This is a genomic window from Nocardioides sp. cx-169 (assembly GCF_021083605.1).
Taxonomy (GTDB): Bacteria; Actinomycetota; Actinomycetes; order Propionibacteriales; family Nocardioidaceae; genus Nocardioides.
Map to the genome: position 1 here is coordinate 1 of NZ_JAJNRO010000005.1, position 113,369 is coordinate 113,369.

Below are 113,369 nucleotides of genomic sequence, written 5' to 3' on the forward strand. Positions count from 1 at the left end.
GGGTGTCGCCCCCGAGCGTGCGTGGCGCCCGGCCACCGGCACTTCGGGGGGGGGGCGGACCGTGAGGTCCGCCCCGACGTCGTTGGGATCGTTGCCGGTGGCTCAGTACGGGGTGAACCTCGTGGCGACACGCGCCAGGTCCACCTTGACGTCGAGCCGGGTCAGCTGGATCGAGAGACCGCTGACCTTGGCGCCCCAGCGGTTGGACTCCTCCTGCACCAGCACCCGGATGACGCCGCCGTCGAAGCGCACCGGCTTGTTCGGCTTCGGGAACACCTGCTTGCCGTCGACCAGGATGGCCCCGTAGGTGGTCCGGGTCTGGCGCTTCACGCGGTCGTCGGGGTCGCGGGACACCACGGAGACCTTGGACGAGAGGTCCTTGACGACCACGTCGAGCGTCCCGGGCACCTTGAGGCTGACCTGGCCGATGCTCGCGGAGGTGAAGCCCCGACCCGTCCTGCCCTTCTGGGCGCCGCGGTAGGCGTAGCGCAGGTCCTGGAGGGCGATGCCCAGCTGCTCGTGCACGACGCTGGCCGACTTGGTGCGGACGGTCATGGTCTTGCCGCGCGTGCCCTCGCACGGGATCGACTTCTGGGCGATGCCGCCGACGCGGACGGCGCCGTTGAGCGCCTCGACCTCCATCGCGGTCATGGTCGAGCGGAAGACGCCGGCCGGGACCGGACGACTGATCCGGCTGCGCGCCCGGCCCAGCTGCAGCCGTGTCTCGTCGAGCCCGTCGAGCTCGGGGTCGACGCTGATCTTCAGCGCGTAGGCCTGGGAGTTGGCGGCGAACGCGGTGGTGTAGCCGCGGCTCTCACCGAGCGCGATGGAGCCCAGACCCGGGATCGTCAGGGTCCCGACCGACGTCAGCACGTCGACCAGCGTGGCGACCGGCACGTTGACCACGTCGTAGACGTCGCTGGGATCGATGCCGAGCGCGTCGAAGAGCTGGTCGAGGCTGTCCGAGACCGGGCTGCCCTGCGGTAGGTCGATGCGCAGCCCCTGGTACTTGAACGAGGCGTCGTACGCGAACGCACCCCTGCCCTTGTCGGCCCTGCCGTTGAAGAACGAGTCCGCCACGGACTGCAGGCCTTGGATGCGGACCCGCGGCGTGGGGACGCCGGCCAGGGTGCCGCCCAGGGAGATGTCGCCGATGCTGTTGACCGCGCGCACGCCGTAGATGCCCTGGGCGGCCTTGCGGTAGGTGTTGCTGGTGCTCCGCGAGACGGCGATCTTGATGAGGTCGTTGTCGATCGGCAGCGAGCCGGCGGACTTCGAGACCCGCGACACGCCCACCTGGCGGGTGCACGGCATCTGCAGGTCGGCCTCGCGCAGGTTGCGCACCTCGACGTTGTTGACAAGCACCTTGGTGCCGAAGAGGTTCGCCTGGTAGCCGAAGCCGCTCACGGCAGGGCGGCGGGAGGCGGGCGGACGCTCGGCGGCCTGGGCCGTCGTGGGAGCGAGGCCGACGGCCGTCAGGCCGGCGGCGCAGGCGGCTGCGAGCGCGACCGTCCTGGCGATTGAGCTTCTCATCTACGTACTCCTCGGGGTGGCAGCGCGGAACCGACCGCGGCGGTGACTGACCAACGGGCGAGAGTGACGTTGGTTATACCCCGATCTAGACCGGACCCGGCCGCTGCTGGCTGCTCGACCAGCGGTGAGAAGTTCTGTGCCCCCGGCAGGATTCGAACCTGCGGCACCTGGTACCGGAAACCAGTGCTCTATCCCCTGAGCTACGGAGGCAACGCCTCGCATTGCGAGGCTGCGCGTCACCCTACAGCCGCGCACCACGAGACACGTACTCGGCCTCCCGGTCCCACGACCGATATCGATGTGAGGTGTGGAGGGCGGCGCCGATACCCTGGGAGGGTGACTCCCGAGCAGCTCTCCACCGCGATCGTCGACGTACTGACGACCCTGTCCGACGAAGGTGCCATCACCCTTCCGGACGGGGTCCCGACGACGGTGACCGTGGAGCGACCTCGACAGAAGGGGCACGGCGACTACGCCACCAACGTGGCGATGCAGCTGGGCAAGAAGGCCGGCATGAACCCGCGCGCGTTCGCCGAGCTCGTCGCCGAGCGGCTGCGCCGGGCCGACGGCATCGCCGCGGTCGACATCGCCGGCCCTGGCTTCCTCAACATCACCGTGGAGGCGGGGGCACAGGGCCAGGTGGCCCTGGACGTCCTCGCGGCGGGGGACGCCTACGGCCACAACGACGCGCTGGCGGGTCAGCGCATCAACGTCGAGTTCATCTCCGCCAACCCGACCGGTCCGCTGCACCTCGGCCACACCCGCTGGGCCGCCGTGGGCGACGCGCTCGCGCGGGTGCTGGCGGCCGCCGGCGCGACGGTCGACCGCGAGTTCTACATCAACGACCGCGGCACCCAGATGGACCTGTTCGGCGCCTCGATCGAGGCAGCGGCCCTCGGTCGGCCGATCCCGGAGGGCGGCTACCAGGGCGGCTACATCCGCGACCTGGCCGCGCGCCTGGTCGCCGCCGACCCCGGGCTCCTGGACCTGCCCGAGCCGGAGCGGCTCGTCGCGTTCCGCGAGGCCGGGTACGCCGCCCAGCTGGCCGAGCAGCAGGAGCAGCTGCGCACCTTCCGCACCGAGTTCGACACCTGGTTCTCCGAGCGGTCGCTGCACGACAGCGAGTCGGTGGCCGACACCCTGCTCTCGCTGCGCGAGAAGGGCCACGTCTTCGAGGCCGACGGTGCGGTCTGGATGCGCACCACGGACTACGGCGACGACAAGGACCGGGTGCTGATCCGCACCAACGGCGAGCTGACCTACTTCGCCAGCGACACGGCGTACTACCTGAACAAGCGCGCGCGGGGCTTCGACCTCTGCATCTACCTGCTCGGCGCCGACCACCACGGCTACGTCGGGCGGCTGCGCGCCATGGCCGCGTGCGCCGGGGACGACCCCGACCAGAACATCGAGGTCCTGATCGGCCAGCTGGTCAAGATCATGAAGAACGGCGAGGAGATGAAGCTCTCCAAGCGCGCCGGCACCATGGTCACCCTGGAGGAGCTCACCGACGAGATCGGCGTGGACCCGCTGCGCTACACCCTGGGCCGCTACCCGGCCGACTCGCCGCTGACCCTCGATGTCGCGCAGATGACCAAGCAGTCCAGCGACAACCCGGTCTTCTACGTCCAGTACGTGCATGCCCGGGTCTCCTCCATTCTGCGCAACGCCGCGGCCCTCGGCCTCGAGCCGGGCACCGAGATGGGCCTGCTGACGCACGAGAAGGAGGGGGAGCTGCTGCGCGCCCTCGCCGAGCTCCCTCGGGTCGTGGCCAGCGCCGCCGAGCTGCGCGAGCCGCACCGGGTGGCCCGCTATCTCGAGGACACCGCCGGCATCTACCACCGCTTCTACGACAACTGCCGGGTGCTCCCCATGGGTGACGAGGAGCCCAACGAGCTCCACCGCGCCCGGCTGGCCCTCGTGGCCGCCACCCGGGTGGTGTTCGCCAACGGCCTCGCGCTGCTCGGCGTCTCCGCTCCTGAGCGGATGTGACGGTGTGACCCACGAAGCCGGCTGGGCGCACGCGCCCGGCGCCATGAGGGGACCGTCGTGGCTGCGCGAGCCTGCCGACCCCAACGCGCTGGTGCCGCAGCTGTGGTCGAGCACCGCCCACAAGCGCGACGGCGACCTGGTGGTGGGCGGGGTGGCGCTCGCGGACCTGGCCGCCGAGTACAACACCCCGGCGTACGTCCTGGACGAGGAGGACTTCCGCGCCCGCGCCCGCGCCTTCCGCGACGCGTTCTCGGCCTACGACGTGTTCTACGCCGGCAAGGCGTTCTTGTGCACCACGGTCGCACAGTGGGTGGCGCAGGAGGGGCTGCACCTCGACGTGTGCTCCGCGGGCGAGCTGACCGTCGCGCTGCGCGCCGGCTTCGACCCGGCCCGCATCGGCTACCACGGCAACAACAAGACCTACCCCGAGCTGCGGCGCGCGGTCGCGGCCGGCGTCGGGCGGATCATCGTCGACAGCTTCGTGGAGATCGAGCGCCTGGCGCAGGTGACGGCCGATCTCGACGCCTCCGTCGGGGTCATGGTGCGGGTCACCGCGGGCGTCGAGGCGCACACCCACGAGTACATCGCCACTGCGCACGAGGACCAGAAGTTCGGCTTCTCGATCACCTCCGGCGACGCGCTCGAGGCCGTCCGGCGCGTACTGGCCGCCGGTGGGCTCGACCTGCTGGGGCTGCACTCGCACATCGGGAGCCAGATCTTTGACTCCTCGGGCTTCGAGGTGGCCGCCCGACGGGTGCTGGCCCTGCACGCGCAGGTGTCGAGCGAGCTCGGCGTGACCCTGCCGGAGATGGATCTCGGCGGCGGGTTCGGCATCGCCTACACGACGCAGGACGACCCCTCGGACCCCGCGCAGCTCGCGACCGAGATGTCCAGGATCGTCGAGCAGGAGTGCCGCGCGCTGGGGATCGCCGAGCCGCGGCTGTCGATCGAGCCCGGACGCGCGATCGTCGGGCCGGCGATGTGCACCCTCTACACCGTCGGCACGGTCAAGCCGGTCGCGCTCGACGGCGGGGCGGTGCGCACGTACGTATCCGTGGACGGCGGGATGAGCGACAACATCCGCACCGCGCTCTACGACGCCGACTACTCCTGCACCTTGGCCTCGCGCGCCTCGCAGGAGCCGCCGACCCTCACCCGGGTGGTGGGCAAGCACTGCGAGGCGGGCGACATCGTGGTGAAGGACGAGTTCCTACCCGCGGACGTCGCTGCCGGTGATCTACTGGCCGTCCCCGGCACCGGCGCCTACTGCCGGTCCATGGCGTCCAACTACAACCACGCCCTGCGCCCGCCCGTGATCGCAGTGCGGGACGGGGTCGCACGGGTGATCGTGCGCCGCGAGACTGAGGATGACCTGTTGGCAACGGACGTGGGTGCTTCATGAATGACAAGCCGCTGAAGGTGGCCGTGCTCGGCTGCGGATCGGTCGGCTCCCAGGTGGTGCGGCTGCTCCAGGAGCAGGCCGCGGACCTGACGGCCCGGGTCGGCACCCGCGTCGAGCTGGCCGGGGTCGCCGTACGCCGGATCGACGCGCCGCGCGACGTCGAGGTGCCCCGGGGGCTGCTCACCACCGACGCCGCCGGCCTGGTGGCGCGCGAGGACGTCGACCTCGTGGTCGAGGTCATCGGCGGCATCGAGCCCGCGCGCTCGCTGATCCTCTCCGCGCTGGACAACGGCGCCTCGGTCGTGACCGCCAACAAGGCGCTGCTGGCCGAGGACGGCCCCACCCTCTTCGAGGCGGCCGAGAAGGCCGGGCGTGACCTCTACTACGAAGCCGCCGTCGCCGGCGCCATCCCGATCCTCCGGCCGCTGCGCGAGTCATTGGCCGGTGACCGGGTGACCCGGGTGCTGGGCATCGTCAACGGCACCACCAACTTCATCCTCGACAAGATGGACTCCTCCGGCGCCGGTTTCGCCGAGGCGCTCGAGGAGGCCCAGGAGCTGGGGTACGCCGAGGCGGACCCCACCGCCGACGTCGAGGGGTTCGACGCCGCGGCCAAGGCCGCGATCCTCGCTTCGCTCGCGTTCCACTCCCGGGTGACCGCCTCCGACGTCCACCGCGAGGGCATCTCCGAGGTGACGGCCGCCGACGTGCAGTCCGCCCGCGAGATGAACAGTGTGGTCAAGCTGCTGGCGATCTGCGAGCTGCGCGACGAGGCCGTGGCGGTCCGCGTCCACCCGGCCATGATCCCGCGCTCGCACCCGCTCGCGTCGGTGCGCGAGGCCTACAACGCCGTCTTCGTCGAGTCCGACGCCGCCGGTCAGCTGATGTTCTACGGGCCCGGCGCGGGCGGCTCCCCGACCGCGTCGGCCGTCCTGGGCGACCTGGTGACCGTGGCCCGCAACCACCTGGCGGGCGCCCGCGGCGTCGGCGAGTCGGCGTACGCCGACCGGGCGGTGCTGCCGATGGGGGAGACCCGCACCCGCTACCACGTCGCCATCGACGTCGACGACCGCGCCGGCGTGCTCGCCGCGGTGGCGCTGGCGTTCGCCGAGCACGACGTGTCGATCCAGACCGTGCGCCAGGAGGGCCGGGGCGACGACGCCCAGCTGGTCGTGGTCTCTCACGAGGCCTCCGACGCTCAGCTCAGCGCCACCGTCGAGCACCTGCGCGGGATGGAGATCGTCCGCGAGGTCACATCCGTCATGCGCGTCGAAGGGACCTCCGAGTGAACGCCGAGCTGGCCACGGCCCCCACCCACCAGTGGCGCGGCGTGATCGAGGAGTACCGGGCACTGCTCGAGATCCCCGAGGGCATCGCGGCGGTGACCTTGCGCGAGGGAGGCACCCCGCTGGTGCTCTCGGAGTGGCTCTCCGACCTCACCGGGGCTCGCGTCTGGCTCAAGGTCGAGGGCAGCAACCCCACCGGCTCCTTCAAGGACCGCGGCATGACGGCGGCGATCTCGGTGGCCAAGGCCGACGGCGCGCAGGCCGTCGTCTGCGCGTCCACCGGCAACACCTCGGCCTCGATGGCCGCCTACGCGGCCAAGGCCGGGCTCAAGCCGCTGGTGCTCGTCCCGGAAGGCAAGATCGCGGCCGGGAAGATGGCGCAGGCCATCGTGTGCGGCGCGCAGGTGATCATGGTCCGCGGCAACTTCGACCACTGCCTCGCCCTGGCCCGCCAGCTCGCGTGGGAGTACCCCGTCGCGCTGGTCAACTCGGTCAACCCGGCCCGTCTCGAGGGGCAGAAGACCGCGGCCTTCGAGATCTGCGACTTCCTCGGCGACGCACCCGACCACCACCTGCTGCCCGTCGGCAACGCCGGCAACATCGCGGCCTACTGGCTCGGCTACACGCAGTACCACCGCCTGGGCCTCGCCACGAGGACCCCGGTGATGCGCGGCTTCCAGGCCGAGGGCGCGGCGCCGCTGGTCACCGGTGAGCCGTTCCCGGACCCGGAGACCAAGGCGACGGCCATCCGGATCGGCAACCCGGCCTCGTGGAAGCTGGCCGAGGCGGCACGCAACGAGTCCGGCGGGCGGTTCGCCTCGGTCTCCGACGACCAGATCCTCGCCGCCCAGCGGGAGCTCGCCTCGCGCGACGGCGTCTTCGTGGAGCCGGCCTCCGCGGCCGGCGTCGCCGGCCTTCTTCAGGACCTGGCCCAGGGGGAGTCCTACGCCGGCACCACGGTCGCGATCACGGTGACCGGCCACGGGCTCAAGGACACCGCGACCGCGCTCGAGGGCTTCACCGGCAGCGGTCAGAGCATCGTGGACGTCGTCATCGACGCCGACGTGCGCGCCGCGGCGCGCGCCGCCGGCCTGGCCTGATGGTGGCCTTCGTCGCGGGCCCCGTGCGGGTCTCGGTGCCGGCGACCTCGGCCAACCTCGGCCCGGGCTTCGACTCGCTCGGACTGGCCCTCGACCTGCGCGACCGGCTGGAGGGCGAGATCCTCGCCGAAGGCCTGGTCGTCGAGGTCCAGGGGGCCGGCAGCGGCGACGTCGCTCGCGACGAGTCGCACCTGGTGGTGCGCTCCATGCGCGCCGCGTTCGAGGCGTTGGGCGAACAGCCCGCGGGCCTGCGCCTGTCCTGCACCAATGCGATCCCGCACGGGCGAGGGCTCGGCTCCTCGTCCGCGGCGATCGTGGGTGGCCTGGCGCTGGCTCGCGCGCTGGTGGTCGACGGTGACCGGCTGCTCGACGACGACGCGCTGTTCTGCCTGGCCGCCCGGATCGAGGGCCACCCCGACAACGTCGCGCCGGCCGTCCACGGCGGCTTCGTCATCTCCGGCCAGGAGGAGGGTGAGTTCTACGCGGTCGGCTCACCGGTCGACCCGGCCGTCGCCGTGGTGGTCTTCGTGCCGCCGACCCCGGTCTCGACCGAGGTCGCCCGCGGCCTGCTGCCGGCCCAGGTGCCGCACGCCGACGCCGCGGCCGACGCGGGTCGCACGGCGCTGCTGGTCGCCGCCCTGGCCGGCCGCACCGACCAGCTCTGGCGCGCGACGCGCGACTACCTGCACCAGGACTACCGCCGCCCGGCGATGCCGCAGTCGCTGGCCCTGGTCGACGCCCTACGGGCCGACGGCGTCCCCGCCCTCGTCTCCGGTGCCGGCCCGACGGTGCTCGCGCTCCGCGCCGGCGACGCCTCCCCGGACGCCGCCACCCTGCTCGCGCGGGCGCCCGAGGGATGGGTGGCGCTCGCGCTCCCCGTCGACCACGACGGCGTCCGGGTCGACTGACAGATCCTCCCGAGCAGGCGGCCGCTGCAGTGATACATTGGCGCTGCGCCAGTGACCACTGACCGACGGTCGGTCGAACCCTGAGCGCAACCACCCTCCCTCTGGATCGTGCGGAGCATCCGCACATCGCAAGCTCTTTCGTCTCTGTGCGGAAGATGCCGAGGTCGGGCACCGACCCAGAAGCCGACGGCCAGACACCAGACGGCACTGATACGTGGGAAGGACCTCACGTGACCGAAACCCCTGACGGCGCCACCCTCACCGGTGCCGCTGCGCCCGCGCCTGCCGCCAAGAAGCGCGGTGGCGGGCTCAACTCCCTGCTGCTCGCGGACCTGAAGTCCATGGCCGCCGGCATGGGCATCCCGGGCACCGGGAGCATGAAGAAGGCGCAGCTGGTGGAGGCCATCAAGGCCGCCCAGTCCGCAGGCGCCCCGGCCGCCGCGCGCCAGGTCGAGCGGCCCCGCCAGGAGAAGCGCGAGCAGAAGTCGCGCGACGAGCGGCCCGAGCCGAAGCTCGATGGCGAGCCGGCTCGCGAGGTGGAGTCGAGGCGCGACGCCGAGCCGCCGGCGAGGGAGCGCCGCGCCGAGGACCGCGACGGTGGCCGCGACAGGGGCCGCGAGGGTGCCAGTGAGGGTGGTGAGCGCAACGAGCGGACCCGCCAGCGCCAGACCCGCGAGCAGGCCCCCGAGCTGAGCCGGGACCAGAGCCGAGACGGGCGCAACCGCGATGCCCAGGGCGGGGGCCAGGGCACCCAGCAGAGCCGCGAGCCGCGCGACCAGGCCAATCGCGACCAGGCCAATCGCGACCAGGCCGGCCGCGACCAGGCCAGCCGCGACCAGGAGGAGGGCGGCGGCCGCAGTCGGCGCCGCCGGGGGCGCGAGCGGGCGAACCGTCCGGGTGGCCAGGGCAACCAAGGCAGCCAGCGCAGCGAGCCGGACACGACGATCCTCGAGGACGACGTGCTGGTGCCGGCGGCCGGCATCCTGGACGTGTTGGACAACTACGCATTCGTCCGCACCAGCGGCTACCTGCCCGGCCCCGAGGACGTCTACGTCTCGCTGTCCATGGTGCGCAAGTTCGGCCTGCGCCGCGGTGACGCCATCGTGGGTGAGGTACGCCAGCCCCGCGAGGGCGAGAGCAAGGCGAAGTTCAACCCGATGGTGCGCATCGAGAGCGTCAACGGCGCCGACCCGGAGACCGCCAAGCACCGCGTCGACTTCCAGAAGCTGACCCCGCTCTACGCCTCCGAGCGCCTTCGTCTCGAGACCGAGCCCGGCAACCTGATCGGCCGCGTGATCGACATCGCGGCCCCGATCGGGAAGGGCCAGCGGGGCCTGATCGTGTCGCCGTCCAAGGCCGGCAAGACGATGGTCATGCAGTCGATCGCCAACTCGATCACCACCAACAACCCCGAGTGCCACCTGATGGTGGTCCTGGTCGACGAGCGCCCCGAGGAGGTCACCGACTTCGAGCGCTCGGTCAAGGGCGAGGTCATCTCGTCGACCTTCGATCGTCCGGCCTCCGACCACACGATGGTCGCCGAGCTGGCGATCGAGCGCGCCAAGCGCCTGGTGGAGCTGGGCCACGACGTCGTGGTGCTCCTGGACGGCATCACCCGGCTCGGCCGCGCCTACAACCTGGCGGCTCCCGCCAGCGGCCGGATCCTCTCCGGTGGCGTCGACTCCGCTGCGCTGTACCCGCCCAAGAAGTTCTTCGGCGCTGCCCGCAACATCGAGAACGGCGGCTCGCTCACGATCCTGGCCACGGCCCTGATCGAGAGCGGCTCGAAGATGGACGAGGTGATCTTCGAGGAGTTCAAGGGCACCGGCAACATGGAGATCCGGCTGCGCCGCGACTTCGCCGACAAACGCATCTTCCCCGCGATCGATGCCGTGCAGTCCGGCACCCGCCGCGAGGAGCTCCTGATGAGCAAGGAGGAGCTCGCGATCATCTGGAAGCTCCGCCGGGTGCTGTCCGGTCTGGACGGCCAGCAGGCCCTGGAGCTTCTGCTCGAGCGCCTCAAGAAGACCCAGACCAACCTGGAGTTCCTCATGCAGGTACAGAAGACCACACCCACCGCGAGTTCCAAGGACGACTGAGTGGTGACACCGCTAGTCTGACGCCGCACTTCTTCACCGATCGAGAGGGACGACGTGGCACGGATCGTGGTGGCCGACGACGACGTGGACATCCGCGAGCTCGTCGAGTTCAAGCTCTCGACCCTGGGCCACGACGTCGTCGCCGTCGGCGACGGCGCCGCGGCGTTCGCGGCCTGCCAGGAGCAGCGCCCGCAACTGGCCGTGCTCGACGTGATGATGCCCGGCACGTCGGGGCTCGACGCGGTCCGGCTGATCCGCGCCGACCCGTCCCTCATCGGCCTCCCGGTGATCCTGCTGACCGCCCGCGCGCAGGAGTCCGATGTCGAGACCGGCTTCGACTCCGGCGCCGACGACTACATCACCAAGCCGTTCAGCCCGCGCGAGCTGGCCTCCCGCGTCGAGGCACTGCTCGCCCGCGCTGCCGGGAGCTGACCCGCACCTGACCAGCGCCGACGGGGAATTAGGCACCCGGTGGCGACGTTCTCTATCCTGTTCGACGGTTCCGGTTCACGTGCCCGCACGAGGTGGGGACGACCCGGCGGCCCTCCCAGAGATGGGAACAGAGAGGACACCATGAAGAAGGACATCCACCCGGACTACGTGACGACCCAGGTGACCTGCACCTGCGGCGCCGAGTTCACCACGCGATCGACGATGACGAGCGGCTCGATCAAGTCCGACGTCTGCTCGCAGTGCCACCCGTTCTACACCGGCAAGCAGAAGATCCTCGACACCGGCGGCCGCGTCGCCCGCTTCGAGGCCCGCTACGCCAAGAAGGCTCCGGCCGACAGCAAGTAGCTTCGCCCACAGCGCCGACCCACTGCCTCCATGCAGCGGGTCGGCGCTCGTGATTTCACCGTCCCCAGCCATCCGCAGGAGTCCGCATGTTCGAGGCCGTCGAGGGCTACCTCGCCGAGCACCGTGAGCTCGAGTCGCGCCTGGGTGCGCCCGAGACGCATGCCGACGCCCGGCTCGCCAAGCAGCTCAACCAGCGCTACGCCGTGCTGAGCTCGATCATCGCCGCCTGGCAGGACTGGCAGCGCTTCGACGGCGACATCGAGGCGGCGCGCCAGCTGGCGGCGGAGGACCCGACGTTCGCCGAGGAGGTCGACGCGCTGGTCGCCGAGCAGGCGACGGCGGCGGAGCGGCTGCGCTACCTGCTCATCCCGCGCGACCCCGCGGACGACAAGGACACCCTGCTGGAGATCAAGTCCGGCGAGGGCGGCGAGGAGTCGGCCCTGTTCGCCGGCGACCTGGTGCGGATGTACACCAGGTACGCCGAGGCGCGCGGCTGGAAGGTCGAGATGATCGACGCCACCGAGTCCGACCTCGGCGGGTTCAAGTCCGCCACGCTCGCCGTCAAGGCGAAGGGCACCCCGGCGCCGGGGGAGGGGCCATTCGCGCAGCTCAAGTTCGAGGGCGGGGTGCATCGTGTGCAGCGGGTGCCGGTGACCGAGTCGCAGGGCCGGGTGCACACCAGTGCCGCGGGCGTCCTGGTGCTGCCGGAGGCCGAGCAGATCGACGTCACCATCGACGAGAACGACCTGCGCATCGACGTCTACCGCAGCAGCGGCCCGGGCGGGCAGAGCGTCAACACCACCGACTCCGCGGTGCGCATCACCCACGTGCCAACCGGGATTGTGGCCAGCTGTCAGAACGAGAAGAGCCAGCTGCAGAACAAGGAGCAGGCGATGCGCATCCTGCGCGCCCGCCTGCTCGCGGCCGCGCAGGAGGAGGCCGACGCCGAGGCGAGCGAGGCCCGGCGCAGCCAGATCCGCACCGTCGACCGCTCCGAGCGGATCCGCACCTACAACTTCCCGGAGAACCGGATCTCCGACCACCGCACCGGCTACAAGGCCTACAACCTCGACAGCGTGCTCGACGGCGACCTGCAACCGGTGCTCGACTCGTGCATCCAGGCCGACCTGGACGCCCGGCTCGCGGCGCTCGAGTCCTGATGGCCGACCGCCGGCGACTGCTGGCCGGCGCGGCGGAGCGGCTGCGGGCCGCCGGCGTGGCCAGTCCCGAGCACGACGCCGCCGCGCTGCTCGCCCACGTCCTCGGCACGACCCGCGGCCGCCTGGTGCTGGTCGACGAGGTCGACGACGCCGTCGTCGGTCGCTACGACGAGCTGCTGGAGCGCCGGGCGTCCCGGGAGCCGCTGCAGCATCTCACCGGGACGGCAGCCTTTCGCCACGTCGAGCTGCAGGTCGGCCCCGGCGTCTTCGTCCCGCGCCCCGAGACCGAGCTGCTCGCCGGCTGGGCCGTGGCCGAGGCGGGCGCGCTCCCGGACCCGGTCGTCGTCGACCTCGGCACCGGCTCGGGTGCGATCGCGAAGGCGGTCGCCGACGAGGTGCCGGCCGCCCGGGTGCACGCCGTCGAGCTCGACGAGGGCGCGCACGCGTGGGCCGCCCGCAACCTGGCCGGGACCGGCGTCGACCTGCGCCAGGGCGACCTCGGCACCGCCTTCGACGACCTGCTCGGGACCGTCGATGTGGTCGTCTCCAACCCGCCCTACATCCCGCTCGAGGCGTGGGAGTCGGTGGCGGTGGAGGCCCGCGACCACGACCCCCACCTCGCCCTGTTCTCCGGCGAGGACGGGCTGGACGCGATCCGGGTGGTCGAGCGAAGGGCGGCGGTGCTGCTGCGGCCCGGTGGCGTCGTGGGGGTCGAGCACGCGGACGTGCAGGGCGAGTCGGCCCCGGCCGTCTTCGCGGCGGCCGGACCCTGGACCGACGTGCGCGACCATCGCGATCTGGCCGGCCGGGCGCGCTTCCTGACGGCCCGACTGGCACGATGAGGCCGTGAGCACCCGCTATCCGACCGGCACCCCGGAGGAGCTGGAGGCCGCCGTCGCGGCAGCCAGCATGGCGATCCAGCGCGGCCGGCTGGTGGTCCTGCCCACCGACACGGTGTACGGCGTGGCGGCTGACGCCTTCGACGCCGACGCCGTCGCCACCCTGCTCGCCGCGAAGGGCCGCGGCCGGGAGATGCCACCGCCGGTGCTGGTGAGCGCCGCCACGACCCTCGACGCCCTTGCGGTACGGGTGCCCGGCTACGCGCGGGCGCTGGTCGAGGAGCTCTGGCCGGGGCCGCTCACCCTGGTCTGCCACATGCAGTCGTCACTGCAGTGGGACCTCGGCGACACCCGCGGCACGGTCGCGGTCCGGATGCCTGACCACCCGGTCGCCCTGGAGCTCCTCGAGCGCACCGGCCCGCTCGCCGTCAGTTCGGCCAACCGCACCGGGATGCCGGCCGCCACCGACGCCGACCAGGCTGAGGAGATGCTCGGTGATCGCGTCGAGGTGCTCGTGGACGCGGGGGAGTCCCCGGGTGGCGAGGCCTCCACGATCCTCGACGTCACCGGCAGCCAGGGCCGGGTCCTGCGCCACGGCGCCCTCTCCCTCGAGCGGCTCAACGAGGTTCTCGAGCCGCTCGGGGCCACTGTGACCGACGAGGGCTGAGCGCGTGCGCGAGTACATCCTGGTCTTCCTCGTCGCCGCCGCGGTGACGTCGCTGCTCACCGTCGTCGCCCGAGAGATCGCGCTGCGCACCGGTGCGGTCGCCAAGGTGCGCGACCGCGACGTCCACGCCGAGCCGATCCCCTATCTCGGGGGCATCGCGATGCTCGGCGGGCTGGTCGCGGCGTACCTGGTCGCCCAGAAGCTGCCGTTCCTCTCCAACGGCGGGCCGTTCGTCTTCGAGGACGCCCGCCTCGTGCTCATCGCCGGGGCCATGGTCTGCGGCATCGGGGTGCTCGACGACATCTTCGACCTGGATGCGCTGACCAAGTTCGGCGGCCAGGTGCTGGCGGTGGGGCTGCTGATCTACTCCGGCCTGCAGTTCAACTTCTTCCCGCGCCCCGACGGCTACCAGTTCGTCCTCGACCCCGCCCAGGGCCAGCTGCTGACCGTCGTCGTGGTGGTCGCCACCGTCAACGCGGTCAACTTCGTGGACGGCCTCGACGGGCTCGCTGCCGGTGTCGTCGGCATCGGGGCGGCGGCGTTCTTCCTGTTCAGCTACCAGCTGGCCAACCTCAACGGCGCCTCGCTGGCCACGACGGCCGCGCTGCTCTCCGCCTCGCTGGCCGGCGCCTGCGCGGGCTTCCTCGTGCACAACTTCCACCCGGCGCGACTGTTCATGGGCGACAGCGGCTCGATGCTGATCGGGCTGGTGCTGTCCACGACGGCCCTCACGATCACGACGCAGTTCACCGGCAACGAGCTGACCGAGGGTGCCGGCGGATCCCAGGCCAGCCTGTTGCCGTTCCTGCTGCCGCTGGGGCTGCCGGTCCTGATCCTGATCGTGCCGCTGGCCGACCTGGTCCTGGCCGTCGTACGCCGGACGCGGGCGGGCCGCTCGCCGTTCGCCCCCGACAAGCAGCACCTGCATCACCGGCTGCTCGAGATCGGGCACTCCCACCGCCGCGCGGTGGTGATCATGTGGCTGTGGGCGGCCCTGATCGCCTTCGGCACCGTCCTGGCCAGCCTCTACACCGGCCCGAGGATGTGGGCGGCGCTCGGCGCGATGGCCGCCGTCACGGTCCTGCTCACGTTCCTGCTGCCGGTCGTCCATCGTCCGAGGATCCTGGTCGAGGACCCCGCCCCGGCGGCCGGGGAGAGCGCCGATTCCAAGCCCTCCGAGACTTTGTGATAGTTTTCACGAGCACCCGAAGCCCCCACAAGGACGGCCGCCGATGATGACGACCGAGGTTCCCCGCACTCCCCGCACCGGACAGCCCGCCCGCGACAGCGGTGCCAGCGTGCTCGTCGGCGCGGCCGCGGTGGTCCTGGTCCTCGGCCTGCTGCTGAGCCTGGTCGGCGCCTTCGCCCAGGGCTCCGCCGCGGCGGGGGGCGCGCTCGTGGGGACGGCTCTCGTGCTGGTGGTCCTGGGCAGCTCGCTGGGCGTCAACGCGGTCGCCCGGGTCATGCCCACGGCCGCCCTGATGTTCGCGCTGCTCACCTACACGCTCCAGGTCGTGCTGATGGGGCTGGCCTTCGCCGTCCTCTCGGCGTCCGGCCTGCTGGAGGAGACCCTGGACCGGGCCTGGCTCGCGGGAGCGGTGATCGGGGGCACCCTGATCTGGCTCATCAGCCAGATCCTGCTGGTCACCCGCCGCCGCATCCCGGTCTACGACCTTCCGGCGAAGGCGGGTGAACGATGACCGAGCGCGACTGCTATTGTCCGGTTCGCGATGGCTCAGGAGATTCCCCCTGCGGAGCACGACGACGGACCTCGCGGAGACCCCTGGCTCGCCTTTGGGTACCTGGTCTCCGGTGTGCTTGTCTACGGGTTGATCGGATGGCTCTTCGACCGGTGGCTGGGGACCTCGTTCCTGGTGGTGGTCGGGATTCTGCTGGGCGCCGCGCTCGGGTTGTTCCAGACCTGGGCACGCTTCCGTGCCCCAGGCGACCGCGACCCGGACCAGACCAAGACGTAGTGCACGAGTTGGCAGTGACGACACAGGAGACACGTTGAGCGGCATCGGCAGCGCACTTGTCCCGCAGGCCGCGGGCATCCGGACGGAGTTCACCCCTCCGGGGCCGGCCGACTTCGACCTGCCCCCGATCGGCGGCGACTTCGGGACCATCCACGCCTTCGGCCAGGAGTTCGTCCTCGGCGTCACCAAGCCGATGCTGCAGCTGGTCCTCTCGGCCGTCCTGATCTTCGGCTTGTTCTACCTCGCCTCGCGCAAGCGGGCCATGGTGCCGGGCAGGCTGCAGTTCGTCGGCGAGGAGGCCTACGGCTTCGTCCGCAACTCGCTCGGCCGCGACATCATCGGCAGTCACGACTTCATGCGGTTCGTGCCGTACCTCTTCACGCTCTTCGCGTTCATCCTGCTCAACAACCTGTTCGCGACGATCCCGTTCATCCAGTTCCCGACGTTCTCACGCTCGGGCATGGTCTACGGGCTGGCCCTGCTGAGCTGGGTCATCTACAACGCGGTCGGCATCAAGAAGCACGGCTTCGTGGGCTACTTCAAGCTCCAGTCGGTGCCCGCGGGCATCACCGGCCCGATCCTGGTGCTGCTGGTCCCGCTCGAGTTCTTGTCGAACATCCTGGTCCGGCCGGTCACGCTGGCTCTGCGACTCTTCGCCAACATGTTCGCCGGCCACCTGCTGCTGATCCTGTTCGCGCTCGGCGGCCAGCACCTCGTCTTCGAGATGAGTGCCGCCTACGCTCCGGTCGGCATCCTCGCCTGGGTCCTGTTCATCGCTGTCGCCTTCCTGGAGATCCTGATCCAGTTCCTCCAGGCCTACGTCTTCGTCCTCCTCAACGCCATGTACATCCAGGGCGCGCTGGCCGACGAGCACTAGTCCTCCGGGACCGCACCACCCCCCATTGCTGTATCACCTGAGATAGAAACAACCGAAAGGAAGATTGCCGTGGATGGCACTCTGAACGGCTCCGTCAACATGATCGGCTACGGCCTGGCGGCCATCGGCCCCGGTATCGGCATCGGTCTGATCTTCGCGGCCTACATCAACGGCGTCGCTCGCCAGCCCGAGGCTCAGTCGCGTCTGCAGTCGATCGCGATCCTCGGCTTCGCGCTCGCCGAGGCGCTCGCCATCATCGGTATCGCCCTCGCGTTCGTCCTGAGCTGACCTCCGTCCAGCCGACGTAGGCCGACCGAACAAGAAGGACTGCCATGCAGACACTCATCCCCACGCTCGTCGTGAGGGCCGCCGAGAAGGCGGAGGAGGGGGAGCACGAGCTCAACCCCCTGCTGCCCCACCCCGTCGAGATCGTGCTGTCACTCGTCGTCTTCGGGCTGCTCTTCCTCCTGGTGAGGAAGTTCGTGGTCCCGGCGTTCGAGAAGACGTTCGCCGAGCGCACGACGGCGATCGAGGGCGGGCTCGCGGCTGCCGAGACCAAGCAGGCGGAGGCCGACGCCAAGCTCGCCGAGCTCGAGAAGCAGCTCGCCGACGCTCGGCACGAGGCGGCGCGCATCCGTGAGGAGGCGCGCGAGCAGGGCGCCCAGATCATCGCGGAGATGCGGGACCAGGCGCAGACGGAGGCCACCCGCATCACCGAGCACGGCAAGGCGCAGATCGAGGCCGAGCGCCAGCAGGCGGTCACCTCGCTCCGGGCCGAGGTGGGTGCCCTTGCGACCACCCTCGCCGGGCGCATCGTCGGGGAGAGCCTGGAGGACGACGAGCGCTCCGCGCGCGTGGTCGACCGGTTCCTGTCCGACCTCGAGGCCATCGAGGGCGCCGGCAGCTCCCGCGGCAACGGGGTGAGCTGATGTCCGTACGTGGCGCTTCTGCCGAGGCGGTGGCCGGTCTTCGTGACCGGCTGGCCGGGGTCCCCGACCCGAGCACCGACCTCGGCCGGGACCTCTTCGGCATCGCGGCCGTGCTCCGCTCGGAGCCGGCGCTGCGGCGTCTCGCCACGGACGTCTCCACCGACTCGGCCGCCAAGGCGGGGCTGATGCGATCCCTGTTCGACGGCAAGGTCGACGCGGTCGCGCTCGATCTCGTCGCCGACGCGGTCTCGCGCCGGTGGACCGCCACGCGCGACCTCGCGGACGCGATCGAGCTCCTCGGCGTCATCGCGGTGGTGCGGTCGGGCGGTGTCACGTCGGCCCAGGCCAGCCGCCTGGCCGACGAGCTGTTCGGCATCGCTCAGACGATCAACGACAACCCCGAGCTCCGCACAGCACTGAGCGACCCCGCCCGCTCCACGAGCGACAAGCGCGGGCTGCTGCGGACGCTCCTCGAGGGCAAGGTCCTGCCGGAGTCGCTGGTCCTCGCCGAGCAGGCGCTCTCGGGCGCCTACCGCACGGTGAACCTGGCGCTCACCGAGTTCCAGAAGGTCGCGGCCTCGGTGCGCAAGGAGAGCGTGGCCGAGGTCCGGGTGGCCCAGGACCTGAGCGACGCGGAGCGCACCCGGCTGCAGCGGGCGCTCACCCAGCAGTACGGCCGTGAGGTCCACCTCAACGTCGTCGTCGACCCGTCCCTCCTCGGAGGCATGCGGGTCGAGATCGGTGACGACGTCATCGACGGCACGGTGGCAGGCCGGATCGACGAAGCACGACGGAAGCTGGCCGGCTGACGCCGGCAACCCCCACCACGTACAACACCTGAGTCAGAGATCAGAGAGTAGGCAGACATGACGGAGCTTTCGATCCGTCCGGACGAGATCCGCGACGCGCTCCAGAAGTTCGTTTCCGACTACAAGCCGGAGGCCGCCGGCAAGGAAGAGGTCGGCACGGTCGCCGAGGCCGGTGACGGCATCGCGCGCATCAGTGGTCTGCCCTCGGCCATGGCCAACGAGCTCCTCGAGTTCGAGGACGGCACGCTGGGACTGGCGCTGAACCTCGACACCCGTGAGATCGGTGCCGTCGTCCTCGGTGAGTTCGACAAGATCGAGGAGGGCCAGACCGTCCGTCGTACGGGCGAGGTCCTCTCGGTCCCGGTGGGCGAGGGCTACCTCGGCCGTGTCGTCGACCCGCTCGGCAACCCGATCGACGGCCTCGGCGACATCGCGACCGACGGTCGTCGCGCGCTGGAGCTCCAGGCGCCGTCGGTGATGCAGCGCAAGTCGGTGCACGAGCCGCTCGCCACGGGCATCAAGGCGATCGACGCCCTGACCCCGATCGGCCGCGGCCAGCGTCAGCTGATCATCGGCGACCGCGCCACGGGCAAGACCACCGTCGCGATCGACACGATCATCAACCAGAAGCAGTACTGGGAGACCGGCGACCCGAGCAAGCAGGTCCGCTGCATCTACGTCGCCATCGGCCAGAAGGGCTCGACCATCGCCTCCGTGCGTGGTGCCCTCGAGGAGGCCGGCGCCCTGGAGTACACCACCATCGTCGCCGCCCCCGCGTCCGACAGCGCCGGCTTCAAGTACCTCGCGCCCTACACCGGCTCGGCCATCGGACAGCACTGGATGTACGACGGCAAGCACGTCCTCATCGTGTTCGACGACCTGACCAAGCAGGCCGAGGCCTACCGCGCCGTGTCGCTGCTGCTGCGCCGCCCGCCGGGCCGTGAGGCCTACCCGGGCGACGTCTTCTACCTGCACAGCCGGCTGCTGGAGCGCTGCGCCAAGCTCTCCGACGAGCTGGGCTCCGGGTCCATGACCGGTCTGCCGATGGTGGAGACCAAGGCCAACGACGTCTCGGCGTTCATCCCGACCAACGTCATCTCGATCACCGACGGCCAGATCTTCTTGCAGTCGGACCTGTTCGCGGCCAACCAGCGCCCCGCCATCGACGTGGGTGTCTCGGTCTCGCGGGTCGGTGGCGCGGCGATGACCAAGGCCATGAAGGCCGTCACGGGCTCGCTGAAGGTCGACCTGGCGCAGTTCCGCGCCATGGAGGCGTTCGCGATGTTCGCCTCCGACCTCGACGCGGCCTCGCGCCAGCAGCTCGACCGCGGCCAGCGGCTCATGGCCCTGCTCAAGCAGCCGGCCTACTCGCCCTACCCGCTCGAGGAGATGACCGTCTCCCTGTGGCTCGGCACCACTGGCCGCCTGGACCGGGTCCCGGTCGAGGACGTGCTCCGCTTCGAGCGCGAGTTCCTCGACTTCCTGCGCCGTTCCCACGAGGGGATCCTCGCGGCGATCCGCGAGTCCCTCAAGTTCGAGGACGACACCGCGTCCTCGCTCTCTGATGCCTACGACTCCTTCCTCAACGAGTTCGAGACCGCCGAGGGTGGCTCGATCAAGGTCGGCAACGAGGCTCCGGCCGAGGCGCTGGAGGACGAGGACCAGGAGCAGATCGTCAAGCAGAAGCGAGGCTGACCCATGGCCCTCTCGCTGCGTGAGTACCGCGCGCGGATCAAGTCGACGGAGTCGATGAAGAAGATCACGCGCGCCATGGAGCTCATCGCTGCGTCCCGCATCATCAAGGCGCAGCAACGGGCTCAGGCGGCAGCGCCGTACGCCCGCGAGCTGACGCGTGCGGTGTCGGCCGTCGCGACGTTCTCGAACGTCGACCACCCGCTGACGCGGGAGGAGGAGGACCCCAAGCGGGCCGCCGTCCTCATCGTGACCAGCGACCGTGGGCTGGCGGGCGCCTACTCCTCGAGCGTGCTCAAGGAGGCCGAGCGCCTCGCCGAGAAGCTGCGCGGCGAAGGCAAGGAGATCGACTGGTTCATCGCCGGGCGCAAGGGCGAGGCGTACTTCAAGTTCCGCCAGCGCCCGATCGTCCAGGCCTGGACCGGCGCCTCCGACCAGCCGTCGTACGACACGGCCGCCGACATCGGGCGTCACCTGATCGAGGCGTTCCTCAAGGAACAGGGCGAGGACGGCGACGTCGACGAGGTCCACGTGGTCTACACGCGGTTCCGGTCCATGCTCGTCCAGGAGCCCACTGCGGTGCGGCTGCTGCCGCTCGAGGTCGTCGAGGCCGAGGAGGGTGGCCAGGAGCACGACGCGGCCGACCTCTTGCCGCTCTATGAGTTCGAGCCGTCCCCGGCCGAGGTGCTCGACGGGCTGCTTCCGCAGTACGTCCAGAGCCGGATCTTCTTCGCCCTGCTGCAGGCGGCCGCCTCCGAGCTGGCCGCCCGTCAGAAGGCGATGAAGTCCGCCACGGACAACGCCGACGAGCTCATCAAGAAGTACACGCGGATCGCCAACCAGGCCCGCCAGGCCGGCATCACCCAGGAAATCAGCGAGATCGTTGGTGGCGTCAACGCGCTGGCCGACGCAAACTCAGGCAACGACTAGCAGAGCGAGTGAGAGACCATGACTGCCACTGTTGAAGAGACCAAGACCGGCTCGGGTGCGACCAGCACCGGCCGCGTCGCCCGGGTGACCGGACCCGTCGTGGACGTCGAGTTCCCCGCGGACGCGATGCCCGAGATGTACAACAAGCTGGAGGTCGGGCTCGACCTCAACGGCGAGCACAAGACGCTGATCCTCGAGGTCGCGCTGCACATCGGTGACGGCATGGTCCGCGCCATCTCGATGCAGTCGACCGACGGCCTGGTCCGCGGCGCGACGGTGACCGACACCGGCGGCCCGATCACGGTCCCGGTCGGTGACATCACCAAGGGTCACGTGTTCAATGCGACCGGTGACGTCCTCAACCTGGAGGAGGGCGAGGAGTACGAGGTCAAGGAGCGGTGGGGCATCCACCGCAAGGCCCCGGCCTTCGACCAGCTCGAGTCCAAGACGACGATGTTCGAGACCGGCATCAAGGTCATCGACCTCCTCACGCCGTACGTCAACGGCGGCAAGATCGGCTTGTTCGGTGGCGCCGGTGTCGGCAAGACCGTGCTGATCCAGGAGATGATCGCCCGTGTCGCCAAGGACCACGGTGGTGTGTCGGTGTTCGCCGGTGTCGGCGAGCGCACCCGTGAGGGCAACGACCTCATCGAGGAGATGACCGAGGCCGGCGTCATCGGCCAGACCGCGCTGGTGTTCGGCCAGATGGACGAGCCGCCGGGCACGCGTCTGCGCGTCGCCCTGTCGGCGCTCACGATGGCGGAGTACTTCCGCGACGTGCAGAACCAGGACGTGCTGCTCTTCATCGACAACATCTTCCGGTTCACCCAGGCCGGCTCCGAGGTCTCGACCCTGCTGGGTCGCATGCCCTCGGCTGTGGGCTACCAGCCCAACCTGGCCGACGAGATGGGTCAGCTGCAGGAGCGGATCACCTCGACCCGAGGCAACTCGATCACCTCGCTGCAGGCGATCTACGTGCCCGCGGACGACTACACCGACCCCGCCCCGGCCACCACGTTCGCCCACCTGGACGCCACGACGGAGCTCTCGCGCGAGATCGCCTCGCTCGGCATCTACCCCGCGGTGGACCCGCTGACGTCGACCTCGCGGATCCTCGACGCCCAGTACATCGGGCAGGAGCACTACGACTGCGCGATCCGGATCAAGCAGATCCTGCAGCGCAACAAGGAGCTCCAGGACATCATCGCGATCCTCGGTGTCGACGAGCTGTCGGAGGAGGACAAGATCATCGTGTCGCGGGCGCGCCGCATCCAGCGGTTCCTCTCGCAGAACACCTACGTCGCCAAGCAGTTCACCGGCATCGAGGGCTCGACGGTTCCCGTCAAGGACACGATCGAGGCGTTCAACAAGATCGCCGACGGCGAGTACGACCACGTGGCCGAGCAGGCCTTCTTCATGTGCGGCGGTCTGGACGACGTCGAGGCGAAGTGGGCCGAGATCCAGAAGAACCTCTGATGGCCGACTCGCAAGGGGACGCTCTGCACGTTGAGCTGGTGGCCGCCGACCGCACGGTGTGGTCCGGTGGGGCGACCATGGTCATCGCGCGCACGGTCGAGGGCGACGTGGGTGTGCTCAAGGACCACGCGCCGCTGCTCTCACTGCTGACCGACGCGGTCGTGGAGATCTCCGCCGAGGAGGGTGACCTGGTGGTCGCCGCCGTCGACGGCGGGTTCCTCTCCGTGGCCAACAACCGGGTGTCGATCCTGTCCGAGCGGGCGATCCTGGCAGCGGACATCGACGTGTCGGCTGCCCAGAGCGAACTCGAGAGCGCACGCACCTCGGACGAGGACGACGCCGAGGCCCGGATCCGCCGCGCCGAGGTCCGGATCCGCGCCGCGGAGCGCTCCTCCTGAGCGTCACTCCACCTGCACCACCGCGACGGCGGCCCTCGATGAGGGCCGCCGTTCGTGCTCCCGATAGGCTGCTGCGACCAAGGGAGGACGGGACCGAATGGCATGGTGGCAGTGGCTCATCGACATCGCCGGTGTCCTTCTGCTCCTGGTCCTCAGCTACGGTGTCGCGCTCGTCGTACGGCGGCGCGTCCTGTCCCGTCACGGCGGCACCTTCGAGCTCAGCTACCGCGTCCGGTCCGACAAGGCCGGGCGCGGCTGGGTGCTCGGGCTGGGACGCTACTCGGGCCAACACCTCGAGTGGTTCCGCCTGTTCTCGCTGGCCCCGCGGCCCAAGCGGGTCTGGGCGCGTGACGACCTGACCTATGACGGTCGTCGCGAGCAGCAGGGTGCGGAGCAGGTCTCGCTCTACCCCGACCACGTCGTCATCCACTGCCAGACCGCGGCGGGCGAGGTCGAGCTGGCCCTGAGCCAGGCCTCGCTCACCGGCTTCCAGTCCTGGCTGGAGGCACGGCCGCCCGGCACCGACTGGTCCCGGTGACCGGGTCGCTGCTCGTCTCCAAGCGGGCGGTCGCCGCGGCGTTCGCGGTCAACGGCGTGCTGATGGCGAGCCTGGTCTCGCGGGTGCCGGCCCTGCGCGATCGCCTCGATCTCGACAACGGCGCGCTCGGGCTGCTCCTGCTGGCGATCGCCGCCGGCTCCGTGCTGTCCCTCCCCACGGCGGGTCGTCTGGTGGCGTGGAGCAGCGCCGCGACCGTGGTGCGCATCGCCGCGGTCTTCACCGCCCTCGGACTCCTCACCTGTGCGGTCGGCGCCTTCACGGCCGGCTCGGTGCCCGCCGCGGCCGCCGGGCTCTTCCTCTACGGCGTCGGCAACGGGATCTGGGACGTCGCGATGAACGTCGAGGGCGCCGAGGTGGAGCGGCTGCTGGGGCGCACGATCATGCCGCGCTTCCACGCCGGCTGGTCCTTCGGCAACATCGGCGGCGCCGCCGTGGGCGTTGCCATGTCCGCGTGGGGCGCCCCTGTGCAGGCCCACCTGGGCGCGGTGGCGCTGCTCGCCCTCGCCGCCGCCCTCCTGGCGGTGCGGGAGTTCCTGCCCGTCAAGGCCGCGCCGGAGCACGACCGGGCCCCGGCGCGCTCCGCCTGGACCGAGCGGCGCACCCTCGCCATCGGGCTGATGGTCCTCACCTTCGCCGTCGCGGAGGGCTCCGCCACGGACTGGCTGGCGCTGGCCGTCATCGACGGCTACGACGCCCCCGACTGGGTCGGGGTGAGCGGCTACGCCTTGTTCGTCACCGCGATGACCACGGGCCGGCTGCTGGGCCCGGCCGCCCTGGACCGCTTCGGGCGCCGTCCGGTCCTGTGGGCCTCCGCGGGGGCGGTGGCCGCCGGGACGCTGCTCACGGTCGTCGGGGGCAGCCCGGTCGTGGCAGCCGTCGGCATCCTGATCTGGGGGATCGGGGCGGCGCTCGGCTTCCCGGTCGGGATGAGCGCTGCGGCCGACGACCCGGCCCGGGCCGGTGCTCGGGTCAGCGTGGTGGCGACGATCGGCTACGCGGCGTTCCTCACCGGTCCGCCCCTGCTCGGGGCGCTGGGTGATGCGGTGGGCACGCTCGAGTCGCTGCTGGCCGTGACGGTGCTGATGGGCCCCGCGGCAGCGGCGGTCCTGGCGGCCGGGGAGCCGCGGAGCCAGGCCGTCAGTCGTCCCTAGCCGCGCGCTCCCCGCCGGGGACCCAGAGCACGTCCCCGACCTCGCGGTTGGCGTGGCGGGCCAAGATGAACAGCAGGTCCGAGAGCCGGTTGAGGTAGGTGATCGCCAGCCGGTTCATGGACTCGCCGTGCTGCTCGAAGGCGGCCCAGGCCGACCGCTCCGCACGCCGTACGACGGTGCGCGCCACGTGGAGGTGGGCTCCGCCCACCGTGCCCCCGCTGAGGATGAAGGAGCGCAGGCTCGCCAGCGCCTCGTTGTAGTGGTCGCACCAGCTCTCGAGCCGGTCGACGTACTCCTGCTCGACGCGGAGCGGGGGGTACTCGGGCTCCGCGACGACCGGCGTGCAGAAGTCCGCTCCGACGTCGAAGAGGTCGTTCTGCACGTGGGTCAGCACCGCCACCACGTCCGGCTCCAGCCCGCCCGCGGCGAGCGCGAGCCCCAGCGTCGCGTTGGCCTCGTCGACGTCGGCGTAGGCGTGCAGCCGCAGGTCGTTCTTCGTGGTGAGGCTCATGTCCCCGAGGCGGGTCTCACCGGCGTCGCCGGTGCGCGTGTAGATCCGGGTGAGGTTGACCATGCGCCGACCCTAGCGCCCGGAAACTTTCGCAGGCGTGGGTGCAACCTGCGGGGTGTGAAGCGCGTCATAGTGGGTGACAGTGGATGATGTCGGGAGACGAGGCAGGCATGGACATCGCGTTCGACGGCCCCACGCTGGTGCTGAGCGGTGACTTCGACGTGCGCAGCACGTGGGAGGTGCGCAACGCCCTGCACGACCAGCTGCACACCTACGACGACGTCGTCGTCGACCTCTCCGGCGTGGCGACGGTCGACCACACCGCGCTCAAGGTCCTGGCCTTCGCCACCCGGCTCGCCGTCCGCGACGGACACCACCTCACGCTGCGCGGCTGCGGCCCCGCCGTACGCCGGATGCTGCACATCTCGCGCCTGATCCGCGTGGTCGAGCTCGAGCGCGAGGCCGCGACCGCCTGAGCCCCGGCCGGGGAACTGCCCGGTGTGTCGGACATCCCACACGAGGCACCGGTTACCAAGTAGTAGGTCTCGTCCTACCCTCGGACCCATGACCGAGAAGGACCGCCCCTGGGTGATGCGTACTTACGCCGGCCACTCGACCGCGACCGCGTCCAACGCGCTCTACCGTGGCAACCTCGCGAAGGGGCAGACCGGGCTATCGGTGGCCTTCGACCTGCCCACGCAGACCGGCTACGACCCGGACTCGCCGCTCGCCCGAGGCGAGGTCGGCAAGGTCGGTGTCCCGGTGCCGCACCTCGGCGAGATGCGCAAGCTCTTCGCCGACATTCCGCTGACGTCGATGAACACGTCGATGACCATCAACGCGACGGCCATGTGGCTGCTCGCGCTCTACCAGGTGGTCGCCGAGGAGCAGAACCCCGAGCTGACGCCCGAGGAGGTCGCCGGCCAGCTGGCCGGGACGACCCAGAACGACATCATCAAGGAGTACCTGTCGCGGGGGACCTACGTCTTCCCGCCGGAGCACTCGCTCCGGCTGATCGGCGACATGATCTCCTACACGGTCCACCAGATTCCCAAGTGGAACCCGATCAACATCTGCAGCTACCACCTGCAGGAGGCCGGGGCGACGCCGACGCAGGAGCTGGCCTACGCGCTGTGCACGGCCATCGCGGTGCTCGACCAGGTGAAGGCCTCCGGTCAGGTCTCCGAGGAGGACTTCGAGAAGGTCGTCGGCCGGATCTCGTTCTTCGTCAACGCCGGCGTCCGCTTCGTCGAGGAGACGTGCAAGATGCGCGCGTTCGTGGAGCTGTGGGACGAGATCACGCGGGAGCGGTACGGCGTGCAGGACCCCAAGATGCGCCGCTTCCGGTACGGCGTGCAGGTCAACTCCCTGGGGCTCACCGAGGCCCAGCCCGAGAACAACGTGCAGCGCATCGTGCTGGAGATGCTCGGGGTGACGCTCTCGAAGAAGGCCCGCGCCCGCGCGGTCCAGCTGCCGGCGTGGAACGAGGCACTCGGGCTGCCGCGGCCGTGGGACCAGCAGTGGTCGCTGCGGCTGCAGCAGGTGCTGGCCTTCGAGTCCGACCTGCTGGAGTACGAGGACATCTTCGACGGCTCGAAGGTGATCGAGGCCAAGGTGGCCGAGCTGGTCGAGGGCGCCCGCGCCGAGATCGACCGGGTCCAGGCGATGGGCGGTGCCATCGCGGCCGTCGAGTCCGGCTACATGAAGCAGGCGCTGGTCTCCGCCCACGCCGCCCGCCGCGCGCGCATCGAGAGCGGTGAGGAGAAGGTGGTGGGGGTCAACGTCTACGAGACGACCGAGCCGTCCCCGCTCACCGCCGACCTCGACGCCGCCATCATGGCCGCCGACCCGCGGGCCGAGCAGTCAGCACTGGCGTCGGTGGCGCAGTGGAAGGGGCAGCGCGACGAGGCCGAGGTCGCCGCCGCGCTGGCGGCGCTGGCCGAGGCCGCGAAGACCACCGACAACCTCATGGCGGCCACGCTGGCGGCCGCCCGGGCAGGCGCGACCACGGGGGAGTGGGCCGGCACGCTGCGCGAGGTGTTCGGCGAGTTCCGCGCGCCCACGGGTGTCAGCGGCGCCGTGGGGTCGGCCGAGGCCGGCGCCGAGCTGACCGGCGTACGGGAGCGGGTGCGGGCGACCGGCGAGGAGCTCGGGGGGCGGCTGCGGCTGCTGGTCGGCAAGCCGGGCCTGGACGGGCACTCCAACGGTGCAGAGCAGGTGGCGGTGCGGGCCCGCGACGCGGGGTTCGAGGTGATCTACCAGGGCATCCGGCTGACCCCGGAGCAGATCGTGTCGGCCGCGGTGGCCGAGGACGTGCACTGCGTCGGGCTGTCGATCCTGTCCGGCTCCCACATGGAGCTCGTGCCCGACGTCCTCGACGGGCTGAAGGAGGCCGGGCTCGGCGACGTGCCGGTGATCGTGGGCGGGATCATCCCCGACTCCGACGGTCGGCGGCTGCGCGAGCTCGGCGTCGCGGCGGTCTACACGCCCAAGGACTTCGGGCTCACCGAGATCATGGGCGGCATCGTCGACGTGATCCGCCGGGCGCACGACCTGGGCTGATCTGCGAAGTGGCGGCGATCACAGAAGGGGACCCTAAGTTGTGTTAGCCTCCCCTTCGTGCCCAAGAAGAAGGCCTCCGCCAAGTCGTCGGTGAGGAAGCTGCCGAAGACCGAGTGCTGCGTCTCCAAGACGAAGTGCGAGCGGTGCCCGCTGCGGATGCTCAAGGAGGGCACGCTGCCCGAGGGCTACACCGTCAAGAAGCGCAAGCTGGTCACGGTGGACGGCAAGAAGGTCACCAAGAAGAAGCTCGCCAAGGCCGCCTGACGCGCCGGGGGCCTGCCAGACTGGCCACATGACCGCACCCCGCTTCGCCGAGCAGCTGAACCTGCAGATCGGCAACGAGCTCGCCGCGCACAACCAGTACCTCGCGTGCGCGGTCTACTACGACGCCAAGACGATGCCGCAGATGGCGGCGTTCTTCTACACGCAGGCGCTCGAGGAGCGCGACCACGCCCTGATGATGGTGCAGTACCTCCTCGACACCGACGTGGAGGCGCTCATCCCCGGCGTCGATGCGCCGGTCTCGCGCTTCGAGGACGTCGTGGCGCCGGTGGCGCTCGCGCTGGCGCAGGAGAAGCGGGTCACCGAGGAGATCAACACCCTGCTGCGCATCGCCCGCGAGGAGAACGACTACGCCTCCGAGCAGTTCGTCCAGTGGTTCATCAAGGAGCAGGTCGAGGAGGTCGCCACGATGAGCGACCTGCTGGCCGTCGTCACTCGCAACCGCGACGGCATCGAGGACATCGAGGAGTACGTCGCCCGCGAGCAGAGGAGCGACGACGGCGACCCCACCGCGCCGCGAGTCGCCGGCGGCTGACGCCTCGCGGTCCCTCGGGCACACTCGGGCCATGCGGGTGATCGTCGTGGGCGCCGGAGTCGTGGGGCTGAGCTGCGCCGTGCGGCTGCTCGAGGCCGGCCACCGGGTCGATGTGGTCGCGCGCGACCTGCCGCTGGAGACGACCTCCGCCGTCGCCGCCGCCCTGTGCCACGTCGGGGGTGAGCCGGTCGACCCGAGGGCCGTCTCGTGGTCCGCCCGGTCCGGGGAGAGCTTCGCGGCCCTCGCCGCCGCCCGCCAGACCGGCGTACGGATGGTGCCGGGGACGGAGCTCCCCTCGGGGCGCAGCCTGGTCGCGCCGGTGGCGGAGATGCCCCGCTACCTGTCCTGGCTGCGCGCCCGGGTCGAGGCCCTGGGCGGCACGGTGACCCGGCTCAACCTGCGCACGCTGCCGATAGGGGGCGACGCGGTCGTCAACTGCTCCGGGATCGGCTCGCGCCTCCTCGCCGCCGACGCCTCCATCACGCCCGTGCGCGGGCAGGTGGTCCACCTCGAGCAGCACGGGCTGGACCGTTGGTGGCTCGGCGCCGGCCCGGAGGCGCCGTACATCGTGCCGCGCGAGCACGACATCGTCGTCGGCGGCACCCACGAGCACGGTGACTGGAGCCGCACCCCTTCGCCGGACACCGCCGCCCTCCTCATCGAGCGGGCCTCCCGTCTGGTCCCGGAGCTCGGCTGCGCCCGCGTCCTGCAGCACCGGGTCGGCCTGCGCCCCACCCGCCCCAGCATCCGACTCGAGCGCGAGGGCCGGGTCGTCCACTGCTACGGCCACGGCGACGCCGGGATCGCGCTCAGCTGGGGCTGCGCCGACGACGTGGTCTCGCTGCTCGCCTGATCCGGAAAGTCTTGAATCCCTTGTGGATAAAGGCATTCTTGGGCCCCTGACTGTCGGTGGCGGGTGCTTGAGTAGACCCATGACCAGCACCGGACCCGACCAGAGCAGACAACTGCTCGACGGTGTCCGCGCGCACACCCAGGCCGCGATCGACGCCGAGCTCGGCTGCCTTCACCTGACGCTTGACTGGTGCCAGCTCCACGAGACCCACGACGAGGACGACGCCGCGGTCTTCAGCGACCGCGGCATCCCCTTGGCCGGGCCCGGCGCCCCGATGGTGAGTGAGTTTGCGGTCATGGAGCTCGGCGCCGCGTTGGGGATGTCGACCGACTCCGCGAAAAGCTACGTCGGCGCCGCGCTCGAGATCAGGTTCCGCCTCCCCAGGATCTGGGCCCGCGTGGAGGCCGGGGAGCTGGGGTTCTGGAAGGCACGCTGGATCGCCGAGCACACCAAGTGCCTGCCTGTGGCAGGTGCCGCCCACGTGGACCTGCAGGTCGGCTACTGCGCGCACAAGGTCTCCTACGCCGAAATTGAGCGCCAGATCGCGACCGCGATGGCCAGATTCGACCCCGAGCAGGCCGAGAAGCTGCGCCGCCAGGCCGCGGACGGGCGCAAGCTCGACGTGCACAAGGACGACATGTCCCTCGAAGGCACCATCGAGGTATCCGGGACCCTGGATGCGCAGGATGCGCTCGACTTCGACGCCGCGATCAGCCGCCTCGCGGCCGACCGGAAGGCGGCGGGGTCGAGTGAGCCGCTCGACGTACGACGGGCGCAGGCCGCTGGTGATCTGGCTCGGGGGCAGGAGACGCTCCCGTTCGGTGATGAGGACCTCGGGGGTGGTTTCGAGGCTTCCCTCGAGGCTCCCGTGCCGCCGGTGGTGAAGGTGGTGCGGGTAGTCGATCTGCACGTGCACGAGGCTGGGGTGTTCGGGGACCCGAACGTGACCGTCGGCAGATGCGGGCGCAAGCCGGTGCTGCTCGAGACGATCCGTCAGTGGTGCGGTGCCACCGGGACCACCACGATCAACGTCAAACCCGTGCGTGACCTGGCCGACCACCTCCATGTCGCGGCCTACGAGCACCCCGACCGGCTGGTCGAGCAGGACGACCTCGTCGACCACACCTGCGTTTTTCCCTGGTGTACCCGGCCCGCCGAGCGGTGCGACCACGACGACGTGATCCCCTACGACGAGGCCGGACCGACGTGCTCGTGCAACTCCGCACCCCTCTGTCGCGGGCACCACCGCCTCAAGACCCACGGCGGCTGGACCTACGACGTACTGGACCGGGGCACCTACCTGTGGCACTCACCGCACGGGTTCGCCTACCGCCGCGACCACACCGGCACCGACCCCCTGCCGCCGCCCGGGCGCCGACGAACCTGAGCGCCCCACACCTCGCCACCGGCGGGGCTGCCGGCAGGTCCGGGAACCGCCTCAGCGGCGGCGGTGGACGAGGACGGCCGCAGCGATGCCGACGGCGAAGCCGATGAGCAGGCCGACGGCGGCGCCGGGGTCGGGGACGACGAGGGCGCCGATCAGCGCGCCGACGAGGGCGGTGGTCATGGCGATGATGGCCAGCACCACCCGGTGCGTCACCTCCCCGAGGAAGAGCTGGGAGAACGAGGCGCCGGCGGCGGCTGCCGTGCGGTCGTCGAGGGGGAGGGTCTGGACGACGGCATCGGGGTTGATCGGGCCGTAGACGTGGGGGAAGGTCTCGGGCCCATCCCCGACGCGCTCGTCGACGACGGGGGAGGTGAGCCGGTCGGTGTCGATGACGAGAAGCACCAGCGGCTCGGTGACGCCGGAGTAGTAGCGCTCGCGCACGCCCTGCCACTGGTCGCCGCGGCTGGCGTGGATGTAGCCCTCCTCGGCGAGCGTGCGCCCGAGGGTGGAGGTGGCGTAGGCGCCTGCGGCGCGCCCCGAGTCCCACTCGGCGGCGGTGGCGATGTGGAAGATGCGCATGCCAGATCAGACCGGCCGGTGGCGGGAGCGTCGAGCCGGCAGGTGCGGTCGGCGCGGTCTCACGACGGCTCGGGAAGCCGTCGCACGACCTCGCGCAGGGTCTCCTCGACGCCGTCGAACCGGCCCTCGAGTCCGTCGAACCGGGTCTGCAGTACCTCGAAGCGGCGGGTGTGGTCGTCCAGGGTCGTGCGGACTCCGGTGAGGAGGTCGTCGATCGACTCCGTGTCGTTCTCGAGTCGCGTCACGCGGCGACTCATGCCGGGATCGGTGCTCATGTCGTCACCGTATGCCGGTCGCCCCGGGGCCCGCCACCGACGCCCGCGCGCCTGTGGACGACGGGCGAGCCGGCCGGCCTAGAAGAGCCGGTGACTCGGGTCGTCGAGGCCGCGCAGCGCGTCGTAGTCGACGACGGCGCAGGCGATGCCGCGGTCGGCGGCGAGGACGCGGGCCTGCGGCTTGATCTCCTGGGCGGCGAAGATGCCGCGGACGGCGCCGTTGCCGGTGAGGAGCGGGTCGCGGTTGAGCAGCTCGAGGTAGCGGGTGAGCTGCTCGACGCCGTCGATGTCGCCGCGGCGCTTGATCTCCACGGCCACGCTGACCCCGAGGGCGTCGCGGCACATGAGGTCGACTGGCCCGATCGCGGTCGGGTACTCACGGCGGACCAGGGTGAGGCCCTCGGCGAGCGTGGCGGGGTGGTCGGCGAGGAGGGCCTGGAGGTGCTTCTCCACGCCGTCCTTCTGCAGCCCGGGGTCGATGCCGAGGTCGTGGGAGGAGTCCGAGACGACCTCCTCGAGCAGGATCCGCAGCGTGTCGTCGGTCTTGGGGTTGGTGACCGTCCACTCCACCTGCCCGTCCTCGGTGGTGCCCTCGCGCAACGTACACGGGGGCGACATCCAGTTGAGGGGCTTGTAGGAGCCGCCGTCGGAGTGGACGAGCACCGACCCGTCCGCCTTGATCATCAGCACCCGGGTCGCCATCGGCAGGTGCGCCGTCAGCCGTCCGGCGTAGTCGACCTGGCAGCGCGCAACGACGATCCTCACGGGCGATGAATCTACAGTGAGCGTCGTGCACCACCATCACGCCGTCCGGCACGCCCGCGCCGCCGACCTGCGGCACCTCCAGGCCATCGAGGAGGCCGCGGTCCCGCTGTTCGAGGCGGTCCTCGGCGACCTGGCCGGCGACCCCCTGGCAGCACCTGGCCAGGACGGGCGGGACCGCGTCGTCATCCCCGGCTTCCTGCTGGTGACGGGGGAGGTCGGCGCGCCGACCGGCTTCGCCCACGTGACCTACGTCGACGGGTTCGCGCACCTCGCACAGCTGTCGGTGCACCCGGACCACGGTCGGCAGGGCCTCGGCTCCGCGCTGGTGCGCGAGGCGATGCGCGAGGCCTGGGACGCGGGCTTCGACCGGCTCTCGTTGACGACGTACCGCGACCTGCCGTGGAACGGGCCGTTCTACGCGCGGCTCGGCTTCGTCGAGGCGAGCCGACCCGAGCCGTTCGAGGTACGACAGCGGGGGCTCGAGCGGGCTCTCGGGTTGGACCGGCACGGGCCGCGGGTGGTGATGGCGGCCCCTCTGCGACGGCCGCTGCACCCCTAAGTTACTGGTGAGTTGCCCCACAGCCGCGGGCCCGTGGGGCGTGCGATGATGCCCGCCATGACGAGCACGCCTGAGACATCTGCCCGCACGTTCACCACGATCGGCGTGGTCGGGCTCGGCACCATGGGCGCCGGCATCGCCGAGGTCTTCGCCCGCCACGGCTTCGGCGTCGTCGGGGTCGAGCAGAACGAAGAGGGCCTCGAGCGCGGGCGCCAGCACCTGGCGAACTCGACCGATCGTGCCGTGAAGCGCGAGAAGCTCACCGTGGCCGAGCAGGCCGAGCTGCTCGGGCGGATCACGTTCACCACCTCGCTCGGAGACCTTGCCGACGCGGACCTGGTGGTGGAGGCCGTCGTGGAGTCGCTGGAGACGAAGAAGACGATCTTCCGCGAGCTCGACGCCGTCGTCTCCTCCGAGGCGATCCTCGCGACCAACACCTCGTCGCTGTCGGTCACCGAGATCTCGACCGCCACCTCCTCGCCGGGCCGGGTCCTCGGCCTGCACTTCTTCAACCCCGCGCCCGTCCAGAACCTCGTCGAGATCGTCCGCACGGTCGTCACCGAGCCCGCCGTCCTCGACGACGTGAAGGACCTCGTCGTCGGCCTCGGCAAGAGCCCGGTGGTCTGCGGCGACAAGGCCGGCTTCATCGCCAACACCCTCCTCTTCGGCTACCTCAACCACGCCGCGTCCATGTTCGAGGGCAGGTACGCCTCGCGCGAGGACATCGACGCCGCCATGCGCTACGGCTGCGGCTACCCGATGGGGCCGCTGGCCCTGCTCGACCTGATCGGCCTCGACACCGCCTACGAGATCCTCGAGACGATGTACCGCCAGGGGCGCGACCGCCTGCACGCGCCGACGCCGATCCTCAAGCAGATGGTCACCGCCGGGCTGCTCGGCCGCAAGACCGGCCGGGGCTTCTACACCTACGAGGGGCCCGACAGCCCGGTGGTGGTCGACGACGACAAGACCCCGTCGGCCGACGAGTCGCCGCAGCTCAAGCACGAGATCAACCAGGTCGGCGTGGTCGGCACCGGAACGATGGCCAGCGGCATCGTGGAGGTCTTCGCCAAGGCCGGTTACGACGTCCTGTACGTCGGTCGCAGCGCCGACAAGGTCGCCGGAGTGACCGCGACCATCACCAAGGGCTTCGACAAGCAGATCCAGCGCGGCAAGGCGACTGAGGAGGCCAAGGCGGAGGTCCTCGCACGGGTCAGTGGCTCCACCAGCCTCGACGACCTCAGCGGCGTCGACATCGTGGTCGAGGCGATCGCGGAGGACCTGGCGATCAAGACCACGCTCTTCGAGAACCTCGACGAGATCTGCAAGCCAGGCGCCATCCTCGCCACGACCACCTCCAGCCTGCCGATCATCGCGATGGCCAAGGTGACCAGTCGCCCGCAGGACGTCGTCGGGATGCACTTCTTCAACCCGGCCACGATCATGAAGCTGGTCGAGGTGGTCTCCACCGTGTCGACCTCCGAGGATGTCACGGAGACCACCCGCGCCCTGTGCGCGAAGGTGGGCAAGGTGGCCGTCTCCTGCGGCGACCGCGCCGGCTTCATCGTCAACGCGCTGCTGTTCCCCTACCTCAACGACGCGGTCAAGATGCTCGAGGCGCACTACGCGACGGCCGACGACATCGACCTGGCCATGAAGCAGGGCTGCGCGCTGCCGATGGGTCCGTTCGAGCTGCTCGACGTGGTGGGCAACGACGTGTCGCTGGCGATCCAGCGCGAGCTCTACCTGGAGTTCCGCGAGCCCGGCTTCGCGCCGGCGCCGCTGCTCGAGCACCTGGTCACCGCGGGCTACCTCGGCCGCAAGACCAAGCGCGGGTTCCGCGACTACAGCCAGCGCTGAGCCGCGACCGGCTCACAGGCTCACCCGCAGGGTGAGCAGGGCCGAGGCTGCGCCCGGGTCATCCTCGTCGACGACGGCGAGGACCCGGCCGCTGCGCCCGTCCCACTCCAGGACGGCCAGTCCCTCGACCTTGGCGACCCGCCCCCCGATGTCCGGCAGCGGCGCGGTGGCGTGCACGCGGGTGCCGTCGAGCACCGCGAGCGCCGAGCCGCGCACCGGCCCGTCGTCGTAGGCGTTGGGGCTGTCCTCGGCGGCGGCACAGACCAGCACCCGGTCCTCCGACAGCGTCACCGCGTCGGTGACCGCGAGGCCGACGCCGTCGACCTCACCCACCTCAATGGTCTGTACGCCGGTCGGGTGCAGGTCGGCGGGCTCGACGCGCCCGGCGACCGTGGCGACCAGCGCCGTCAGGTCGAGCTCGACGCTGCTGCTGGGAAGTCCGACGGTCGGTCGGCCGCGGTGGAACCACCGCAGGACCCCCTCGACGACGCACGCGCCCTCGAGGTTGACCTGCTCGGGTTCGATGTCGAGCAGGGCGGCCACCCGCGCGTAGAGCGGCGACAGGTCGCGCGACGCCGCCCAGGGAACGCCGTCGCGCAGACCGACGAGCACCGCTCGCATCCGCGCGGCGGTCGAGCCGGAGCCGAGCATCAGCACGGCAGGGGAGCCGTCGAGGACCACGTCGAGCGCCGCCTCGAGGTCGGGTTTGAGCGCCTTGGTGCCCTCGGTCTCCGAGAACGAGTCGTGGCCGTCGACCGGCGGCAGCACCCTGACCGGCGTCCCGACGCCGGAGCGCCACCAGCAGGCCGAAGTCGCGTCGTCCTGGCTGATCAGGAAGCCGTCGCCGAACGCCGCGATCGCCGACGCCGCGCGCACGGGGGAGCCGTCCTCGAACCGCAGCGCCTCGACGGACTGCACCTCGATGCGCACGTCAGCCCCGGGGGTAGCCGCGACGTGCGGTGCGGTCGAGGATGCCGAGCGTGCCGCGTAGGGCGTTCTCGGAGAGCACCGGGAAGATGCCGGCGTCGCGCCACTCGGGGGCGATGTCGGACCAGTCGTAGAACGACGTGACGCGCGTGCCGCCCTCGGCCGGCTCGAGGCGGTAGCCGTAGACGTGACCGATCTGCGGACGGATGCGGCCCAGCACGGTCCAGGAGATCAGCCGGTCCGGCTCGAGGTCGCGGATGGTGACCGTGACGTCGTAGCGGCCCATCTCGGGGAAGTCGTTGAGGGCCTCGCGGTCCATGTGGACCACGAAGGAGTCGCCGGAGGCGCGCACGGGCTCGCCCTCCGCCCCCTGGAGCATCCCGGAGGAGTCGATGGCGACGTGGCCCTGCGGGTCGCAGAGCAGCGCGAAGATGTCGGCGGCGGGCGCGGCGATGAGCCGCTCGGCCTCGATGCGGGTGTCGGTCACCCCGCGATCTTGTCACCGCAAGGGATAGGTTCGTGCGCATGCGTCGCGCCCTGCTCCTCGTCCTGCTGCTCGGCGTCCTCCTCGGCGGGCTCGGCGCCGCGCCGTCGTACGCCGAGGTCGAGCAGCCGCCGGCCGGCACCGACGTCGACTACCAGCTCGGTGGGGCCCGGGCGCTGCCGCCGCACGTCGGGATCGTCGTGCGCGACCGCGGCGCCGAGCCCGCCGCCGGCCGCTACAACGTCTGCTACGTCAACGGCTTCCAGACCCAGCCGGACGAGCGGCGCTTCTGGCGCGCGCGGTGGTGGCTGGTGCTCAAGAAGGACGGCCGGGCGGTGGTCGACGAGACATGGGGCGAGTGGCTGCTCGACCTGCGCACGGCGCGCCAGCGCCAGGCGATCGCGCGGATCATGGGCCGCTGGACCCGCGGCTGTGCCGCCGACGGCTTCGCCGCGGTGGAGTACGACAACCTCGACTCGTTCACCCGCAGCCAGGGGATGCTGCGGCGCAAGCACGCGGTGGCGATGGCTCGTCTGCTGGTCCGGGGCGCCCACCGAGCCGGCCTGGCGGCGGGGCAGAAGAACCTCGCGGGCTACGACGGCACGCGGGTCGGCTTCGACTTCGCCGTGGCCGAGGAGTGCGGGCGCTACGACGAGTGCGGCGCCTACACGTCGGCCTACGGCGCCCGGGTGCTGGTGATCGAGTACCGCGAGCAGGACTTCGAGAAGACCTGTGCGCAGTTCGGCGACCGGCTCGCCGTCGTGCTCCGTGACCGCGCGCTGCGCCCCGACGGGCGGCGGGCCTGGTGCTGAACACCACGACGCTGGGGGAGTCCGGTCCGCTGGTGGCCTTCTGCCACGGGCTCTTCGGTCAGGGGAAGAACTGGACCACGGTCGCCAAGGCGCTCGCCGCCGACCACCGGGTCCTGCTGGTCGACATGCCCAACCACGGCCGGTCGGACTGGCACGACCGGGTCGACTACCTCGACATGGCCGACGAGGTGGCCGGGCTCTTCTCCGCCGACGACCGCGTCTCGCTCGTGGGCCACTCGATGGGCGGCAAGACCGCCATGGTGCTCGCGCTGCGCCACCCCGAGCTGGTCGAGCGGCTCTGCGTCGTCGACATCTCGCCGGTCGACTACCACGGGCGCACGGAGTTCGAGGGCTTCATCGACGCGATGCAGAGGCTGGACCTGGACGCGCTGACCCGCCGCAGCGACGCCGACGAGGCGCTCGCCGACGCGGTGCCGAACCGCACGGTGCGCAGCTTCCTGCTGCAGAACCTGCGCCGCGACGGCGACTCCTGGGCGTGGCAGCCCAACCTCGAGGTGCTCGGTCGCGACCTCGCCGTGCTCGGCGGCTGGCCGGACGACCGGCTCGACCCCGCCGCGCCGTACCCCGGCCCGGTGCTGTGGGTGGCCGGCCAGACCTCGCCGTACGTCAAGGACGAGTACGGCGACGCGATGAACCGCTGGTTCCCGCAGAACCGCAAGGTGACGGTCAAGAACGCCGGCCACTGGGTGCACTCCGAGCAGCCCGAGGTCTTCGTCGAGGTGCTGCGTCGCTTCCTCGCGAGCTGACCGCGGGCAGGGTGCGGCTCAGCCGCCGCTCGCCTGGCGGGCGCGGTAGGCGGCGACCGCGTTGCGGTTGCCGCAGGAGGTGGAGCAGAAGCGGCGCGAGCGGTTGCGCGAGAGGTCGACGACGACGCCGTTGCAGTCGTCGTCGGAGCACAGCGCGAGGCGCGAGAGCTCGTCGGCGCGGATGACGTCGATCATCGCCATCGCGGTCTCGACGACGATCCGCGTGGCCAGGGGGGCGTCGGCGTCGACCGCGTGCAGGTGCCAGTCGAAGCGGTCGTGGCGCACCAGCCGGGGGACCGCCCGGGCAGCGGCCAGCATCTCGTTGACGATCTCGACGGCCTGGTCGCGCTCGGAGGTCAGCAGCGTGCGGAGCGCCGGCCGGAGCGCGCGTACGGCGTCGAGCTCGGCCCGGTCGCGGTCGCGGCGACCTGTGTACTCGAACCGCTCGAAGAACTCGTCCAGGTCGGCCACGGAGGTCAGCGTGTCGCCGTCGTCGTCCTCGGAGTTGACCAGCGTCGCCGCCGCCTGGAGGGCCGTCTCGGTGTCATGAGCGAAGACCACGTTGACAGGTTACTGCATGTCATTTAGTGTCATGACCCATGGCCACCATGACTCGTGACGACCTCGGCCCTTCCGCGGGGGCGTCGCGCACGGTCGGGGGGTTGGCCCTGGCGCTGGTCTCGGCGCTGACCTTCGGGCTCTCGGGCGCGCTGGCCCGTGGGCTGCTGGACACCGGCTGGACCCCCGGCTCGGTGGTCCTCGTCCGGATCTCGGTGGCCGCGGTCCTCGTGGCGCCGTTCGGCGCCTACGCGATGCGCGGGCGATGGGACGCCGTGCGGCCCAACCTGGCACTGGTGCTCACCTACGGGCTGCTCGCCGTCGCGGGCGCTCAGTTCTGCTACTTCTCGGCTGTCGGTCACATGCAGGTGGGCCCGGCGCTGCTGATCGAGTACACGGCTCCGGCTGCGGTCGTGGTCTGGCTGTGGGTGCGCAAGGGCGAGCGCCCGGGTCCGCTCACGCTGGCCGGCGCCGGCCTGGCGGCGCTGGGGCTGGTGCTGGTGCTCGACCTGCTCTCCGGTGCCGGCCTCAGCGTGCCCGGCGTGCTGTGGGCGCTGGGCGCGATGGTCGGCGCCGCGGCGTACTTCCTGATCTCGGCCCACGAGGACAGCGGACTGCCCGCGCTCGCGCTGGCCGCGGGAGGCCTGATCGTGGGCGGCGCGTCGCTGGGCCTGCTCGGGCTGGTGGGCGTCCTGCCGATGTCCTCCTCGACCCAGGACGTCACGATGGCCGGCTCGTCGTACGCCTGGTGGGTGCCGCTCGCGCTGCTCGGCGTTGTCACCGCCGCCATTGCCTACGTCACCGGGATCTTCGCGATCCGGCGGTTGGGCTCTCGCGTCGCGTCCTTCGTGGCCCTGATCGAGGTCGTGGCGGGGGTGCTGTGGGCATGGCTGCTGCTCGAGGAGCTGCCCAACGGCCTGCAGCTGCTCGGCGGACTGCTCATCCTGGCCGGGGTCGTGGGCGTCAAGCTGGGCGAGCGTGACGTACCCGACAGCCTGCTCGTCCACGAGTGAGAAAGTCGCCCGGTCGGCGCAACGAATCCCCCCGCGCGCACGTCAGTCGTGCATGGATGGAGGGGTGACCACGGTCCCGGCGACGCAGCGCGACGCGCACCGAGTACTGGCACGACCTGGCCGTCGACGTTCCGGCCGACTGGGGCTGGGGGACCGCGCCGTTCGCGACGGTGGCCGGTGACCCGCCGTCGTTCTGCTTCGGTCCGGGAGCCCTGGTGCCCACCGAGGACCGGTCCGCGCCGTACGTCGGTCGCCCCGTCATGCTGAGCGACATGTGCGTGCTGGCCGACCAGGCCGGCCGGCCGGAGGCCTCGTACCTGTGGTTCGACGCGGCTGTCGGGCCGGGCACGGTCGACCTCGGGGACGGGTTCGTGCAGGAGACCGTCGAGGTGGACGGGACCCGGCTCACCGTGGGGAGCACCGATGCGGCACTGCGTGAGCAGATCCTCGCATCGGCCACCGGTGGCGAGACCTGCATGGCCGATCTCGAGGTGCAGCAGTCGGGCTTCCCGGCCGTAGTGCCGGGCGACGCCGAGCGGGACGGCCGGGTGCTCAACGTGTGCGTCTACCACTCACCTGGGGACCCCCGGCCGGACTTCGAGCGGGCCGAGCTCGACTACGCCACGACGCTCGGGCGCGAGGCGTTGCAGGCCTACCTCGCGGCGCTCGCCCAGGGCGACCGGCCGCGCGACCAGTGCCCCACGATCGACTACGCGGAGGGGGAGTGGGTCGTGCTCGAGATCGGCACCGAGGACGGCGAGGTCCTGCGACGCGACGTCGTGCACACCTTCTGCCCTGGGATCGCCGTGGGGGCCGACCGGCTCGGCGGCCTCGAGACCGTGCGTCTGACGCCCGAGATGGTCGAGCCATGGGCCGTCGAGGGCATCAAGGCGGTCGTGCACGGGCCGTCGTCGATGCGCTCGCAGGCCTTCGGCGACTACTTCATCGGCCCTCAGGGCTGATCCAGGTCCGGGCGCTACCGCGCGTCCTGTCTACGTACGACCACCTCGCGCAGGATCAGCATGATCGCCGCCGCGGTGGGGATGGCGAGCAGTGCACCGACGACGCCGAGCAGTCCGGCCCCGATGAGGGCCGCGATGACGATGACCGCCCCCGGCAGGTCGACGGACTTCGACATCACCCGCGGGTAGATGACGTAGTTCTCGACCTGCTGGTAGATCAGGAAGAAGATCGCGCAGAAGATGCCGGTCTTGATGTCGGTGGCGGTCGCGATCGCGGTGACGACCACCGCGCCGAGGGTCGCGCCGATCATCGGGATGACATCCAGGAGCGCCACTACGAACGCCAGCGCAACGGCGTACTGACCCAGGCCCACGATGAACAGGAACACCAGCGTGGAGATCCCGGCGCACAGGGCCACGATGAACGCCCCGGACACGTAGCCGCCGACGTTGCGGATGATCTGGTCGCCGAGCAGCGTGACTCGGCTACGACGCGAGGCAGGGGCCAGGCGGTAGAACGCCTGCTTGGTCTTCTCAAGCGAGCTGAGGAAGTACAGCGTGAGGACCAGGATGATGAACGCGTTGAACAGCGCGCCCAGGATCTTCAGGCCGACCCCGAGCACCCCGCCGAAGATGCCGCTGACGAAGTCGCCGTTGGCGACGTAGTCCTGGACCTTGGAGATGATGTCGTACTCGTCGTCGAGCTTCTGGATCTGCCGGTTCTTCTGCAGTTGCTCCAGCCACTCGGGGGCGCTCTTGGTGATGGCGGTGACCTGGTCGGTGATGACCGGGACGATCGCGACCACGAACAGCGCGACGGCCGCCAGGAACGCGGTGATGACCGCGGTGACCGCCCAGCTGCGCCGCAGCCCGCGCCGCTCCAGCGCCTCGACCGACGGGTTGAGGCCGGCGGCGAGGAACAACGACACGACGATCAGGATCAGGGTCGACCCGATACCCATGAGGGCGGACCAGAGGAAGTAGGCGAGCAGGGCGCCGAGGGCGCCGAAGAAGCCGAGGTAGAAGGGGGAACGGCGCTCGAAGGGCACACCCTGGGCGCCGTACTCCTCCTGGGGGCCGAACTGCCGCTCGTCCACGTGCTCGCCAGCAGTCTCGGTGTGCGCGGTCGCCGTCCTCGCCTGCGGGGCGGTCGCCTTGGCGTCCTCCGGTCCCTCGCTCAACTCTCGTCCTCGCCGAACCCGGCGACGACATCTCGCAGCGAGGCGAGCTGGGCGGTGATGGCGTCACGACGCTTCATCAGGCGATCGAGCTCCGCGCGTCGCGCGGCGATCTCGCGCTCGACCTCGGCGTGCCCGGTGCTCTCCACCGACTCCGCCTGGCTGCGGGCCGACGCGACGATCTGCTCGGCTTCGCGCCGGGCGCGGGCCAGCAGGGCCTCCGCCTCGGTCTGGGCGGCGGCGCGGTTCTCGGCGGCCTGCTTGCTCGCCTCGCTCGCGCGCTGCTCGGCGGCGGCGGCGCGCTGCTCGGCCTCCTCGACGAGACGCTTGGTCTCCGCGGTGGCACTGTTGTGGTGGTCGGTGGCCTCGCGGGCGAGCCGCTCCTTCTCCACCGCCAGCGTGCGCCGCGCCTCCTGCACCTCGCGGTCGGCCGCAGCCCGGGCCTGCTCGACCTCGCGCGTCGCAGAGGTGCGCATCTCGGTCGTCTCCTGCCGGGCGGCGAGCCGGAGCTGGTCGGCCTCGCGTGTGGCCGAGGCGAGGAGATCCTCGGCCTCGGCCTTGGCCAGGGTGCGCTCCTGCTCGGCGTCGGCGAGGATCCGGATCCGGGTCTGCTCGAGCTCGCGCAGCTGGACGGTGCGCATGTCCTGCGCCTCGCGGGTGGCCTCGGCCCGGATGGCCTTGGCGTCGCGGGCGGCCTGCTCCCGAATCTCGGTGGCGTCGCGGTCGGCGGTCGCCCGGATCTCGCTGGCCTCCTCCTCGGCGAGTCGCAACATGGCGCTGGCCCGCCCGCCGAGCCCGGCGTAGGAGGGGTTCTTGAGCTCGGCGGCCTGGCTGCGCAGGTCCTGCAGCTCGGACTCGAGCTCGAGGACCCGCTGCTCGGACTGGGTCAGGCTCGCGCTCAGCCCGGCCTTGTCACGCGCGAGCTGGGTCACGCGGGCGTCGACCGCGGCCTTGTCGTAGCCGCCACGACGTACGACGGGCAGGTCGCCAGTGGTCGGCGCGGGCGCCGGCGCGGCGGCACGCGGGGGCGCCGCCGGGGCGGCCTGGGTGCGCTCGGTCGGCGGGGGCGGGATGACCGGCCGCTGCCCCTTGCTCCGCTCAGCCTCGGCGCTCTGCCCGGCGGGTCGCTCCTGCGTCACGGGGATGACCTGTGTCGTCTCCGCATCCGTGTCGGCGCCCTCGGGCTCGTGGTCGAAGATGGACAGACCCTGGTCGCTCATGGGGGAGTTACCTCGCTGTGGTCGGAGTGCAGACGGGACGTGCGGCCCCATCCTCCCTGATCCGCCGGAAAGAACCCAGCCTGATGGGTTCATGTCCGGTCACCCGTCACCAACTTGCAACAACCCGCCGCTGACCCGTCAGAGAGTTTCTGACGGGTCAGCGGGGAGGACGTGCGGCTCAGACGCCGCGGAAGCGGTTGATCGCGGTGAGGTGCTGCTCGCGGAGCTCGTGGTCGCGGACGCCCAGACCCTCCTCGGGGCTGAGGCACAGGACGCCGACCTTGCCCTGGTGGGCGTTCTTGTGGACGTCGAGCGCGGCCTGGCCGACGTCGTCCAGGCCGTAGGTACGCGAGAGGGTGGGGTGGATCATGCCCTTGGCGATGAGGCGGTTCGCCTCCCACGACTCGCGGTAGTTGGCGAAGTGGGAGGAGATGATCCGCTTGAGGTTCATCCACAGGTAGCGGTTGTCGTACTCGTGCATGTAGCCCGAGGTCGAGGCGCAGGTGGTGATGGTGCCGCCCTTGCGGGTCACGTAGACGCTGGCACCGAAGGTCTCGCGGCCGGGGTGTTCGAAGACGATGTCGATGTCCTCCCCACCGGTGAGCTCGCGGATCTTGGCGCCGAAGCGCTTCCACTCCTTCGGGTCCTGGGTGTGCTCGTCCTTCCAGAACCGGTAGCCCTCCTCGGAGCGGTTGATGATCAGCTCCGCGCCCATGCTCCGGGCGATCGCCGCCTTCTCCTCGTTGGAGACCACGCAGACCGGGGTCGCGCCGCCGTTGAGCGCGTACTGCGTGGCGAAGCCGCCGAGGCCGCCCGAGGCGCCCCACACCAGGACGTTGTCGCCCTGCTTCATGTTGCCGCCGTTCTTGGAGACCAGCTGGCGGTACGCCGTGGAGTTGACCAGGCCGGGGGAGGCGGCCTCCTCCCAGGTCAGGTGGGCCGGCTTGGGCATCAGCTGGTTGGACTTGACCAGCGCGATCTCGGCCAGGCCGCCGAAGTTGGTCTCGAAGCCCCAGATCCGCTGCTGCGGGTCGAGCATCGTGTCGTCGTGGCCGTCGGGGTCCTCGAGCTCCACCGAGAGACAGTGCGCGACGACCTCGGTGCCGGGCTTCCACTTCGTGACGCCGGGGCCGGTCTTGAGGACGACGCCGGCCAGGTCGGAGCCGACCACGTGGTAGGGCAGGTCATGGCGCTTGGTGAGCTCCGACTGACGCCCGTAGCGCTCCAGGAACCCGAACGTGGAGACCGGCTCGAAGATCGAGGTCCACACGGTGTTGTAGTTGATCGCGGAGGCCATCACGGCGACGTACGCCTCGCCCGGACCGAGCTCGGGCAGCGGCACGTCGTCGAGGTGCAGCGACTTGCGCGGGTCCTTGTCGCGGGTCTCCACCCCTTCGAACATCTCCACCTCGTCCTTGTGCACGGTCACCGCGCGGTAGGACTCGGGCAGGGAGAGGCTCGCGAAGTCCTCCGGGGCGACGCTTCCGGGACTGTCAGAGGCGGCGAGGATGGCATCGAGGATGTGCTGCACGTCAGGCTCCTGGTGGTCCGGGTCGTGGGTCGTGCGGATATTACCGGCGAGTAACGCCTCAGTGCGAGGAGGCCGCGGGCTGGACGAGCTCGACGAGCACGCCGCCGGCGTCCTTGGGGTGGATGAAGTTGATCCGCGAGTCGGCCGTCCCGCGCCTGGGGGCGTCGTAGAGCAGGCGGACGCCGCGCTCGCGCAGGATCGCGCTGACGGCCTCGACGTCGGTGACCCGGTAGGCCATCTGCTGCACGCCCGGCCCGGAGCGGTCGAGGAACTTCGCGATCGTGGAGTCCTCGTTCAGCGGCGCCAGCAGCTGGATGCAGGACCCGGAGTCGCCGACCGCGATCATCGCCTCCCGGACGCCCTGCTCCTCGTTGACCTCCTCGTGGGCCAGCTCCATGCCGAAGGTGTCGCGGTAGAACGCGATCGCGACGTCGAGGTCGGGCACGGCGATGCCGACGTGGTCGATGGCGGTGAACAGGTGGCGGGGCAGATCGGCGGGCAGATCGGCGGTCGGGTCGGTCGGTGCGGTCATGGGCCACATGGTCGTATGCCGGCGTCCGCGCCGCGACCCGTTGTGACCTATCCATCACGAGGGGGGCCACGAGGCCCTCGCCCCCGGGCGTGGCCCGTGGGTATCGTCACGAGGGACCCACCCCGGCCGTACCGGCCGACACACTTCACGGAGGCATTCATGTCCGGATCCGTCATCGTCGCCGGAGCGCGCACCCCGATCGGCCGCCTGCTGGGCGGCTTCAAGGGCCTCTCGGCCGCGGAGCTCGGTGGTCACGCCATCAAGGGCGCCCTCGAGAAGGCCGGAGTCAGTGGCGACCAGGTCGACTACGTGATCATGGGCCAGGTCATCCTGGCGGGCGCCGGCCAGAACCCCGCGCGCACCGCGGCGGTCGCCGGCGGCGTCCCGATGGACGTCCCCTCGATCACGATCAACAAGGTCTGCCTGTCCGGTCTGAACTCCATCGCCATGGCGGACCAGATGATCCGTGCGGGCGAGGTGGAGATCGTCGTGGCCGGCGGCATGGAGTCGATGACCAACGCCCCGCACCTCTTGCCGAAGTCGCGCGAGGGCTTCAAGTTCGGCGACGTCCCGCTCGTGGACTCGATGGCCTACGACGCGCTGTTCGACCAGGTGACCTCGCAGGCGATGGGCCTGCTCACCGAGGAGCGCAACGCGGCGGGGGCCAACCTGACCCGCGAGGAGCAGGACGAGTTCTCCGCCCAGTCGCACCAGAAGGCGGCCGTGGCGTGGAAGAACGGCGTCTTCGACGACGAGGTGGTCCCAGTCTCGATCCCGCAGCGCAAGGGCGACCCGGTCGTGGTCTCGACCGACGAGGGCGTCCGCGGCGACACGAGTCCGGAGTCCCTGGCCAAGCTGCGCCCGGCGTTCAGCAAGGAGGGCACGGTCACCGCCGGCTCGTCCTCGCAGATCTCCGACGGCGCCGCCGCCGTCGTGGTGATGAGCAAGGCCAAGGCCGAGGAGCTCGGGCTGGAGTGGCTGGCCGAGATCGGTGCGCACGGCATGGTCGCCGGCCCCGACTCCAGCCTGCAGCTGCAGCCGGCCAACGCGACGGCGCTGGCCTGCCGCAAGGAGGGGATCGAGCCCACCGACCTGGACCTGGTGGAGTTCAACGAGGCCTTCGCCGCGGTCGGCATCGCCTCGGCCCGTGAGCTCGGCATCGACAACGCCAAGGTCAACGTCAACGGCGGCGCGATCGCGCTCGGCCACCCGGTCGGCATGTCCGGCACCCGCGTCGTGCTGACCCTCGCGCTCGAGCTCAAGCGCCGCGGTGGTGGCGTCGGGGCGGCCGCCCTCTGCGGCGGCGGTGGCCAGGGCGACGCGCTGATCGTGCGTGTCCCGAAGGGCTGAGGCCGATGTCCCGGACCTCGTCGAGCGCGCCCGCGCCGGTGAGGCCCGGGCGGTCGCCCGCCTGATCTCGCTCGTCGAGGACGAGTCGCCGCTCCTGCGCGAGGTCATGGCGGCGCTCGCCCCTCACGCGGGGCACGCACAGGTCGTCGGAGTCACCGGCTCGCCCGGGGTCGGCAAGTCCACGTCCACCAACGCGCTGGTGACCGCGCTGCGCGCCTCCGGCAAGCGGGTCGGGGTGCTTGCGGTCGACCCGTCGTCGCCGTTCTCGGGCGGCGCGCTGCTGGGCGACCGGGTGCGGATGCGCGAGCACGCCGCCGACCGGGAGGTGTTCATCCGCTCGATGGCCGCACGTGGCCACCTGGGCGGCCTGGCCTGGTCGACGCCGCAGGCGCTGCGGGTCCTCGACGCGGCCGGCTGCGACGTGGTGCTGGTCGAGACCGTCGGCGTCGGGCAGAGCGAGGTCGAGGTGGCCGGCCTCGCCGACACCACCCTGGTGCTGCTCGCCCCGGGCATGGGCGACGGCATCCAGGCGGCCAAGGCCGGGATCCTCGAGGTCGGCGACCTCTATGTCGTCAACAAGGCCGACCGCGAGGGCGCCGACCAGGTGCGACGCGACCTGCGGGGCATGCTCTCGCTGGGGGATCGTCCCGAGGGCGCCTGGCGCCCTCCCGTGCTCACGACGGTCGCGCAGAGCGGCGAGGGCGTCGAGGAGCTGGCGGCGGAGATCGAGCGGCACCGTGAGTGGCTCGAGGCCACCGGCGAGCGCGAGCGCCGCCGGGTCCGAAGGGCGCGCGGCGAGATCGAGGCGATCGCGCTCACCTCGCTGCGACGGCGCTGGGGCGATGTCCACGGCCACTGCGCGCTGGACGACCTGGCCGCGGCCGTGGTGGCGGGGGAGTCCGACCCCTACCGCGCCGCCGACCTGCTGCTCGCCTCGCTCGCGGACTGATTGAGGACCCGCGGCGTCGGGCAACGGGAGGGATGCCCAGCGTCGAGCGCACCGTGACCGTGGATCAGCCCCTCGAGAAGGTGTGGACCTACCTCTCGGACTTCACCACCACCGAGCAGTGGGATCCGCCGACGGTCTCGACAGTGCGCACCTCCGGCGACGGCGGCGTCGGGACGACGTACACGAACGTCTCGAAGCTCCTAGGGCACGAGACCGAGGTCAAGTACGTCGTCACCGAGCACCTCGTGAACGAGCGGCTGCAGCTCGCCGGCGACGCCGGCTCGCTCGACCTCCTCGACACGATGACGTTCGCGCGCACGGCGACCGGGACCTCGGTCACCTACCACGCGGAGTTCTCCCCGCACGGCGCGGCCAAGCTGGCCGAGCCCCTCCTGCCGGTGGCGCTCAAGGTGCTCGCGGACAAGGTGGCCGCCAGCATGCAGGAGAGGCTCGCTGCCCTCTAGCGCGACGTCACCTCGCGCCAGGTGGCTCCCGCGTCGACCGACGCCCAGAGTGTCTGGTTCGGGGCGCTCGTGACGGCGTAGACGGTGACGGTGTCACGGTCCACCACGATGCCGTACACGGGAACCGGTGGCTGGTCACCAGGTGCTCGCCGTCGCGTAGCGGCGCGGGCTCCCCGGCGTCCCACCTGACCGCCGTGACCGAGCCGTCCGGCTGCACGATGCGGGCCGCGGGCCCGTTGCCCAGGAGGAGCACCCCGTCCATGGGCGTGGCATAGAGGTGGGTGGGGAGCGGCAGCAGGTGCCGGGTGACGAAGCCGTCGTCGGTGACGGCGAGGGCCTCGTCGCTGCGCCGACAGCGGGGGGTCCGGCACAGCCGCCATACGACACTGCGCACGTCCGGGTCGGAGGCGCGGACCGTCAGCTCCGCGATGGAGGCCCGCGGGTCGTCCACGATGGCCGCCGGATCGGGCTTCGGAGACGGTGCCGGCTCGGGCGCGTGGGTGACCGGAGCCAGGTCGCGTCCGCCTGGGTCCCCTCCATCCCGGTCCGGGCCGCCGGGGGTCAGCAGGACGGCACCGAGGACGACGATCGCGGCGACCGTGAGCACGGCGGCGAGGGCGCGGGCGCGCGAGAGGGTCACGGCGCTGGGACGCCGCGCACCAGGGGAAAGCTGCCACCCGCCGGGCGCCGGCTACTAGCCCACCGCGTCCCGCCAGGCGCGGGCCGTCTTCTCGTCCCAGGAGCGGGTGAAGCCGCACGCCATCATGTCCCGCGTCGGGCCGAAGGCGGCCAGGATCTTGACGCCGACCGCGTCCTGCGGCCGGTCGGGGAGCATGAGGTCGGTGGTGTGGAGCACGACGGTCGGCCCGGATTCGCCGCGGAACCACTCGTCGACCGCCAGGGTCACCGTTGCCGCAGTCGCGCCGGCGTCGCTGTCGTCCCCACCGAGCCGTACCTCGGTCACCGTCCCGGCCACGGCCTGCGCCCGCTCGGGGAGGTCCTCGGGGTAGGTGTAGACGCAGCTGATCGCCGGCCCCGGCTCGCCGGGTGGCCAGGCCGTGCTTCGGGCGATCCGGACCCGGACGGTCGAGCCGGCGGGCACGACGCTGCCGCCGCCCGGCTGCGTGCCCAGGACGTAGCCGTCGCTGAACCGAGCGTCGGTGTCGACCGGGATCTCCTCGACGACCAGGCCCGCGGCCTCGATCGCCTCGGGCGTCCACGGCACGGCGACCCGGCCCTGGGGCACGATCCGAGCGCTCGAGACGATGGCGCGGGTCTCCGCCTCGCTGCGGGTGGCCACCTGGAGGAAGCCGGACGGATCGTGGCTGACCACCATCGTCACGAGTCCACGGACGGTCCTCGGCTTCGCCGAGGCCAACACCTCGCCGCCAGGGACGGCGATCGACGTGAGCTCGTCGACCCCGTCCGCGTCGCCGTCCGGCAGGTGGCCGTCGACCACCGCGACGTAGGGCGCGGGCTCCGTGATCGCGCAGCCGCGCCCACCGCCCACCAGGTCGCCGTCGAACACCGTCGGCTCCGAGACCGAGAAGCCGGAGCACTCGACCTTGCCGCTGGGCCAGTCGGCCGGGACCTCCACCGCGAGCCGGCCGACGCCGACGAGACGGGTCTCGGCGGTGGGTGCCGGCTGCGTCACGAGTGCGTCGCCCCCGTGCCGCGACGGGTCGTCGCCGGTCCGGCCGACCGCGGCGGTGCCCCCGGCCACCACCAGGACGGCGGCGGCGGCCAGCGCAGCCCCCCGGCGCCGCCGGCGGCGGTGGGCGGTGGCCAGCAGGAGGTCGGTGTGCAGCGGACCGACGGGTACGCCGTCAGCGGCGCGGCGAAGCAGCGCCACCTGGTGGTCGAGATCGTGGTCGGTCACAGCTCCTCCTGGGCGAGCTCGGTGAGGTCGATGGCGGCCAGGGCGCGCGACACCCGGCTCTTGACGGTGCCGACGGGGATGCCGAGCGCCGCGGCCGTGGCGCGCTCGCTGAGGTCGGCGACGAAGCGCAGCACCAGCACCGCGCGCTGGTCGGGGGGCAGCGTGCCGACGGCGCGGACCACGGTGTCGCGCAGCTCCACGTCGAGGCTGGCGTCGGCCACGGCACGGTCCGGGGTGCGGTCGGTGGGACGCTCGCCCCACCACCGCCTGCGGCGGCTGGTGGCGAGCGTGTTGACGAGGATCCGGTAGACGTAGGCATCGGGGTCGTCGGCGCGCCGCACCCGCGGCCAGCTGCTCCACGCCTTGAGCAGCGTGGCCTGGGCGAGGTCCTCGGCGTCGGCGTGCGCGCAGCCGAGCAGCACCGCGGAGCGGACCAGTGAGGTCCAGCGACCGGCGGCGTAGGCGGCGAAGTCCGCGTCCCGCTCCATCGTGAGGCTCCCGTCATGGCTGTGTCGCGCCGTCATCCCACCAGACAACTCGGGGCCGCGGTTCGGTTCCACCGCGGCTCCCAGTGGCCGCTCAGTGGCGCGACCAGGACTCGCTCTGGGTGAGGCGGAAGAGGTAGACCAGCGCGGGGACCACGATGATGCCCGCGAGCACCACCGCGACCATCAGCGCCCGGAGGGTGGCCGGAGCGCCGGCGGCGTCGGCGATCGTGATCTCGTCCACCAGCAGGTAGGGGTACTGCGCGACCCCCCAGCCCAGGACGACCGAGGCGACCGCGGTGACCGCCGTGACGCGCGCCTCGGCGGGTCGACGGCGCAGCAGCAGCACCAGGGTCGCCGTCCCGGCCAGCGCGGAGAGCACGACCAGCGGCGCCGCGCGGCCGGCCAGGCCCTCGGTGAGGGTGGGGGCGTCGCGGGTGAGGGGGACGAGGGCGGCGAAGACGACCGCCCCGGTCACGACGCCGACGGCGAGGCTGCGTCGTCGCAGCTGCTCGGAGAGCACCTCGTGTCCGGACCGGACCGCGTCGGCGGTGAGGAAGGTGCCGGCGAGGAACGCGCAGGTGCCGACGGCGATGAGGCCGCCGAAGAGGGACGTGGGCGTGAGCCAGGAGGTCCACACGTCGCCGCGCCCGCTCGCGGGGACCCGCCCCGAGGCGATGGCGCCCGCCACGGCCCCGAGGAAGAACGGGGTGACGAGCGACGACGACGCGAAGACGGCGCCGAACAGCCTCGCCTGGCCCAGGGTGGCCGAGTACTTGCGGAAGGCGAAGCTCGCGCCGCGCAGCACGATCCCCAGGAGCGCGAAGAGCATGGGGAAGATCAGCGTGGACATCGTACTGGCGAAGGTCTCCGGAAACGCCGTCCACCACATCACGAGGACGTAGATCAGCCAGACGTGGTTGGCCTCCCACACCGGCCCGATGCTGTGGTCGACCAGGGTGCGCAGCTCGGCGCCGCGGCTCGCGCCGCCGGCGGTCAGGTCGTAGAAGCCCGACCCGAAGTCCGCGCCGCCGAACAGCGCGTAGGCCAGGACGCCCACGAACAGCGCCGCGGCGACCAGCATGGGGAGGCTCACCGTGCCACCTCCTCAGCGGACTCCGGGCCGTAGGGGCTCGGCAGCTCCGTCTCGCCCTCACGCCAACGCCGAGCCATCGAGCGCAGGATGACCACCGCGCCGACGGTCATGCCCGCGTAGACGACGACCGTCGCCGCGAGCAGCCACCACAGCCAGGAGTTGCTGCCGGCCGCGTCGGCCGTGCGCAGGACGCCGTAGACCACCCAGGGCTGCCGTCCCACCTCGGTCGCGACCCAGCCAGCCTCGAGGGCGAGCACCGCCAGGGGCCCCGCGGCGACCGCGAAACGCAGGAACCACCGATTCTCCAGCAGGTCTCGACCGCGCCACCGCAGGAACCAGAAGAGCAGGACCGCCAGGAAGAGCAGGGTGCCGATCCCGACCATGACCTGGAACGCCCAGTGGGTCAGGTTCACGGGCGGCCGCTCGTCCACCGGGATGGTGTCGAGCCCCGGCACGGGGGCGGTGAAGGAGTTCTGCGCGATCAGCGAGCCGAGCACGGGGATGTCGATCGCCCATCGCACCTCGCCGTCGACGAGCAGCCCGCCGATCCGCAGGGGGGAGGGGCTCTCAGTCGTCTCAGCGAGCTCGAACGCCGCCAGCTTGGCCGGCTGCCGGTCGCCGAGGTTGCCGCCGAGCAGGTGGCCGATGACCGGCTGGGCCAGCGCGGCTACGGTCGCGAACACGAACGGCACGAGAAAGCCCAGGCGGTGGTGGGGGTCGCGTCGCCCGCGCAGCATCCCGACGGCGTACACGCCGGAGACGAGGAAGCCCACGACCATGAATGCCGCGACCCACATGTGCGCGAACTGCAGCCAGACCAGGTCGTTGAACATGGCCGCCCACGGGTTGACGTCGGTGACCTCTCCGTCGACCATCCGGAAGCCGGCGGGGGCGTTCATCCAGGCGTTGACCGAGATCACACAGAACGTGCCCACCACACCGGCGATGGCCATCGGCACCAGCATCAGCAGGTGGCGACGCGGTGGCAGCCGGCCCCAGCCGTAGAGGTAGATGCCGAGGAAGATCGCCTCGGTGAAGAAGGACAGGCCCTCGAACGCGAACGGCAGGCCCAGGACGTCCCCGAACGGTCCCATGAGTCCCGGCCAGAGCAGGCCCATCTCGAAGCTGAGGACCGTGCCGGACACGGCGCCGATGGCGAACAGCACGGCCGAGACCTTCGACCAGCGCTTGGCAAGGCCCAGGGCGACCGGGTCGTCGCGCACGATGCCGCGTCGGTGGACCACGAAGATCATCGCCGGGAAGGCGACGCCGAAGCACGCCAGGATGATGTGCCACCCGAGCGAGAGCGCCATCTGCTCCCGGGCGGGGAGCAACCCGGCCGGCTCCTCGGCGGTCAGGAGCTGCAGGGCCAGGTCGGGCACCGTCACCCTTCGACGGTAGGCCCCCGCGGTCGTGGTGCCCAGCCCCGTGGGAACTTGCACAGGGTCGCGCCAGGGTCGCGCCAGGGTCGCGACGGTGGTCGAGGGCTGCCACTATGTCCGCATCATGTCCCTGCCCTTCGACCCCATCGACGAGGCCGCCCGGCAGTGGGAGCAGCGCTGGGACGGCGTGGCCTCCATGCACGCGGTCACCTCGTTGATGCGGGTGCAGCAGCTCGTCATCGGCCAGCTCGACGCACTGCTCAAGCCGCACGGGCTGACCTTCGCCCGCTACGAGGCGCTGGTGCTGCTGGTCTTCTCCTCGCGCGGCTCGCTCCCGCTGGGCAAGATGGGGGAGCGGCTGCAGGTCCACCCCACGTCGGTCACCTCGATCGTGCAGCGCCTGGAGGCGGCGGGCCACATCACCCGGCGCCGCCACCCCGACGACGGCCGGGCGGTGCTCGCCGAGATCACCGACCAGGGACGTGCCGTGGTCGAGGCCGCGACCAAGGACCTGGTCGAGAGCCGCTTCGCGCTGAGCGCGATGAGCGAGACCGACCTGCGCGCGCTCTCTGAGCTCCTGCGGCCCGTACGCCGCCAGGCCGGCGACTTCTGAGCCGATGGTCACGGCCGACGACGTACGGCGGGCTGCCGGAGCTCCCGGTGCCGGCGGCGGCCGCGTGGGACGCCGCGGACTCCCAGGACTGGCCACGCCTGCGGGACCTGCTGGACCCCCACGTCCGCTTCACCGACGCTGACGTCAGCGTGCGCGGGCGCCGCCGCCTGCTCGAGCACCTCCGTGGTCGCCCGACGCCCCGGCCGCCCCGCCGGGTCGCGGTCCGCGACGGGCGGCTCCTCGGCTGGGAGCGATGAGAAGGAGGTCCCGGGTCCGCGGGACCTCGGGCCCGGGTGCCAGAGGGGGGACTCTGATGGAATCGTCCCCGTGGACCTCGACCGTGCCCTCGCTGCCCTGCCCGTCAACCCCCGGATCGTCATCGCCGGCAACCACGCCACGCCGTGGCACACCCTGAGCCTGATCGACGCGGTGGTGCCGACGTACCGCCTCTGGGCGCTCAACGGCCAGCACGGGCTGCCCGACCGCGAGGGCGTGGTCCTCGAGACGTCGTTCGTCGGGCCCGGACAGCGGCGCAGCCCGAGGTTGAGCTACGTGCCCTCTCGCCTGTCTCTGGTGCCGCTGCTGTTCACCGGGGTGATGGCGCCGGACGCGGTGGTCCTGCACACCACCAGGCCGCGCCACGGCCAGGTCTCGCTGGGGGTCGAGGTCAACGTGCTGCCGGCGGCCATCGAGGCGGTCCGCAGCCGCGGCGGCGTGGTCATCGCGCAGGTCAACGACCACCTGCCGTGGACCTACGGCGACGCGTTGGTGGACCTCGAGCACATCGACGTGCTGGTCGAGGCCGATGCCCCGCTGGCGCACGCGGTCGGTACGCCGATGGACGACGCCTCGGCGCGCATCGGCGAGCTGGTCGCCGCCCGGGTGGGCGACGGGGCCACCCTGCAGGCGGGGATCGGGGCGGTGCCGGACGCCACGATGCACGGGCTGGCCGGCCGCCGCGGGCTGCGGATCTGGACCGAGATGTTCTCCGACAGCGTGCTGGCGCTCGAGCGGGCGGGGGCGCTGGACCGGGAGGTCCCGATCTCCGCGTCGTTCCTGTTCGGGTCGCCCGAGCTCTTCGAGTGGGTCGACGGCAACGAGCGGGTCGAGATGGTGCGCACCGAGGTCACCAACGACCCCGCCCGGATCGCGGGCAACCCGTCCATGGTCAGCGTCAACACCGCCCTCCAGGTGGACCTCTTCGGCCAGGCCAACGCCTCGCGCATCGGCGCCCGGATCCACTCCGGCACGGGCGGCCAGACCGACTTCATCGTGGGCGCGCTGCACAGCGCCGGGGGGCAGGCGTTCATCGCCCTGCGCTCCTGGCACCCCAAGGCCGACGTCTCCACCGTCGTGGCGCTTGTCGACGAGCCCGTCACGTCGTTCCAGATGAGCGCGATCGTGACCGAGCAGGGCCTCGCCGAGGTCTTCGGCCAGGACCAGTGCGAGCAGGCCCGCCAGATCATCGAGCACGCCGCGCACCCCAGCGTCCGCGACGACCTGTGGGAGGAGGCCGCGGAGCTGGGGCTCGCCTGAGCCTCAGAGGCGCAGGTCGACCCAGACCGCGCGGTGGTCCGAGGACGGGAACGGGTACTCGCCCGTGAGCCGCGACAGCGGGTCCGCGCGCACCGGCCAGAAGACGCCGGCCGCGCGCACCTTCAGCCCGCGCGAGGGCAGCACGTAGTCGGCGCGCAGGTTGCCCGGCGCCGGGACGTCGCTGAAGTCGGCGGTGTCGAAGCGCGGGTCGGACTCGTGCGCGGTGTTGGCGCCACCCTGAAGGGCTGCCGCCTCGACGGCGCCGCGCGAGGACGGCCGCGGATCCCGCACGCGCGGGTGGTCCAGGAGCTGCAGGATCGCTCCCTCGACGGAGTCGCCGTCGGCGGGGTCGCTGTTCTGGTCGCCGGCGACCACGAACCGCTCACCGCGCGCCAGGCCGCCGCGGCGGCCCTTGTCGTCGTAGAAGTAGCGGCGCCCGTCGACGTAGTCGGCCCAGAACCGGATCTCGTCGTGGTTGCGGGCGCCGTTGCGGTCCTCCGTGCCGTCGAAGGTCGGCGGCGTGGGATGGGAGACCAGGAAGTGGACGGTACGCCGCCCGACTCGCACCGGGACGTCCCAGTGGGACTTGCTGGAGAGCCGGACGTCCTCGAGCTCGGCGGGGGAGTACCAGTCGCGGGGGGCGGCGGTGGCCGGGTCGTCGGGCAGCATCGCACCCGGCAGGTCCTTCCAGAGGAAGCGCTGGAAGGTCCGGACCCGGCTGGTCAGGATCGGGTGCCTGCTGAGCACGACCATGCCGTACTGGCCCTCGAAGTCGCCGAAGCCGAAGGCGTCGTTGCCGCCGCCGCCGATGCTGCCGTTGTTGTCCAGGTCGTGGCCGCTGGGGACGCCGGTGTTGGAGGGCGCCACGTAGGCGTAGCGGTAGTGGATCGGCCGGGCGCCGCCCTGGGCGACCTCCAGGTAGTGCTCGCGGAACAGGTCGACCGCCGCGCCGCCGGGCACGTAGTCGAACTCGTTGAGCAAGAGCACATCGGGCCGGGTGCGCTGGATGATCTCGGCCACCGCTGCGGCCTGGGGGTCCTCCCGCGTGGCGAGGTCCTCGACGAGCTCGCCTGCCCGAGCGCGGTTCAGCGAGGCGTTGAAGGTCTGGAAGCGCACCGTGTCGTGCCTGGCGTGCCCATGGTGGCCGTGACCGCGGGGATGGCCGCGGTCGGCGGAGGCGGTGCCGGCACCCTGCCCGGCGACCGTCGCGGTGGTCAGCAGTGTGAAGGCCGCGGCGCTCGCCGCGGCAGCCCGAGAGATTCGCATGCCCTGCAGCCTGCCACGGAGACGAGACGGTCGCCCGCACGCCGGGCAGCCATCACCCTAGGATTGGGCCCATGACGCAGCAGCCGTTCAGCCGACCCGGAGCGATCGACCTCTCCGCGCTCAAGCGCCCCGCACCGGGCCCCTCCGCCGCGACCGGCGGCCCGCGGGCACCAGCCGGCGGCGGGGCCGCCAGCGCCACGTCGTACGCGCTGGAGGTGACGGAGCAGAACTTCCAGGAGGTCATCGAGCGGTCGATGACGGCGCCGGTCCTGCTGGTGCTCTTCTCGCGCTCGCGGATGCCCGAGAGCGGGCAGCTCGCCGACGACCTGGCGACGCTGTCGGGGGAGTTCGAGGGCCGCTTCCTGGCCGGCCTGGTCGACGTCGATGTGGCGCCGGGCATCGCGCAGGCCATGCAGGTGCAGTCGCTGCCGCTCCTGGTCGCGGTCCTGGACGGCCGCCCCGCTCCGCTCCTGCAGGACGTGGTGCCGCTCGAGGAGCTGCGCACGGCGCTGACCCAGGTCATGCAGCAGCTGGCGACTCAGGGCATGACCGCGCGCCACCAGCCGCTGTCCGGCGCCGCGCCGGAGGCGGCCGAGGACGAGGACGCCGTCGACCCGCGCTACGCCGCGGCGCAGGACGCGCTCGCCAACGACGACATCGACGGTGCGGTCGCGGAGTACCAGAAGCTGGTCGACGCCAACCCCGCCGACGTGGAGGCTGCGGCCGGCCTGGCGATGGCCAAGGTGCTGCAGCGTGCCCAGGGCGTCGACGCCGGCGCCGCGCGCGCGGCCGCCGACGCCGCGCCCGACGACCTGGCCGCGCAGACCCTCGCGGCCGACCTCGACCTGCTGGCCGGCGACGTGGAGGCGGCGTTCGGCCGCCTCGTCGAGCTGGTACGGCGCTCGGCCGGCGACGAGCGCAACCAGGCGCGCGAGCACCTGCTCGGCCTGTTCGCGGCGGTCGGCAACGACGACCCGCGGGTGCTCAAGGGCCGGCAGAGCCTGGCGTCGGCGCTGTTCTGAGCGGTGGGGCCGTGATGCGCGGTTCGCCCTACCTGTTCCGAGGGTTCGTGCTGTGGCGCACGCGGCCCGGGCTGATGCTGCTCGGGATGGTGCCGGCCCTGCTGGTCGCGCTGGTGCTGGTCGCGGCCATCCTCACCCTGCTGCTTCAGCTGACGGACCTGGTCGGTGGCTCACGCCGTTCGTCGACGACTCCGCGGAGTCGGTGCGGGTGCCCGTGCAGGTGAGCGTGGCCGTCGCGGTCGTGGTGGGGTCGCTGGCGCTGGCCGCCTCCACCTTCGTGGGGCTGACGCTGGCCGTGGGCGAGCCGTTCTACGCCAAGATCTGGCGCGAGACCGAGCTGATGCTCGGCGGCAGCGTGCCCGACGGCGAGCTGAGCGCCTGGCGCGCCACGCGCGACGCCGTCGTGCTCATGGGCGTCGGCGTGGCCGCGAGCGTGGCCGTCGTGGTCGCGGGGACGGTGCCGCTGTTCGGCACCGTGATCGGCGGCGTGCTGGGCATCGCCGTGTCGGGCTGGATGCTCGCCGGCGACCTCCTGGCCCGCCCGCTCGAGGCGCGCGGGCTCGATGCGGCGCAGCGCAGCGAGCTCACCCGGGGCGCCCGGAGCGAGGTGTTCGGCTTCGGCGTCACCGCCCAGGCGCTGTTCCTGGTGCCCCTCGGCGCGGTCGTGGTCATGCCGGCCGCCGTCGTGGGCGCCACGATGCTGGCCCGCGACCTGGTCGCCGCCCGCGAACCCGCACCCACCGCTGACCCGTCAGAGACTTTCTGACGGGTCGGCGGCGAGGCCGGCGAGGACGGCGGCGACGGCGGGGGAGGCGGCCATGCTGCGGCGGTGGAGGGCCAGGACCTCGCGAGTGGGGACCGGGTCGACCGCGGAGAGGGCGACGACATCGTCGCCGAGCGGCTGCCGGCCGAGCCGGGGCACGAGGGCGATGCCGAGGCCGGCGCGGACCATCGCCAGGTGGCTGTCGAACTCCATCGACTGGTGCGCGATGCGAGGCAGTCGCCCGGTGCCGTCGTACATGCGGGTCAGCCACTCGCGGCAGATCGTTCCCTCGGGGGTGGCGACCCAGCCCTCGTCGACCAGGTCGTGAGGCGTGACGCGGCCGCGCCCGGCCAGCGGGTGGTCGCGGTGGACGACCACGTCGGCGACGTCCTGGGCCACGGTGGCCGCGACCAGGTGGTCGGGGATGGCCAGCGCCACGTCGCCCCAGCGGTGCACCACGCCCACCTCGCACTGACCCGAGGCCACCAGGTCGACGGTGTCCCACGGCTCGCGCTCGGAGAGCTGGAGGGTCAGGTCGCGATGGGCGTCGAGCAGGCGGCGTACGGCCGGCGCGACCAGGCCGCGCATGGCGGTGGAGAAGGCCACGATGCGCAGGTGCCCCGCCACCGCCCCGGCCTGCCGGTGCAGCCCGGACTCGATCTCCTCGAGGTCGCCGAGCACCCGGCCCCCGGCGTCCACGAGGTGCCGGCCGTGACGCGTGAGCATCACGCCGCGGCCCACCCGCTCGAGCAGCGGTACGCCGGTCTGGCGCTCCAGCCGCTTCACCTGCTGCGACACCGCGCTGGGCGTGAAGCCGAGCGCGTCCGCGGCCGCCACCACCGAGCCGTGGGTGTCGACGGCGCGTAGGGACGTGAGCGCGGCCAGGTCGATCATGCAGCGATGCTACCGAGATGAGTGCACCAGGATTCGCTGGTGCTACCGAGTCCCCGCCGCCAGCATGGGTCCGTGAACCGACGCGACTGCCTGCTCGCCGCCCTCGTCGCGACCGTCTGGGGCTTCAACTTCGTGGTGATCGACTGGGGGATGGGCGAGGTGCCGCCGCTGCTGTTCCTGGCCGCGCGGTTCGTGCTGGTCGTGCTGCCGGCGGTGTTCCTGGTCGGCCGTCCACGCGCGTCCTGGCGGGTGGTGGCGCTGATCGGCGTGTTCATGTCCCTGGGCCAGTTCGGCTTCCTGTACGTCGGGATGGCGGCGGGGATGCCGCCCGGGCTGGCGGCGCTGGTGCTGCAGGCGCAGGTCATCTTCACCGTGCTCATCGCCACCGGCGTACTGCGCGAGCTGCCCACGGCCGCGCAGGCGGCCGGCGTGGCGCTCGGGTCGGTCGGGCTGGTCGTCGTCGCCGTGGGTCGTGGCGGGGAGGTCCCGCTGCTGGCGCTGGCGCTCTGCCTGCTCGCGGCGCTCTCCTGGGGGGTCGGCAACGTCTTGTCCCGCGCCTCGGGCGTCAGCGGCGGTCTGTCCCTGACGGTCTGGTCGGCGCTCGTCGTGCCGGTCCCGCTGGTGGCGCTCAGCCTGCTGCTCGACGGCCCGGGCGCGGTCGCCGACGGGGTGGCGGCGTTCGGCTGGGAGGCGCTGGTCGCCACGCTCTACACGGCAGGTCTGGCCTCGCTGGTGGGCTACGGGATCTTCAACACGCTGCTGAGCCGCAACCGCTCGGCGTCCGTGGTGCCGTGGGTTCTGCTCGCTCCGGTCGTCGCGATGGCCTCGGCCTGGCTGCTGCTGGACCAGCGGCCCAACGCTGCGGAGACGACCGGCGGCCTGCTGCTCGTGCTCGGCGTCCTGGTGGCGCTCCGGCCTCCCCGCCCGACGTCACCACCCCACCCGACACCGACCCGGCATTTGGTGATGGGTCAGCGGCCGGACTCGGTGTAGGCGGGGCCGCCGCCGAGGTTGGCGAGGGCGGACTCGAGGCGGCGGGCGGTGAAGTCGGCGCAGCGCTCCCGGGCCTGCTCGAGGGTCAGGAACTCCGCCGCCCGGATCTCGCGGGCCTGCATGACGATGGCGTCGGTGATCGAGGCGTCGTGCACGCCGCCGTCGAAGACCAGGCACAGCGCGTCGTCCCAGCCGCCCCACGGGGGGAGCCAGTCGGTCAGCACGAGCGGCCCGGCCTCGAGGGACAGGCCGAGCTCCTCCTCGACCTCGCGCGCCACCGCCAGCTGCGGTGACTCGCCCACCTCGACCACCCCGCCGGGCAGGTCCCAGTCCTGCTTGTAGGTCAGCTGACACAGCAGCACCCGCGCGTCGGGGTCGCGGATCAGCATCTGGCTGATCGCGCGCTTGCGCGGGAGGAAGGAGTTGAGCAGCGCCCGGAACCCGCCCGGCTCCTCGGCGGGCGCGTCGGAGGTGAGGCGCGCGTAGACGACCAGGTCACCGTCGACCCCGCGGCGCACGCCCTCGCGGCGCAGCCCGGACCAGGTGGCCAGCCGCTGGCCGGTCTCGTCCTCCAGGCCGACCAGCATCTCCACCCGGCTGTGGCCCGCCACGAGCGCGGCCTCGACCTCACGCCGTACGGCGTCGAGGGTCGCGGCCCAGTCCCCGTCCGACGGCGTCCAGACGACGCGGGCGACGCCGTCGGCGACGGTCTGGGTGCGGGGCTGCTCGCTCACGCGCCCAACCCTAGGAGACCGGGCGAGACGGCTCCTGCTCAGGTGCGTGCCGGAACCACACGGTCGCCAGCGGCGGGAGGACGATGTCGGCGTACGCCGGCTGGCCGCCGTGCTCGCCCTCGACGGCGACCACCTTGCCGAGGTTGCCCACGCCCGAGCCCGCGTAGAGCTCGGCGTCGGTGTTGAGCACCTCCTCCCAGGTGCCGGCCGATGGCAGCCCGAGCCGGAAGCCCTCGTGCGGGTGGTCGCGGAAGTTGGCGACGCAGACCAGGTCCGGGCCGTCGCCGCGACGGACGAAGGAGTAGGTGCTGCGCCCGGCGTCGTTGGCGTCGAGCCACTCGAACCCGGCCGGGTCGTCGTCACGCGACCACAGCGCGGGGGAGCCGACGTAGGCGTGGTTCAGGTCGCGCACCAGGTCGTGGACGCCGCGGTGCTCGGGGTGGTCGAGCAGCCACCAGTCGAGCTCGCGGGCCTCGGCCCACTCCGACTCCTGGCCGAGCTCGCAGCCCATGAAGAGCAGCTGCTTGCCGGGGTGGGCCCACATGTAGGCCAGGTAGGCGCGCAGGTTGGCCAGCTGCTGCCACCGGTCGCCGGGCATCTTGCGCAGCAGGGAGCCCTTGCCGTGGACGACCTCGTCGTGCGAGATGGGCAGGACGTAGTTCTCCGCCCACGCGTAGACGAGCGCGAAGGTCATCTCGTGGTGGTGGTAGGGGCGGTGGACCGGCTCTCGCTTGAGGTAGCCCAGCGAGTCGTGCATCCAGCCCATGTTCCACTTGAAGCCGAAGCCCAGGCCGCCGTCACTGGTGGGGCCGGTGACGCCGGGCCACGAGGTGGACTCCTCGGCGATGGTCACGATGCCCGGCACCCGCTTGTAGACGGTGGCGTTCATCTCCTGCAGGAACTGCACCGCCTCGAGGTTCTCCCGGCCGCCGTGCTCGTTGGGCGACCACTCGCCCTCCTCGCGCGCGTAGTCCAGGTAGAGCATCGAGGCCACGCCGTCGACGCGCAGGCCGTCGGCGTGGAACTCCTCGAGCCAGTAGAGGGCGTTGGCGTAGAGGAAGTTGCGTACCTCGGGGCGCCCAAAGTTGAAGATGTGGGAGCCCCACTCCTTGTGCCACCCGCGCTGGGGGTTGGGGTCCTCGTAGAGCGGGGTGCCGTCGAAGCGGGCCAGCGCCCAGGCGTCGGTGGCGAAGTGACCGGGGACCCAGTCGAGGATGACGCCGATGCCGGCCTGGTGCAGGCGGTCGACCAGGCGCTTGAACCCGTCGGGGTCGCCGTAGCGCGAGTCCGGCGCGAAGTACGACGTCACGTGGTAGCCCCACGACCCGCCGAAGGGGTGCTGCATCACCGGCATCAGCTCGACGTGGGTGAAGGCGAGCTCCGAGAGGTAGGGGACCAGGTCGTCGGCGAGCTCGTCGTAGCTCCAGAAGCCGCCGCCGGGGTGGCGCTTCCAGGAGCCCAGGTGCAGCTCGTAGGTGGCCATCGGCTCGGCGACCGGCTTCCGGTCGCGGCGCGCGGTCATCCACTCGTCGTCGCCCCAGACGTGCGTGGACTCGGTGACGCGGGAGGCGGTGGCCGGGGCGACCTCGGCGTAGAACGCCATCGGGTCGGCCTTCTCGCGCCACTCGCCGTCGGCTCCCCGCACGCCGAACTTGTACGACGTGCCGGCGCCGATGCCGGGGACGAAGAGCTCCCAGACGCCCGAGCTGCCCAGCTGGCGCATCGGGTGCGCGCGCCCGTCCCAGCTGTTGAAGTCGCCCATGAGGCGCACGGACCGGGCCGCGGGGGCCCAGACGGCGAACGACGTGCCGCTCACGGTGGTGCCGAACGCCTGGTAGTGGTGCACGCGCGCGCCGAGCACGTTCCACAGCTGCTCGTGGCGGCCCTCGTTGATCAGGTGCAGGTCCACCGACCCGAGGGTCGGCAGGAAGCGGTAGGGGTCGTCGACCTCGATCGGGCCGTCGTCGTAGGAGACCGCGAGGCGGTAGTCGGGTACGTCGGTCTCGCCGGTCAGGACGCCTGCCCAGATCCCCTCGTGCTCGTGCTCCAGGGCGGTCTCGGTGCCGCTGTGGCGGACCACGACCGAGGATGCGAGCGGCTTGAGGACGCGCACGGTGACGACCCCGTCGTGCACGTGCGGCCCCAGCACGAGGTGCGGGTCGCCGTGCTCGCCGTGGACGATCTGGTCGAGCTCGGACGTGGGGACGGGTGCGATGGTGTCGGTCATGGGGCTCCGATCCTCGCCACGGCCTGGAGGGGGATGTCCACCCAGGTGGGACGGTTGCGGGTCTCGTAGACGGTCTCGTAGACGGCCTTGTCGGCGACGTAGGCGTCGAGCAGGATCCGCTGGGTCTCGCTGAGCTCGCCGCCCGCGTAGGCGGTGAGGAAGTGGTTGCGGGCGCGGTGCGCCCACTCCTGTCCGCGCCGGGCGCGCTGGGCGTCGACCTCCGGGTCCTCCTCCTCGCGGTCGCGCACGACCACGTGGGGGACGTAGTCGAAGGAGCGCAGCATCCCCGCGACGTCGCGCCAGGGGGAGTCGGGCAGCATCCGCTCGGCGAGCGGCTTGGCCGGCTCGCCCTCGAAGTCGACGACCTTCCAGCCCTTGCTGGTGCGCAGGGTCTGGCCGAGGTGGAGGTCGCCGTGGATGCGGTGGACCTCGATCCGCCCCAGCTGCGCGACGCGGTCGTGGAGCGCGGCCAGCGCAGCGTGGTGCTCGCCCAGACCGGGTACGACGGTCTCGGCGGCGGCGAGCCGCTGGCGCATCTGCTCGGCCAGGTCGGCGGTCTCGATGCTCTGCGAGCCGAACGACTCGCGCAGCGTCTCGTGCAGCTCGCGCAGGGCCTCGCCCAGGCGGGTCGCCTCGCCGGCGAAGTCACCGCCGGACTCGCGGGCGTGCAGCTCGGGGTCGGCGAAGAGCGAGCGGACGCTGCCCAGTGCGAGGTCCCAGCCGTCGGTGGCCGTGCGCAGGAACTGCTGCAGCATCGCCAGCTGGATCACCGCGTCGGAGTCGGCGTCGAGCACGTCGAGCCAGCCGTAGAGGGCCGCGATGTGGTCGGAGCCCGCGCGGGTGAGCACGTCGTGGACGGCGACGTCCGGGTTGACCCCCGGGGTGACCTTGCGGAAGACCTTCATCAGCGCGTCCTCGCCGAAGGCGACCGAGGAGTTGGACTGCTCGCCCGTGAACAGCATCGACTGCGCGTCCCGGTCGAGGTCGTGCCCGGGCAGGCGGTGGAAGGTCAGCATGGTCTCGGGGTCGACGGTGTGGCCGTGCTCCTGCGTGGCCGCGTCGTCGAACGAGCGCAGCCAGCAGGCCATGGCCTCCCGGTCGTGCAGGGCGTCGTAGGCGTGGACCCAGCCGTGCTCGGGGTCCTCCCACCAGCCGACGAAGGCGTGGTCGAGCCGGCCCTGCGGGTGCTCGTAGAACGCCAGTGGGACCTGGTAGAGCTCGACGGCGTCCGGGGCGGCCGCGTCGACGTCGTCGTAGGTGACCTGCACCAGGTGGATGACCACCCGGGGGCTGTCCTGAACGCGCCCGGGGACCTCGCCGACGAGGCGGAACCCGGTGACGTTGAACGGGCGGCCCTTGCCGCCGAACCAGCGGGTGCGGACGAGGTAGTCGCTGAAGACCTGGGGCTCGAGATGCGTCACAGCAGCTGCCCCTCTCCCTGGTCGGTCGCCGGGATCAGGCGGAACCAGTAGAAGCCGTAGCCACCCAGCGTCAGCAGGTAGGGCAGCTCGCCGATACGCGGGAACGGCACGCCCCCGAGCAGCTCGACCGGGACCATGCCCTCGAAGCGGCGCAGGTCCAGCTCGATGGGCTGGGCGAAGCGCGAGAGGTTGTTGACGCACACGATGATGTCGGACTCGCCGTCCTCGCCGACGTGCTCGCGGGCGTAGGACAGCACGGCGGGGTTCGAACCGCCGAGGTCGTGGAACGAGCCGAGTCCGAAGGCGTCGTGGCGGCGACGCGCCTGGATCATCCGCCGCGTCCAGTGCAGCAGCGAGGACGGGTTCTCCAGCTGGGCCTCGACATTGACCGACTGGTACCCGTAGACCGGATCCTGAATCGCCGGGAGGAACAGCTTGCCCGGCGTCGCCGAGGAGAACCCGGCATTGCGGTCGGGCGTCCACTGCATCGGGGTGCGGACCCCGTCGCGGTCGCCGAGCCAGATGTTGTCGCCCATCCCGATCTCGTCGCCGTAGTAGAGCACCGGCGAGCCCGGCAGCGACAGGAGCAGTGCGTTGAAGAGCTCGATCTGGTTGGTGTCGTTGTCCAGCAGCGGCGCCAGGCGCCGGCGGATGCCGATGTTGGCCTTCATGCGGGGGTCCTTGGCGTACTCGTCCCACATGTAGTCACGATCGTCGTCGCTGACCATCTCCAGCGTGAGCTCGTCGTGGTTGCGCAGGAAGATGCCCCACTGGCAGCCGTGCGGGATCGGCGGCGTCTGCTCCAGGATCTCCGAGATGGGGAAGCGCGACTCGCGGCGCACCGCCATGAAGATCCGCGGCATCACCGGGAAGTGGAAGCACATGTGGCACTCGTCCCCACCGGACTCGAAGTCGCCGTAGTAGTCGACCACGTCGGCCGGCCACTGGTTGGCCTCGGCGAGCAGGATCCGGCCGGGGTACTTCTCGTCGACGAAGCGCCGGACCTTCCTGAGGAACTCGTGGGTCTCCGGCAGGTTCTCGCCGTTGGTGCCGGGACGCTCGTAGAGGTAGGGCACCGCGTCGAGGCGGAAGCCGTCCAGACCCATGTCGAACCAGAACGAGATGGCCTCGAGGATCGCGTCGTGGACCAGTGGGTTGTCGTAGTTGAGGTCCGGCTGGTGGGAGAAGAACCGATGCCAGAAGTACTGCTGGCGGACCGGGTCCCAGGTCCAGTTGGAGGGCTCGGTGTCGACGAAGATGACCCGCGCGTCCTGGTAGAGCTCATCGGTGTCGGACCACACGTAGAAGTCGCCGTAGGGACCCTCGGGGTCCTCCCGGCTGGCCTGGAACCACGGGTGCTGGTCGCTGGTGTGGTTCATGACGAAGTCGATGATCACGCGGATGTCGCGCTTGTGGGCCTCGTCGAGGAAGTGGTGGAAGTCCTCCACCGTGCCGGCCTCGGGGAGGATGTTGGTGAAGTCGGCGACGTCGTAGCCGCCGTCGCGCAGCGGGCTGGTGAAGAACGGCGGCACCCAGAGGCAGTCGACCCCCAGCCAGGCCAGGTAGTCGAGCTTCTCGGTCAGGCCCTTGAAGTCGCCGGTGCCGTCGCCGTTGGAGTCGCGGAACGAGCGGACCATCACCTCGTAGAAGACCGCCGACTTGAACCAGTCGGGGGTCGTGCCGACCGTGTCGGGGAAGGGGTCCTGCGGGTCGGCCGGCCGGGGCTCGGGCTGGGTGTGCTCGGGCAGCAGGTCGGTCACAGACCCCTCCTGAGGGTGAGGATGTGGGCGGGCTCGTAGCCCGGGTCGAGCCGCACATAGTTGTGCTGGCCCCAGTTCCAGTCCTCGCCGGTGATCTCGTCGTGCACCGTGAACCCGTCGTGCCAGTCCAGGCCGAGGCTCGGGAGGTCGAGGTGGACCATGGTCTCGCGGGTGGCGTGCGGGTCGAGGTTGACCACGACGATCACCGTGTCGCCGGGCTCGCCGGTCTCCGGGTCGTAGGCGACCTTGGAGTAGGCGAGGATGTTCTCGTCGTCGCTGCTGTGGACAGTGATGTTGCGCAGCAGCTGCAGGGCCGGGTGCGTGCGCCGGATCTCGTTGAGCCGGGTGAGGTACGGCGCGAGCGTGCGGCCCTCGGCCGCGGCGGCGTCCCAGTCGCGGATGCGGATCTGGAACTTCTCCGAGTCCAGGTACTCCTCGCTGCCCGGCTTGAGGGCCACGTGCTCGTACAGCTCGTAGCCGGCGTAGACGCCCCAGCTCGGAGAGCTGGTCGCCGCGATCGCCGCGCGCACCTTGAACGCGGCCGGACCGCCGTACTGGAGGTAGGCGTGGAGGATGTCGGGGGTGTTGGTGAAGAAGTTCGGCCGCATCAGGTGGTCGGACTCGCTCGCGAGCTCCTTGAGGTAGAGCTCCAGCTCCCAGCGCGCCGTGCGCCACGTGTAGTACGTGTAGGACTGGTGGAAGCCCACCGAGCCCAGCCCGTGCATCATCGCCGGGCGGGTGAACGCCTCGGACAGGAAGATCACATCCGGGTCCGTGCGCCGCACCTCGTCGAGCAGCCACTCCCAGAACGGCAGCGGCTTGGTGTGGGGGTTGTCGACCCGGAAGATCCGCACGCCGTGCGACATCCACAGCCGGACGATCCGCAGCACCTCCTGCCGGATCCCCTCGGGGTCGTTGTCGAAGTTGATCGGGTAGATGTCCTGGTACTTCTTGGGCGGGTTCTCGGCGTAGGCGATCGAGCCGTCGGCGCGGGTGGTGAAGAACTGGGGGTGGGTCGTGACCCACGGGTGGTCGGGCGCCGCCTGCAGCGCCAGGTCGAGCGCGACCTCGAGGCCGAGCTCGCGGGCGCGGGCGACGAAGGCGTCGAAGTCCTCGAAGGTGCCGAGATCGGGGTGGATCGCGTCGTGACCGCCGTCCTTGGAGCCGATGGCCCAGGGGGAGCCAGGGTCGTCGGGGCCGGGCGTCAGCGTGTTGTTGGGGCCCTTGCGGTTCACCTCGCCGATGGGGTGGACCGGCGGCAGGTAGACCACGTCGAAGCCCATGCCGGCGACGGCGTCCAGCCGCTTCGCGGCCGTGCGGAAGCTGCCGCTCGTGATCTTCCCGGACGCCTCGTCGCGAGTGGCGCCCTCGGAGCGCGGGAAGAACTCATACCAGCTGCCGTAGAGCGCGCGGGTGCGGTCGGCGTACGCCGGGAAGGGGCCCTCGACGCTGAGCAGGTCGCGCAGCGGATGGGCCTGCAGCACCGCCCAGAGCTCGTCTGCCATCAGCTGCGCCAGGCGCGCCTCCACGGGGCGCTTGACGTCCTTGGCGGCCTTGATCGCAGCCGCCAGGACCGCGTGCTCGGCCTTGGCCTTCTTGGGGATCTCGGCCTTGACCCGCTCCAGCAGCAGCCGGCCCTCGAGGAACATCAGCTCGACGTCGACACCGGCCGGGATCTTCAGGCCGGCGTCGTGCTCCCAGGTGCCCAGCGGGTCCGACCACGCCTGCACCTCGAAGGTCCAGGCGCCCTCGGAGTCGGGAGTGACCCAGGCGCGGTAGACGTCGGGCTCCTCGCCGTACTTCTCCATGCGGCGCGGTGGGCGGCGCTCGCCCACCGGGTCGATCAGCACCACCTCGGCGCCGAGCTGGTCGTGACCCTCGCGGAACACCGTCGCGGTGACCGGGAAGGGCTCCCCGACCGTCGCCTTGGCAGGTCGCCTGCCGAGGTCCACAAGGGGCATGACGTCCATGATCGGGATGCGTCCAGGCATGTCCCCACCCTTCCCGGTTGCGTCGCCCGCGTGCAAGCCGCGGGCCGGTCCATGGTCCCGCGGGAGTCGCCTCCCTGCCGTCGTGGGTCAGCAGCGGCGCTCGCGAGCGCGCACCGGAGACCCCCGTACCGGAACGCTCTCCGTTACCCCGGCACCCGGTGCTGAAGCGGCCGTCTCGAAACCGGCGTCCGGGGGAGTGCGGTCATGCTCGGCACCACGCCGCCCGCAGCGGATCGCGAAGTCCGACGGCCGCGGGTGCTCACCCGGAGTGGTGTGTGGGCAGCGTCACGCGGGGTGGCGGCCCGCTTCGGGTGAATCTTTGGATCGTTCCACAGATGGGCGGTAGCGTCTTCGGGGTGCGCGCCATTCGACGATTCACGGTCCGTCCCGTCCTCCCGCCGGCCCTGGAGGCGCTGGGGGTGCTCGCCCTCAACCTGAGGTGGTCGTGGCACCCCGAGACCCAGGACGTGTTCCAGGAGGTCGACCCGGAGCTGTGGGAGTCGACCGGGCACGACCCGGTCACCCTCCTGGGCGCGGTCGGCCGTGGCCGGCTCGAGGCGCTGGCCGGGGACGAGGGGTTCCTGGAGCGGCTGCGGGTCGCCGCCTCCGACCTGGACGCCTACCTGACCGGCGAGCGCTGGTACCAGCGGGTCGCGACGCGCTCGAGCGCCGCCGGCGGCGGCCCCGCGGCCATCGGCTACTTCTCTCCGGAGTTCGGCATCACCGCGGCGCTGCCGCAGTACTCGGGCGGTCTGGGCATTCTCGCCGGTGACCACCTCAAGGCAGCCAGTGACCTCGGCGTACCGATCATCGGCGTGGGCCTGCTCTACCGTCACGGCTACTTCACGCAGTCGCTGTCGCGCGAGGGCTGGCAGCAGGAGACCTACCCGGTCCTCGACCCCGACGGCCTGCCGATCTCGCTGCTGCGCGAGCCCGACGGCTCCCGAGCCACCATCTCGATCGCGATGCCGGGCGGCCCCGACCTCGTCGCACGGATCTGGGTCGCCAGTGTCGGACGGGTGCCGCTCCTGATGCTGGACACCAACGTCGAGGGCAACCCCGAGCACTACGTCGACGTCACCGACCGCCTCTACGGCGGCAACAGCGAGCACCGGCTGCGCCAGGAGATGCTCCTCGGCGTGGGCGGCGTCCGGGCGCTGCGCGCCTACTGCCGGATCACGGGGCACCCCGCGCCCGAGGTGTTCCACACCAACGAGGGCCACGCCGGCTTCCTCGGCATCGAGCGCATCCGCGAGCTCACCGTGGGCGAGACCGGCCCGGGCCTGGACTTCCCGACGGCACTCGAGGTCAGCCGGGCCTCCACCGTCTTCACGACGCACACGCCGGTGCCCGCCGGCATCGACCGCTTCCCCCGCACCCTGGTCGAGCAGTACTTCGGGGAGACCGGGGCCACCCCCGGCGTCCCGATCGAGAAGGTTCTCGCGCTCGGGACCGAGGACTACGACGGCGGCGACGCGTCGGTCTTCAACATGGCCGTGATGGGCTTCCGCCTGGCGCAGCGCGCCAACGGCGTCTCGCTCCTGCACGGCGAGGTCAGCCGCGGCATGTTCAACGGCCTGTGGCCGGCCTTCGACGAGGCCGAGGTGCCGATCGGCTCGATCACCAACGGCGTGCACGCCCCGACCTGGGTGGCCCGCGAGATCATCGAGCTCGCGGAGTCCCAGGGCGCCGACGCCGACTCCGACGACACCGAGGCGTTCTGGAACGCCGTCGACAAGGTCCCCTCGGCCCAGGTGTGGGCCACCAAGCGCACCCTGCGCGAGCGCCTCGTGAAGGACGCCCGCACGCGCCTGCGCCGCTCGTGGGAGAGGCGCGGGTCCGCCGCGGCCGAGCTCGCCTGGATCGACAGCGCCCTGGACCCGGACGTGCTGACGATCGGCTTCGCGCGCCGGGTGCCGTCGTACAAGCGGCTGACGCTGATGCTGCGCGACCCGGCCCGGCTCAAGCGCCTCCTGCTCGACCCGGAGCGGCCGATCCAGCTGGTGATCGCCGGCAAGTCGCACCCCGCGGACGACGGTGGCAAGAGGCTCATCCAGGAGCTGGTGCGCTTCGCCGACGACCCGGAGGTCCGCCACCGGATCGTGTTCCTGCCCAACTACGACATCGCGATGGCCCAGCCGCTCTACCCCGGCTGCGACGTCTGGCTCAACAACCCGCTGCGCCCCTACGAGGCCTGCGGCACCTCCGGCATGAAGGCCGCGCTCAACGGGGGACTCAACCTGTCGATCCTCGACGGTTGGTGGGACGAGTGGTACGACGGCGAGAACGGCTGGGCGATCCCGTCGGCCGACGGGCTGGACGACCCCGACCGCCGCGACGACCTCGAGGCGGCCGCGCTCTACGACCTGATCGAGCACGAGGTCGCGCCTCGCTTCTACGACCTCGACGACGAGGGCGTGCCCGGCCGCTGGGTCGAGATGCTGCGCCACACGCTGAAGTCGCTGGGCCCCAAGGTCCTCGCCACCCGCATGGTGCGCGACTACACCAGGTCGCTCTACACCCCGGCCGCGACGAACGCCCGGCTGCTCAACTCCGACTACGAGGGGGCGCGCAACCTGGCCGCCTGGAAGCAGCGGGTGCGGGCCCACTGGCCGGAGGTTCGGGTCGAGCACGTCGAGAGCAGTGGCGTGGGTGACGCACCCGAGGTCGGTGCGCGGCTGCACGTGCGCGCCTTCGTCGGCCTCGGCGAGCTGTCCCCCGAGGACGTCGCCGTCCAGCTCGTCCACGGCAAGACCAACGCCGAGGACGAGCTCGTCGAGACCGTCATCGAGCCGCTGGCCGTGGCCGAGACCTACGACGGCGGCCGCTACCGCTTCGACGGGGAGGTCGAGCTCGACCACAGCGGCTCCTTCGGCTACACCGTCCGGGTCATCCCGAGGCACGACCTGCTGGTCTCCGACGCCGAGCTCGGCGTCGTCGCGATGGCCTGATCGGCTGGCTCAGCCGGCGCGCAGGACCAGGACGGAGCGTGCGCCGAGGAGGAGGGCCTCGCCGGCCTTCGCCGGGCTGCCCGGCGCGAGGGCGGGGTCGGTGCTGAGGGCGACCTCGCCCTCCTGCACCCAGTCGTTCTCGGGGAGCGTCAGCTCGACGGGGTCGGCGCCGGAGTTGAGCCACATCATGAACGACGCGTCGAGCTGCTGCTCACCGCGGGGCCCGGGGGAGCGCAGCGGCGTACCGGAGACGAACATGCCGATCGTGGTCAGGTGTGTGTCGTGCCAGTCGTCGGCGGTCATCTCCCGGCCGGTCGGGTGCAGCCAGGCGAGGTCCTTCGGTCCGCCGCGGATGGTCGGACGGCCCTCGAGCCAGTGTCGCTGCCGCAGCGCCGGGTGCTGGCGGCGCATCCGCAGCGCGGCCTTGGTGATCTCGTAGACGTCCAGCCACGCGTCGTCGGGCCGCCAGTCGATCCACGAGGTCTCGTCGTCCTGGCAATAGGCGTTGTTGTTGCCGCGCTGGGTCCGCCCGCGCTCGTCCCCGGCGGTGATCATCGGCACCCCGGTGGACAGGCACAGGGTCGCCATCAGGTTGGCCGCCTGGCGGCGCCGGAGGGCGAGCACCTCGGGGTCGTCGGTCTCGCCCTCGACCCCGTAGTTGCACGACCGGTTGTTGTCGGTGCCGTCGCGGTTGTCCTCGCCGTTGGCCTCGTTGTGCTTGTGCTCGTAGCTGACCAGGTCGCGGACCGTGAAGCCGTCGTGGGCGGTGATGAAGTTGACCGACGCGTACGCCGAGCGGCCGTCGTCGGCGTACAGGTCCGAGGAGCCGGACAACCGGGTGGCGACCCGGCGGATGCCGGAGGAGCGGCCCCGCCAGAAGTCGCGGATCTCGTCGCGGAACTGGTCGTTCCACTCGACCCACGGGGGCGGGCAGTCGCCCACGCGGTAGCCGTCCATCGAGGCGTCCCACGGCTCGGCGATGAGCTTCACGTGGCGCAGGACCGGGTCCTGCCCGATCGCGGTGAGCAGGTGGCAGCCCATGTCGATCTCGTGGTCGACCCGGGTGAGGGCGGAGAGCAGGTCGAAGCGGAAGCCGTCGACGTGCATCTCGCTCACCCAGTAGCGCAGGGAGTCGAGGATCATCCGCAGCGCGAACGGGTAGGCCGCGTCCACGGTGTTGCCGCAGCCGGTCACGTCCCAGTAGTGGTCGGCCGGCTTGTCGGGCTCGGAGGGACCGACCCGGGTGTAGACGGCGTCGTCGAAGCCGCGGAACGACAGCGTGGGCCCGTCCGCGCCGGCCTCCGCCGTGTGGTTGTAGACGACGTCGAGGATCACCTCGAGCCCCGCGGCGTGCAATGCCTTGACCATCGCCTTGAACTCCGTCACCTGCTGGCCGCGGTCGCCGGAGGCGGAGTAGGCGCCGTGGGGGGCGAAGAACCCGATCGAGTTGTAGCCCCAGTAGTTGACAGCGCCGCGCTCGACCAGGGCCGGCTCGGAGACGAACTGGTGCACCGGCAGCAGCTCGACGGCGGTCACGCCGAGGTCGCGCAGGTAGTCGACCACGGCAGGGGTGCCCAGGCCGGCGTACGTCCCCCGCAGCTCCTCCGGCACCCGGTCCTGAAGCCGGGTCATGCCCTTGACGTGCATCTCGTAGATGACGGTGTCGCGCCAGCGGTGGCCCGGCGCGGTGTCGTCGCCCCAGTCGAAGTCGTCGACCACGACCACGCTGCGGGGGACGTACGGCGCCGAGTCGAGGGCGCTGCGCTGCTGGACGCCGTCCGCGTTGAGGGCGAAGCCGTAGATCGCGGGGTGCACCGTCACCTCACCGCTCACGGCGCGGGCGAACGGGTCGAGCAGCAGCTTGTCGAGGTTGAATCGCAGGCCCTCCTCGGGCCGCCAGGTCCCGTCGACGCGGTAGCCGTAGCGAGCGCCGACCGCGACGCCCGGGACCGCCCCGTGCCAGATGCCCAGCGTCTGCTCGGTGAGCTGGTGGCGACGCTCCCCACCCTCGTCGTCGAACACGCACACCCAGACCGCCGTCGCGCGGGGCGCGTGGACGGCGAAGTTGGTGGCCTCAGGGGACCAGGTCGACCCGAGGGGATGATGACGTCCCGGCCACACGGCCGCGTGGTCGCCGAGGTTGCGCCACAGGCCAGGAGTCACTCGATCCATTGTTGCCTATCCTTCGACACCTGCTCTCCGAGGGCCCGCCGGCAGTGGCAGGCTCAAGCCACGTTCACCGACCAGCAGGGAGTTGCCAGATGTCAGAGTTCGTGAGGCTCGAGGTCGCCGAGGGCGTGGGCACGATCCGCCTCGACCGTCCGAAGATGAACGCGATCAGCATCCAGGTTCAGGCCGAGCTGCGGGCCGCGGCCGCGGAGGCGGCGGAGCGCGACGACGTCAAGGCCGTGGTCGTCTACGGCGGCGAGCGGGTGTTCGCGGCCGGCAACGACGTCAAGGAGATGGTCGACCTCACCTCCAGTGACATGGCCCGGATCTCCGGCTCCATCCAGTCGGCGGTGAACGCCGTGGCCGACATCCCCAAGCCGGTCGTGGCGGCCATCAACGGCTACGCCCTGGGCGGTGGCTGCGAGCTCGCGCTGGCCGCCGACTTCCGGATCGCCGCCGACGACGCGACGCTGGGTCAGCCGGAGGTGCTGCTCGGCATCATCCCCGGCGCCGGCGGCACCCAGCGGCTCAGCCGGCTGGTCGGCCCGAGCACCGCGAAGGACATCATCTTCACCGGCCGGCTCGTGAAGGCCGAAGAGGCGCTGGCCATCGGCCTGGTCGACCGGCTGGTGCCGGCCGCCTCGGTGTACGACGAAGCGGTCGCCTGGGCGCGGCAGTTCCGCGGCGCGGCGTCGCTCGCCGTACGCGCCGCGAAGGAGAGCATCGACCGAGGGCTGGAGGTGGACCTGGTGACCGGTCTCGAGCTCGAGCGCGTCCAGTTCGCCGCGCTCTTCGGGACCGAGGACCGCACGACCGGTATGCGATCCTTCGTCACGAACGGTCCGGGCAAGGCTGAGTTCGAGGGGCGGTAGCGACGTGGCAGAGGGCAGATCGAATGGCAGCAAGGTCAGGCTGACCCTCGCCCGGGTGGTCTGGCTGCTGTGCGCGCTGTGTGCCTCGGTGCTGGCCGTCGCCGCCCTGCTGATCGCCGTCGACGCGGAGCGCACGAACCCGCTCGTCGAGCTCGTGCTCGACCTCGCGGACAGCGTCGACCTCGGGGTCTTCGACCTCGACAACCCGATCAAGCGGTTCACCGGTGAGAACGGCGGCAAGACCACGGCGCTGTTCAACTACGGCATCGGCGCGGTCGTCTACCTCATCGTGGGACGCATCCTCGACCGGCTCGTCCGTCCATGACGGTCGCCGTCTCCTGGCAACGGGTGGCCTACCGCACGCTGTGACGTAGTCGAACGCCGACCCGTGTTTCGTCGCCGGAGCCTCGGCGGTAGCCTGCCCACGCCGGCAGTCATGGCAGTCATGGCAGTCCTTGGCCATTCCCTTGACCTCACGAGTGCATCAGGAGGGGCCGTCCAGGCCACACCACCATGAACATTGTCGTCTGTGTGAAGCACGTCCCCGACGCGACCGGCGACCGCCGGTTCGAGTCGGACAACACCGTTGACCGCGTTGGCGTCGACGGCCTGCTCTCCGAGCTCGACGAGTACGCCGTCGAGCAGGCCCTCCAGATCAAGGAGAAGTCGGACAGCCCGGAGGAGACCAAGGTGATCGCGCTCACCATCGGTCCCGAGAAGGCGGTCGACGCGGTGCGCAAGGCGCTGCAGATGGGCGCCGACGAGGGCGTCCACGTCACGGACGAGGCCATCGCCGGCTCCGACTACGTCGCCACCTCGCTCGTCCTCGCGAAGGCGATCGAGAAGATCGGCCAGGACAAGGGCGCGGCCGACCTGGTGGTCTGTGGCATGGCGTCCACGGACGCCTCCGGCAGCGTGGTCCCTGCCATGCTGGCCGAGCGCCTCAACCTGCCCCAGGTCACGTTCGCCTCCGTCATCGAGACGCAGGGTGACCAGGTCCGCATCAAGCGCGACGGCGACACCGCCACCGAGGTCATCGGCGGCACCATGCCGCTCGTGCTCTCGGTGACCGACCAGACCGGCGAGGCCCGCTACCCGTCGTTCAAGGGGATCATGGCGGCAAAGAAGAAGCCGCTGGACACCTGGTCTCTCGGTGACCTGGGCGTCGACTCCGGCGAGGTCGGCCTCTCGGTCGCCTGGACCGAGGTCGAGGACACCACCGAGCGCCCGCCGCGCACGGCCGGCGAGATCGTCAAGGACGAGGATGGGTCGGGCGCCACCGCGCTGACCGACTTCCTCGCCGCCAAGAAGTTCATCTGAGGACGGGGAACGAACATGTCTGAGGTTCTGGTTGTCGTCGACCACGTCGACGGCGCAATCCGCAAGCCCACGCTCGAGCTGCTGGCCCTGGCCAAGCGGCTCGGTGAGCCCGCCGCGGTGTTCTTCGGCGGGGCCGACAAGGCCGGCGAGGTCGCCGAGAGGCTCAAGGCGTTCGGCGCCGAGAAGATCTACGTCGTCGACGACGCGGAGATCAAGGGCTACCTGGTGGCCCCCAAGGCCGAGGCCCTCCAGCAGCTGGTCGAGAAGGCATCGCCGGCCGCGGTGCTCTTCGTCTCCGGCTACGAGGGCAAGGAGGTCGCCGCCCGCCTCGCGATCAAGATCGAGTCCGGCCTGATCACCGACGCCGTCGACGTGGAGGAGGGGCCGGTGACGACGCAGAGCGTGTTCGCCGGCAACTACACGGTCAAGGCCAAGGTCACCAAGGGCACCCCGATCATCACGGTCAAGCCCAACTCGACCTCCCCGGTCGAGGAGGCCGGCGCCGGCACGGTCGAGGAGTTCGCAGCGACCATCTCCGACGCGGCCAAGACCGCCCAGATCGTGGCGCAGCAGCCGCGCAAGGCCTCCGGTCGCCCGGAGCTCACCGAGGCCGCCATCGTGGTCTCGGGCGGCCGCGGCACCGGCGGCAACTTCGAGCCGATCGAGGGCCTCGCCGACGCCCTCGGCGCGGCGGTCGGCGCCTCGCGCGCCGCCGTCGACTCCGGCTGGATGCCGCACACCTTCCAGGTGGGCCAGACCGGCAAGACGGTCTCCCCGCAGCTGTACGTCGCCAACGGCATCTCCGGGGCCATCCAGCACCGGGCCGGCATGCAGACCTCGAAGACCATCGTCGCGGTCAACAAGGACGACGAGGCCCCGATCTTCGAGCTGGTCGACTTCGGCGTCGTGGGCGACCTGCACGCGGTCCTGCCCGCCGCCACCGAGCAGATCAACCAGCGCAAGGGCTGACCCGTCCCCAACTGATCACCACGACCGCTGACCCGTCAGAGACTTTCTGACGGGTCAGCGGTCATTTGCGTGAGTTGGTGACGGGTCAGGGGGGAGCGGCGTGGTGTGGGACGGGGCGGTGCGGAGTGGAGCGCGGGAATAGGCTCGGGGCATGAGTGGAGAGGATCCGATGCAGGACGTGCTGGAGGTCGCACGGCGCGCTCGTGCGGCGAGCCACGGGCTGGCGCTGGCGACGCGGGGGGACAAGGACCGGGCGCTGCACGCGATGGCTGACGCGCTGCTGGATCGCGAGGCCGAGGTGCTGGCGGCCAACGCCGAGGACGTGGCGCGAGCGGAGGCCGACGGCACGCCCGCCAACGTCGTCGACCGGCTGCGGCTGACGCCCGAGCGGCTCGCCGCGATCGCCCAGGGGCTGCGTGACGTGGCCGGCCTGCCCGACCCGGTGGGGGAGGTGGTCCGGGGAAGCACGCTGGCCAACGGCCTGGAGCTGAGGCAGGTGCGGGTGCCGTTCGGCGTGGTCGGGATGATCTACGAGGCCCGCCCCAACGTCACCGCCGACGCGGCCGGCATCTGCCTGAAGTCCGGCAATGCCGTGCTCCTGCGCGGCAGCTCCAGCGCGCGCTCGAGCAACGCCGCGATCGTGGCCGTGCTGCGGGACGCGGTCGCAGCGGCCGGCCTCGACGCCGACGCGATCCAGCTGGTCCCGGGCGACACCCGTGACAGCGTCAAGGCGCTCATGCGGGCCCGTGGGTACGTCGACGTGCTGATCCCGCGTGGGGGAGCCGGCCTGATCCGCTCCGTGGTCGAGGAGTCGACCGTGCCGGTCATCGAGACGGGCGTCGGCAACTGCCACGTCTACGTCGACCGCGCGGCCGACCTCGACAAGGCGCTGGCGATCGTGCTCAACTCCAAGACCCATCGCACGAGCGTCTGCAACGCGGCCGAGTCGTTGCTCGTCCACGCCGACGTCGCGCAGGACTTCCTGCCGCGGGTGACCGCGGCGCTGCAGGCGGCCGGCGTGACCGTCCACGGCGACGACGCGTTCCAGGCGCTGGACGGCGTCGTGCCCGCGACCGACGAGGACCACGAGCGGGAGTACCTCTCGCTCGACATCTCCGCGGCCGTCGTACCGGATCTCGACGCGGCGGTGGCCCACATCCGGCGCTTCTCCAGCCAGCACAGCGACGCGATCGTCACCGAGGACCAGGGCGCGGCGCGGCGCTTCGTCGCGACCGTGGACTCCGCGGCGGTGCTCGTCAACGCCTCGACCCGCTTCACCGACGGCGGCGAGTTCGGCTTCGGCGCGGAGATCGGGATCAGCACCCAGAAGCTGCATGCGCGGGGTCCGATGGGTCTGCCGGAGATGACCTCGACCAAGTACGTCGTCACGGGGGAGGGGCACGTGCGCTGACGCGGGGCGCCGGCGCGATAGCGTTCCCACATGCCCGCGACCGACGCGTCCGTGTACGCCGATCCGGCAGCCGAGAGGCTGTTCACGGGCGCCACGGTCATCACCTTCGTCCGGACCCTCGTCTCGCTGGGTCTCTGCCTCGCCGCCGCGCGCGAGGAGGACCTCACGATGCTGGTCGTGGGCCTGGCCGTGTACTGGGTCGGCGACATGGCCGACGGCGGCTACGCGCGCCTGCGTGACTGCGAGACCCGCATCGGCGGCGTCATCGACATCATGTGCGACCGGATCAACTGCGCCGGTTTCTACGTCGGGTTGGTGTGGATCGAGCCGCAGCTGGCGCTGCCCGTGGCGGTCTACCTCTTCAACTTCATGGTCATCGACATGTTCCTGTCGATGGCGTTCCTGGCCTGGCCGATCCGCAGCCCCAACTACTTCTACATCGTGGACCGCCGGATCTATGTGTGGAACTGGTCCAAGCCGGCCAAGGCGGTCAACTCCTCGCTCTTCGCGGTGCTGCTGCTGGTCCTGCGCGAGTGGAACGTCGAGTTCGCCGTCGCGGTCGGCCTGGCCATCGCGCTGGCGCTGGTCGTGCTCAAGTGCGTCTCGCTGCGGTGGCTCTTCCAGCTCGGCCTCCCGGTGCCGGAGCGCGCCGCGGCATGAGCCTGTACCTGTGGAGCTTCGGGGTCAGCATCGCGTCTGCCCTGTTCCCACTGATCAACATGGAGGTCATCCTCGGCGGCATGGCCGCCACCGTGGGGGACGGGCACGCCTTCGCCCTGGCGGTGGCGGCGGGCGCGGGCCAGACGGTGGGCAAGATCGTCTGGTACGAGCTGACCCGGCGCAGCTTCGACACCGAGTGGGTCCAGAAGCGGCTCTCCGGGCCGAAGGTGAGCCAGAGCTATCTGCGCTGGCAGCAGCGCATCGACGGGCGTCCGTGGTTCGGCGGGTCGATCATGCTGGTCTCGTCGTTCGCCGGGATCCCGCCGCTGCTGGTGATGGCGGCGGTGGCGGGGGCGCTCAAGATGCGCATGTACGTCTTCCTGCCGACCATCTTCGTGGGCCGGACGCTGCGGTTCTGGCTGGTGCTGGCCGGAGTCGAGTCGCTGCTCGGGTGAGCGGCCCGATAGGCTGCGGTCATGTTGCTGAGCGAGATCACGCTGTCCGTGACCCGGGCCGCCGAGGAGCACCACGAGCAGGTCATCAACCCCTGGTGGGTCGGTGTGATCGCGATCGCGATCCTCATGGGGATGCTCGGTGCCCTGGTCGCCTTCGGCGGGGGACGCGAGCACAGCTGAGCATGGGACTCCATGACTCCCGGCATGACTGACGCCGTACGCCGCCGGGTCGGCGTCATGGGCGGCACGTTCGACCCCATCCACCACGGCCACCTCGTGGCCGCCGCCGAGGTGCAGGCCTGGTTCGACCTCGACGAGGTCGTGTTCGTGCCCACGGGGCGTCCCTGGCAGAAGTCCGAGCGGCGCGTCTCCCCGCCCGAGCACCGCTACCTGATGACGGTCATCGCGACCGCGGCCAACCCGCGCTTCCGGGTGTCGCGGGTCGACATCGACCGCGAGGGCCCGACGTACACGATCGACACGCTGCGCGACCTCAGCTCCGCGATGCCCGACGCCGACCTGTACTTCATCACCGGCGCGGACGCGCTCACCGACATCTTCGGCTGGCGTGATGCCGACGAGCTGTTCGCGCTGGCGCACTTCGTGGGCTGCACGCGCCCCGGCTACGAGATGGACCCCGCCGTCCTTGGGTCGATCCCCTCGGCCCGCGTCACGATGGTGGAGATCCCCGCGCTGGCCATCTCCTCGACCGACTGTCGCGAGCGGCAGCGGCGCGGCCAGCCCGTCTGGTACCTCGTGCCCGACGGTGTGGTGCAGTACATCCAGAAGCACCGCCTCTACCCCCCCACCCCAGACACCGCAGCACCCACAGCAACGGAAGACCTATGACTGCCACCGACCACGCCGTCGAGCTCGTCGTCACCGCGGCCCGCGCGGCCTCCGACAAGCTCGCCACGCAGATCGTCGCCTTCGACGTCAGCGAGCAGCTCGCCATCACCGACGCCTTCGTGATCGCGTCCGGCTCCAACGACCGTCAGGTCAAGTCGATCGTGGACGAGGTGGAGGACAAGCTGCGCGAGATCGGCTCCAAGCCCATCCGACGCGAGGGCCACCGCGAGGGCCGCTGGGTCCTGCTCGACTACGGCGAGATCGTCGTGCACGTCCAGCACGAGGAGGAGCGTCAGTTCTACGCCCTCGAGCGGCTGTGGCGCGACTGCCCCACCATCGAGCTCCCCGCGGACGTCACGGGCCCGCCCACCGGTGTCTGAGGCCTCCTCCCGCACCCTGGTGCTGCTTCGCCACGGCCGGACGGCCTGGAACCACGCGCTGCGCGTGCAGGGGCAGCTGGACGTGGAGCTCGACGACGTCGGTCGCGAACAGGCCGCCACGTCCGCCCGGGCGCTGGCCAAGCTCGACCCGAGCGTGCTGTGGTCCTCCGACCTCGTGCGCGCGCGAGCGACGGCCGACGCCGTGGCCGAGGCAACGGGGCTGCGACCGACCTACGACGAGCGCCTGCGGGAATTCCACCTGGGCGAGCGGCAGGGCCTGACCCACGACGAGTACGCCGCGCTGGATCCGGACGGGTTCGCGCAGTTCCGCAGCGGGCGCTACGACGCGGCGCCGGGGGCGGAGCCCGCCGCCGACGTGCGCCGCAGGATGTCGGCCGTGCTCGGGGAGCTCCTCGCGGCCCTCGGCCCCGGCGAGACCGGGGTGGCCGTCTCCCACGGTGCCGCGATCCGGGTGGCGACCGGGGCCATGCTCGACTGGCCCGAGGAGCAGTTCCACTCCCTACGCGGGCTCGACAACTGCGGCTGGGTGGTGCTGGAGGAGCATCCACAGGCCGGCGTGCTGCGGCTGGGCGCCTACAACCGCATCGGGTGACCCCCGAATTTCGCGTGGCGTGCAGGGTTGGCTAGTATTCCGCGAGTTGCCTGAAGCACTGGGGCAGCGGTTCGGGGCTGTGGCGCAGCTGGTAGCGCATCTGCATGGCATGCAGAGGGTCAGGGGTTCGAGTCCCCTCAGCTCCACCGAACATCGAGGTGGCGAAGGGCCGTGATCATCGCCGGTCCTGTGTCACGATGGCGGTGACATTCCAGTCGCCGCCGGTGCAGAGGTCTGCCTGACATCCGCGCGAGCGACCGAGACGACCGGAGCAGCGCGCGTGACGACCAGACCTGCCCTTGGGCCTGACCTTCGGCGCAGCCGTCGCCGGCTCGCAGCCGTGGGCGTCGCCGCGGTGGCGATCACCGCGACACTGACCGCGACCGCGCATCCCGCGGAGCGCGTCGAGACCGGGCCCGGTCGAGACGTCGACGGAGTCGTGGCGTCGCCGGCGCCGCCCGCCGCCTCGCCCGACTATCGGTTCCTGTCGTCGCCGGACTTCATGAACGGCGACATCGCGGACCTGCGCCGCTCGCCGCGCTGGAAGCCCGGCATGCCGAACTCGTGGAACGCCTCGTATGCACAGACGGTCGCGACCGTGATGGACACCTTCGCCGCCGAGCGGCCCGACGACGTCCTCGTCGCCGGCGATCTGGTCAACGGCCACTGGGGGCAGGACGCCTCGGAGTCCGGGGTGTTCGGGCCCGTGGGCAACGATCGGCAGCGCGAGGCGGCCCTCAAGCGCGCTGCGGACTTCTACTACTCCCACTGGCGCGCGCGGTTCACGCAGCGCGGCCTCGACGTGCACCCCTCGATCGGCGACCACGAGATCGGCGACAACCCGTGGCACGGCGAGACCCGGAGGAGCCGCTTCCACCGGGCCATGGTGCCGACGTACAAGGCGCGCTTCGCCGAGAAGATCATCCGTCCGGGCGGCTACCGGATGCACCCCTCGGGGCCGGCGGCCAAGACGGCGTACGCGACCTACCTGCACCCCGAGGTGCTGCTGGTCTCGGTCGACCAGTTCCAGTCGGTGCGCGGTGACGTCAGGCTGAGGCTCGACCCTCAGCAGCTCCGCTGGATGGACCACGTGCTCGGTGCCGCCGAGGCTCGCGGCACCGACTGGGTGATCGTGCAGGGCCACGTGCCGGTGGCGCTGCCGGTGCGGGCGTGGGGCTCCTCGCAGCTGGCCTACGAGGGCGGCACCGACTCGAGCTTCTGGCAGACCATGGCCGAGCACCGCGTCGACGTCTACCTCAACGGCGAGGTCCATGACACGACGCTCATCCACGAGGACGGGATCGCCCAGATCAGCCACGGCGGCATCCTCGGCGCCAACTCGACCGTCGGCGGCACCAACTACGTGCTCGGAGAGGTCTTCGGCGACACGCTGTGGCTGCGCGACAACCGGTTCGTCGTGGCGTCCGCGGACCGCTCCGCCAAGCTGTGGCAGACCACGCCCCAGGGGGCGCCGGTGGTGGCCAAGGTGTTCGAGCCGGACCCCCCGGTGATCGGGGAGGTCGTCCTGAGCGCGGACAACCAGGTGCTCTACCGCGACGGGCAGTTCCTGCCGTACGACGGCTGACGGGGACTGGGCCGGCTCGCGCTCTCCGCGGGCCCGTCACCGAGCGGCCGCGCCGAGGACGAGTGGACCGCCAACTCCTCGTCGCCCCGGTCGGCTCTCCTCGGGGCCTGTCGTGGCGGTGTGACGGCCGCTACAGTGCCTGGAACCTGTTCTAGTTGAGTCTCGGCCGTCCACCGCAGGAGCGCGCATGCCCGGCTTCAACCTCTCGACGGTGTTCCGCACGGTGGCCCGGGCGGTCCCGGACCAGGAGGTCCTGGTCTGGCGCGACCGGCGGCTCACGTACGCCGAGGCAGACGCCCGCATGGACGGGGTGGCGCACTTCCTCGTGTCGCAGGGGCTCGGGTGCCACACCGAGCGCGACGCTCTGGCCGGGCACGAGTCCGGCCAGAGCCACCTGGGGATCTACCTGCGCAACGGCAACGAGTACCTGGAGACGCTGGTGGGGGCCTGGCGCGCCCGCGTGGCGCCGTACAACATCAACTACCGCTACGTGGAGGAGGAGCTGCTCTACCTGCTCGAGGACGCGGGGACCGACGCGCTCGTGTACGCCGCGGAGTTCGCGCCGCAGGTGGCCGCACTGCGCGACCGGGTGGCGGGGCTGAGGGTGCTGGTGCAGGTGGCCGACGAGAGCGGCCACGCGCTGCTGCCGGGCGCGGTCGACTACGCCGACGTCGTCGGCACCCCGGCACCCTCCGGTGCGATGCCGGAGCCGTCCGGCGACGACCTGTTCATCATGTACACCGGCGGCACGACCGGGATGCCGAAGGGCGTCGTGTGGCGCCACGACGACGTCTTCGTCTCCGCGATGGGCGGGCTGCCGTTCGGCACCACCACGCCGTACGCGTCGTACGAGGAGATCGCGCAGGCCGCCGTCGACGCGAACGGCGGCACGACCATGCTGATGCTGCCGCCGTTCATGCACGGCGCGGCGCAGTGGTCGGCGTTCCACATGTTCACGACCGGGGGCAAGATCGTGATCCCCGACGACGTGCACCGCCTGGTCCCCGCCGACGCGCTGGGCGTGGCCGCGCGGGAGCGGTGCCTGGCGATCCCGGTCGTGGGCGACGCCGTGGCCCGGCCGCTGGTGGAGGAGCTCGAGCGTCGCGACTACGACCTGTCCTGCGTCGCGGCGTTCAGCAACGGGGGCGCCCCGCTGTCGCCGACCGTGCGCAGCCGCCTGCTCGCGGCGCTGCCACACCTCATGATCCGCGACACGGTGGGCTCCAGCGAGACCGGGATCCAGCTCAACGTCTACTCGTTCAAGGGCGCCGAGGCCGAGCCGGCCGTGTTCGAGGCGCAGGAGGACACGGCGGTCCTGAGCGGTGACCTGACCCGCCTGCTTGGGCCCGGCGAGCGTGGCGGCTGGCTGGCGCGCACCGGCCGGATCCCGCTGGGCTACCTCGGCGACGCCGAGAAGACCGCGCGCACCTTTCCCGTCGTCGACGGGGTCCGGTGGTCGGTGCCGGGAGACCGCGCCGACGTCCTCGAGGACGGGCGCATCGAGCTGCTCGGCCGCGACGGCGTGACGGTCAACTCCGGTGGCGAGAAGATCTTCGTCGAGGAGGTCGAGCGGGCGCTCGCGGCGCACCCGGCCGTGCGCGACGTCGTCGTCGTCGGCCGACCGTCCGAGCGTTGGGGCAGCGAGGTCGTGGGCATCGTCCAGCTCGCGGAGGGCGCCGACGTCACCGACGAGGACCTGCTGGCCGAGGCCGGGCGGCACATCGCGCGCTACAAGGTGCCGAAGGCGATCGTGCGGGTGGGGGAGATGGAGCGCTCGCCGTCGGGCAAGGCCGACTACCGCTGGGCGCGGGCCCAGGCGGTCGGCTGAGCCCACTGCTCATCGCGCGACGTCCTCGAGCTCATCCCAGTCGACGTGGGCGGTGCGGGCGCGGTACTCGTCCACGAGCCCCGGCCAGTTGGTGGTGATTCGGGCGCCGTCGGCGTACCAGTTGTCGCAGCCGGCCCAGGCGCTGCGCCGCAGGCGCGACTGCATCTCGTGGTCGTAGGCCTGCGCGACCTCGGGCCGCACGGCGAGAGCGCGCGGTCCGCCGTCGGCGAGGTGCCGTGCCACCTCGGCGACGTACCCGGCCTGGGCCTCCATCATCGCGATGATCGAGCTGCCGCCGAGGTTGGTGTTGGGGCCGTAGATGCAGAAAAGCTGCGGGAAGCCGGGCACGCTGATGCCGAGATGGGCGCGGGCGCCGTCGCTCCACAGCTCATGCAGGTCGGCGCCGCCCACTCCGGTCACCCGCATCGGTGCCAGGAAGTCCGTGGCCGCGAACCCGGTGCCCCAGATCAGCACGTCCACCTCGTGCAGGCGGCCGTCGGCGGTGCGCACGCCGCCAGGCTGGACGCCGGCCACCGCGTCGGTGACGACCTCGACGTGGTCGCGGGCGAGCGCGGGGTACCAGTCGTTGGAGAAGAGCAACCGCTTGCACCCCAGGGGGTACTCCGGCACGAGCCGCCGGCGCAGGTCGGGGTCGGGCACCTGCCGGCGCAGGGTCAGCCGCCACACCGCCCGCACGGTGGCCAGGAGCGGGCGCGACACCGGCGAGACCCCACCCAGCGCGGCGTTGTAGAGCTCGGTCAGCCAGAACCATGAGCGCCGCTCGGCGGCCAGCAGCCGTGGGAACCGCTCGAAGGCGCGGTGGTGCACAGGCCGGTAGCCCCGGTCGGGCTTGGGGATGACATAGGGCGCCGATCGCTGGAAGACGGTCATCGCGGCCACGTCGTCGACGATGCCGGGCACCAGCTGGATCGCGCTGGCGCCGGTGCCCACCACCGCGACCCGCGCGCCGCGCAGGTCCACGTCGTGGCGCCAGTGGGCGGAGTGGAACGCCGGCCCGGCGAAGGTCTCCGCGCCGGGGAGGCGCGGGACGGCGGGGTTGGAGAGCTGGCCGACGGCGGAGACGACCACCTCGGCGTCGTACGTCGTGCCCTCGGCGGTCTCGACGTGCCAGACGCACTCCGCCTCGTCGTAGGTGAGGGCGGTGACCTCGACGCCGGTGCGCACGTGGGCGAGCAGACCCTCGCGCTGGGCGGAGGCGCGCAGGTAGTCCAGGATCTCCGGCTGCCTCGCGTAGCGGCGGGTCCAGCCGGGGTTGAGCGCCCACGACCACGAGTAGAGCGGCGAGGGGACGTCGCAGGCGGCGCCGGGGTAGGTGTTGTCGCGCCACACGCCGCCGACATCGTCGGCGCGCTCCAGAACGGTGATCTCCGTGAGACCGGCCTGCTTGAGGGCATGGACCGCGCCGAGGCCGCCGAAGCCGGCGCCGATGACGACGATGCGGATGCTCATGGCCCCGAACGTAGGGCCGCGGACCGGGCCCGGGGAGGCACCGAGGGTGACCCGGTTGATAGTTCCGGACATGCCTCGGCGCTCTCGGTATGCCCCGATCGACCGAGCCTGGAGGCGGCCTTCGCCCGGAGTGGGCGCGGTCGGCCACCAGCTTCAGACCAACGGCACCGTCGTCTACGCAGCCCGACGTGGTGCTCACGGGGCCGGGTTACCTATTCAGCAACGGGCGCAGGCCTGACCGGCAGTCGGGCGACCCCACCGGGCACGTCGAGCGCCATCTGGGAGTGCCTGCCACGTCGCGCACCCTGGGCACCCTGCACCGACTCGTCCGGCGGTTCGTGGACCGAGCCGGCGACGGCGCGGCGCTCTGCCGCCGATCGCCGATAATCCCCGACATGGACCTCCTGCCCGACCCCGCCGCCGAGGGGTGGCACTTCCCGCGCTCCGCGGCGGGCGTCGGGCTGCTCGTGGAGTACGCCGGGGCTCGCGGCGTCGCCGCGCACCGGGTGCTGCTCGGGACCGGACTGCGCGCCGAGGCCCTCGGCGGCGAGGTGACCGCCGCGCAGGAGCTGCGCGTCGTACGGACGCTGCACCGCCTCCTCGGCGAGGTCGGCGCCGACGTGGGCGAGCGCTACCAGGCGGCCACCTTCGGGGCGTTCGGGTTCGCGCTGCTGGCGAGCCGGACCGTCCTGGACGCGATGGTGGTCGCGCTGCGCTTCATCGACCTGAGCTTCGCGTTCGCGATCCCGCGCGCCGTCCTGGCGGGGGACCGGGTGGTCGTGACGCTGGACGGCGCCGAGCTGCCCGCCGACGTGCGGCGCTTCCTCGTCGAGCGCGACGCGAGCGCGGTGCGCACGGTGCTGGACTCGCTGGTGCCGGGCGGGGTCGGAGGCGAGCTGACCACCAACGACGGGGCGGCGCGGTTGGAGTTCGCCATGGACCAGCTCGACCGGCCGCTGCCGCAGCGCAGCGCGGAGCGGCTGGAGCTGGCCGCGCGCATGTGCGAGGACGTCGTCGACGCGCGCCGCGCGCGCACCGGGCTGGCCCAGGACGTCCGGGTCCTCATCACGCAGCGGCTCCCCGAGGGCGCGCCGATGCCCGAGGTCGCGGCCGCCCTGGCTCTCAGCGAGCGTCAGCTCCGGCGGCGCCTGGCCGGGGAGGGGGTCGGCTACCGGGTGCTGCTCGACGAGGTCCGCTCGTCGCTGGCGTACGCCCTGCACGCCGGTCGCGCCACGATGCCGGTCGCCGAGGTCGCGGCCCGACTCGGGTACGCCGACGCGGCGGCGTACCTCCACGCCCGGCGGCGCTGGCTCGACCGCTGACCCGTCACAAGCTCACGCCGACCCCCGCTGACCCGTCAGCAGTTGGTGACGGGTCAGCGGGGCATCGACATCAGCGGGTGATGCGGACCCTGCGGGTGGCGACGTCGCTGCCGCCCGGGCCGGTGGCGACGACCTTGACCACGAGCTGGCCGGTGACGGTCCGCCTCGTCCGCAGGCGTACGTCGCCGCCCTCGCGTCCGACCTTGCGAGACGCCAGGACCCTGCCCTTGCCGAGCAGATGCACGGTCACCTTGGTCGAGCCGGCGGCGGCCACCGAGACCGGCAGACCGGCTCGGCGCAGGGCGCCGCGAGACAACGCGGGCGGCGACGCGACGGCCGCCTGGGGGGCCAAGGGCTGTGGCTGCCCGGGACCCGGGAGCGTGCTGGGTGTACGGCCGAGCATCGTCGCGTAGAGGTCGGTCTGGTCGATCACGCCGGTGACGTTGGCCGCCTGGGGACCCGAGGCCGCGACACGGATCTGGGCGCCGGTGTGGTCCGAGCCGGTGTCGGAGGTCGAGTAGGCCACCGTCAGCGGGTCGCCGTCGGCGGTCCTCAGGGTGGCGGTCAGCTTGCCGTCGCCGCTGCCGCCGACGATCTGGGTGGAGTGCGCGTGGTCCCCCGTGACGATGATCAGCGTGTCCGGGTGCTCGGCCTGGTAGTCCAGCGCGACCCGGACGGCCTCGTCCAGCTCGACCAGGTCGCCGATCGCGCCGCAGATGTCGGTGGCGTGCTCCTGCTTGTCGATCATCGCGCTCTCGGCCTGTAGGAAGAACCCATCGGGGTTGTCCAGCAGCTCGATCGCCTTCCGCGTCATGGTCGACAGGTCCGGCTGGTCGCCACGGTCGGCCGGTGTGCACTCGGTGGTCGCGCTTCCCGCGCCCGGAGGTGGTGTGGCGACGAGGGGGTCGTTCATCGGTGTCAGGTTCGCCGGCGCGAAGAGACCCAGCACGGGCCCGTCCTCCAAGGAGGTCACGGCGGCGAGGTCGTGCTCGTCCTGGAGCACGCGGTAGCCGTGCTCCTGCTGTGCGTACGACAGGACCGTCTCGCCGCCGCCGGCGTCGGTGGACTGGGTGTAGCTGCTCATGCCGCCGCCGAGGAGGACGTCGACCTCGTGGTCGACCAGCTGCTCGGCGATCGAGCCCTTGCCGCCGTTGGACTTCTTCGCCGGCAGGCAGCTCGTCATGTCCGTCGGGCCCTTGCAGGCGCGGGCGTTGATGTGGGCCGCGGCCGCGGCCGGGGTGGCGTCGGTGATCTCGGAGGTGGTGATGTCGCCGGTCAGCTTGCCGGCCTCCTGGAACTGCTCCAGCACGGTCCGGTAGTCCTCGCCGGGGACAGTGGTCGCGGTGCTCGGGCCCTGGGAGAGCCGCCCGTCGACGGTCTTCCTGCCCGTCGACCAGCCGCTGGCCGTGGGAGCGGAGTCCGAGACGTAGGCGACCGGGTAGTCCGGTCCGGGCCCGACCTTGAGGCCGTGGGTCGTCATGGCGCCGGTGAAGGGAAGGCTGTCGAGAGCGAAGCGCCCGTCGGCGCCCAGGGCGTAGTCGCGGGCAGCGGTGATCATGGAGTCGTCCATGCCGTCGCCGATGAGCAGGATGACGCTCTTCGGCTCGGCCGGGTCGATCCTCGCCGCGAGCTGCGCCGAGCGGTCCTGGCCGGAGCCGACCTCGGGCGCGGGGCTGGCGGCGGAGGTTGCGAGGGCGCCGATCGCGAGGAGCCCGGTCAGGGCCCCCGTCGCCATCAGGGAGGTAGGTGTGCGCGGCACGGTGTGTCCTTTCGTCGATGTCGAGCGAAAGGTCTCGTCCGCAGGCGGCGGAGCGCGGTCGCCCGGGTGGAGCCCGGATGACGGTGAGGTGACGTGTGCGCGCGGACGGTGCGGGTCGGCATCCGGCTCACCGGGGTCTCGACACGCTCCGTCACGACCTCGCAGGCTCGGTCGTGGTCGCTGCTCGACCACCGACGACCGCGCCCGTTGGCGCGATCGCGATCAGGTGATGGTCATGCCGCCGTCGACGGGGAGGGTCTGGCCGGTGATGTAGCCGGCGGCGTCGGAGGCGAGGAAGACGACGGTCGCGGCGAGCTCGGCGGGATCGCCCTTGCGGCCGGCGATCAGGCGCGGGGCCTGCGACTCGAGGTAGCCGGGCGGGTACTGCTCGGTCATCTCGGAGTCGAAGAACCCGGGGGCGATGGCGTTGACCCGGATGCCCTTGCGGCCGGTCCACTGCTGGGCCAGGTCGCGGGTGAGGCCGATCAGGCCGGCCTTCGACGCGGCGTACGCCGCCTGGGGGAGCCCCGCGGTGGTCAGGCCGAGCACCGAGGAGATGTTGATGATGCTGGATCCGGGCTGCATCACGCGCCCGCACGCCTGGGCCATCCAGTAGCAGCCGTTGAGGTTGACCTCGATCACGCGGCGGAACTCGTCGGGCTCCTCGCGGGTGGCGGGAGCGGCGGTGCCGATCCCCGCATTGTTGACGAGGATGTCGACCCGGCCGAACTCCTCCATGGCCAGGGCCACCAGGTGGGTGCAGGAGTCGGGGTCGGCCACATCCGTGGCGACGGCGAGGGCGCGGCGCCCGGCGGTCTCGACCAGGGCGGCGGTGTCGGCGAGCCGGTCGACGCGGCGCGCCCCCAGCGCCACGTCGGCGCCGGCCTCGGCCAACCCCTGGGCAAAGGCCACCCCCAGCCCGCTCGAGGCGCCCGTCACCACGGCCACCTTGCCGTCCAGCCTGAACATGTCGCTCACGGTCATAGCGGCGACTTTAGGGCACGCCGTTTCGGGTAGGCTGAAGGCATGTGCAGGAACCTGCTCCTTACCTAGCCGCGTCGTTCACCCACGCACCGACGCGGCTGCCCCTCGTGACCGAGGGGCTTTTTTGTGCCCCAGGGCAGCAGCCAGCACGCACCGACAGCGGAGAGAGACACCGATGAGCGAGCAGCAGCACGACGAGACCGCGACCTATGACGTCGCCGCCACCGAGCGCAAGTGGCAGCCGGTCTGGGAGGAGCTGGACCCGTTCCGCGCCCACGACGACTCGCCGCGCGAGAAGAAGTACGCCCTGACGATGTTTCCCTACCCCAGTGGTGACCTGCACATGGGCCACGCGGAGGTCACGGCGCTGCACGACGTGATCGCGCGCTACTGGTGGCAGAAGGGCTACGAGGTCCTGAACCCCATGGGCTGGGACTCCTTTGGCCTGCCCGCCGAGAACGCCGCCATCCGCAACGACGCGCACCCGGCCGACTACACCTACGGCAACATCGCCACGCAGCTGGAGTCCTTCCAGCGCTACGGCGTGAGCTTCGACTGGTCGCGGCGCTTCAACACCTCCGACCCGGAGTACTACCGCTGGACGCAGTGGCTGTTCCTGCGCTTCCACGAGAAGGGCCTGGCCTACCGCAAGAACAGCTGGGTCAACTGGTGCCCCAACGACCAGACCGTGCTGGCCAACGAGCAGGTCGTCGACGGCGCGTGCGAGCGCTGCGGCGCCGAGGTGACCAAGCGTGAGCTGACGCAGTGGTACTTCCGCACCACGGCCTACGCCCAAGAGCTGCTGGACTGCCTGGACGACCTGCAGCCGACCTGGTCGGACAAGGTCGTCAACTCCCAGCGCAACTGGATCGGTCGCTCCGAGGGCGCGCACGTCGACTTCGTGATCGAGGGCCGCGAGGAGCCGCTGACCGTCTACACGACCCGGCCCGACACGCTGTTCGGGGCCACGTTCATGGTCGTCGCCGCCGACGCGGCGCTGGCCTCCGAGCTGGTCACCGACGAGCAGCGCCCCGGGCTGGAGGACTACCTGGTCGAGGTCCGCAAGGAGACCGAGATCAACCGGCTGGCCACCGACCGGCCCAAGACCGGTGTCTTCCTGGGCGTCCACGCCACCAACCCGCTGACCGGGACCCGGATCCCGGTCTACGCCTCCGACTACGTGCTGGCCGACTACGGCACCGGCGCGATCATGGCCGTACCCGGTCAGGACCAGCGCGACTGGGACTTCGCCCAGGCCTTCGACCTGCCGATCATCCGCACCGTCGAGCCGCCCGCCGACTGGGAGGGCGACGCGTTCACCGGCGACGGCCCCGCCATCAACTCGGCCAACGACGAGATCGACCTGTCCGGCATGGGCGTCGACGAGGCGAAGTCGACCACCATCGCCTACCTGGAGCGCAAGGGCCTGGGCCGCGGCACGGTCAACTTCCGGCTGCGCGACTGGCTGCTCTCGCGGCAGCGCTACTGGGGCGCCCCGATCCCGATCATCCACTGCCCGGTGGACGGCGAGGTCGCTGTGCCCGACGACCAGCTGCCGGTCGAGCTGCCGGAGCTGCGCGGCGCCGACCTGAAGCCCAAGGGCACCTCGCCGCTGGGTGCGGCCACCGAGTGGGTCAACGTCACCTGCCCGACCTGTGGCGGCCCGGCGACGCGCGACACCGACACCATGGACACGTTCGTGGACTCGTCGTGGTACTTCTTCCGCTACGTCTCGCCGCACGACGACACCCAGCCCTTCGACACCGGCCTGGCCAACGCGTGGGGCCCCGTCGACCTGTACGTCGGCGGCGACGAGCACGCGGTGCTGCACCTGCTCTACGCCCGCTTCTTCACCAAGGCCCTGCGCGACATGGGCATGGTCGACTGGGACGAGCCGTTCTCGGCGTACCTGTCCCAGGGCAAGGTGATCAACAACGGCCGCAAGATGAGCAAGTCGCTGGGCAACGGCGTCAGCTTGGGGGACCAACTTGCGGAGTTCGGGGTCGACGCAGTGCGCCTGACGCTGGTCTTCGCGAGTCCGCCCGAGGACAACATCGACTGGGCGGACGTGTCGCCCGGTGGGTCGCTGCGCTTCCTGCAGCGCGCCTGGCGCCTGAGCGGCGACGTCACCAGCGAGCCGGGCGCCGACCCGGCGGGCGGGGACGTGACGCTGCGGCGGCTGACCCACCGCACGCTGCACGAGGCCGAGAACCTGGTCGAGATCCACCGGTTCAACGTGATGGTGGCCCGCACGATGGAGCTGGTCAACGCGACCCGCAAGGCCATCGACTCGGGAGCCGGCGGCGCCGACCCGGCGGTGCGCGAGGCCGTGGAGGCCGTGGCGATCCTGCTGTCGCTGGTGGCGCCGTACACCGCCGAGGAGATGTGGGAGCGGCTAGGCCACCAGCCGACCGTGGCGCGCGCCGGCTGGCCCGTCGTCGACGAGGCACTGTTGGTGGAGGAGTCGGTCACGGCCGTCGTCCAGGTGCAGGGCAAGGTCCGCGGCCGCCTGGAGGTCGCGCCGGACATCTCCGCGGCCGACCTGGAGGCGCTGGCCCTGGCCGACGAAGGCGTACGGCGGGCTGTGGACGGGCGGGAGATTCGCAAGGTGATCGTGCGCGCCCCCAAACTGGTCAACATCGTCGTCTGAGCCGGGGTCGCTACTGTTCGGCTCATGTCGGTCGCCGTCGTCACGGACTCGACCGCCACGCTCCCCGCGGAGGTGGCGGCGCAGCGCGGGATCCTCGTGGTCCCTCTGCAGGTGGTGATCGGCGCGCGCTCCTTCGACGAGGGCTCCCAGGAGGCGACGCCGGACAAGGTCGCGCAGGCGCTGCGCGAGTTCAAGCCGGTGAGCACCTCGCGGCCCGCGCCCGCGGCGATGCTGGACGCCTACGAGCGGGCGGCCCTCGCCGGGGCCAAGCAGATCGTGTCCGTGCACATCTCCGGCGACATGAGCGGCACCTTCGAGTCCGCGCAGCTCGCCGCGCGCGACGCGCCGGTGCGCGTCGAGTGTGTCGACAGCCGGCAGGTCGGCGTGGCCACCGGGTACGCCGCCCTCGCGGCCGCCGACGCCATCGGCCAGGGCGCCTCGGTCGAGGCGGCGGCGGAGGCCGCGCGTCGCCGCGCCGACGCGTCCCGCTCGCTCTTCTACGTCGACACGCTGGAGTACCTGCGCCGGGGCGGCCGCATCGGCACCGCCTCGGCGCTCTTCGGCGGAGCGCTCGCCGTCAAGCCGCTGCTGCAGATCGAGGACGGGGTGGTCGCCCCGTTGGAGAAGGTCCGCACCAGCACCCGCGCCCTCGCCCGCCTCGAGGAGCTGGCCGTCGAGGCCGCCGGCGGCGCCCCCATCGACCTGTGCGTGGCTCACCTTGCCAACCCCGACCGTGCGGGCGCCCTCGTCGAGCGCCTCACCGACCGCCTCGCCGGCAACCTCGAGGGGCGCGAGCCCTGGTGCGGTGAGCTCGGCGCGGTCCTCGGCGCGCACGTCGGGCCGGGGATGATCGCGGTCTGCGTGTCGCCTCGGCGGTAGCGGGCAGGTTTTTCAGCATCTGCTGGTAAACCTGCGCTTCCGGGGCGGAACAACGGCCCAGAAGCGCAGGTTCCGGCCCAGAAGCTCCCGGGTCGGCCTGCCTCGACCGGGGTGGGGCACCGCCCCGGGCTGGCGCCTCCGCAAGCCAGGGGCCGTCCACAGGTACGCCGCTCGTCGGGGCCTGTCCACAGGCGCCTCGGCGGCCTCGGCCCGATGTCCGCCGGTCTCCCTAACGTCGCCCCATGCGTACCCGACGAGCCCAGCACGAGCACGACGAGGCGGTCGCGCGCCGGTTGGCCCAACTGAGCGCGGAGCTGGCCGTGTCTCGCACCGAGGACCGGGCGGCCGCCCCGGAGACCACCGAGAAGGTCACCGGGGCGGTCGACCCCGCCGCGGGCGGCGAGTGGTGGGAGGGGCACACCCGCGTGGCTCCTGCCCGCCGCCCGCTGACCGTCGTACCGCACCAGGCCCCGGACCGCCCACCGCCCGCGTGGGGGCAGGAGGGCGACTCGGCCGCGCCACCGGCGGTTCCCATGCCGGGGCGCCACGCGGCGCGTCGCCGACGGGTGGTCGCCGGTGCCCTGCCCGACCCGCTGCGGGGCCGGGTGCTGCTGGGCCCAGCGCAGGTGACGGTGGTGGCCGTGCTGGTCGCGCTGGGCCTGGCGGCGACCGCGTGGTGGGTCGTGCGCGGGCGGGCCGATCCGGCATCGATGGCTCGGCCGCTGGCGTCCGCGGCGACGGGGGCCCTGGTGGCGGTACCCGAGCCGTCCCCCGCCTCGCCGGCAGCGACCGTGGCTCCGGCTGCGCCGCTGACCGTCGACGTCGCGGGCAAGGTACGTCGGCCGGGCATCCAGGTGCTCGACGCGGGCGCCCGGGTGGTCGACGCGATCGAGGCCGCCGGGGGAGCGCGGCCGGGGGTGAACCTGACCTCGCTCAACCTGGCGCGCCCGCTGGTCGACGGTGAGCAAGTCCTCGTGGGATCCGCGGCGCCGAGCGGCGGGTCTGCGTCGCTGCCGGCGCCAGCGCCCGGGGGCGCCGCCCCGCCGCTGGTCAGCCTCAACGCGGCCGACCAGGCCGAGCTGGAGACCTTGCCCGAGGTCGGTCCGGTGACCGCCCAGGCCATCCTCGCCTGGCGCGACGAGCACGGCGGCTTCTCCTCGGTGGAGGAGCTGCTCGAGGTCGACGGCATCGGGGACGCCACGCTGGCGCGGATCGCGCCGTACGTGACCATCTGACGTGGACGACGGGGGAGGGCGGCAGGATCCGCGCGGTCGGCACGACCTGAGGATGCCGGCGCTCGGGGCGGCCGGCTGGCTCGCCGGCATCGGTGCCCACCTCCTCGGGGCGTGGGTCTGGCTGCTTCTCGCGGCGCTCGCGGCGCTCGTGCTCCTCGCCGTCCGACGCGCGCCGGCCACCGTGCTGGCGCTGACCCTCGTGGCGGCGGCCGTGGCGGGAGGCACGCTGCTGCGTCACGAGGCGGTGGCCGAGAACCCGGTCGGCGACCTGGCCCGGCAACGCGCCGGGGCCAGCATCACGGGCACCGTGACCTCGGATCCCCGGCCCGTGGCCGGAGGGTTCGGGGAGCAGGTGCTCGTGCGGCTCGAGGTCCGCGAGGTCACGGGCCGCGGGCGCAGCCACCGGCTCGCCACCCCGGTGCTCGTGATCGGCGGGGAGTCGTGGCGCCACGCCCCGCTCGGCTCCTCGGTCACGACGTCGGGACTGCTCGTCGCGGCCGACGGAGCCGACCTGGCCGGCGTCCTCACCTCGGCGCGCGACCCCGTCATGCGCTCACCCCCGGACGTGTGGTGGCGGGCGGCCAGCGCCGTCCGGGCCTCGATCCGAGAGGCGGTGGCCCACCGGCCCGACGACCAGCGGGCACTGGTCCCCGCACTGGTCGACGGCGACGACGCCGGCCTGGATCCCGACCTCGCCGCGGACTTCCGTACGACGGGGCTGACGCACCTGACTGCGGTGTCCGGCACGAACCTGACGCTCGTCGTGGGCTTCCTGATGCTGCTGGCCCGGTGGTGCGGGGTCCGCGGCCGGTGGCTGCACGTCGTGGGGGCGGCGGGAATCGTCGGCTTCGTCCTGCTCGCCCGCACCGAACCGAGCGTGCTCCGCGCGGCGGTCATGGGCGCGGTGGGGCTTCTGGCAATGGGGGTCGACGGCCGGCAGCGCGCCTTCCGAGCGCTGGGAGTGGCGGTGGTGGTGTTGCTCCTGGTCCAGCCCGGGCTGGCGGTCTCCGCCGGCTTCGCCCTATCCGTGCTGGCGACCGCCGGCATCGTCGTGCTCGCCCCCGGGTGGCGCGACGCGATGAGCGGGTGGCTGCCGCGGTGGGCGGCTGAGGCGGTCGCGGTCCCGGCAGCGGCGCAGCTGGCGTGCACGCCCGTCGTGGCGGCTCTGTCCGGTCAGGTCAGCCTGGTCGCCGTGGTGGCCAACCTCGCGGTGGCACCCCTCGTGGGGCCGGCGACGGTGCTGGGGTTGGCCGGTGGCCTGGTGGGGCTGCTGCTGCCCCCGGCGGGCCGCCTCTTCGGCACCGGCTCGGCCTGGTGCGTGGCCTGGGTGGTTGCCGTGGCGCGCGGGGGTGCCGACCTGCCGGGGGCCGCGATCGACTGGGGCGCCGGCGTCGTGACCCTCGCCCTGCTCTGCTCGGTGTGCGTCGCGCTGGCCCTGGCTCTGCCCTGGCTCCTGCGCCGTCCGGCAAGGGGGGCCGGGCTGTTCGCCCTGCTGCTCGCGGTCGTCCTGGTGCCCTTGCCCACCCCGGGCTGGCCGGCGCCGGGCTGGGTCCTCGCGATGTGCGACGTCGGGCAGGGCGACGCGCTCGTGCTGCGTGCGGGCCGCGACGAGGGAGTCGTGGTCGACGCCGGGCCCGACGCGGACGCCGTCGACGGCTGCCTGGACCGGCTGGGGATCGAGGAGGTGCCGCTGCTCGTGCTGACCCACTTCCACGCCGACCACGTCGACGGCCTGGCTGGGGTGCTGGCCGGGCGACGGGTCGGCGCCGTCGAGACCAGCTCGACCCCGGACCCCCCGTCCGGGGTCGAGCAGGTCGGCGAGGTGGCAGGGGAGTCGGGGTTGGCTCCGCTGGTCGCGCCGTACGCCGGGACGCGCACCGTGGGCGCGGTCACGCTGCAGGTCCTCTGGCCGCCGCCGGGGCGCACGGAGGTCGGCGCGGGCGACGGCAGCCGGGCCAACGACGCCAGCGTGGTGCTGCTGGCCGAGGTGCGCGGCGTGCGCGTGCTGCTGACCGGCGACCTCGAGCCGGAGGGCCAGTCGGCGCTCGCCCCGGTGCTGGCGGGTCTGGACGTCGACGTGCTCAAGGTCCCGCACCACGGCAGCCGCTACCAGGACCTGGGCCTGCTGACCTCCCTGGAGGCCGAGGTCGCGCTCGTGTCGGTCGGCGCCGGCAACGGCTACGGGCACCCGGCGGGCAGCGTCCTGGATGCCCTGGCCGAGGCCGGCGGCCGCGTCCTGCGCACCGACCTCGACGGCGACGTGCTGGTCGTGGCCGATGGCGGCGAGGTGTCGACCGTGACCCGCTGACCGCCGCATCCGGTGTCGGTGGGCTGTGGCAGGCTGACGCCATGCGCGCCGGTGACGTCCTCGGTCGGGTCACCCTCGTGACCGGCAAGGAGGAGTTCCTCAACGAGCGCACGATCTCCGCGGTGCGCGAGGCCGTGCGCGCCCACGACGCGGAGGCGGAGCTCTCCGAGACGATGGCCTCCGACCTCACTCTCGGCACGCTGGGGGAGCTCTCGGCGCCGTCGCTGTTCTCCACCGTGCGCTGCGTGGTCGTGCGCAACCTCGAGCACCTGCCCGAGGAGTCGGTCGAGGGACTGTTGGGCTATGCGGCGGCGCCGGCCGACGACGTCGCCCTGGTGCTGGCCCACGGGGGCGGGCAGAAGGGCTCCGGCATGCTCACCAAGCTGCGCAAGCTGAAGGGCGTCAGCGAGTCCAAGTCCGACGAGCTGCGCCCCTCGGAGTTCGCGGGCTTCGTCGCCGCCGAGGTCCGCCGCCACGGGTCGAGCATCGACCAGGAGGCCGCGTCGTTCCTGGTGACCGCCGTCGGCCACGACCTGCGCTCGCTCGCGGCCGCGGCCCACCAGCTCACCAACGACTTCCTGGGCCAGAGCCTGACAACCGATCGGGTCAAGCAGTACTTCGGTGGCCGCGCGGAGGCCAAGTCGTTCGCGGTCGCGGACGCGGCGTTCTCCGGCAAGCGCCAGGCCGCTCTGGAGGAGCTCCGCTGGGCGCTGGACGGAGGCACGGCGGCGGTGCTCGTCACCTCGGCGTTCGCCGGCAGCGCGCGCGGCCTGGCCCGCTACCGGGGCGCCGTGCGCGGCATGCGCGAGGCCGACCTCGCCCGGGAGGTCGGCGTGCCCCCGTGGAAGCTCCGCTCGCTGCGTGAGCAGTCCCGCGGCTGGTCCGACGCCGGGCTGTGCCGGGTGATCCGCGCGGTGGCCAAGGCCGACGCCGACATCAAGGGGGCGGCGAGCGACCCCTCGTACACCCTGGAGCGGCTGGTCCTCACCGTCACCGCTCTGCGCGACCAGCACTGAGCCCGAAATGCAGCAGACCCGCCCGAGGATGTCGGGCGGGTCGGCGCAGTCGCTGGGCTTAGGTCAGAGCGAGGCGGCCTTCTTGAACAGCGAGGACTTGCGGTTCGCGGCCTGGTTCTTGTGGATGACGCCCTTGGAGGCGGCCTTGTCCAGCTTGCGGGCGGCCTCGCGGCTCAGGGCGATCGCCTGGTCCTTGTCACCGGCCTCGGCGGCCTCGCGGAACTTGCGCACGGCGGTCTTGAGGTTGCTCTTGACCGCCTTGTTGCGCTCGTGACGCTTCTCGTTCTGCTTGTTCCGCTTGATCTGGCTCTTGATGTTCGCCACAGGTGCGCCTTCGTCTCCGGGTGGATGCTGTCTCAGGTCGTGGAAGCGGTCGGCGCAGGCTGCTGCCGGACACGCGACGGACAAGATTAGCAGCGGGTCGCCCGGCCCCCCAAATCAGCCGGCGCCATCACCAGCTGCGTCGCTCGCACAGCCATTCCCACACGACCTCGCCCTGCCAGCGCTGCGCGTCGCGCAGGTGCGGCGAGGTCGGCGGGATGGGCTCGTCACCCTGTCTGAAGAAGTACGCCGCCAGCAGCGCCAGCACGATGTCCACGTGCTCGGCGGGCACCTCGGCGGTCAGCGGGGCGGCGGCCAGGGCGGCGTCGACGTCCAGGCCGTCCCCGCGAGGGCCGATCATCAGGAACACGGTGTCGAGCCAGGCGGCGCCCACGACCGGCCAGTTCCAGTCGCACAGCACGGCCGAGCCGTCCGCGCCCAGCAGGATGTTGTCGTCGCGCACGTCGGTGTGCACGAGGGTGTCGCCGGCCGTCACCTCCGCGAAGCGCGCGGCGAGCGCGGCCGCCTCCTCCAGGTGCGGCAGGTCGGGACGGGTGGCCCGGATGTGGCCCCAGAAGCCGGGGAACTCGGCGAACTCGACCTCGAAACGCTCGTGCGACAGCGGACCCGGCGCCGGCGTGAGGACCTCGGCGGTCCGGGTCAGCATCGCCACGGCCGCCTCCAGGTCCTTGGCGCGCCACGGACGCCGCGGGTTGCGGGCCTCCACGTGCTCCAGGCCGAGGACGACCCAGTCGTCGGCGTCGTGCAGCCACAGCAGCCGGGGGGCAGGGGTGGCCGACGGCAGCGCGGCCAGCTTGCGCGCCTCCTCGCGGTAGGAGTGCGCGAACATCCGCTGGGCCTTGGCCGAGGCGGCCTTGATGAAGTGTCGTGAGCCGTCCTCGCAGGTCAGCACCGACGCGAACCCCGGCGTGAAGCCGGCCCCCTGTGAGCGGGCGTCGACGACGGGGGAGCCGCAGCGCTGCTCCACCAGGGCTCGCACGTGAGGTGGCAGGTGGGCCCACTCGAGGCGTCGGGCGGTCCGGCCATGGGGGATCGGGGACGGGATCACGGCGCCCATCCTCCGGCACCGGCATCGGATTCTCGCTCCCACCCACCCGCGTGGGAGGATCGGGCATCGTGTCCAAGCCCTCCGCCGCGCCCCCTCCGGGCCACACCGACCCCGCGATCCTGCGCAACTTCTGCATCATCGCGCACATCGACCACGGAAAGTCCACGCTGGCCGACAGGATGCTGCAGCTCACGGGCGTGGTCGACGCCCGGGCGGCGCGTGCCCAGTACCTCGACCGCATGGACATCGAGCGTGAGCGCGGCATCACGATCAAGAGCCAGGCGGTCCGGATGCCCTGGACCGTTCCGGCCGGCAACGAGCAGGGCGCCGAGCCGGGCACCTACGTGCTCAACATGATCGACACCCCCGGCCACGTCGACTTCACCTACGAGGTGTCGCGCTCGCTCGAGGCCTGCGAGGCCGCGGTCCTGCTGGTCGACGCCGCCCAGGGCATCGAGGCGCAGACGCTGGCCAACCTGTACCTCGCCCTCGGTGCCGATCTGCACATCATCCCGGTGCTCAACAAGATCGACCTGCCCTCGGCGCAGCCGGAGAAGTACGCCGCCGAGCTCGCCGGCATCATCGGGTGCGACCCGGCCGACGTGCTCCAGACCTCGGCCAAGACCGGCCTCGGCGTCGAGGCGCTCCTCAACGAGATCGTCCGCCAGACCCCGGCCCCCGTGGGCGATCCCGAGGCCCCGCCTCGCGCCCTGATCTTCGACTCCGTCTACGACACCTACCGTGGCGTCGTCACCTACGTCCGTGTGGTCGACGGCAAGCTCAGCCACCGCGACCGGATCAAGATGATGTCCAACGGCGTGGTGCACGAGATGCTCGAGGTCGGCGTCATCAGCCCCGAGCCCGTGAAGTCGACCGACCTGGGGGTCGGCGAGGTCGGCTACCTCATCACCGGGGTGAAGGACGTGCGGCAGTCGCGCGTCGGCGACACCGTCACCAGTCAGCATCACGGCGCGAGCGAGCCACTGGGCGGCTACAAGCACCCCAACCCGATGGTCTACTCCGGGCTCTACCCCATCGACGGCGACGACTACCCGACCCTGCGCGACGCCCTGGAGCGCCTGCAGCTCAACGACGCCGCGCTGGCCTACGAGCCCGAGACCTCGGGTGCTCTGGGCTTTGGCTTCCGCTGCGGCTTCCTCGGGCTGCTGCACATGGAGATCGTGCGCGAGCGCCTCGAGCGGGAGTTCAACCTCGACCTCATCTCGACCGCACCCAACGTGGTCTACGAGGTCGTCATGGAGGACGGCAAGGTCATCGAGGTGACCAACCCGAGCGAGTACCCCGACGGCAAGATTGCCGAGGTGCGCGAGCCCGTCGTGCGCGCCACGATCCTGAGCCCTGCCGACTACATCGGCACGATCATGGAGCTGTGCCAGTCCAAGCGCGGCAACCTGCAGGGGATGGACTACCTCTCCGAGGATCGCGTCGAGATGCGCTACACGCTGCCCATGGGCGAGATCGTGTTCGACTTCTTCGACCAGCTGAAGTCGCGCACCAAGGGCTACGCCTCACTCGACTACGAACGCGCCGGCGACCAGGCCGCCGACCTGGTCAAGGTCGACATCCTGCTGCAGGGCGAGCCCGTTGACGCCTTCTCCGCGATCGTGCACAAGGACGCTGCCTACTCCTACGGCGTGATGCTGGCGGGCAAGCTCAAGGAGCTCATCCCGCGCCAGCAGTTCGAGGTGCCGATCCAGGCCGCCATCGGCGCCCGGGTCATCGCCCGCGAGAACATCCGCGCGATCCGCAAGGACGTGCTCGCCAAGTGCTACGGCGGCGACATCACCCGCAAGCGCAAGCTGCTCGAGAAGCAGAAGGAGGGCAAGAAGCGGATGAAGATGGTCGGCCGCGTCGAGGTCCCCCAGGAGGCGTTCATTGCGGCGCTCTCCAACGCTCCCACCGGGGAGAAGTCCGGCAAGAAGTGAGCCATATCACATCTAGGCGCCGTAACTATCACGTCTTCGGGGTGTTGAACACGCGTAAGAGTCCGTCGTACGGGTAATGGACTCTCGGGGGAACTCTGGTTCGCCCGTTCGTCAGGGGCTGGGGGGCCCTCATCAGCACGTTGGGGGGAACCATGAGCACGACGCCCATCCACGCCTTGGGTCCGCAGGTCGGTCGAGACTTCGAGCAGCGGCTCGCGGCGCGTGAGCCCACGCGGTTCCGCCACGGCCTGGTGGGCAACCGCTTGCTCACCCTCGACGCGATCGCGCAGCTCAGCGCCGAGCTGCCCCCGGCCTCGGTCTCCGCGGAGGTCGGCGACAAGCCGCTCGCGGCCGGTGCTGCCGCCGGGGTCGCGGTGACGGTGGACGACGTCGCCGCCCAGATCCGCGACATCGCCACGAACAGCTCCTGGTTCACGCTGCTGCACATCCAGCAGGTGGATCGCTACCGCCGGCTCGTCGACGACATCATCGACGGCCTGGCCGCCACGTCGGGCCTTCCGACCGCCAGCCTGCGGCGCCGGATGGGGTTCCTCTTCGCGAGCTCGCCCCAGGCGGTGACCGCGGCGCACTTCGACATCGAGCACAGCTTCTGCATGCAGCTCGAGGGCACCCGGCTGCTGGGCTTCGGCCGGTTCGCCGACGAGGAGCAGCGCGAGAGCCACGTCCGGTCGTACTGGCGCGGGGACTTCGGCCGGTTCTCCACCCTGCCCGAGGTCACTGCCGAGTACGAGATCGGTCCCGGGGACGGCTGCTACATCCCGCCGTACACGCCGCACTGGATCACCAACTACGACGACACATCGCTGTCCATGACCGTGACCTTCTTCAACGACGACAACGAGCGCGAGTCCCTCGTCCAGGCGTTCAACACCAAGGTGCAGCGGCTCGGGATCGACCCGCGGCCCTACGGGCGGTCGCCGGTGCGCGACGGCGCCAAAGTCGCGTTCATGAAGGGTTACGGCGGCGCGAAGCGTCGGCTCGGTCTCTCAGGAGCCGCAGCCGGTGGCTCGCACTGAGCGCCAGGGCCCAGAGCCCGACGAGACCGTGAGCGAGCACCCCGTGAGCGACCCGCAGCCGCAGCACCGGCCGCGCCTGGTCGGCGTACGACGACTTGTACTCCTCCGCGCCCCGGAGCAGGTCGAGCTCGGTGAAGCCGGCCTCGACCGCGTCGGCGATGACGCGGTGGAGCAGCACGGTCGCGGCACTGCCGTGCGCGCGGTTGGTCGACCGCGCCACCTGGTACAGGCTCAGCCGTCGGTCGGCGGTGAACGCGAGCGACACGGCGACCACCTCGTCCGGCGAGGCCAGCAGGTCCACCCGGGCCTCGCCGCGTGCGACGCCCTCGGCGAAGGCTCCGGTGAGCGTGGGCAGGAGCTCCAGCAAGGGGCCGCGACCGTCCCGGGTCTCGTGCAGCCGGTGCAGTGCGGCGAGCGCGTCCGGCACGTCGGCCGCGGCGACACGGGTGTGGACGTAGCCGGCCTCGCCGAGCCGGCGGTCGGCCTTGCGGGTCGCCCGACGGAAGTTCGACGAACGCGAAGCGAGATAGTCCTGGCCAGGCTCCGGCAGTGGCTGGTACGGCGCCAGGTCGACGGGCTGCGGGGCGCCGGGCAGGGCCGCCGCCAGGCGCGCGTCCGGGGCCAGGCCGACCAGGTCCAGCAGCCGCTGCCCGGGTCGGTCGAACCACTGCCGCAGCCCGCGCTGGACCTCGGGCTCGCGACCGGGCGCCGCGACCAGGTCGAGATGGTCGGGGCACAGGACGCCCTGCCCCGCGAACCGGTAGCGGTCGATGCCCACCAGGCGGTCGCGCGCCAGCGGCACTCCGCCGAGCAGCTCACCGTCCTGCAGCATCAGCAGGAAGGTGCTGGCGGCCGGGTCCGTCACCCAGCCGAGCCAGAAGCTGCGCAGGAACGGCGAGGCGAGCGGCTGGCGGGAGACCAGGGCGTCCCAGGCCACGGCGTGCTCGTCGAGCGCTCCGACCTCGAGCCACGAGACCTCGCCCGACGTCGACACGGAAGGAGCCTAGATCACGACGCTGCCGCGTGAGGCAGCGTTCGACAGCCGCCCCTCGCGGGCGGGACCGGCCCACGAGGCCACCGGCAACACCAGCACGAGTCCGAGCCGCCACCGCAGCCTCCGGACTCGCCTTTGGGGGGAACACCGCATGACCGAACAACCGTCCATCACCGCGCCGCCCGCGGTCGACGACAGCAGCACCGCCGCCGAGCGTGCCCAGTCGCTGCGCGAGAACATCCGCGGACTGCGCGATGTCGACGCACTGCTGGCGGAGGCCGGCCGGCTCAAGCGTGAGGCGGCCGCCGAGGCAGACCAGCTCGTCGCCGAGGCCCAGGCCCTCTCGGTGGAGCTGCTGGGGGAGGCTGAGCAGCGCGCCGAGGGCATCGTGGGCGTCGCCCGCGACGAGGCGGACCTGGTGCGAGGGCGCCTGGAGTCCGTCCTCGTCGGCATCGAGGGCAGTGTGCGCGAGTTCGGCGCTCATCTCGAGGGAGCGCTGCGCTCGGTCGACGCCTTGGCCAAGACGCTCGAGCGGATCCGAGCCGAGCCGGCGCCCCGGACGTCCGAGACCTCTGAGACACCCGACCCGACTGGCCCGACTGACCCGACTGGCCCGACTGGCCCGGCGGACCCCACGGGGGCGTCCACGCCGGCCGTGCCGGATCAGGCGTCGGTGCCGGGCAAGACGCTGGCCGAGGTCGAGCGGTCGACGACGACGTCAGCCCAGGAGCCGGCTCGGACGTCAGGGCAGCACGAGGGCGGCCCGACGTCGCGCGTGAGCTACCGCCAGGACGCGAGTGACGAGCCGGCGGCACGCCCGCTCGGCTGGCTGTTCCGGCAGACGTCCAGCTGAACGTGTCGAGCCTGAGGCGATCAGCCGGTGCACCCCGGCGCGGGCCGCGCCGGGGAGAGCGCGGGGTAGGCGACCACCGACGCCACCTCGGTCCCCGGTGGCACGGGGTGGAAGAGCTGCATCTCGATGCGGCGGCTTCCGGCTGCCGCGAAGCAGGCCCAGCGACCGGAGACCACGGCGAGGAACTCGCCTTGGGCGTCCACGAGGTGGGCCTGGACGACTGCCTCGTCGACGGACCCACCGGGGGTCGCGACGTCGGCGAGGACCACCGCGCCGCTGGCCCCTGCGGTCAGACGGATCGCCGTCGCCTCCATCGGCGGCGGCTTCGTGGGGGAGGGGGCGCGCCACGCCACGTCGCGGAAGGCGACCTCGACCTCCTGGACCGCCCCGCCGTCGGTCCCGATGTCGACGTACAGGCCGTACGTCGCGCCCGGGGGCAGGTCGGCGACCACGCAGCAGTCTCGAGGCTCCGCCTCGGCCCTCGACGACCCGACGCTCACCCCGCTCGCGTCACGCGCCGTGACGGTGGCGGCCGCGTAGCGCAGGGTCCGCCGGGAGGGGTTGCGCACGATCACCGAGAGCAGCCCGTCGACGGTGCCCCACGACTCGGTCACCAGCGGGGGAGGCGGCGCGGCCGCCTCGTTCGCCGGCTCGGAGGACTGCTCGCCCGAGAGCTGGGCCCTCAGATCCGAACAGCCGGTGAGCACCAGGAGACAGCCCAGTGATGCGACGAGCAGCGTCGCGAAGCGTCGGTGCATCGGCCCCCCTGAGTCCGTACGCCGCCGGGGGCACCCCCGGCGCGCCCACTGTAAGGGCCGCGGCCCCTGCGCCGCACTGGACCGTGGGGGACCGGCTCGCGGGCTTCGCCGTGCTCCTGCCGGCCGACCCGCCCGGCCCGGTGGTCCTCGCGGTCACCGACGTCCTCGCTCCTCACCTCCTCGCCGCATTCCCGGCCGCGACCGTCCTGCCGCCGGGCTGGTCGGCCGGGGCGTCTGCGCCGCCGGCCGGATCGGCAGGCCTGGTGCTCGTCGACACCCGCCGCCATGACGTCGAGACGCTCCGGCCGCTGCTGGCGCCCGAGGGGGTGCTCGCGGCGCTGGGCGAGGACGGCGAGTACGTCGTCCACCCGAGCGCCGAGAGCCCCGAGATGCTGTGGCGGCGCGGCTGGCCGGTCAACGTCCCGAGCGGGCCGGTCCCGTGGCTGCGCCGCCGGGTGGCCCTCGCCGCCGGCCGCCCGGTCACCGCGCCCCGGCTGGAGCTCAGCGGAGCGAGCCTCCCGAGCCTGGCCGACGAGGTCGTCGCGGATGTGGGGCAGCTGACCGGCGACCCCGGCCGCCTGGTCGGCGTCACCACCGCCGGTCACGCGGTCCTCCGGGTCCGCGGCGACGCCGGTGACGTGGCCGTACGACTCTCGCTCACCGACCCCGACCGCGCCGGCGACCGGGCGGCTCGGGTGCTCGAGGACGTCCCCGAGCTCGCGCCGTACCTGCCCCGGGTCCTGGCCCTGGGCCGCACGCGGGGGCGGCCGTGGGTCGCCACCGAGTGGAAGCCGCGACGCCGCGCCGCCCTGTCCTGGCCCTGGCCGAGCCCCGACCAGCAGTGGCGGGCCGCCGACGACGTGGCCTCGGTGCTGGCGGGCCGGATCACCGGGTCCACCGGCCCCGGGTGGGCCGACGCATGGTGCGCGGCGGCGGAGGTGGTGCCGGCGGCCGATCGTCGACGGTGGGCCGACGAGCTCCGTGCGCTCGAGGGCGACCTCCCGACCACGTGGTGCCACGGGGACCTGTGGCCCGGCAACGTGCTCGTCGACGGTGACACCAGCGTCGTCATCGACTGGGACAACGCCTCGCCCGACGCCCCTCAGGGCATGGACGGCCTGCTGATGCCGGCGCTGCGCGCCGCCGGCGACCCGAGCCGGCTGGCGTCCGAGGAGATCCTGTCGCTCGTCGACGATGTCGGGCCGGTCGCCGACACCCTCGTCGCGGGACGCCGCTGGTCGGACTGGGAGCGACCGATGCGGCGCTCCCTCGCGCTCGCGGCCGTGGTCCTCTACCTGCGCAACCGCTCCCTGCACGACCTGGGCGAGGAGACGCTCGCCCGTCACCTCTCCGCCGTCACGCGGGCCCTGGAGGCGTCGCCCCCGCCGCCGGCTCCGCCCGCCGCGGACCAGGCGGGGCGCACCGCCCGCGGGGCGCTCTGGCTGGCGACCAACGGCATCGTGGTCAAGGGCGCTCAGACGATCGTGCTGCTGACGCTGGCGGCGCTGCTCGCCCCGTCGGCCCTCGGCCTGGTGGCGCTCGGCACGCTCGTCGCCAACTTCTCGCTCCAGGTCACCAGCCTGGGCACCGCCAGCGCGCTGGTCTACTGGCGCGGCGACGTGCTGCGCGCTGCCCGCACCGCGGTGACCATCGGAGCCGGCCTGGGCGCGGTGCTCGCCGCCGCGCTCTGGGTCGCCGCGCCCTGGCTGGCCTCGGCGCTGCGTGCCGAGGACGGGGGAGCCGCGGTGATCCGGGGGCTGACGGTCACGCTGCCCTTCCTCGCGGTCGCCTCGGTGACCAACGAGCTACTCCGACGGCGACTGGAGTTCCTGCGCCGGATCATCCCCGACACGGTCTCCTCCGTCGTGGGCGCCACCGTGGCGATCGCCATGGTGATGCAGGGCAGCGGCGTCATGGCCCTCGTCGTCGGGCAGGTGGTTCAGGCCGTGCTCACCCTGGTGCTGGCCTGGGTGGTGCACCCGCCCGTGCTGCCCGGATGGGACCGGGAGGACGCGCGTGGCCTGCTGTCGTACGGCGGTCCGTACGCCGGCGCCAACCTGCTCGAGCTGGTGCAGCTCAACGTCGACTATCTGATCGTGGCCCGGGTGCTCGGCGCGGTCGCTCTCGGTCAGTACTCCCTCGGCTTCCGGCTGGCCTTCATGCCCTACCTGATGATCGTCGTGGTCATCACCGGCGCCGCGTTCCCCTACCTGTGCCGGATGCGCGGTCGGGACCTCGGCCGCTCGGCAACCGTGGTCATGACCGCGACGCTCACGCTGGTCGCGCCCCTGTGCGTGGGGCTCGCGGTCTTCGCCGACCACCTCGTGCTGCTCGGCGACAAGTGGGCCGACGGTGTGCCGGTGGTCGGCTGGCTCGCGCTGTACGCCGCCCTGCTGAGCGTCGGCCAGCTCGTGCAGACCTCGCTCAACGCCGCCGGGCGCCCCGCCGTCTCGATGTGCCTGCGCCTCACGCACCTGCTGCTCCTGCTCGCGATCGTCTGGGCCGTGGTCCACCACGGCATCGCCGCGGTCGCCGTCGGGCAGGTCCTCGCGGCGAGCGTGGTGGCGCTGGTCGCCTTGGTGCTCGCCCGGGTGTTCGTCCCCGGCTTCTCGCTGCGCGGGCTCGCGTGGTCGCTGCGGCCCGCCGCCACCGGCGTCCTCGTCATGACGGCCGTGGTGCTGGCCGTGCGCCGGCTGTTCCCGGTAGCCGAGCCGTCCCTCACCCACCTCCTCGTGGTGGGGACGATCGGCGTGCTCGCGTTCGCCCTGCCCGTGTGGCTCCTGGACCGGGACAACCTGCGCGACGCCGGCCGGCTCCTGAGGAGACCGACATGAGGCCCGGGGTCCGCGCCCTGGCCACGGTGCTCCACCCGGTGGCGGCCGCCACCCACCGGCTGCGCCGTACGCCGCCCCTCAGCCTGGTGGGCTGGCACCGGGTCGACGACTCGGGGGACGGGCTGTCCACGCCGGTGGCGGCGTTCCGCCGCCACCTCGACGAGCTGGCCGCCTGGGGCGCGGTCGTGCTGCCGCTGGACGACGCCGTGGACCGGCTGCGCGCCGGCAGGCTGCCGGAGCGGGCCGTGGCGCTGACGTTCGACGACGGCTACGCCAGTGTCGTGGAGACCGCCTGGCCGCTGCTTCGCGAGCGGGGCCTGCCCGCCACCCTCTTCGCGGTCTCGGACTACCTGCCCGGCGAGCGCCGGTTCGCGTGGGACCTCGGGCGGCCCGAGCACGAGGGGCACCGGCGGGTCACCGCGGCGGCGCTGGTGGCCGCCGCCGAGGACGGCCTGGACGTCGGCTCGCACACCGTCAGCCACCCGTGGCTGCCGCGGCTGAGCCCGCGGGAGCAGCGGCGCGAGCTGGTGGACTCCAAGGATGCGCTCGAGCAGCTGCTGGGTCGCCGGGTGACCTCCGTGGCGTACCCCACCGGTGGCTGGGACCCCGTCGTACGCCGGGCCGCCGGCGAGGCGGGCTACACGATCGGCGTCACGGTGGACCGGGGCGCGAACCCGCCCGCGACCCCGCTGCTCTCGCTGCGTCGCTCCTTCGTGCCCCACGACCCACGCGACCTGCGCCCGATGCTCGACGGCGCCTACACGGCGCTGCGCCCGCTCGACAGCTGGCGGCGCCGGAGGCCGCCGTGGTGAGCCTCGCCGCGCCCCCCACCGGCCGTGGCCGCCCGGTGGTCGTCCCCGCACTCACCGCCGCGGTGGTGCTGGGCCTGGCCGCCGGCTTCGCGCCGCGCGAGGCCCTGCTCGGGCTGCTGCTGCTCGGGGTCGTGGTCACCCTGCTGCTGCGCGTCGACTGGGCCGCACTGGTGGTCGTCGGCACGGCCGTGTTCGAGGACTACCTGACCCTCGTCGACCCCCGCGCCGTGAAGGGGTTGGCGGCCCTGCTGGTGTGCTCCTGGCTGCTGCGGCGCTGTGCGGGGCTCCGGCACCGCTCGGACGTCAGCCCCGTGCTGGTCTGCGCCCTGGTCTTCGTGGGCGTGCTGCTCGCCGCGACGGTGCTGCACGCCAACGGGCGCACCGGCCTCGACATCCTGCTGCGCTACGCGGGGTTCCTCGCCGTGCTGGCCGTCCTCACCGACTGCATGCGCGGCGGCCTGGCACCGGCCCGTGTGGCTCGGGTCTACGTCGTGTCCTGCACCCTCGCCTCCGTCTGCGGCGTGCTGGTCTACATCCTGGGCGGGGACCGGCGGGTGGGCGGCCCGATCGAGGACCCCAACGACCTCGCCTTCTTCCTGCTCGCGGCCCTCCCGCTGGCGTTCGCGCTGCGCCGCACCGCGCGCCGCGGGTGGACCTACGACCTCGCCGCGGGGCTGGTGCTCCTCGCGCTCCTGGGCACGCTGTCCCGCGGTGCCCTGGTGGGCGTCGCGGTGATGCTTTTCGCCGCACTGCTGATGGGTCTGGTGCGGTTGCGGCTGGCCCTCGGGTTCGCGGCCCTGCTCGGGGCCGGGGTCCTGGTCGTGCTCGCCGCGTTCCCGCAGCTGGTGGACACGAGCCTTGACCAGAAGGGGCACGTCGCCGGCCAGAACATCTCCGAGCGCCTCGACCTGTGGCAGTCGGCCTCCGCCATGACGCTCGAGAGCCCCGTGCTGGGCCTCGGCCCGGGCTCGTTCAGCCTGCAGCACCGCGACTACGCCGACTCCCTGCCGCGCGACGTCAACCACCACCTCAGCGTCGCCCATAACACCTACCTGGAGATCTCGAGCGAGACCGGGCTCGTGGGCCTCACCGCGTTCCTCGCGATCCTCGTCGCGGCGTATGCCGGCGCGCGCTCGCGCTGGCGGCGTACGGGCGACCTGCTCGGGGCCGCGGTGTGCGTGGCGCTGCTCGGCACGGCCGCGGCGGCGGCGTTCGTCACCGAGCAGTACTTCCTGCCGTTGTGGCTGCTGGCCGCGCTCGGTGCCGGCCTCGCACCGGTCCGTGGGCGAGGAGCCTGACATGCGCGTCGTGCAGCTGCTGACCCAAGCGACCGGGGGACCGGTCGACCACGCCGTCGACGTCGCCGTCGCACTGGCCGGGCGCGGTCACGAAAGCCACCTGGTCGGGCCCCAGTCCGCGGGGACGGCGCGAGCCCGCGCCGCCGGGGTCACGTGGCACCCGCTCGAGATGACCACCAAGCGGGACCTCGCCGGCGGCGCTCGCGTCGCCCGCCGGCTCGCGGCGCTGCGGCCCGACATCGTGCATCTGCAGGACCGGCGGGCCGGCTGGCTGGGGCGCCTCGTGGGGCGCGGCCTGGGCGGTGCCGGGCTGGTCTACACCCTGCACGGCGTGGCTGACGGCCTGTCGGACCTGGTCCCCGGCAACGCCCTCGCCGCCCCCCGGCGACGCCGGGACCGCGTGTACTACCTGCACGGCGAGCGCGCGGTGACGCGCTGGAGCAGGGCCCGGGTCGTGGTGCCGAGCGCCGCAGTGGCCGGCTTCGCCGTCGACCAGGTGCGGCTCGACCCCACCCGCGTGGACGTGGTGGCCAACGGGGTGGATCCGCTTCGCTTCACACCGCCTCCGGCGACCACGACCAGCCGCCCCCGGCCACCGACGGTGTTGTGGCTCGGGGTGCTGGCCGAGGTCAAGCGGGTCGACGTCCTGCTCGACGCGGCGCAGCGGGTCCCCCATCTGCGGGTCCTCGTCGCCGGTGACGGGCCGCTGCTGCCCCAGGTCCGGCGCCGGGTCGCGGACGCGGGTCTCGTCGACCGGGTCTCGCTGCTCGGGCGGGTGGCCGACCCCGCTCCGGTCCTCGCCCGCGCTGACCTGTTCGCGCTGACCTCGGCGGCTGAGAACTGCCCGCTCGCGCTGCTGCAGGCGATGGCGTGCGGGCTGCCGGCCGTGGCCACGGCCGTCGGTGGCGTGCCAGAGGTGCTGCGCGACGGCGTGGAAGGCCTGCTGTGCGAGGTCGGGGACGTGGCGGGGCTGGCCGCCGGGCTGAGTGCGCTCGCCGAGGACCCCGCTGCGCGCGCCCGCATGGGCGCGGCGGCGCGGTCGCGTGTCCTCGATGGCTACACGCTGGACCACTGCCTCGACGGCCTGCTCGAGAGCTACGCGAGGGCCCGGACATGCGCACGCTGATCGTCGTGGCCGAGCTCGGCTCGGGCGGTGCCGAGACCATGGTCGACACGCTCGCCCGACAGCTCACGGACGCAGGCGACCTGGTCACGGTCGCGAGCAACGGCGGCTGGCGCGCCGACCGGCTGGCCGAGGACGGCATCGCGACGCTGGAGGTCCCCCTGCGCTCCGCGTCGCCGGTGTCGCTGCTCCGGGCGGTGCTGAGGCTCCGCCGAGAGGTACGCCGGCGGCCGGTCGACGTCGTGCACGCGCACAACGTGCGGGCCGCGCTGGCCGCGCGCCTCGGCACGTTCGGGCTGCGCCCCCGGCCGCGCCTCGTGTGCACCGTGCACGGGCTGGCCGACGCCCACTACGGCCCCGCGGCCCGGCTGCTGCGCCGCTGCGCCGACGTGGTGGTGGCGGTGTCGGCCGATGTGCTCGACCGGCTGCGGGCGGCCGGGCTCGACGAGGGCCGACTGCGGGTCGTCGAGAACGCCGCCCCGGTCCTTCCGGCCCCGGACCGGGCGGGGGCCCGCCGCCGGATCGGGCTCGCGCCGGATCGCGAGGTCGTCCTGTGCCTGGCCCGGCTGGCGCCGCCCAAGCGGCACGACCTGCTGCTCGACGCGTGGCCGGAGGTGCCGGGCGGTGCTCTGCTCCTCCTGGCCGGCGACGGCCCCGAGCGCGGCTCGCTCGCGCGTCGGGTGCGGGCCGAGGGCCTGACCGACCGGGTCAGCCTGCTCGGCGACCGTCGCGACGTCGCCGACCTGCTCGCCGCCAGCGACGCCCTCGTCCTCGCCAGCGACCGCGAGGGTCTGCCGGTCAGCGTGCTGGAGGCGTTCTCGGCCGGCGTGCCGGTCGTGGCCTCGGCCGTAGGCGGCCTGCGCACGCTCGACCCGGGAGCCGTCGAGCTCGTGGCACCCGGATCGGCGCATGAGCTGGCGCGCGGGCTGGCCAGGGTGCTGGGCGACCCGGCCCGGCGCGACGCGATGCGGGTCGCCTCACGGGCCGTCTGGGAGCGGCGCTTCACCTCGATCGCGATGGTGGCGGCGTACCGCGATCTCTATCTGGCGTTCGGCATCCGCCGTCCGTCTCGTCACGTAGGCTGAGGAAGAGCGATGGTCTGGACCAGTGCGCGTGTGTCTGGCACGGGAGGAAGAGCGGCCGTTCCGGCTGCGGAGCTACGGGCACGAGCGGGGATGACCAGTGGAGCTGCGTGACGTGGCCGGCGCCCTGTGGCGTCAGAAGGTGCTCGTGATCCTCGTGCTCGTGGCGACGGCGGCGGCGGTGACGGCCGGGCTCATGGCCGCGCCGAAGTCCTACACCTCCACGGCCACGGTGGCGGCCACCGCCGCGCCGGACACCGCGACCAGCAGCGAGGACCTCGACGACCTGCGCGGAACCCTCGGTGAGGTCGCCAACTCCCGCGCGGTCCTCGAGGAGGTGCAGACCCGGCTGGACGCCCCCCGCACCCTCGACCAGCTCCGGCGCGCGATCAGCGGCGCCTGGGTCGAGGGGACGATCCTGGTGCAGGTCACGGTCGAGGACGGGGACCCGCAGACCGCCGCCCGGATCGCGAACCTCGTGGCCGAGGTGCTGCCGCTGCACGACCCCAGCAACGGGGCGTTCCTCTTCACGACCAGCAACCCCGCGCAGGTGCCCTTGACCTACTCGAGCCCGAACCTGCTGCTCGGCATCGGGGTCGGTGCGCTGCTGGCGCTGGTGCTGGCGGTCTCCGCGGCGCTCGTGCGCGACCGCCGGGCCACGGCGGTCGCCGGGATCCCGAGCGTCGAGGCGGCCGCGTCCGCCCCGGTGCTCGCGCAGGTCGCCGCCCCGCGTGACCCCACGACCCTGCCGGCGCTCTACCCCGGGACGACCGCCGCCTCGGTCTTCCGGCAGCTGCGCATCGCCCTCGAGGCCGAGGCCAGCACGGAGCCGGTGCACCGGATCGTCGTGACCGGGGTGACGACCGCCGACGTCAACGTGTGGCTGGGTGCGAATCTCGCGATCTCTCTCGCGAACGCCGGGCGGCGGGTCCTCATGGTCGACGGCCGGATGGGGGAGCGCCACGGCAAGCCGATCGTCGGCGGACCCGAGACCACGGGCCTGTACGACGTCCTCACCGGCGGCGAGCTCGACTCCGCTCTCAGCCCCGGCCCCGTCCAGAACCTCACCGTCCTGCCATCGGGAAGCTGGGGCGGTGAGCCCACCGACGTCCTCATCGAGACCCGCTTCTCCGAGGCCATGGACGCGATGGCTGCCCGCTTCGACGTCGTCGTCGTGCTCGCGCCGCCTCTCGACGTGGGCGACGACGCCCGGGTGATGGGTCGGGGCGGCTCGATGCTGCTCGCGGTCCCCGAGGGCAGCGTGTCGGCCGCTCAGCTGCGCACCCACGTGGGTCGGGTGCGCACCGCGGGCGTGCGGCTGCTGGGCACCGTCCTGGTCACCCGTCGCGCCGAGCGGGTCTCCGCCTGACCGCCCCGGCCCTCCGCGTCCTGCACGTGTCGGCGCCCACGACGGAGGGCGTGGCGCGGGTGCTCGTCGGCTACCTGCGCGAGCAGGTGGAGCGGGGCTGGGACGTCACCCTCGCCTGCCCGGGCACGGGATGGCTGGGGGAGGAGGCGGCGGCGCTGGGCGTGCGGGTCGAGACCTGGTCCGCCGCTCGCGCCCCGGGGCCGGGCCTGGCGGGCGAGGTCGCGACGCTCTCCCGGGTGGTGGCGAGGGGCCGCCCGCAGGCGGTGCACCTGCACAGCGCCAAGGCCGGGCTCGCCGGCCGGCTCGCGGTCCGCGGGCGGCGCCCGACCCTCTTCCAGCCGCACGCCTGGTCGTTCCTGGCCGCCACCGGCGCCCTGCGGACGGCCTCGCTCCTCTGGGAGCGTCAGGCCGTCAGGTGGACGAGCGAGCTGGTCTGCGTCAGCGAGAGCGAGCGCCGGCTCGGCCTCGCGCACGGGGTGAGCGCGCCGACCACCGTGGTGCCCAACGGCGTCGACCTGGCCGGCCACCGTGCCGGCGGCACCCAGGCCCGATCGGCCGCCCGGGCGGCCCTGGGCCTGCCCGACGTGCCGACCGTGGTGTGTGTGGGCCGCCTGGCGCCCCAGAAGGGCC

The 113,369-nt window shown here is 72.1% G+C and carries 108 protein-coding genes and 2 tRNA genes (1 of these 110 running past the window's edge); 77 read left to right on the forward strand and 33 right to left on the reverse strand.

Annotated features, from left to right (window positions below; genetic code table 11):
• Window positions 1-102 precede the first annotated feature (102 nt).
• Window positions 103-1,533, reverse strand: a complete 1,431-nt coding sequence (locus tag LRP67_RS09900) for a choice-of-anchor P family protein (protein WP_231270023.1) — start codon at window positions 1,531-1,533, stop codon at window positions 103-105.
• A gap of 137 nt (window positions 1,534-1,670) precedes the next feature.
• Window positions 1,671-1,743: transfer RNA gene (locus LRP67_RS09905), tRNA-Arg, on the reverse strand.
• Window positions 1,744-1,869: 126 nt separating this feature from the next.
• Here LRP67_RS09905 and argS point away from each other — a divergent pair.
• From argS to LRP67_RS10025, 24 genes are all read left to right on the forward strand, one after another.
• Window positions 1,870-3,525, forward strand: a complete 1,656-nt coding sequence (gene argS / locus LRP67_RS09910) for an arginine--tRNA ligase (protein WP_231270024.1) — start codon at window positions 1,870-1,872, stop codon at window positions 3,523-3,525.
• Between the two features lie 43 nt (window positions 3,526-3,568).
• Window positions 3,569-4,927, forward strand: a complete 1,359-nt coding sequence (gene lysA / locus LRP67_RS09915; RefSeq protein WP_231270204.1) for a diaminopimelate decarboxylase — start codon at window positions 3,569-3,571, stop codon at window positions 4,925-4,927.
• The gene (locus LRP67_RS09920) at window positions 4,924-6,216 is read left to right on the forward strand and encodes a homoserine dehydrogenase (RefSeq protein ID WP_231270025.1); all 1,293 of its coding nucleotides are present in this window, start codon (window positions 4,924-4,926) and stop codon (window positions 6,214-6,216) included. The genes lysA and LRP67_RS09920 overlap by 4 nt, the downstream gene beginning before the upstream one ends.
• On the forward strand, window positions 6,213-7,313 hold the full coding sequence (gene thrC / locus LRP67_RS09925; protein WP_308189727.1) for a threonine synthase: 1,101 nt from the start codon (window positions 6,213-6,215) through the stop codon (window positions 7,311-7,313). Before LRP67_RS09920 ends, thrC begins: the two co-directional genes overlap by 4 nt.
• Window positions 7,313-8,221, forward strand: coding sequence for a homoserine kinase (gene thrB / locus LRP67_RS09930; RefSeq protein WP_231270026.1), 909 nt, complete (start codon window positions 7,313-7,315; stop codon window positions 8,219-8,221). The genes thrC and thrB overlap by 1 nt, the downstream gene beginning before the upstream one ends.
• Before the next feature lie 230 nt (window positions 8,222-8,451).
• Entirely contained in the window at window positions 8,452-10,320 is a 1,869-nt protein-coding gene (gene rho / locus LRP67_RS09935) for a transcription termination factor Rho (RefSeq protein ID WP_231270027.1), read from the forward strand.
• A 54-nt stretch (window positions 10,321-10,374) separates the two neighbouring features.
• Window positions 10,375-10,752 carry a response regulator transcription factor gene (locus LRP67_RS09940; protein WP_231270028.1) on the forward strand — a complete coding sequence of 126 codons (378 nt, stop codon included), beginning with the start codon at window positions 10,375-10,377 and terminating at the stop codon, window positions 10,750-10,752.
• Window positions 10,753-10,893: 141 nt separating this feature from the next.
• Window positions 10,894-11,118 carry a 50S ribosomal protein L31 gene (rpmE, locus tag LRP67_RS09945; RefSeq protein WP_231243905.1) on the forward strand — a complete coding sequence of 75 codons (225 nt, stop codon included), beginning with the start codon at window positions 10,894-10,896 and terminating at the stop codon, window positions 11,116-11,118.
• Between the two features lie 86 nt (window positions 11,119-11,204).
• Entirely contained in the window at window positions 11,205-12,278 is a 1,074-nt protein-coding gene (gene prfA, locus LRP67_RS09950) for a peptide chain release factor 1 (RefSeq protein ID WP_231270029.1), read from the forward strand.
• Window positions 12,278-13,120 carry a peptide chain release factor N(5)-glutamine methyltransferase gene (gene prmC / locus LRP67_RS09955; RefSeq protein WP_231270030.1) on the forward strand — a complete coding sequence of 281 codons (843 nt, stop codon included), beginning with the start codon at window positions 12,278-12,280 and terminating at the stop codon, window positions 13,118-13,120. Before prfA ends, prmC begins: the two co-directional genes overlap by 1 nt.
• A 4-nt stretch (window positions 13,121-13,124) precedes the next feature.
• A complete protein-coding gene (locus tag LRP67_RS09960) occupies window positions 13,125-13,784 on the forward strand; it encodes an L-threonylcarbamoyladenylate synthase (RefSeq protein WP_231270031.1) in 660 nt (219 codons plus the stop codon).
• A gap of 4 nt (window positions 13,785-13,788) precedes the next feature.
• A complete protein-coding gene (locus tag LRP67_RS09965; RefSeq protein ID WP_231270032.1) occupies window positions 13,789-14,973 on the forward strand; it encodes a glycosyltransferase family 4 protein in 1,185 nt (394 codons plus the stop codon).
• Between the two features lie 43 nt (window positions 14,974-15,016).
• On the forward strand, window positions 15,017-15,484 hold the full coding sequence (locus LRP67_RS09970) for a hypothetical protein (protein WP_231270033.1): 468 nt from the start codon (window positions 15,017-15,019) through the stop codon (window positions 15,482-15,484).
• A gap of 30 nt (window positions 15,485-15,514) precedes the next feature.
• Entirely contained in the window at window positions 15,515-15,760 is a 246-nt protein-coding gene (locus LRP67_RS09975; protein ID WP_231270034.1) for an AtpZ/AtpI family protein, read from the forward strand.
• A 34-nt stretch (window positions 15,761-15,794) separates the two neighbouring features.
• Window positions 15,795-16,637 carry a F0F1 ATP synthase subunit A gene (atpB, locus tag LRP67_RS09980; protein WP_231243912.1) on the forward strand — a complete coding sequence of 281 codons (843 nt, stop codon included), beginning with the start codon at window positions 15,795-15,797 and terminating at the stop codon, window positions 16,635-16,637.
• 99 nt (window positions 16,638-16,736) lie between these two features.
• Window positions 16,737-16,925, forward strand: a complete 189-nt coding sequence (gene atpE / locus LRP67_RS09985) for an ATP synthase F0 subunit C (protein WP_193607516.1) — start codon at window positions 16,737-16,739, stop codon at window positions 16,923-16,925.
• A 44-nt stretch (window positions 16,926-16,969) separates the two neighbouring features.
• The gene (locus LRP67_RS09990; RefSeq protein ID WP_231243913.1) at window positions 16,970-17,566 is read left to right on the forward strand and encodes a F0F1 ATP synthase subunit B; all 597 of its coding nucleotides are present in this window, start codon (window positions 16,970-16,972) and stop codon (window positions 17,564-17,566) included.
• On the forward strand, window positions 17,566-18,375 hold the full coding sequence (locus LRP67_RS09995) for a F0F1 ATP synthase subunit delta (protein WP_231270035.1): 810 nt from the start codon (window positions 17,566-17,568) through the stop codon (window positions 18,373-18,375). Before LRP67_RS09990 ends, LRP67_RS09995 begins: the two co-directional genes overlap by 1 nt.
• Before the next feature lie 57 nt (window positions 18,376-18,432).
• Window positions 18,433-20,070, forward strand: coding sequence for a F0F1 ATP synthase subunit alpha (atpA, locus tag LRP67_RS10000; RefSeq protein ID WP_231270036.1), 1,638 nt, complete (start codon window positions 18,433-18,435; stop codon window positions 20,068-20,070).
• A gap of 3 nt (window positions 20,071-20,073) precedes the next feature.
• Window positions 20,074-20,997 carry a F0F1 ATP synthase subunit gamma gene (locus LRP67_RS10005; protein ID WP_231270037.1) on the forward strand — a complete coding sequence of 308 codons (924 nt, stop codon included), beginning with the start codon at window positions 20,074-20,076 and terminating at the stop codon, window positions 20,995-20,997.
• Between the two features lie 18 nt (window positions 20,998-21,015).
• On the forward strand, window positions 21,016-22,473 hold the full coding sequence (atpD, locus tag LRP67_RS10010) for a F0F1 ATP synthase subunit beta (protein ID WP_231243917.1): 1,458 nt from the start codon (window positions 21,016-21,018) through the stop codon (window positions 22,471-22,473).
• Complete coding sequence (locus LRP67_RS10015; RefSeq protein ID WP_231270038.1) at window positions 22,473-22,871, forward strand: F0F1 ATP synthase subunit epsilon; 399 nt, start codon at window positions 22,473-22,475, stop codon at window positions 22,869-22,871. Before atpD ends, LRP67_RS10015 begins: the two co-directional genes overlap by 1 nt.
• Before the next feature lie 97 nt (window positions 22,872-22,968).
• A complete protein-coding gene (locus tag LRP67_RS10020; RefSeq protein WP_231243919.1) occupies window positions 22,969-23,409 on the forward strand; it encodes a DUF2550 domain-containing protein in 441 nt (146 codons plus the stop codon).
• Window positions 23,406-24,581 (forward strand): MFS transporter, encoded by a 1,176-nt coding sequence (locus LRP67_RS10025; protein WP_231270039.1) that lies wholly within the window; start codon window positions 23,406-23,408, stop codon window positions 24,579-24,581. Before LRP67_RS10020 ends, LRP67_RS10025 begins: the two co-directional genes overlap by 4 nt.
• Here LRP67_RS10025 and LRP67_RS10030 read toward each other — a convergent pair.
• The gene (locus LRP67_RS10030) at window positions 24,568-25,155 is read right to left on the reverse strand and encodes a cob(I)yrinic acid a,c-diamide adenosyltransferase (protein ID WP_231270040.1); all 588 of its coding nucleotides are present in this window, start codon (window positions 25,153-25,155) and stop codon (window positions 24,568-24,570) included. The two genes, LRP67_RS10025 and LRP67_RS10030, sit on opposite strands and share 14 nt — an antisense overlap.
• A 107-nt stretch (window positions 25,156-25,262) precedes the next feature.
• On the opposite strand from LRP67_RS10030, the gene LRP67_RS10035 reads away from it, so the two are divergent.
• From LRP67_RS10035 to LRP67_RS10060, 6 genes are all read left to right on the forward strand, one after another.
• A complete protein-coding gene (locus LRP67_RS10035; protein WP_231243922.1) occupies window positions 25,263-25,568 on the forward strand; it encodes an STAS domain-containing protein in 306 nt (101 codons plus the stop codon).
• A gap of 88 nt (window positions 25,569-25,656) precedes the next feature.
• The gene (locus tag LRP67_RS10040; protein WP_374107409.1) at window positions 25,657-27,654 is read left to right on the forward strand and encodes a protein meaA; all 1,998 of its coding nucleotides are present in this window, start codon (window positions 25,657-25,659) and stop codon (window positions 27,652-27,654) included.
• A gap of 57 nt (window positions 27,655-27,711) precedes the next feature.
• The gene (locus LRP67_RS10045; RefSeq protein WP_231270042.1) at window positions 27,712-27,918 is read left to right on the forward strand and encodes a hypothetical protein; all 207 of its coding nucleotides are present in this window, start codon (window positions 27,712-27,714) and stop codon (window positions 27,916-27,918) included.
• 28 nt (window positions 27,919-27,946) lie between these two features.
• Complete coding sequence (locus tag LRP67_RS10050; protein ID WP_231270043.1) at window positions 27,947-28,471, forward strand: ferritin; 525 nt, start codon at window positions 27,947-27,949, stop codon at window positions 28,469-28,471.
• A gap of 31 nt (window positions 28,472-28,502) precedes the next feature.
• The gene (locus LRP67_RS10055) at window positions 28,503-29,324 is read left to right on the forward strand and encodes an FAD-dependent oxidoreductase (protein WP_231270044.1); all 822 of its coding nucleotides are present in this window, start codon (window positions 28,503-28,505) and stop codon (window positions 29,322-29,324) included.
• A 79-nt stretch (window positions 29,325-29,403) separates the two neighbouring features.
• A complete protein-coding gene (locus LRP67_RS10060; protein WP_231270045.1) occupies window positions 29,404-30,711 on the forward strand; it encodes a DUF222 domain-containing protein in 1,308 nt (435 codons plus the stop codon).
• A 51-nt stretch (window positions 30,712-30,762) separates the two neighbouring features.
• Here the strand turns inward: LRP67_RS10060 and LRP67_RS10065 are convergent, their stop codons facing one another.
• From LRP67_RS10065 to nucS, 3 genes are all read right to left on the reverse strand, one after another.
• Window positions 30,763-31,290, reverse strand: a complete 528-nt coding sequence (locus LRP67_RS10065) for a DUF952 domain-containing protein (protein WP_231270046.1) — start codon at window positions 31,288-31,290, stop codon at window positions 30,763-30,765.
• Between the two features lie 59 nt (window positions 31,291-31,349).
• The gene (locus LRP67_RS10070) at window positions 31,350-31,565 is read right to left on the reverse strand and encodes a hypothetical protein (protein ID WP_231270047.1); all 216 of its coding nucleotides are present in this window, start codon (window positions 31,563-31,565) and stop codon (window positions 31,350-31,352) included.
• A gap of 78 nt (window positions 31,566-31,643) precedes the next feature.
• Window positions 31,644-32,330: an endonuclease NucS gene (gene nucS, locus LRP67_RS10075; protein WP_231270048.1), complete on the reverse strand. Its 687-nt coding sequence runs from the start codon at window positions 32,328-32,330 to the stop codon at window positions 31,644-31,646.
• A 25-nt stretch (window positions 32,331-32,355) separates the two neighbouring features.
• Here nucS and LRP67_RS10080 point away from each other — a divergent pair, with 25 nt between their 5' ends.
• Window positions 32,356-32,889: a GNAT family N-acetyltransferase gene (locus LRP67_RS10080; protein ID WP_231270049.1), complete on the forward strand. Its 534-nt coding sequence runs from the start codon at window positions 32,356-32,358 to the stop codon at window positions 32,887-32,889.
• 57 nt (window positions 32,890-32,946) lie between these two features.
• Window positions 32,947-34,749 carry a 3-hydroxyacyl-CoA dehydrogenase family protein gene (locus LRP67_RS10085; protein WP_231270050.1) on the forward strand — a complete coding sequence of 601 codons (1,803 nt, stop codon included), beginning with the start codon at window positions 32,947-32,949 and terminating at the stop codon, window positions 34,747-34,749.
• Between the two features lie 12 nt (window positions 34,750-34,761).
• Here the strand turns inward: LRP67_RS10085 and LRP67_RS10090 are convergent, their stop codons facing one another.
• Both LRP67_RS10090 and LRP67_RS10095 read right to left on the reverse strand, forming a co-directional pair.
• Complete coding sequence (locus LRP67_RS10090; protein WP_231270051.1) at window positions 34,762-35,679, reverse strand: hypothetical protein; 918 nt, start codon at window positions 35,677-35,679, stop codon at window positions 34,762-34,764.
• Between the two features lies 1 nt (window position 35,680).
• Complete coding sequence (locus LRP67_RS10095; RefSeq protein WP_231270052.1) at window positions 35,681-36,163, reverse strand: SRPBCC family protein; 483 nt, start codon at window positions 36,161-36,163, stop codon at window positions 35,681-35,683.
• 38 nt (window positions 36,164-36,201) lie between these two features.
• Between LRP67_RS10095 and LRP67_RS10100 the strand changes: the two genes are divergently transcribed.
• Window positions 36,202-36,972: an endo alpha-1,4 polygalactosaminidase gene (locus LRP67_RS10100; RefSeq protein WP_231270053.1), complete on the forward strand. Its 771-nt coding sequence runs from the start codon at window positions 36,202-36,204 to the stop codon at window positions 36,970-36,972.
• The gene (locus tag LRP67_RS10105; RefSeq protein ID WP_308189728.1) at window positions 36,966-37,739 is read left to right on the forward strand and encodes an alpha/beta fold hydrolase; all 774 of its coding nucleotides are present in this window, start codon (window positions 36,966-36,968) and stop codon (window positions 37,737-37,739) included. The genes LRP67_RS10100 and LRP67_RS10105 overlap by 7 nt, the downstream gene beginning before the upstream one ends.
• A gap of 18 nt (window positions 37,740-37,757) precedes the next feature.
• Here the strand turns inward: LRP67_RS10105 and LRP67_RS10110 are convergent, their stop codons facing one another.
• On the reverse strand, window positions 37,758-38,300 hold the full coding sequence (locus tag LRP67_RS10110; RefSeq protein WP_231270054.1) for a CGNR zinc finger domain-containing protein: 543 nt from the start codon (window positions 38,298-38,300) through the stop codon (window positions 37,758-37,760).
• Window positions 38,301-38,338: 38 nt separating this feature from the next.
• Here LRP67_RS10110 and LRP67_RS10115 point away from each other — a divergent pair, with 38 nt between their 5' ends.
• On the forward strand, window positions 38,339-39,310 hold the full coding sequence (locus LRP67_RS10115) for an EamA family transporter (RefSeq protein ID WP_231270055.1): 972 nt from the start codon (window positions 38,339-38,341) through the stop codon (window positions 39,308-39,310).
• A gap of 170 nt (window positions 39,311-39,480) precedes the next feature.
• Window positions 39,481-40,272: a hypothetical protein gene (locus LRP67_RS10120; RefSeq protein WP_231270056.1), complete on the forward strand. Its 792-nt coding sequence runs from the start codon at window positions 39,481-39,483 to the stop codon at window positions 40,270-40,272.
• Window positions 40,273-40,286: 14 nt separating this feature from the next.
• Here LRP67_RS10120 and LRP67_RS10125 read toward each other — a convergent pair whose 3' ends face one another.
• The 4 genes from LRP67_RS10125 to mce form a co-directional block, all read right to left on the reverse strand.
• Window positions 40,287-41,453: an AI-2E family transporter gene (locus LRP67_RS10125; protein WP_231270057.1), complete on the reverse strand. Its 1,167-nt coding sequence runs from the start codon at window positions 41,451-41,453 to the stop codon at window positions 40,287-40,289.
• Entirely contained in the window at window positions 41,450-42,670 is a 1,221-nt protein-coding gene (locus tag LRP67_RS10130) for a hypothetical protein (protein ID WP_231270058.1), read from the reverse strand. The genes LRP67_RS10125 and LRP67_RS10130 overlap by 4 nt, the downstream gene beginning before the upstream one ends.
• A gap of 178 nt (window positions 42,671-42,848) precedes the next feature.
• A complete protein-coding gene (gene ccrA / locus LRP67_RS10135) occupies window positions 42,849-44,201 on the reverse strand; it encodes a crotonyl-CoA carboxylase/reductase (protein ID WP_231270059.1) in 1,353 nt (450 codons plus the stop codon).
• Window positions 44,202-44,259: 58 nt separating this feature from the next.
• The gene (gene mce / locus LRP67_RS10140) at window positions 44,260-44,733 is read right to left on the reverse strand and encodes a methylmalonyl-CoA epimerase (protein WP_231270060.1); all 474 of its coding nucleotides are present in this window, start codon (window positions 44,731-44,733) and stop codon (window positions 44,260-44,262) included.
• Window positions 44,734-44,892: 159 nt separating this feature from the next.
• Between mce and LRP67_RS10145 the strand changes: the two genes are divergently transcribed.
• From LRP67_RS10145 to LRP67_RS10155, 3 genes are read left to right on the forward strand one after another with little or no spacing between them, the layout of a single operon-like run.
• Entirely contained in the window at window positions 44,893-46,083 is a 1,191-nt protein-coding gene (locus LRP67_RS10145) for an acetyl-CoA C-acetyltransferase (RefSeq protein WP_231270061.1), read from the forward strand.
• The gene (meaB, locus tag LRP67_RS10150; RefSeq protein ID WP_231270062.1) at window positions 46,067-47,032 is read left to right on the forward strand and encodes a methylmalonyl Co-A mutase-associated GTPase MeaB; all 966 of its coding nucleotides are present in this window, start codon (window positions 46,067-46,069) and stop codon (window positions 47,030-47,032) included. Before LRP67_RS10145 ends, meaB begins: the two co-directional genes overlap by 17 nt.
• 32 nt (window positions 47,033-47,064) lie before the next feature.
• Window positions 47,065-47,496 (forward strand): SRPBCC family protein, encoded by a 432-nt coding sequence (locus tag LRP67_RS10155; protein ID WP_231270063.1) that lies wholly within the window; start codon window positions 47,065-47,067, stop codon window positions 47,494-47,496.
• Window positions 47,497-47,503: 7 nt separating this feature from the next.
• On the opposite strand, the gene LRP67_RS10160 is transcribed toward LRP67_RS10155, so the two are convergent.
• From LRP67_RS10160 to LRP67_RS10180, 5 genes are read right to left on the reverse strand one after another with little or no spacing between them, the layout of a single operon-like run.
• Window positions 47,504-48,136: a hypothetical protein gene (locus LRP67_RS10160; RefSeq protein ID WP_231270064.1), complete on the reverse strand. Its 633-nt coding sequence runs from the start codon at window positions 48,134-48,136 to the stop codon at window positions 47,504-47,506.
• 54 nt (window positions 48,137-48,190) lie between these two features.
• Window positions 48,191-49,375: a PASTA domain-containing protein gene (locus LRP67_RS10165; protein WP_231270065.1), complete on the reverse strand. Its 1,185-nt coding sequence runs from the start codon at window positions 49,373-49,375 to the stop codon at window positions 48,191-48,193.
• Window positions 49,372-49,899: a SigE family RNA polymerase sigma factor gene (locus tag LRP67_RS10170; protein WP_231270066.1), complete on the reverse strand. Its 528-nt coding sequence runs from the start codon at window positions 49,897-49,899 to the stop codon at window positions 49,372-49,374. Before LRP67_RS10170 ends, LRP67_RS10165 begins: the two co-directional genes overlap by 4 nt.
• A 55-nt stretch (window positions 49,900-49,954) precedes the next feature.
• Window positions 49,955-50,956, reverse strand: coding sequence for a cytochrome d ubiquinol oxidase subunit II (locus tag LRP67_RS10175; RefSeq protein WP_231270067.1), 1,002 nt, complete (start codon window positions 50,954-50,956; stop codon window positions 49,955-49,957).
• The gene (locus tag LRP67_RS10180) at window positions 50,953-52,344 is read right to left on the reverse strand and encodes a cytochrome ubiquinol oxidase subunit I (RefSeq protein WP_231270068.1); all 1,392 of its coding nucleotides are present in this window, start codon (window positions 52,342-52,344) and stop codon (window positions 50,953-50,955) included. The genes LRP67_RS10175 and LRP67_RS10180 overlap by 4 nt, the downstream gene beginning before the upstream one ends.
• A 118-nt stretch (window positions 52,345-52,462) precedes the next feature.
• Here LRP67_RS10180 and LRP67_RS10185 point away from each other — a divergent pair, with 118 nt between their 5' ends.
• From LRP67_RS10185 to LRP67_RS10195, 3 genes are all read left to right on the forward strand, one after another.
• A complete protein-coding gene (locus LRP67_RS10185; RefSeq protein ID WP_231270069.1) occupies window positions 52,463-52,951 on the forward strand; it encodes a MarR family winged helix-turn-helix transcriptional regulator in 489 nt (162 codons plus the stop codon).
• 47 nt (window positions 52,952-52,998) lie between these two features.
• Complete coding sequence (locus LRP67_RS10190; protein ID WP_231270070.1) at window positions 52,999-53,208, forward strand: hypothetical protein; 210 nt, start codon at window positions 52,999-53,001, stop codon at window positions 53,206-53,208.
• Between the two features lie 70 nt (window positions 53,209-53,278).
• Complete coding sequence (locus LRP67_RS10195) at window positions 53,279-54,487, forward strand: acetyl-CoA hydrolase/transferase family protein (protein WP_231270071.1); 1,209 nt, start codon at window positions 53,279-53,281, stop codon at window positions 54,485-54,487.
• A gap of 3 nt (window positions 54,488-54,490) precedes the next feature.
• Here LRP67_RS10195 and LRP67_RS10200 read toward each other — a convergent pair whose 3' ends face one another.
• Window positions 54,491-55,753, reverse strand: coding sequence for an endonuclease/exonuclease/phosphatase family protein (locus LRP67_RS10200; protein ID WP_231270072.1), 1,263 nt, complete (start codon window positions 55,751-55,753; stop codon window positions 54,491-54,493).
• A 71-nt stretch (window positions 55,754-55,824) separates the two neighbouring features.
• On the opposite strand from LRP67_RS10200, the gene LRP67_RS10205 reads away from it, so the two are divergent.
• The 3 genes from LRP67_RS10205 to LRP67_RS10215 are packed head-to-tail and all read left to right on the forward strand — an operon-like array spanning window position 55,825 to window position 57,541.
• The gene (locus LRP67_RS10205) at window positions 55,825-56,775 is read left to right on the forward strand and encodes a co-chaperone YbbN (protein WP_231270073.1); all 951 of its coding nucleotides are present in this window, start codon (window positions 55,825-55,827) and stop codon (window positions 56,773-56,775) included.
• A gap of 14 nt (window positions 56,776-56,789) precedes the next feature.
• Window positions 56,790-56,999, forward strand: coding sequence for a hypothetical protein (locus LRP67_RS10210; protein ID WP_231270074.1), 210 nt, complete (start codon window positions 56,790-56,792; stop codon window positions 56,997-56,999).
• On the forward strand, window positions 56,984-57,541 hold the full coding sequence (locus tag LRP67_RS10215; RefSeq protein ID WP_231270075.1) for an EI24 domain-containing protein: 558 nt from the start codon (window positions 56,984-56,986) through the stop codon (window positions 57,539-57,541). Before LRP67_RS10210 ends, LRP67_RS10215 begins: the two co-directional genes overlap by 16 nt.
• Here the strand turns inward: LRP67_RS10215 and LRP67_RS10220 are convergent.
• Window positions 57,527-58,432, reverse strand: a complete 906-nt coding sequence (locus LRP67_RS10220; protein WP_231270076.1) for a LysR family transcriptional regulator — start codon at window positions 58,430-58,432, stop codon at window positions 57,527-57,529. The genes LRP67_RS10215 and LRP67_RS10220 overlap by 15 nt on opposite strands.
• 72 nt (window positions 58,433-58,504) lie before the next feature.
• Between LRP67_RS10220 and LRP67_RS10225 the strand changes: the two genes are divergently transcribed.
• On the forward strand, window positions 58,505-59,425 hold the full coding sequence (locus LRP67_RS10225) for an EamA family transporter (RefSeq protein ID WP_231270077.1): 921 nt from the start codon (window positions 58,505-58,507) through the stop codon (window positions 59,423-59,425).
• On the opposite strand, the gene LRP67_RS10230 is transcribed toward LRP67_RS10225, so the two are convergent.
• From LRP67_RS10230 to LRP67_RS10250, 5 genes are read right to left on the reverse strand one after another with little or no spacing between them, the layout of a single operon-like run.
• Window positions 59,404-60,159, reverse strand: a complete 756-nt coding sequence (locus LRP67_RS10230) for an NUDIX hydrolase (RefSeq protein WP_231270078.1) — start codon at window positions 60,157-60,159, stop codon at window positions 59,404-59,406. The genes LRP67_RS10225 and LRP67_RS10230 overlap by 22 nt on opposite strands.
• 10 nt (window positions 60,160-60,169) lie before the next feature.
• The gene (gene glgB / locus LRP67_RS10235) at window positions 60,170-62,386 is read right to left on the reverse strand and encodes a 1,4-alpha-glucan branching protein GlgB (protein ID WP_231270079.1); all 2,217 of its coding nucleotides are present in this window, start codon (window positions 62,384-62,386) and stop codon (window positions 60,170-60,172) included.
• The gene (locus LRP67_RS10240) at window positions 62,383-63,807 is read right to left on the reverse strand and encodes a hypothetical protein (protein WP_231270080.1); all 1,425 of its coding nucleotides are present in this window, start codon (window positions 63,805-63,807) and stop codon (window positions 62,383-62,385) included. The genes glgB and LRP67_RS10240 overlap by 4 nt, the downstream gene beginning before the upstream one ends.
• On the reverse strand, window positions 63,804-65,567 hold the full coding sequence (gene treS, locus LRP67_RS10245; RefSeq protein WP_231270081.1) for a maltose alpha-D-glucosyltransferase: 1,764 nt from the start codon (window positions 65,565-65,567) through the stop codon (window positions 63,804-63,806). Before treS ends, LRP67_RS10240 begins: the two co-directional genes overlap by 4 nt.
• Entirely contained in the window at window positions 65,564-67,558 is a 1,995-nt protein-coding gene (locus LRP67_RS10250) for an alpha-1,4-glucan--maltose-1-phosphate maltosyltransferase (RefSeq protein WP_231270082.1), read from the reverse strand. Before LRP67_RS10250 ends, treS begins: the two co-directional genes overlap by 4 nt.
• A 335-nt stretch (window positions 67,559-67,893) precedes the next feature.
• On the opposite strand from LRP67_RS10250, the gene glgP reads away from it, so the two are divergent.
• Window positions 67,894-70,509, forward strand: coding sequence for an alpha-glucan family phosphorylase (gene glgP / locus LRP67_RS10255; protein ID WP_231270083.1), 2,616 nt, complete (start codon window positions 67,894-67,896; stop codon window positions 70,507-70,509).
• Between the two features lie 9 nt (window positions 70,510-70,518).
• Here the strand turns inward: glgP and glgX are convergent, their stop codons facing one another.
• Complete coding sequence (gene glgX / locus LRP67_RS10260; protein WP_231270084.1) at window positions 70,519-72,681, reverse strand: glycogen debranching protein GlgX; 2,163 nt, start codon at window positions 72,679-72,681, stop codon at window positions 70,519-70,521.
• Window positions 72,682-72,770: 89 nt separating this feature from the next.
• Between glgX and LRP67_RS10265 the strand changes: the two genes are divergently transcribed.
• From LRP67_RS10265 to LRP67_RS10330, 14 genes are all read left to right on the forward strand, one after another.
• Window positions 72,771-73,550, forward strand: coding sequence for an enoyl-CoA hydratase/isomerase family protein (locus tag LRP67_RS10265; RefSeq protein ID WP_231270085.1), 780 nt, complete (start codon window positions 72,771-72,773; stop codon window positions 73,548-73,550).
• 4 nt (window positions 73,551-73,554) lie between these two features.
• A complete protein-coding gene (locus tag LRP67_RS10270) occupies window positions 73,555-73,875 on the forward strand; it encodes a hypothetical protein (RefSeq protein WP_231270086.1) in 321 nt (106 codons plus the stop codon).
• A gap of 206 nt (window positions 73,876-74,081) precedes the next feature.
• On the forward strand, window positions 74,082-74,870 hold the full coding sequence (locus LRP67_RS10275) for an electron transfer flavoprotein subunit beta/FixA family protein (RefSeq protein ID WP_231270087.1): 789 nt from the start codon (window positions 74,082-74,084) through the stop codon (window positions 74,868-74,870).
• Between the two features lie 15 nt (window positions 74,871-74,885).
• Window positions 74,886-75,839, forward strand: coding sequence for an electron transfer flavoprotein subunit alpha/FixB family protein (locus LRP67_RS10280; RefSeq protein ID WP_231270088.1), 954 nt, complete (start codon window positions 74,886-74,888; stop codon window positions 75,837-75,839).
• A 151-nt stretch (window positions 75,840-75,990) separates the two neighbouring features.
• A complete protein-coding gene (locus LRP67_RS10285) occupies window positions 75,991-77,250 on the forward strand; it encodes a glutamate-5-semialdehyde dehydrogenase (RefSeq protein ID WP_231270089.1) in 1,260 nt (419 codons plus the stop codon).
• 30 nt (window positions 77,251-77,280) lie between these two features.
• On the forward strand, window positions 77,281-77,910 hold the full coding sequence (locus tag LRP67_RS10290) for a CDP-alcohol phosphatidyltransferase family protein (RefSeq protein WP_231270090.1): 630 nt from the start codon (window positions 77,281-77,283) through the stop codon (window positions 77,908-77,910).
• Window positions 77,907-78,365 carry a hypothetical protein gene (locus LRP67_RS10295; protein ID WP_231270091.1) on the forward strand — a complete coding sequence of 153 codons (459 nt, stop codon included), beginning with the start codon at window positions 77,907-77,909 and terminating at the stop codon, window positions 78,363-78,365. Before LRP67_RS10290 ends, LRP67_RS10295 begins: the two co-directional genes overlap by 4 nt.
• A 21-nt stretch (window positions 78,366-78,386) precedes the next feature.
• Window positions 78,387-78,545: a hypothetical protein gene (locus LRP67_RS10300; RefSeq protein WP_231243971.1), complete on the forward strand. Its 159-nt coding sequence runs from the start codon at window positions 78,387-78,389 to the stop codon at window positions 78,543-78,545.
• A 12-nt stretch (window positions 78,546-78,557) separates the two neighbouring features.
• Window positions 78,558-79,214 carry a nicotinate-nucleotide adenylyltransferase gene (gene nadD, locus LRP67_RS10305; protein WP_269211406.1) on the forward strand — a complete coding sequence of 219 codons (657 nt, stop codon included), beginning with the start codon at window positions 78,558-78,560 and terminating at the stop codon, window positions 79,212-79,214.
• The gene (rsfS, locus tag LRP67_RS10310) at window positions 79,211-79,594 is read left to right on the forward strand and encodes a ribosome silencing factor (RefSeq protein ID WP_231270092.1); all 384 of its coding nucleotides are present in this window, start codon (window positions 79,211-79,213) and stop codon (window positions 79,592-79,594) included. Before nadD ends, rsfS begins: the two co-directional genes overlap by 4 nt.
• Window positions 79,587-80,207 (forward strand): histidine phosphatase family protein, encoded by a 621-nt coding sequence (locus LRP67_RS10315; protein ID WP_231270093.1) that lies wholly within the window; start codon window positions 79,587-79,589, stop codon window positions 80,205-80,207. Before rsfS ends, LRP67_RS10315 begins: the two co-directional genes overlap by 8 nt.
• Before the next feature lie 73 nt (window positions 80,208-80,280).
• Window positions 80,281-80,353: transfer RNA gene (locus LRP67_RS10320), tRNA-Ala, on the forward strand.
• A gap of 134 nt (window positions 80,354-80,487) precedes the next feature.
• Window positions 80,488-81,792 carry a metallophosphoesterase gene (locus tag LRP67_RS10325; RefSeq protein ID WP_231270094.1) on the forward strand — a complete coding sequence of 435 codons (1,305 nt, stop codon included), beginning with the start codon at window positions 80,488-80,490 and terminating at the stop codon, window positions 81,790-81,792.
• Between the two features lie 187 nt (window positions 81,793-81,979).
• Complete coding sequence (locus tag LRP67_RS10330) at window positions 81,980-83,620, forward strand: acyl-CoA synthetase (RefSeq protein WP_231270095.1); 1,641 nt, start codon at window positions 81,980-81,982, stop codon at window positions 83,618-83,620.
• Between the two features lie 9 nt (window positions 83,621-83,629).
• Here the strand turns inward: LRP67_RS10330 and LRP67_RS10335 are convergent, their stop codons facing one another.
• Window positions 83,630-85,090, reverse strand: a complete 1,461-nt coding sequence (locus tag LRP67_RS10335) for an NAD(P)/FAD-dependent oxidoreductase (RefSeq protein ID WP_231270096.1) — start codon at window positions 85,088-85,090, stop codon at window positions 83,630-83,632.
• 395 nt (window positions 85,091-85,485) lie between these two features.
• On the opposite strand from LRP67_RS10335, the gene LRP67_RS10340 reads away from it, so the two are divergent.
• On the forward strand, window positions 85,486-86,412 hold the full coding sequence (locus LRP67_RS10340; protein ID WP_231270097.1) for an AraC family transcriptional regulator: 927 nt from the start codon (window positions 85,486-85,488) through the stop codon (window positions 86,410-86,412).
• A 70-nt stretch (window positions 86,413-86,482) separates the two neighbouring features.
• Here LRP67_RS10340 and LRP67_RS10345 read toward each other — a convergent pair whose 3' ends face one another.
• Both LRP67_RS10345 and LRP67_RS10350 read right to left on the reverse strand, forming a co-directional pair.
• On the reverse strand, window positions 86,483-88,171 hold the full coding sequence (locus tag LRP67_RS10345; RefSeq protein WP_231270098.1) for an alkaline phosphatase: 1,689 nt from the start codon (window positions 88,169-88,171) through the stop codon (window positions 86,483-86,485).
• Window positions 88,172-88,393: 222 nt separating this feature from the next.
• Window positions 88,394-89,155, reverse strand: coding sequence for an SDR family NAD(P)-dependent oxidoreductase (locus LRP67_RS10350; protein ID WP_231270099.1), 762 nt, complete (start codon window positions 89,153-89,155; stop codon window positions 88,394-88,396).
• 175 nt (window positions 89,156-89,330) lie between these two features.
• Between LRP67_RS10350 and leuS the strand changes: the two genes are divergently transcribed.
• The 5 genes from leuS to holA all read left to right on the forward strand — a co-directional run bounded on the left by leuS (window position 89,331) and on the right by holA (window position 97,243).
• Window positions 89,331-91,805 (forward strand): leucine--tRNA ligase, encoded by a 2,475-nt coding sequence (leuS, locus tag LRP67_RS10355; RefSeq protein WP_231270100.1) that lies wholly within the window; start codon window positions 89,331-89,333, stop codon window positions 91,803-91,805.
• A gap of 24 nt (window positions 91,806-91,829) precedes the next feature.
• Window positions 91,830-92,684, forward strand: a complete 855-nt coding sequence (locus LRP67_RS10360; protein WP_231270101.1) for a DegV family protein — start codon at window positions 91,830-91,832, stop codon at window positions 92,682-92,684.
• A 242-nt stretch (window positions 92,685-92,926) separates the two neighbouring features.
• Window positions 92,927-93,919 (forward strand): helix-hairpin-helix domain-containing protein, encoded by a 993-nt coding sequence (locus LRP67_RS10365; RefSeq protein ID WP_231270102.1) that lies wholly within the window; start codon window positions 92,927-92,929, stop codon window positions 93,917-93,919.
• Window positions 93,920-93,971: 52 nt separating this feature from the next.
• Complete coding sequence (locus LRP67_RS10370) at window positions 93,972-96,227, forward strand: ComEC/Rec2 family competence protein (RefSeq protein WP_231270103.1); 2,256 nt, start codon at window positions 93,972-93,974, stop codon at window positions 96,225-96,227.
• Window positions 96,228-96,268: 41 nt separating this feature from the next.
• Window positions 96,269-97,243, forward strand: coding sequence for a DNA polymerase III subunit delta (holA, locus tag LRP67_RS10375; RefSeq protein ID WP_231270104.1), 975 nt, complete (start codon window positions 96,269-96,271; stop codon window positions 97,241-97,243).
• Between the two features lie 63 nt (window positions 97,244-97,306).
• On the opposite strand, the gene rpsT is transcribed toward holA, so the two are convergent.
• Both rpsT and LRP67_RS10385 read right to left on the reverse strand, forming a co-directional pair.
• The gene (rpsT, locus tag LRP67_RS10380; protein WP_231270105.1) at window positions 97,307-97,567 is read right to left on the reverse strand and encodes a 30S ribosomal protein S20; all 261 of its coding nucleotides are present in this window, start codon (window positions 97,565-97,567) and stop codon (window positions 97,307-97,309) included.
• A gap of 127 nt (window positions 97,568-97,694) precedes the next feature.
• The gene (locus tag LRP67_RS10385; RefSeq protein WP_231270106.1) at window positions 97,695-98,642 is read right to left on the reverse strand and encodes a phosphotransferase; all 948 of its coding nucleotides are present in this window, start codon (window positions 98,640-98,642) and stop codon (window positions 97,695-97,697) included.
• A 59-nt stretch (window positions 98,643-98,701) separates the two neighbouring features.
• Between LRP67_RS10385 and lepA the strand changes: the two genes are divergently transcribed.
• A complete protein-coding gene (gene lepA, locus LRP67_RS10390) occupies window positions 98,702-100,579 on the forward strand; it encodes a translation elongation factor 4 (RefSeq protein WP_374107410.1) in 1,878 nt (625 codons plus the stop codon).
• Between the two features lie 152 nt (window positions 100,580-100,731).
• Window positions 100,732-101,616, forward strand: a complete 885-nt coding sequence (locus LRP67_RS10395) for a JmjC domain-containing protein (protein ID WP_231270107.1) — start codon at window positions 100,732-100,734, stop codon at window positions 101,614-101,616.
• Here the strand turns inward: LRP67_RS10395 and LRP67_RS10400 are convergent.
• The gene (locus LRP67_RS10400; protein ID WP_231270108.1) at window positions 101,546-102,610 is read right to left on the reverse strand and encodes a GNAT family N-acetyltransferase; all 1,065 of its coding nucleotides are present in this window, start codon (window positions 102,608-102,610) and stop codon (window positions 101,546-101,548) included. The two genes, LRP67_RS10395 and LRP67_RS10400, sit on opposite strands and share 71 nt — an antisense overlap.
• A gap of 151 nt (window positions 102,611-102,761) precedes the next feature.
• Between LRP67_RS10400 and LRP67_RS10405 the strand changes: the two genes are divergently transcribed.
• Window positions 102,762-103,463 carry a hypothetical protein gene (locus LRP67_RS10405; protein WP_231270109.1) on the forward strand — a complete coding sequence of 234 codons (702 nt, stop codon included), beginning with the start codon at window positions 102,762-102,764 and terminating at the stop codon, window positions 103,461-103,463.
• 20 nt (window positions 103,464-103,483) lie between these two features.
• Here the strand turns inward: LRP67_RS10405 and LRP67_RS10410 are convergent, their stop codons facing one another.
• Entirely contained in the window at window positions 103,484-104,221 is a 738-nt protein-coding gene (locus LRP67_RS10410; protein WP_231270110.1) for a hypothetical protein, read from the reverse strand.
• Window positions 104,222-104,304: 83 nt separating this feature from the next.
• Here LRP67_RS10410 and LRP67_RS10415 point away from each other — a divergent pair, with 83 nt between their 5' ends.
• From LRP67_RS10415 to LRP67_RS10445, 7 genes are all read left to right on the forward strand, one after another.
• The gene (locus LRP67_RS10415) at window positions 104,305-107,055 is read left to right on the forward strand and encodes an oligosaccharide flippase family protein (RefSeq protein ID WP_231270111.1); all 2,751 of its coding nucleotides are present in this window, start codon (window positions 104,305-104,307) and stop codon (window positions 107,053-107,055) included.
• Entirely contained in the window at window positions 107,052-107,867 is an 816-nt protein-coding gene (locus LRP67_RS10420; RefSeq protein ID WP_231270112.1) for a polysaccharide deacetylase family protein, read from the forward strand. The genes LRP67_RS10415 and LRP67_RS10420 overlap by 4 nt, the downstream gene beginning before the upstream one ends.
• On the forward strand, window positions 107,864-109,165 hold the full coding sequence (locus LRP67_RS10425; RefSeq protein ID WP_231270113.1) for an O-antigen ligase: 1,302 nt from the start codon (window positions 107,864-107,866) through the stop codon (window positions 109,163-109,165). Before LRP67_RS10420 ends, LRP67_RS10425 begins: the two co-directional genes overlap by 4 nt.
• A 1-nt stretch (window position 109,166) precedes the next feature.
• Window positions 109,167-110,291, forward strand: a complete 1,125-nt coding sequence (locus LRP67_RS10430; protein WP_231270114.1) for a glycosyltransferase family 4 protein — start codon at window positions 109,167-109,169, stop codon at window positions 110,289-110,291.
• Window positions 110,279-111,373 (forward strand): glycosyltransferase family 4 protein, encoded by a 1,095-nt coding sequence (locus LRP67_RS10435; protein WP_231270115.1) that lies wholly within the window; start codon window positions 110,279-110,281, stop codon window positions 111,371-111,373. The genes LRP67_RS10430 and LRP67_RS10435 overlap by 13 nt, the downstream gene beginning before the upstream one ends.
• Window positions 111,374-111,470: 97 nt before the next feature.
• The gene (locus tag LRP67_RS10440) at window positions 111,471-112,739 is read left to right on the forward strand and encodes a Wzz/FepE/Etk N-terminal domain-containing protein (protein WP_231270116.1); all 1,269 of its coding nucleotides are present in this window, start codon (window positions 111,471-111,473) and stop codon (window positions 112,737-112,739) included.
• A 26-nt stretch (window positions 112,740-112,765) separates the two neighbouring features.
• On the forward strand, window positions 112,766-113,369 hold the 5' portion of the coding sequence (locus tag LRP67_RS10445; RefSeq protein WP_231270117.1) for a glycosyltransferase. 494 nt of this gene lie beyond the right edge of the window; only the first 604 of its 1,098 coding nucleotides appear in the window; it begins with the start codon at window positions 112,766-112,768; the stop codon falls past the right edge of the window.

Excerpts from the sequence above, each read along its gene's own strand:
- LRP67_RS09900 (WP_231270023.1), bottom strand. The coding sequence starts at position 1,533 with ATGAGAAGCTCAATCGCCAGGACGGTCGCGCTCGCAGCCGCCTGCGCC.
- lysA (WP_231270204.1), top strand. The coding sequence starts at position 3,569 with ATGAGGGGACCGTCGTGGCTGCGCGAGCCTGCCGACCCCAACGCGCTG.
- LRP67_RS09920 (WP_231270025.1), top strand. The coding sequence starts at position 4,924 with ATGAATGACAAGCCGCTGAAGGTGGCCGTGCTCGGCTGCGGATCGGTC.
- thrB (WP_231270026.1), top strand. The coding sequence starts at position 7,313 with ATGGTGGCCTTCGTCGCGGGCCCCGTGCGGGTCTCGGTGCCGGCGACC.
- rpmE (WP_231243905.1), top strand. The coding sequence starts at position 10,894 with ATGAAGAAGGACATCCACCCGGACTACGTGACGACCCAGGTGACCTGC.
- prfA (WP_231270029.1), top strand. The coding sequence starts at position 11,205 with ATGTTCGAGGCCGTCGAGGGCTACCTCGCCGAGCACCGTGAGCTCGAG.
- prmC (WP_231270030.1), top strand. The coding sequence starts at position 12,278 with ATGGCCGACCGCCGGCGACTGCTGGCCGGCGCGGCGGAGCGGCTGCGG.
- LRP67_RS09970 (WP_231270033.1), top strand. The coding sequence starts at position 15,017 with ATGATGACGACCGAGGTTCCCCGCACTCCCCGCACCGGACAGCCCGCC.
- LRP67_RS09975 (WP_231270034.1), top strand. The coding sequence starts at position 15,515 with ATGGCTCAGGAGATTCCCCCTGCGGAGCACGACGACGGACCTCGCGGA.
- atpE (WP_193607516.1), top strand. The coding sequence starts at position 16,737 with ATGATCGGCTACGGCCTGGCGGCCATCGGCCCCGGTATCGGCATCGGT.
- LRP67_RS09990 (WP_231243913.1), top strand. The coding sequence starts at position 16,970 with ATGCAGACACTCATCCCCACGCTCGTCGTGAGGGCCGCCGAGAAGGCG.
- LRP67_RS09995 (WP_231270035.1), top strand. The coding sequence starts at position 17,566 with ATGTCCGTACGTGGCGCTTCTGCCGAGGCGGTGGCCGGTCTTCGTGAC.
- atpA (WP_231270036.1), top strand. The coding sequence starts at position 18,433 with ATGACGGAGCTTTCGATCCGTCCGGACGAGATCCGCGACGCGCTCCAG.
- LRP67_RS10005 (WP_231270037.1), top strand. The coding sequence starts at position 20,074 with ATGGCCCTCTCGCTGCGTGAGTACCGCGCGCGGATCAAGTCGACGGAG.
- atpD (WP_231243917.1), top strand. The coding sequence starts at position 21,016 with ATGACTGCCACTGTTGAAGAGACCAAGACCGGCTCGGGTGCGACCAGC.
- LRP67_RS10015 (WP_231270038.1), top strand. The coding sequence starts at position 22,473 with ATGGCCGACTCGCAAGGGGACGCTCTGCACGTTGAGCTGGTGGCCGCC.
- LRP67_RS10020 (WP_231243919.1), top strand. The coding sequence starts at position 22,969 with ATGGCATGGTGGCAGTGGCTCATCGACATCGCCGGTGTCCTTCTGCTC.
- LRP67_RS10030 (WP_231270040.1), bottom strand. The coding sequence starts at position 25,155 with ATGGTCAACCTCACCCGGATCTACACGCGCACCGGCGACGCCGGTGAG.
- LRP67_RS10035 (WP_231243922.1), top strand. The coding sequence starts at position 25,263 with ATGGACATCGCGTTCGACGGCCCCACGCTGGTGCTGAGCGGTGACTTC.
- LRP67_RS10040 (WP_374107409.1), top strand. The coding sequence starts at position 25,657 with ATGACCGAGAAGGACCGCCCCTGGGTGATGCGTACTTACGCCGGCCAC.
- LRP67_RS10050 (WP_231270043.1), top strand. The coding sequence starts at position 27,947 with ATGACCGCACCCCGCTTCGCCGAGCAGCTGAACCTGCAGATCGGCAAC.
- LRP67_RS10055 (WP_231270044.1), top strand. The coding sequence starts at position 28,503 with ATGCGGGTGATCGTCGTGGGCGCCGGAGTCGTGGGGCTGAGCTGCGCC.
- LRP67_RS10060 (WP_231270045.1), top strand. The coding sequence starts at position 29,404 with ATGACCAGCACCGGACCCGACCAGAGCAGACAACTGCTCGACGGTGTC.
- LRP67_RS10065 (WP_231270046.1), bottom strand. The coding sequence starts at position 31,290 with ATGCGCATCTTCCACATCGCCACCGCCGCCGAGTGGGACTCGGGGCGC.
- LRP67_RS10070 (WP_231270047.1), bottom strand. The coding sequence starts at position 31,565 with ATGAGCACCGATCCCGGCATGAGTCGCCGCGTGACGCGACTCGAGAAC.
- LRP67_RS10085 (WP_231270050.1), top strand. The coding sequence starts at position 32,947 with ATGACGAGCACGCCTGAGACATCTGCCCGCACGTTCACCACGATCGGC.
- LRP67_RS10100 (WP_231270053.1), top strand. The coding sequence starts at position 36,202 with ATGCGTCGCGCCCTGCTCCTCGTCCTGCTGCTCGGCGTCCTCCTCGGC.
- LRP67_RS10115 (WP_231270055.1), top strand. The coding sequence starts at position 38,339 with ATGGCCACCATGACTCGTGACGACCTCGGCCCTTCCGCGGGGGCGTCG.
- LRP67_RS10130 (WP_231270058.1), bottom strand. The coding sequence starts at position 42,670 with ATGAGCGACCAGGGTCTGTCCATCTTCGACCACGAGCCCGAGGGCGCC.
- mce (WP_231270060.1), bottom strand. The coding sequence starts at position 44,733 with ATGACCGCACCGACCGACCCGACCGCCGATCTGCCCGCCGATCTGCCC.
- LRP67_RS10145 (WP_231270061.1), top strand. The coding sequence starts at position 44,893 with ATGTCCGGATCCGTCATCGTCGCCGGAGCGCGCACCCCGATCGGCCGC.
- LRP67_RS10155 (WP_231270063.1), top strand. The coding sequence starts at position 47,065 with ATGCCCAGCGTCGAGCGCACCGTGACCGTGGATCAGCCCCTCGAGAAG.
- LRP67_RS10170 (WP_231270066.1), bottom strand. The coding sequence starts at position 49,899 with ATGACGGCGCGACACAGCCATGACGGGAGCCTCACGATGGAGCGGGAC.
- LRP67_RS10185 (WP_231270069.1), top strand. The coding sequence starts at position 52,463 with ATGTCCCTGCCCTTCGACCCCATCGACGAGGCCGCCCGGCAGTGGGAG.
- LRP67_RS10200 (WP_231270072.1), bottom strand. The coding sequence starts at position 55,753 with ATGCGAATCTCTCGGGCTGCCGCGGCGAGCGCCGCGGCCTTCACACTG.
- LRP67_RS10205 (WP_231270073.1), top strand. The coding sequence starts at position 55,825 with ATGACGCAGCAGCCGTTCAGCCGACCCGGAGCGATCGACCTCTCCGCG.
- LRP67_RS10210 (WP_231270074.1), top strand. The coding sequence starts at position 56,790 with ATGCGCGGTTCGCCCTACCTGTTCCGAGGGTTCGTGCTGTGGCGCACG.
- LRP67_RS10220 (WP_231270076.1), bottom strand. The coding sequence starts at position 58,432 with ATGATCGACCTGGCCGCGCTCACGTCCCTACGCGCCGTCGACACCCAC.
- glgB (WP_231270079.1), bottom strand. The coding sequence starts at position 62,386 with ATGACCGACACCATCGCACCCGTCCCCACGTCCGAGCTCGACCAGATC.
- LRP67_RS10250 (WP_231270082.1), bottom strand. The coding sequence starts at position 67,558 with ATGCCTGGACGCATCCCGATCATGGACGTCATGCCCCTTGTGGACCTC.
- glgP (WP_231270083.1), top strand. The coding sequence starts at position 67,894 with ATGGGCGGTAGCGTCTTCGGGGTGCGCGCCATTCGACGATTCACGGTC.
- glgX (WP_231270084.1), bottom strand. The coding sequence starts at position 72,681 with ATGGATCGAGTGACTCCTGGCCTGTGGCGCAACCTCGGCGACCACGCG.
- LRP67_RS10265 (WP_231270085.1), top strand. The coding sequence starts at position 72,771 with ATGTCAGAGTTCGTGAGGCTCGAGGTCGCCGAGGGCGTGGGCACGATC.
- LRP67_RS10280 (WP_231270088.1), top strand. The coding sequence starts at position 74,886 with ATGTCTGAGGTTCTGGTTGTCGTCGACCACGTCGACGGCGCAATCCGC.
- LRP67_RS10285 (WP_231270089.1), top strand. The coding sequence starts at position 75,991 with ATGAGTGGAGAGGATCCGATGCAGGACGTGCTGGAGGTCGCACGGCGC.
- LRP67_RS10290 (WP_231270090.1), top strand. The coding sequence starts at position 77,281 with ATGCCCGCGACCGACGCGTCCGTGTACGCCGATCCGGCAGCCGAGAGG.
- LRP67_RS10295 (WP_231270091.1), top strand. The coding sequence starts at position 77,907 with ATGAGCCTGTACCTGTGGAGCTTCGGGGTCAGCATCGCGTCTGCCCTG.
- LRP67_RS10300 (WP_231243971.1), top strand. The coding sequence starts at position 78,387 with ATGTTGCTGAGCGAGATCACGCTGTCCGTGACCCGGGCCGCCGAGGAG.
- nadD (WP_269211406.1), top strand. The coding sequence starts at position 78,558 with ATGACTCCCGGCATGACTGACGCCGTACGCCGCCGGGTCGGCGTCATG.
- rsfS (WP_231270092.1), top strand. The coding sequence starts at position 79,211 with ATGACTGCCACCGACCACGCCGTCGAGCTCGTCGTCACCGCGGCCCGC.
- LRP67_RS10330 (WP_231270095.1), top strand. The coding sequence starts at position 81,980 with ATGCCCGGCTTCAACCTCTCGACGGTGTTCCGCACGGTGGCCCGGGCG.
- LRP67_RS10335 (WP_231270096.1), bottom strand. The coding sequence starts at position 85,090 with ATGAGCATCCGCATCGTCGTCATCGGCGCCGGCTTCGGCGGCCTCGGC.
- LRP67_RS10340 (WP_231270097.1), top strand. The coding sequence starts at position 85,486 with ATGGACCTCCTGCCCGACCCCGCCGCCGAGGGGTGGCACTTCCCGCGC.
- LRP67_RS10350 (WP_231270099.1), bottom strand. The coding sequence starts at position 89,155 with ATGACCGTGAGCGACATGTTCAGGCTGGACGGCAAGGTGGCCGTGGTG.
- leuS (WP_231270100.1), top strand. The coding sequence starts at position 89,331 with ATGAGCGAGCAGCAGCACGACGAGACCGCGACCTATGACGTCGCCGCC.
- LRP67_RS10360 (WP_231270101.1), top strand. The coding sequence starts at position 91,830 with ATGTCGGTCGCCGTCGTCACGGACTCGACCGCCACGCTCCCCGCGGAG.
- LRP67_RS10365 (WP_231270102.1), top strand. The coding sequence starts at position 92,927 with ATGCGTACCCGACGAGCCCAGCACGAGCACGACGAGGCGGTCGCGCGC.
- LRP67_RS10370 (WP_231270103.1), top strand. The coding sequence starts at position 93,972 with ATGCCGGCGCTCGGGGCGGCCGGCTGGCTCGCCGGCATCGGTGCCCAC.
- holA (WP_231270104.1), top strand. The coding sequence starts at position 96,269 with ATGCGCGCCGGTGACGTCCTCGGTCGGGTCACCCTCGTGACCGGCAAG.
- LRP67_RS10385 (WP_231270106.1), bottom strand. The coding sequence starts at position 98,642 with ATGGGCGCCGTGATCCCGTCCCCGATCCCCCATGGCCGGACCGCCCGA.
- LRP67_RS10395 (WP_231270107.1), top strand. The coding sequence starts at position 100,732 with ATGAGCACGACGCCCATCCACGCCTTGGGTCCGCAGGTCGGTCGAGAC.
- LRP67_RS10405 (WP_231270109.1), top strand. The coding sequence starts at position 102,762 with ATGACCGAACAACCGTCCATCACCGCGCCGCCCGCGGTCGACGACAGC.
- LRP67_RS10410 (WP_231270110.1), bottom strand. The coding sequence starts at position 104,221 with ATGCACCGACGCTTCGCGACGCTGCTCGTCGCATCACTGGGCTGTCTC.
- LRP67_RS10420 (WP_231270112.1), top strand. The coding sequence starts at position 107,052 with ATGAGGCCCGGGGTCCGCGCCCTGGCCACGGTGCTCCACCCGGTGGCG.
- LRP67_RS10430 (WP_231270114.1), top strand. The coding sequence starts at position 109,167 with ATGCGCGTCGTGCAGCTGCTGACCCAAGCGACCGGGGGACCGGTCGAC.
- LRP67_RS10435 (WP_231270115.1), top strand. The coding sequence starts at position 110,279 with ATGCGCACGCTGATCGTCGTGGCCGAGCTCGGCTCGGGCGGTGCCGAG.